91 protein-coding genes, 2 tRNA genes, 1 other RNA gene and 1 pseudogene (1 of these 95 running past the window's edge) are annotated in these 115,343 nt (G+C 57.4%); 41 read left to right on the top strand and 54 right to left on the bottom strand.

The genetic code is table 11. The features are described from left to right. From BFP93_RS04915 to mrcB, 4 genes are all read right to left on the bottom strand, one after another. Nucleotides 1–710: the beginning of an acetolactate synthase 3 large subunit gene (locus tag BFP93_RS04915; protein WP_065884006.1), read on the bottom strand. Its footprint begins 1,015 nt before the window's first position; 710 of the gene's 1,725 nt are visible here — the first part of the coding sequence; the start codon lies at nucleotides 708–710; its stop codon lies beyond the left edge, outside the window. 431 nt (nucleotides 711–1,141) lie between these two features. Then, nucleotides 1,142–1,471 (bottom strand): YqcC family protein, encoded by a 330-nt coding sequence (locus tag BFP93_RS04910; protein WP_065892292.1) that lies wholly within the window; start codon nucleotides 1,469–1,471, stop codon nucleotides 1,142–1,144. Continuing rightward, nucleotides 1,471–2,205: a tetratricopeptide repeat protein gene (locus BFP93_RS04905; protein ID WP_065883995.1), complete on the bottom strand. Its 735-nt coding sequence runs from the start codon at nucleotides 2,203–2,205 to the stop codon at nucleotides 1,471–1,473. The genes BFP93_RS04910 and BFP93_RS04905 overlap by 1 nt, the downstream gene beginning before the upstream one ends. A 16-nt stretch (nucleotides 2,206–2,221) precedes the next feature. Further along, a complete protein-coding gene (gene mrcB, locus BFP93_RS04900) occupies nucleotides 2,222–4,546 on the bottom strand; it encodes a penicillin-binding protein 1B (protein WP_065892291.1) in 2,325 nt (774 codons plus the stop codon). 118 nt (nucleotides 4,547–4,664) lie between these two features. Between mrcB and BFP93_RS04895 the strand changes: the two genes are divergently transcribed. The 3 genes from BFP93_RS04895 (at nucleotide 4,665) to BFP93_RS04885 (ending at nucleotide 7,127) form a co-directional block, all read left to right on the top strand. Beyond that, nucleotides 4,665–6,221, top strand: a complete 1,557-nt coding sequence (locus BFP93_RS04895) for a bifunctional aminoglycoside phosphotransferase/ATP-binding protein (RefSeq protein ID WP_065892290.1) — start codon at nucleotides 4,665–4,667, stop codon at nucleotides 6,219–6,221. Between the two features lie 91 nt (nucleotides 6,222–6,312). Then, the gene (locus BFP93_RS04890) at nucleotides 6,313–6,657 is read left to right on the top strand and encodes a pentapeptide repeat-containing protein (protein ID WP_065883988.1); all 345 of its coding nucleotides are present in this window, start codon (nucleotides 6,313–6,315) and stop codon (nucleotides 6,655–6,657) included. Between the two features lie 197 nt (nucleotides 6,658–6,854). Continuing rightward, nucleotides 6,855–7,127 carry a TfoX/Sxy family protein gene (locus BFP93_RS04885; protein ID WP_065892289.1) on the top strand — a complete coding sequence of 91 codons (273 nt, stop codon included), beginning with the start codon at nucleotides 6,855–6,857 and terminating at the stop codon, nucleotides 7,125–7,127. A gap of 215 nt (nucleotides 7,128–7,342) precedes the next feature. Here the strand turns inward: BFP93_RS04885 and BFP93_RS04880 are convergent, their stop codons facing one another. From BFP93_RS04880 to BFP93_RS04870, 3 genes are read right to left on the bottom strand one after another with little or no spacing between them, the layout of a single operon-like run. After that, nucleotides 7,343–8,110 carry a heme ABC transporter ATP-binding protein gene (locus BFP93_RS04880; RefSeq protein ID WP_065883979.1) on the bottom strand — a complete coding sequence of 256 codons (768 nt, stop codon included), beginning with the start codon at nucleotides 8,108–8,110 and terminating at the stop codon, nucleotides 7,343–7,345. Beyond that, nucleotides 8,110–9,093: a FecCD family ABC transporter permease gene (locus tag BFP93_RS04875; RefSeq protein WP_176717550.1), complete on the bottom strand. Its 984-nt coding sequence runs from the start codon at nucleotides 9,091–9,093 to the stop codon at nucleotides 8,110–8,112. Before BFP93_RS04875 ends, BFP93_RS04880 begins: the two co-directional genes overlap by 1 nt. 50 nt (nucleotides 9,094–9,143) lie before the next feature. Then, the gene (locus BFP93_RS04870; RefSeq protein ID WP_065892282.1) at nucleotides 9,144–10,022 is read right to left on the bottom strand and encodes a heme/hemin ABC transporter substrate-binding protein; all 879 of its coding nucleotides are present in this window, start codon (nucleotides 10,020–10,022) and stop codon (nucleotides 9,144–9,146) included. Between the two features lie 154 nt (nucleotides 10,023–10,176). Here BFP93_RS04870 and BFP93_RS04865 point away from each other — a divergent pair, with 154 nt between their 5' ends. Further along, nucleotides 10,177–10,494 (top strand): Rieske (2Fe-2S) protein, encoded by a 318-nt coding sequence (locus BFP93_RS04865; protein WP_065883972.1) that lies wholly within the window; start codon nucleotides 10,177–10,179, stop codon nucleotides 10,492–10,494. On the opposite strand, the gene sfsA is transcribed toward BFP93_RS04865, so the two are convergent. Together sfsA and BFP93_RS04855 are read right to left on the bottom strand one after the other, a co-directional pair. Continuing rightward, nucleotides 10,491–11,204, bottom strand: a complete 714-nt coding sequence (sfsA, locus tag BFP93_RS04860; RefSeq protein WP_065883970.1) for a DNA/RNA nuclease SfsA — start codon at nucleotides 11,202–11,204, stop codon at nucleotides 10,491–10,493. The two genes, BFP93_RS04865 and sfsA, sit on opposite strands and share 4 nt — an antisense overlap. Next, nucleotides 11,204–12,376, bottom strand: coding sequence for a pyridoxal phosphate-dependent aminotransferase (locus BFP93_RS04855; protein WP_065892280.1), 1,173 nt, complete (start codon nucleotides 12,374–12,376; stop codon nucleotides 11,204–11,206). Before BFP93_RS04855 ends, sfsA begins: the two co-directional genes overlap by 1 nt. A 319-nt stretch (nucleotides 12,377–12,695) precedes the next feature. Here BFP93_RS04855 and dksA point away from each other — a divergent pair, with 319 nt between their 5' ends. From dksA to BFP93_RS04800, 12 genes are all read left to right on the top strand, one after another. Beyond that, on the top strand, nucleotides 12,696–13,127 hold the full coding sequence (gene dksA / locus BFP93_RS04850; protein WP_065883968.1) for an RNA polymerase-binding protein DksA: 432 nt from the start codon (nucleotides 12,696–12,698) through the stop codon (nucleotides 13,125–13,127). An 84-nt stretch (nucleotides 13,128–13,211) separates the two neighbouring features. Further along, nucleotides 13,212–14,099 (top strand): tRNA glutamyl-Q(34) synthetase GluQRS, encoded by an 888-nt coding sequence (gluQRS, locus tag BFP93_RS04845; protein WP_065892278.1) that lies wholly within the window; start codon nucleotides 13,212–13,214, stop codon nucleotides 14,097–14,099. Between the two features lie 62 nt (nucleotides 14,100–14,161). Further along, entirely contained in the window at nucleotides 14,162–14,338 is a 177-nt protein-coding gene (locus BFP93_RS28200) for a hypothetical protein (RefSeq protein WP_003176118.1), read from the top strand. After that, complete coding sequence (locus BFP93_RS04840) at nucleotides 14,322–17,276, top strand: sensor histidine kinase (protein WP_162303221.1); 2,955 nt, start codon at nucleotides 14,322–14,324, stop codon at nucleotides 17,274–17,276. Before BFP93_RS28200 ends, BFP93_RS04840 begins: the two co-directional genes overlap by 17 nt. A 22-nt stretch (nucleotides 17,277–17,298) precedes the next feature. Beyond that, nucleotides 17,299–18,729 carry a sigma-54-dependent transcriptional regulator gene (locus tag BFP93_RS04835; protein ID WP_065892274.1) on the top strand — a complete coding sequence of 477 codons (1,431 nt, stop codon included), beginning with the start codon at nucleotides 17,299–17,301 and terminating at the stop codon, nucleotides 18,727–18,729. 707 nt (nucleotides 18,730–19,436) lie between these two features. Further along, on the top strand, nucleotides 19,437–20,840 hold the full coding sequence (locus BFP93_RS04830; protein ID WP_065892273.1) for a polynucleotide adenylyltransferase PcnB: 1,404 nt from the start codon (nucleotides 19,437–19,439) through the stop codon (nucleotides 20,838–20,840). 2 nt (nucleotides 20,841–20,842) lie between these two features. Further along, a complete protein-coding gene (gene folK / locus BFP93_RS04825; protein ID WP_065892272.1) occupies nucleotides 20,843–21,325 on the top strand; it encodes a 2-amino-4-hydroxy-6-hydroxymethyldihydropteridine diphosphokinase in 483 nt (160 codons plus the stop codon). 322 nt (nucleotides 21,326–21,647) lie between these two features. Further along, nucleotides 21,648–22,448 (top strand): 3-methyl-2-oxobutanoate hydroxymethyltransferase, encoded by an 801-nt coding sequence (gene panB / locus BFP93_RS04820; RefSeq protein WP_065883957.1) that lies wholly within the window; start codon nucleotides 21,648–21,650, stop codon nucleotides 22,446–22,448. Beyond that, nucleotides 22,445–23,296: a pantoate--beta-alanine ligase gene (gene panC / locus BFP93_RS04815; protein ID WP_065892270.1), complete on the top strand. Its 852-nt coding sequence runs from the start codon at nucleotides 22,445–22,447 to the stop codon at nucleotides 23,294–23,296. Before panB ends, panC begins: the two co-directional genes overlap by 4 nt. A 224-nt stretch (nucleotides 23,297–23,520) precedes the next feature. Next, complete coding sequence (pgi, locus tag BFP93_RS04810) at nucleotides 23,521–25,185, top strand: glucose-6-phosphate isomerase (RefSeq protein WP_065883953.1); 1,665 nt, start codon at nucleotides 23,521–23,523, stop codon at nucleotides 25,183–25,185. 108 nt (nucleotides 25,186–25,293) lie between these two features. Further along, nucleotides 25,294–26,310, top strand: a complete 1,017-nt coding sequence (locus tag BFP93_RS04805) for a class I SAM-dependent rRNA methyltransferase (protein WP_065892268.1) — start codon at nucleotides 25,294–25,296, stop codon at nucleotides 26,308–26,310. 88 nt (nucleotides 26,311–26,398) lie between these two features. Further along, the gene (locus BFP93_RS04800) at nucleotides 26,399–29,332 is read left to right on the top strand and encodes a DUF748 domain-containing protein (protein ID WP_065892266.1); all 2,934 of its coding nucleotides are present in this window, start codon (nucleotides 26,399–26,401) and stop codon (nucleotides 29,330–29,332) included. A 415-nt stretch (nucleotides 29,333–29,747) separates the two neighbouring features. Here BFP93_RS04800 and BFP93_RS04795 read toward each other — a convergent pair whose 3' ends face one another. The 16 genes from BFP93_RS04795 to rlmE all read right to left on the bottom strand — a co-directional run bounded on the left by BFP93_RS04795 (nucleotide 29,748) and on the right by rlmE (nucleotide 45,960). Further along, nucleotides 29,748–30,368, bottom strand: coding sequence for a BON domain-containing protein (locus BFP93_RS04795; RefSeq protein WP_065883947.1), 621 nt, complete (start codon nucleotides 30,366–30,368; stop codon nucleotides 29,748–29,750). A 296-nt stretch (nucleotides 30,369–30,664) separates the two neighbouring features. Beyond that, the gene (pnp, locus tag BFP93_RS04790) at nucleotides 30,665–32,770 is read right to left on the bottom strand and encodes a polyribonucleotide nucleotidyltransferase (protein WP_049711495.1); all 2,106 of its coding nucleotides are present in this window, start codon (nucleotides 32,768–32,770) and stop codon (nucleotides 30,665–30,667) included. A gap of 194 nt (nucleotides 32,771–32,964) precedes the next feature. Further along, on the bottom strand, nucleotides 32,965–33,234 hold the full coding sequence (rpsO, locus tag BFP93_RS04785; RefSeq protein ID WP_003176135.1) for a 30S ribosomal protein S15: 270 nt from the start codon (nucleotides 33,232–33,234) through the stop codon (nucleotides 32,965–32,967). Nucleotides 33,235–33,349: 115 nt separating this feature from the next. After that, nucleotides 33,350–34,267 carry a tRNA pseudouridine(55) synthase TruB gene (gene truB, locus BFP93_RS04780; protein WP_003176136.1) on the bottom strand — a complete coding sequence of 306 codons (918 nt, stop codon included), beginning with the start codon at nucleotides 34,265–34,267 and terminating at the stop codon, nucleotides 33,350–33,352. 3 nt (nucleotides 34,268–34,270) lie between these two features. Then, a complete protein-coding gene (gene rbfA / locus BFP93_RS04775; RefSeq protein WP_065883945.1) occupies nucleotides 34,271–34,666 on the bottom strand; it encodes a 30S ribosome-binding factor RbfA in 396 nt (131 codons plus the stop codon). A gap of 159 nt (nucleotides 34,667–34,825) precedes the next feature. Next, nucleotides 34,826–37,339, bottom strand: a complete 2,514-nt coding sequence (gene infB / locus BFP93_RS04770) for a translation initiation factor IF-2 (protein ID WP_065883943.1) — start codon at nucleotides 37,337–37,339, stop codon at nucleotides 34,826–34,828. 27 nt (nucleotides 37,340–37,366) lie between these two features. Continuing rightward, nucleotides 37,367–38,848, bottom strand: coding sequence for a transcription termination factor NusA (gene nusA, locus BFP93_RS04765; RefSeq protein ID WP_057725019.1), 1,482 nt, complete (start codon nucleotides 38,846–38,848; stop codon nucleotides 37,367–37,369). Nucleotides 38,849–38,895: 47 nt separating this feature from the next. Then, on the bottom strand, nucleotides 38,896–39,354 hold the full coding sequence (rimP, locus tag BFP93_RS04760) for a ribosome maturation factor RimP (RefSeq protein WP_003235029.1): 459 nt from the start codon (nucleotides 39,352–39,354) through the stop codon (nucleotides 38,896–38,898). A gap of 140 nt (nucleotides 39,355–39,494) precedes the next feature. Next, nucleotides 39,495–39,571: transfer RNA gene (locus BFP93_RS04755), tRNA-Met, on the bottom strand. Between the two features lie 96 nt (nucleotides 39,572–39,667). Further along, nucleotides 39,668–39,753 (bottom strand) — tRNA-Leu (locus BFP93_RS04750). Between the two features lie 21 nt (nucleotides 39,754–39,774). Next, nucleotides 39,775–40,158, bottom strand: coding sequence for a preprotein translocase subunit SecG (gene secG / locus BFP93_RS27065; RefSeq protein ID WP_010206600.1), 384 nt, complete (start codon nucleotides 40,156–40,158; stop codon nucleotides 39,775–39,777). Nucleotides 40,159–40,162: 4 nt separating this feature from the next. Beyond that, nucleotides 40,163–40,918 carry a triose-phosphate isomerase gene (tpiA, locus tag BFP93_RS04745; protein ID WP_057725018.1) on the bottom strand — a complete coding sequence of 252 codons (756 nt, stop codon included), beginning with the start codon at nucleotides 40,916–40,918 and terminating at the stop codon, nucleotides 40,163–40,165. 66 nt (nucleotides 40,919–40,984) lie between these two features. Then, nucleotides 40,985–42,322, bottom strand: coding sequence for a phosphoglucosamine mutase (gene glmM, locus BFP93_RS04740; protein ID WP_065883941.1), 1,338 nt, complete (start codon nucleotides 42,320–42,322; stop codon nucleotides 40,985–40,987). A gap of 16 nt (nucleotides 42,323–42,338) precedes the next feature. Further along, a complete protein-coding gene (gene folP, locus BFP93_RS04735) occupies nucleotides 42,339–43,190 on the bottom strand; it encodes a dihydropteroate synthase (RefSeq protein WP_065892265.1) in 852 nt (283 codons plus the stop codon). Between the two features lie 8 nt (nucleotides 43,191–43,198). Beyond that, the gene (gene ftsH / locus BFP93_RS04730) at nucleotides 43,199–45,109 is read right to left on the bottom strand and encodes an ATP-dependent zinc metalloprotease FtsH (protein ID WP_057725015.1); all 1,911 of its coding nucleotides are present in this window, start codon (nucleotides 45,107–45,109) and stop codon (nucleotides 43,199–43,201) included. Nucleotides 45,110–45,309: 200 nt separating this feature from the next. Continuing rightward, on the bottom strand, nucleotides 45,310–45,960 hold the full coding sequence (gene rlmE / locus BFP93_RS04725) for a 23S rRNA (uridine(2552)-2'-O)-methyltransferase RlmE (protein ID WP_065892263.1): 651 nt from the start codon (nucleotides 45,958–45,960) through the stop codon (nucleotides 45,310–45,312). A 105-nt stretch (nucleotides 45,961–46,065) separates the two neighbouring features. Between rlmE and BFP93_RS04720 the strand changes: the two genes are divergently transcribed. Beyond that, on the top strand, nucleotides 46,066–46,374 hold the full coding sequence (locus tag BFP93_RS04720) for a YhbY family RNA-binding protein (protein ID WP_003176146.1): 309 nt from the start codon (nucleotides 46,066–46,068) through the stop codon (nucleotides 46,372–46,374). Nucleotides 46,375–46,383: 9 nt separating this feature from the next. On the opposite strand, the gene BFP93_RS04715 is transcribed toward BFP93_RS04720, so the two are convergent. The 8 genes from BFP93_RS04715 to grpE all read right to left on the bottom strand — a co-directional run bounded on the left by BFP93_RS04715 (nucleotide 46,384) and on the right by grpE (nucleotide 56,857). After that, on the bottom strand, nucleotides 46,384–46,788 hold the full coding sequence (locus BFP93_RS04715; RefSeq protein WP_065892262.1) for an MFS transporter: 405 nt from the start codon (nucleotides 46,786–46,788) through the stop codon (nucleotides 46,384–46,386). A gap of 28 nt (nucleotides 46,789–46,816) precedes the next feature. Further along, complete coding sequence (gene greA / locus BFP93_RS04710; RefSeq protein ID WP_057725061.1) at nucleotides 46,817–47,293, bottom strand: transcription elongation factor GreA; 477 nt, start codon at nucleotides 47,291–47,293, stop codon at nucleotides 46,817–46,819. 2 nt (nucleotides 47,294–47,295) lie between these two features. Continuing rightward, complete coding sequence (carB, locus tag BFP93_RS04705; protein ID WP_065892261.1) at nucleotides 47,296–50,517, bottom strand: carbamoyl-phosphate synthase large subunit; 3,222 nt, start codon at nucleotides 50,515–50,517, stop codon at nucleotides 47,296–47,298. A gap of 105 nt (nucleotides 50,518–50,622) precedes the next feature. Continuing rightward, on the bottom strand, nucleotides 50,623–51,759 hold the full coding sequence (carA, locus tag BFP93_RS04700; RefSeq protein ID WP_057725011.1) for a glutamine-hydrolyzing carbamoyl-phosphate synthase small subunit: 1,137 nt from the start codon (nucleotides 51,757–51,759) through the stop codon (nucleotides 50,623–50,625). A 258-nt stretch (nucleotides 51,760–52,017) separates the two neighbouring features. Continuing rightward, a complete protein-coding gene (gene dapB, locus BFP93_RS04695; protein WP_057725010.1) occupies nucleotides 52,018–52,824 on the bottom strand; it encodes a 4-hydroxy-tetrahydrodipicolinate reductase in 807 nt (268 codons plus the stop codon). A 10-nt stretch (nucleotides 52,825–52,834) separates the two neighbouring features. Further along, complete coding sequence (dnaJ, locus tag BFP93_RS04690; RefSeq protein WP_065883934.1) at nucleotides 52,835–53,959, bottom strand: molecular chaperone DnaJ; 1,125 nt, start codon at nucleotides 53,957–53,959, stop codon at nucleotides 52,835–52,837. 318 nt (nucleotides 53,960–54,277) lie between these two features. Further along, the gene (dnaK, locus tag BFP93_RS04685; protein WP_065892259.1) at nucleotides 54,278–56,194 is read right to left on the bottom strand and encodes a molecular chaperone DnaK; all 1,917 of its coding nucleotides are present in this window, start codon (nucleotides 56,192–56,194) and stop codon (nucleotides 54,278–54,280) included. Between the two features lie 102 nt (nucleotides 56,195–56,296). Continuing rightward, nucleotides 56,297–56,857, bottom strand: coding sequence for a nucleotide exchange factor GrpE (gene grpE / locus BFP93_RS04680; protein ID WP_065883931.1), 561 nt, complete (start codon nucleotides 56,855–56,857; stop codon nucleotides 56,297–56,299). Nucleotides 56,858–57,111: 254 nt separating this feature from the next. Between grpE and recN the strand changes: the two genes are divergently transcribed. Further along, complete coding sequence (gene recN / locus BFP93_RS04675) at nucleotides 57,112–58,785, top strand: DNA repair protein RecN (protein WP_065892258.1); 1,674 nt, start codon at nucleotides 57,112–57,114, stop codon at nucleotides 58,783–58,785. A gap of 85 nt (nucleotides 58,786–58,870) precedes the next feature. On the opposite strand, the gene fur is transcribed toward recN, so the two are convergent. Further along, nucleotides 58,871–59,275, bottom strand: a complete 405-nt coding sequence (gene fur / locus BFP93_RS04670; RefSeq protein WP_003194220.1) for a ferric iron uptake transcriptional regulator — start codon at nucleotides 59,273–59,275, stop codon at nucleotides 58,871–58,873. A gap of 98 nt (nucleotides 59,276–59,373) precedes the next feature. On the opposite strand from fur, the gene BFP93_RS04665 reads away from it, so the two are divergent. Then, nucleotides 59,374–59,901: an outer membrane protein assembly factor BamE gene (locus BFP93_RS04665; protein ID WP_057725005.1), complete on the top strand. Its 528-nt coding sequence runs from the start codon at nucleotides 59,374–59,376 to the stop codon at nucleotides 59,899–59,901. 56 nt (nucleotides 59,902–59,957) lie between these two features. On the opposite strand, the gene BFP93_RS04660 is transcribed toward BFP93_RS04665, so the two are convergent. After that, nucleotides 59,958–60,260: an RnfH family protein gene (locus BFP93_RS04660; RefSeq protein ID WP_065892257.1), complete on the bottom strand. Its 303-nt coding sequence runs from the start codon at nucleotides 60,258–60,260 to the stop codon at nucleotides 59,958–59,960. Next, nucleotides 60,253–60,687 (bottom strand): type II toxin-antitoxin system RatA family toxin, encoded by a 435-nt coding sequence (locus BFP93_RS04655; RefSeq protein WP_065883925.1) that lies wholly within the window; start codon nucleotides 60,685–60,687, stop codon nucleotides 60,253–60,255. The genes BFP93_RS04660 and BFP93_RS04655 overlap by 8 nt, the downstream gene beginning before the upstream one ends. A 169-nt stretch (nucleotides 60,688–60,856) precedes the next feature. Between BFP93_RS04655 and smpB the strand changes: the two genes are divergently transcribed. Next, entirely contained in the window at nucleotides 60,857–61,339 is a 483-nt protein-coding gene (gene smpB, locus BFP93_RS04650; RefSeq protein WP_003235073.1) for an SsrA-binding protein SmpB, read from the top strand. A gap of 37 nt (nucleotides 61,340–61,376) precedes the next feature. Here the strand turns inward: smpB and BFP93_RS04645 are convergent, their stop codons facing one another. Further along, nucleotides 61,377–62,144 carry a GntR family transcriptional regulator gene (locus BFP93_RS04645; protein WP_057725002.1) on the bottom strand — a complete coding sequence of 256 codons (768 nt, stop codon included), beginning with the start codon at nucleotides 62,142–62,144 and terminating at the stop codon, nucleotides 61,377–61,379. 251 nt (nucleotides 62,145–62,395) lie between these two features. On the opposite strand from BFP93_RS04645, the gene BFP93_RS04640 reads away from it, so the two are divergent. The 5 genes from BFP93_RS04640 (at nucleotide 62,396) to BFP93_RS04620 (ending at nucleotide 69,320) form a co-directional block, all read left to right on the top strand. After that, nucleotides 62,396–64,090: a lactate permease LctP family transporter gene (locus BFP93_RS04640; RefSeq protein ID WP_065892255.1), complete on the top strand. Its 1,695-nt coding sequence runs from the start codon at nucleotides 62,396–62,398 to the stop codon at nucleotides 64,088–64,090. Between the two features lie 70 nt (nucleotides 64,091–64,160). Further along, a complete protein-coding gene (locus tag BFP93_RS04635; protein ID WP_065892253.1) occupies nucleotides 64,161–66,971 on the top strand; it encodes an FAD-binding and (Fe-S)-binding domain-containing protein in 2,811 nt (936 codons plus the stop codon). Between the two features lie 138 nt (nucleotides 66,972–67,109). Further along, on the top strand, nucleotides 67,110–67,388 hold the full coding sequence (locus tag BFP93_RS04630) for a hypothetical protein (RefSeq protein ID WP_065883919.1): 279 nt from the start codon (nucleotides 67,110–67,112) through the stop codon (nucleotides 67,386–67,388). Between the two features lie 93 nt (nucleotides 67,389–67,481). Beyond that, nucleotides 67,482–67,878, top strand: a transfer-messenger RNA (tmRNA) gene (gene ssrA, locus BFP93_RS04625). A gap of 185 nt (nucleotides 67,879–68,063) precedes the next feature. Beyond that, nucleotides 68,064–69,320: an integrase domain-containing protein gene (locus BFP93_RS04620; protein ID WP_065892252.1), complete on the top strand. Its 1,257-nt coding sequence runs from the start codon at nucleotides 68,064–68,066 to the stop codon at nucleotides 69,318–69,320. A gap of 122 nt (nucleotides 69,321–69,442) precedes the next feature. On the opposite strand, the gene BFP93_RS28195 is transcribed toward BFP93_RS04620, so the two are convergent. Then, on the bottom strand, nucleotides 69,443–70,057 hold the full coding sequence (locus tag BFP93_RS28195; RefSeq protein ID WP_141687942.1) for a hypothetical protein: 615 nt from the start codon (nucleotides 70,055–70,057) through the stop codon (nucleotides 69,443–69,445). Continuing rightward, on the bottom strand, nucleotides 70,029–70,961 hold the full coding sequence (locus BFP93_RS04610; RefSeq protein ID WP_065892247.1) for a hypothetical protein: 933 nt from the start codon (nucleotides 70,959–70,961) through the stop codon (nucleotides 70,029–70,031). The genes BFP93_RS28195 and BFP93_RS04610 overlap by 29 nt, the downstream gene beginning before the upstream one ends. A 226-nt stretch (nucleotides 70,962–71,187) precedes the next feature. Between BFP93_RS04610 and BFP93_RS29125 the strand changes: the two genes are divergently transcribed. From BFP93_RS29125 to BFP93_RS04600, 4 genes and pseudogenes are all read left to right on the top strand, one after another. Next, the gene (locus tag BFP93_RS29125) at nucleotides 71,188–71,322 is read left to right on the top strand and encodes a hypothetical protein (protein ID WP_256095176.1); all 135 of its coding nucleotides are present in this window, start codon (nucleotides 71,188–71,190) and stop codon (nucleotides 71,320–71,322) included. Between the two features lie 436 nt (nucleotides 71,323–71,758). Next, nucleotides 71,759–72,034, top strand: coding sequence for a hypothetical protein (locus BFP93_RS27060; RefSeq protein ID WP_083205607.1), 276 nt, complete (start codon nucleotides 71,759–71,761; stop codon nucleotides 72,032–72,034). 340 nt (nucleotides 72,035–72,374) lie between these two features. Next, nucleotides 72,375–73,304: pseudogene (locus BFP93_RS04605) on the top strand (integrase domain-containing protein). Beyond that, nucleotides 73,301–73,597, top strand: a complete 297-nt coding sequence (locus BFP93_RS04600) for a hypothetical protein (RefSeq protein WP_065892243.1) — start codon at nucleotides 73,301–73,303, stop codon at nucleotides 73,595–73,597. The pseudogene BFP93_RS04605 and the gene BFP93_RS04600 overlap by 4 nt, the downstream one beginning before the upstream one ends. Nucleotides 73,598–73,689: 92 nt before the next feature. Here BFP93_RS04600 and tnpB read toward each other — a convergent pair whose 3' ends face one another. The 7 genes from tnpB to BFP93_RS27045 all read right to left on the bottom strand — a co-directional run bounded on the left by tnpB (nucleotide 73,690) and on the right by BFP93_RS27045 (nucleotide 89,470). Next, nucleotides 73,690–73,971: a transposase gene (tnpB, locus tag BFP93_RS29120; protein ID WP_256095174.1), complete on the bottom strand. Its 282-nt coding sequence runs from the start codon at nucleotides 73,969–73,971 to the stop codon at nucleotides 73,690–73,692. Nucleotides 73,972–74,218: 247 nt separating this feature from the next. Next, nucleotides 74,219–75,106: a DISARM system phospholipase D-like protein DrmC gene (gene drmC / locus BFP93_RS28985; protein ID WP_256095180.1), complete on the bottom strand. Its 888-nt coding sequence runs from the start codon at nucleotides 75,104–75,106 to the stop codon at nucleotides 74,219–74,221. 11 nt (nucleotides 75,107–75,117) lie between these two features. Further along, a complete protein-coding gene (drmB, locus tag BFP93_RS04590; RefSeq protein WP_065892233.1) occupies nucleotides 75,118–76,938 on the bottom strand; it encodes a DUF1998 domain-containing protein in 1,821 nt (606 codons plus the stop codon). Then, complete coding sequence (gene drmA / locus BFP93_RS04585) at nucleotides 76,935–80,474, bottom strand: DISARM system helicase DrmA (RefSeq protein ID WP_065892232.1); 3,540 nt, start codon at nucleotides 80,472–80,474, stop codon at nucleotides 76,935–76,937. The genes drmB and drmA overlap by 4 nt, the downstream gene beginning before the upstream one ends. 57 nt (nucleotides 80,475–80,531) lie before the next feature. Then, on the bottom strand, nucleotides 80,532–84,626 hold the full coding sequence (locus BFP93_RS28190; RefSeq protein WP_141687941.1) for a type IIL restriction-modification enzyme MmeI: 4,095 nt from the start codon (nucleotides 84,624–84,626) through the stop codon (nucleotides 80,532–80,534). A 9-nt stretch (nucleotides 84,627–84,635) separates the two neighbouring features. Beyond that, the gene (gene drmD / locus BFP93_RS04575; protein ID WP_218061230.1) at nucleotides 84,636–88,163 is read right to left on the bottom strand and encodes a DISARM system SNF2-like helicase DrmD; all 3,528 of its coding nucleotides are present in this window, start codon (nucleotides 88,161–88,163) and stop codon (nucleotides 84,636–84,638) included. A 59-nt stretch (nucleotides 88,164–88,222) separates the two neighbouring features. Beyond that, entirely contained in the window at nucleotides 88,223–89,470 is a 1,248-nt protein-coding gene (locus BFP93_RS27045; protein ID WP_083205604.1) for a DNA cytosine methyltransferase, read from the bottom strand. Nucleotides 89,471–91,135: 1,665 nt separating this feature from the next. Here BFP93_RS27045 and BFP93_RS04570 point away from each other — a divergent pair. The 7 genes from BFP93_RS04570 (at nucleotide 91,136) to BFP93_RS04540 (ending at nucleotide 100,446) form a co-directional block, all read left to right on the top strand. After that, the gene (locus BFP93_RS04570) at nucleotides 91,136–92,611 is read left to right on the top strand and encodes a DUF262 domain-containing protein (RefSeq protein WP_065892227.1); all 1,476 of its coding nucleotides are present in this window, start codon (nucleotides 91,136–91,138) and stop codon (nucleotides 92,609–92,611) included. 56 nt (nucleotides 92,612–92,667) lie between these two features. Beyond that, a complete protein-coding gene (locus BFP93_RS04565; protein ID WP_176717548.1) occupies nucleotides 92,668–94,563 on the top strand; it encodes a DUF262 domain-containing protein in 1,896 nt (631 codons plus the stop codon). 750 nt (nucleotides 94,564–95,313) lie between these two features. Further along, nucleotides 95,314–95,574 carry a DUF6124 family protein gene (locus tag BFP93_RS04560; protein ID WP_065892221.1) on the top strand — a complete coding sequence of 87 codons (261 nt, stop codon included), beginning with the start codon at nucleotides 95,314–95,316 and terminating at the stop codon, nucleotides 95,572–95,574. 262 nt (nucleotides 95,575–95,836) lie between these two features. After that, nucleotides 95,837–96,835, top strand: coding sequence for a GTP 3',8-cyclase MoaA (moaA, locus tag BFP93_RS04555; RefSeq protein WP_065892295.1), 999 nt, complete (start codon nucleotides 95,837–95,839; stop codon nucleotides 96,833–96,835). A 224-nt stretch (nucleotides 96,836–97,059) separates the two neighbouring features. After that, on the top strand, nucleotides 97,060–97,956 hold the full coding sequence (locus tag BFP93_RS04550; protein WP_065883870.1) for a LysR family transcriptional regulator: 897 nt from the start codon (nucleotides 97,060–97,062) through the stop codon (nucleotides 97,954–97,956). Between the two features lie 203 nt (nucleotides 97,957–98,159). After that, the gene (locus tag BFP93_RS04545) at nucleotides 98,160–98,852 is read left to right on the top strand and encodes a DUF433 domain-containing protein (RefSeq protein WP_065892220.1); all 693 of its coding nucleotides are present in this window, start codon (nucleotides 98,160–98,162) and stop codon (nucleotides 98,850–98,852) included. Nucleotides 98,853–99,006: 154 nt separating this feature from the next. Next, nucleotides 99,007–100,446: an ArnT family glycosyltransferase gene (locus BFP93_RS04540; RefSeq protein WP_065892219.1), complete on the top strand. Its 1,440-nt coding sequence runs from the start codon at nucleotides 99,007–99,009 to the stop codon at nucleotides 100,444–100,446. 15 nt (nucleotides 100,447–100,461) lie between these two features. Here the strand turns inward: BFP93_RS04540 and BFP93_RS04535 are convergent, their stop codons facing one another. Beyond that, nucleotides 100,462–100,950, bottom strand: coding sequence for a TIGR00645 family protein (locus BFP93_RS04535; RefSeq protein WP_057724985.1), 489 nt, complete (start codon nucleotides 100,948–100,950; stop codon nucleotides 100,462–100,464). Nucleotides 100,951–101,115: 165 nt separating this feature from the next. On the opposite strand from BFP93_RS04535, the gene BFP93_RS04530 reads away from it, so the two are divergent. After that, nucleotides 101,116–102,936 (top strand): hypothetical protein, encoded by a 1,821-nt coding sequence (locus tag BFP93_RS04530; protein WP_065892218.1) that lies wholly within the window; start codon nucleotides 101,116–101,118, stop codon nucleotides 102,934–102,936. Between the two features lie 7 nt (nucleotides 102,937–102,943). On the opposite strand, the gene BFP93_RS04525 is transcribed toward BFP93_RS04530, so the two are convergent. Both BFP93_RS04525 and BFP93_RS04520 read right to left on the bottom strand, forming a co-directional pair. After that, on the bottom strand, nucleotides 102,944–103,261 hold the full coding sequence (locus BFP93_RS04525) for a PA4575 family protein (protein WP_065892217.1): 318 nt from the start codon (nucleotides 103,259–103,261) through the stop codon (nucleotides 102,944–102,946). Between the two features lie 646 nt (nucleotides 103,262–103,907). Then, nucleotides 103,908–106,346, bottom strand: coding sequence for a Lon protease family protein (locus BFP93_RS04520; RefSeq protein ID WP_065883862.1), 2,439 nt, complete (start codon nucleotides 106,344–106,346; stop codon nucleotides 103,908–103,910). Nucleotides 106,347–106,612: 266 nt separating this feature from the next. Between BFP93_RS04520 and BFP93_RS04515 the strand changes: the two genes are divergently transcribed. From BFP93_RS04515 to BFP93_RS04500, 4 genes are all read left to right on the top strand, one after another. Beyond that, nucleotides 106,613–107,101: a DUF3015 domain-containing protein gene (locus tag BFP93_RS04515; RefSeq protein WP_003194274.1), complete on the top strand. Its 489-nt coding sequence runs from the start codon at nucleotides 106,613–106,615 to the stop codon at nucleotides 107,099–107,101. 92 nt (nucleotides 107,102–107,193) lie between these two features. Continuing rightward, complete coding sequence (locus BFP93_RS04510) at nucleotides 107,194–109,047, top strand: Lnb N-terminal periplasmic domain-containing protein (protein ID WP_065892215.1); 1,854 nt, start codon at nucleotides 107,194–107,196, stop codon at nucleotides 109,045–109,047. A 224-nt stretch (nucleotides 109,048–109,271) separates the two neighbouring features. Further along, on the top strand, nucleotides 109,272–109,628 hold the full coding sequence (locus tag BFP93_RS04505; protein WP_065892214.1) for a hypothetical protein: 357 nt from the start codon (nucleotides 109,272–109,274) through the stop codon (nucleotides 109,626–109,628). 99 nt (nucleotides 109,629–109,727) lie between these two features. Next, entirely contained in the window at nucleotides 109,728–110,225 is a 498-nt protein-coding gene (locus tag BFP93_RS04500) for a GreA/GreB family elongation factor (protein WP_065892213.1), read from the top strand. Here BFP93_RS04500 and gdhA read toward each other — a convergent pair. The 5 genes from gdhA to BFP93_RS04475 form a co-directional block, all read right to left on the bottom strand. Beyond that, entirely contained in the window at nucleotides 110,222–111,559 is a 1,338-nt protein-coding gene (gdhA, locus tag BFP93_RS04495; RefSeq protein WP_065892210.1) for an NADP-specific glutamate dehydrogenase, read from the bottom strand. The genes BFP93_RS04500 and gdhA overlap by 4 nt on opposite strands. Nucleotides 111,560–111,762: 203 nt before the next feature. Further along, entirely contained in the window at nucleotides 111,763–112,653 is an 891-nt protein-coding gene (gene aepX / locus BFP93_RS04490; protein ID WP_065892205.1) for a phosphoenolpyruvate mutase, read from the bottom strand. Nucleotides 112,654–112,700: 47 nt separating this feature from the next. Next, nucleotides 112,701–113,546 carry a hypothetical protein gene (locus BFP93_RS04485; RefSeq protein WP_065892204.1) on the bottom strand — a complete coding sequence of 282 codons (846 nt, stop codon included), beginning with the start codon at nucleotides 113,544–113,546 and terminating at the stop codon, nucleotides 112,701–112,703. A gap of 25 nt (nucleotides 113,547–113,571) precedes the next feature. Beyond that, nucleotides 113,572–114,801, bottom strand: a complete 1,230-nt coding sequence (locus tag BFP93_RS04480) for an aminotransferase class I/II-fold pyridoxal phosphate-dependent enzyme (RefSeq protein ID WP_065892202.1) — start codon at nucleotides 114,799–114,801, stop codon at nucleotides 113,572–113,574. 39 nt (nucleotides 114,802–114,840) lie between these two features. Next, a partial coding sequence (locus tag BFP93_RS04475) for an MFS transporter (protein WP_141687940.1) occupies nucleotides 114,841–115,343 on the bottom strand: 503 nt, incomplete at its 5' end.

Genomic DNA, 115,343 nt, shown 5'->3' with positions numbered 1-115,343 from the left:
ACCGGCAGGTTAAGCAGCTTGGCCAATTCGGTCAGCGGTGCGGAACCGCCCCCCAGAATCACGCCACCACCGGAGTACAGCACCGGGCGCTTGGCCGCCAGGAGCATTTCGGCAGCCTTGCGGATTTGCCCCGAGTGCCCGCGCACAGCCGGGCTGTAGGAGCGCAGCTTGGCTTTCTTCGGGAAGATGTATTCGAATTTCTCGGCCGGGTTGGTCATGTCCTTGGGAATATCCACCACGACAGGACCCGGGCGACCGGATTGTGCGAGGTAGAACGCCTTTTTCATGACTTCCGGAATTTCCGACGCGTGCTTGATCATGAAACTGTGTTTCACGATCGGCCGGGAGATACCGATCATGTCGGTTTCCTGGAACGCGTCGGTGCCGACCATGGTGCTGGCGACCTGGCCGGAAATGATCACCATCGGAATGGAGTCCATATAGGCAGTCGCGATGCCCGTTATGGCATTGGTTGCGCCCGGGCCGGACGTTACCAGTACCACGCCGGCTTTACCGGTGGCACGGGCGTAGCCGTCAGCCATATGGGTCGCGGCCTGTTCGTGGCGAACCAGGATGTGGGTAACAGCCGGTTCCTTGAACAGTGCGTCGTAGACATGCAGCAGAGCACCACCCGGGTACCCGTAGATATAGTCGACGCCTTCGTCACGCAAAAAGCGGACGAGCATCTCACCGCCAGATAAAAGCTCCACGTTGTTCACCTCTAAAACGCCAGAATACCGTCCGTTGAAAACCGACGGGTCTTAATAGGTTTACTTCTCAACAGAGCATGAGCGACGGTGGTCGCCGACTACGTCAGCACTGACTGAGCAAGTATTGGGATCGTCCCAAGTGTTGCGGGCTTTTCCCACCCAGCGCGAGGTAACGCGTTGCGGGTGTTACAGGTCGGCGCGGATGTGCGCCTCATGATCTGCTGAGCGGGCCTGCTTCTGGCAGTCCCGATACAGCGGACTTTGGATTCTTCTGTTTCAGGCCCTTCAAGTCAAGCAATAATTGCGCTTTTTTCCAACTAAGCGCATGAGAACGTAGGAGAAAGGGCTTTGAGGAGGGATAAAACTCGCCTGAATGTCGTCAAGCGGTAGAAATATGCGCAAGACTGCCGGAAAAACCGGCAGTCAGGCAATTAACGAGCGTCAGCGATCAATTGGTCGAACTTTTTCAGCGCATTGCGCAAGCCAAGGCTCTCCCGAGGACGGTCGGCGTAGACCATCTCGGCCATCTCCAGAATCCCGGAAGCATTGGGCAAAGGCAGGTCCTGTTCGAGGATCTGCTTCATACGGACCAGGAAAATCCATTGCAGCCACTGGTGGAAATCCAATGTATCGACCGAAAACGGCTCGACGCTGCCGAGCGCTTCGGCGCTGGGGGACACCTCGTCCCACCAGCCCTGCACGCGCAGCTCTCGCTCGATCAGCAACAACTGTTCGGCAATCGCCGGAAAACGTTCATCCATCAGAGGTTGACCTTGGCTTTCGCCCGAGCCTGGGCAGCGCCGGCGGCGTCACCCTGGGCGGCACGCGCGTCGCCGATCAACGCCCACAGGCTGGCTTGCAGGTCCGGACGACCGTTGGCCATGCTCAAACCACGGCGAGCGAACTGCTCGGCTTGCGGTGCATCACCCTGGGCCATGCGTACCTGGGCCAGGCGATAGAGCACTTGCGGTTCGCGAGGCGCAACGCGCTGGGCACGCTCCAGGCTCGACGAAGCGCCATTGAGGTCGCCACCGGCCTGTTGTTGCTGGGCGGTGGTGAGCAGCGCTAATACCGGGCCATCCAGTTGCTCGTCAGCGGACAGGCCGCCCGCACTGGATGACGAAGGAATGCCGCTCGGCGTCGACGGCATGTTGTACGTGCCTTGGTTGACCGGCGCGGTCTGGATCGGCGTGGCATCGACCGGACCCGAAGTGCTTGGCCCCGGGGTCCAGGGTTCGGCGCTGATCGGGGCTGCGGTAGCAGCACCACTGCCAGGCACCATCACCACCACGCCCGAGTCCTGCGGCATTGCCTGCGGCTTGGCCTGTGCCGGACGGTTGGTCACGGTTTGACGAAACCCGCCCTTGGCCGAAATCCGCTCGCTATTGGAGACGCCCGTACTCGCGTCCACCACTGGAATAGAGCCGCGTTGCACGCTGGAGCAACCGCCGAGCAAAGCCAGAACTGTAATCGCTGGAATCCACAACTTGTTCACTTGAAACCCTCTTTGCTTAATTCATCCAGCCCTTGACCCAATCCATCACCGACTCCGCATCAGCCGGGGCACTGCCCCCGCAGGCGGCACCGGGTGGTGGCTCGCTGCCGCGAATATACGGCATCTGCACCGCCCCCGGGCAGTTGGCGTCGGAACCCTGACCTGTGTGCGGATCAATCCAGGCCTGCACGATATTGTCAGGCTGCGGCATGTTGAGCGGCAACGGGTCAGCTTTACGCATGAAGCTGGTCCAGACCTGCAGCGCACCGGTCGCACCGGTGAACGGCGTCTTGCCATTGTCGTCACGGCCCAGCCACACCACGGCCAGTACGTCCTGGCCGAAACCTGCGAACCAACTGTCGCGCGAGTCGTTACTGGTGCCGGTCTTGCCCGCCAGCGTCAGGTTCGACGGCAGCACGCTGTAGACCGAGCGCCCGGTACCTTCACGCATCACGCGTTGCATGGCGTTCTGGATCAGGTAGATGGAGCCCGCGTCGAAACGCTGCTGGATCTGGAACGGGTAGCGCTTGAGCGGCTCGCCCTCGGCGGTCAGCACACTGCGAATACCGCGCATCGGGGTATTGAATCCACCGTTGGCCAGGGTCTGGTACATGGTGGCCACTTCCATCGGACTCATGGCTGCCGCCCCCAGCAGCATTGACGGGAACGCCGGGAACTCGCGTTCAATGCCCAATCGCGCCAGCGTCTTCAGCACATTCGGCACACCGACTTCGAGCCCCAGGCGCGACGTCGAGATATTGTAGGAATGCGCCAGCCCCTGGTACAGAAACACGGTGCCGTGCGAGCGGCGGTCGAAGTTCTTCGGCGTCCACACTTGACCATCGGCGCCTTTGATCGACAGCGGATCGTCCGACAGCCAACTGGTGAGGGTGTACTTGCTCGGCTTTTCCAGGGCGGTCAGGTAAACCGCCGGCTTGACCAGCGAACCGATCGGGCGCACGGCATCCAGGGCACGGTTGAAACCGGCGAAACTGGCCTGGCGGCTGCCGATCATGGCCTGGACTTCACCGGTTTCCGGGTTGGTCACGACCATGGCGGCCTCGACTTCATCAGAGCCCTTACGGCCGGTCAGGCGTTTGAAGGTGTCATTGACCGACGCCTCGGCCTTCATCTGCAGAATAGGGTCAAAGCTGGTGAAGATGCGCAGGCCTTCTTCGGTCAAGTCTTCGTCGCGGTAGTCTTCGCGCAACTGACGTTTGACCAGGTCGATAAAGCCGGGGAACGAGCTGTCCGCCAGCTTGCCGCGGGTGGTGACGCCCAGCGGCATTTTCTTCGCGGCGGCGACCTGTTCGGCAGTGGCAACGCCCTGCTGTTCCAGAACATCGAGCACCAGGTTACGGCGCTCAAGCGCACGCTCCGGGTTGCGCCGCGGGTTGTAATAGGACGGCCCCTTCACCATCCCCACCAGCAAGGCAACCTGATGCAACTTCAATTCGGACAGCGGCTGCCCGAAGAAAAACTGGCTGGCCAGGCCGAAACCATGCACCGCGCGCTGACCATCCTGGCCGACGAAGACCTCGTTGAGGTACGCCTCGAGGATTTCCTGCTTGCTGTAATGCAACTCCAGAAGCATGGCCATCATGGCTTCGGTGAGTTTGCGCGTCAGGCTGCGCTCGTTGGTCAGGTAGAAGTTCTTCACCAACTGCTGGGTGAGCGTACTGCCGCCCTGGGTCATCCTGCCGCCGGAGGTATTGACCCAAACCGCGCGGGCAATCGACTTCGGCGAAACGCCCCAGTGACTATAGAAGTCGCGGTCTTCGACAGCGACCAGGGTTTCCAGCAGATACGGAGGCGCCTGATCGAGCTTGATCAGGATGCGGTCTTCAAGGTTCTTCGGGTAGATGCCGCCAATCATCAGCGGTTCAAGACGCACCACCGGCAGCTTGGCGCCGTTGAGCGACGACAGCTCGGCCACGTAATCGCCGGAAAAGCGCACGCGTACCGGCTGGGCTTTTTCCAGGCCTTCGTAGAACTGGAAGCCACGGGTGTTCAGGTCGACGGTATTGCCGCTGACCGCCGCCGCGCCCGGGCCGTTGCTCACGGGCTCGCGTCGATAGCCCAGCGCATCGAGTTCGGTGAGAAAGTCGTCCTTGCTCAGTTTCTGGCCGGCGAACAATTCCAGCGGGCGTGCATACACCTTGGCCGGGATGGTCCAGCGCTTGCCGGAGAACTTCTCCTGGACCACGGCATCGAGATACACCGCAACGCCGGCGAGCGCCACAAGGCCAACCAGGCCGAGCTTGAGCGCCCAGCCCAGCCACGGGCGCAGGCTGCGCGAAGGAGGTTTTTTACGGGAACGGGGAGATCGGGTTCGAGTCATGGCGGCGGATTATACGCACTTTATTGATGATCAACATGAGCCGGACAGCGGTTTGCACGACCGCCCGTAGCGGCCATAATGCCTGCCATGATTTCTCCCAGACTTTGAAGGATCGCCCGTGAGCCAGTCCCTGATCGCAGCCCTGCAAAACCCGGCGTTGTACCCGCATCCGGTGGAAGCATTTCACGTTATTGAAACCCATATTTCCTGGGTAATCCTGACCGGTCCTTACGCTTATAAATTGAAGAAACCGATGAACTTCGGGTTCCTGGACTTCACCGATCTGGAAAAACGCGGCCACTTCTGCAACGAAGAACTGCGCCTCAACCAGCGCCTGACCGAAGATTTGTATCTTGAAGTGTTGTCAATTACCGGCACTGCCGACGCACCGCAACTGGCTGGCGACGGCCCGGTCATCGAATACGCGCTGAAAATGCGCCAGTTCCCGCAGAGCCAGATGCTGAGCACCTTGCAAGCCAACGGCGAACTCACCAGCGCGCACATTGACGAAATGGCCAGGCAGATTGCGCACTTCCACATCAACGCCCCCAAAGTCCCACAGGGACACCCCGCCGGCACCCCGGATGAAGTGATGGCACCGGTACGCCAGAACTTCGAACAGATCCGCCCATTCCTCAGTGACAAGGCCGACCTGACTCAACTGGAAGCCCTGCAAGCCTGGGCCGAAAGCAGCTTCGAACGCCTCAAGCCGCTGCTGCAACAGCGCAAGCTCAATGGATTCACCCGCGAATGCCATGGTGACATTCACCTGGGCAACGCCACGCTGATCGACGGCCATGTGGTGATCTTCGACTGCATCGAGTTCAACGAGCCGTTCCGCTTTACCGACGTGTACGCCGACACCGCGTTCCTGGCGATGGACCTGGAAGACCGTGGCCTCAAATGCCTGGCGCGACGATTCATCAGCCAGTACCTGGAGCTGACCGGCGATTATCAGGGCCTGGAGCTGCTCAATTTCTACAAGGCGTATCGCGCCCTGGTCCGGGCCAAAGTTGCGCTGTTCAGCATGCCGAGCGAAGCCGACCCGGTACAACGCGCCACCACCCTGCGCCAGTACCGCAACTACGCCAATCTGGCTGAAAGCTACAGCACGATTCCCTCGCGCTTCCTGGCAATCACCCATGGTGTTTCGGCCGTGGGCAAAAGCCATGTCGCCCTGCGCCTGGTCGAGGCATTAGGCGCTGTTCGCCTGCGCTCGGACGTGGAGCGCAAGCGCCTGTTTGGCGAGCAGCCTGTGGAAAATACACCGCAGGCCGGCATCTATAACCATGACGCCAGTGCTGCAACGTACACGCGGCTGAACGAAATTGCCGACACCGTGCTTCGCGCCGGTTTCCCGGTGGTGCTGGATGCCACCTTCCTCAAACGCGAACAACGCGACGCGGCGGCCCGGGTTGCCGAAGCCACCGGGGCTCCGTTCCTGATTCTGGATTGCAATGCGCCCCAGGCCGTCATCGCCAGTTGGCTGGCACAACGTCAGGCAGATAAAAACGATCCGTCCGACGCAACGTTGGTGGTTATCGAACAGCAGCAAGCCAATCGCGACCCGCTGACAGCGCAGGAGCTGCTGTTGAGCAAGCGCGTCGAGACCAATGAAAGCGGGACCCTCGATGCGTTGGTTGCGCATATTCGTCAGCGCTTGCCCGGCCTGTAAGAAATATTTCTTGGTCGTGTCGCCACGTTGGCGCACGACTCTGCGATAGTGGCACTATAATGGCGCCATAATACCAACAGGAGTCGCCGTCATGAGTCATCCCAAGCTTCTTGATACCCCGCTCTACGCGCTCCTGCACAAGGACGACATCCGCGGCTTCAATCAGGAACGCCCCGGTGACGGGGTTATCGATATGCGTGGCGGCGACTTCCGAGGGTTGGACCTGCGCGAACTGAACACCGCAGGTATCGACTTCACCGACGCCTACTTCCGCTCCGCCGACCTGCGCGGGCTGGATTTACGTGAATGTTCACTGGAAGGCGCCAGCCTGGCCCACGCGCAGATTTCCGGCACTTACTTCTCCTCCGACCTGACGGCTGATGAGATCCTGATGTCGGTCAATTTCGGCACACGCCTGCGTTACCGCACCAAATAACCTCAAGACTTCGGCTCCCGGCCGCGCGACAGGCGTGCCGGGCGCTTTACCCTGCCTGAGATATGGCGGCGTTCTTATAAGCTTTTGAGCCGTTCCCGAGCAAAAAATCACACTTTTCCTACTGAGCGCTACACTCATTTTCAGGCTTGCCTGGTCACGATACCCACCGCACCCTTCGGCCGTCGCAAGGAGGCTTGATGAACGATGAGCTGCAGCACCTGAAAAATCTTGGCAAGACGTCGGCGCAATGGCTGCATGCGGTGGGCATCCACAGCGCATCCGACTTACGCCGCCTGGGGGCGGTCGACGCCTACCGAGCTGTGCGCACTCGCGGGTTCCGAGCATCGAAAGTCCTGCTGTATGCCATTGAAGGCGCATTGATGGATGTGCATTGGAACGACATTCCCGCAGAACGCAAAGAAGCGTTGAACCGTCAGTTCGATGCGCTCTCGGCGCGCAAGAAGATTTAGGTCTGCGCAGGGGCAGTTGGAGAAAAATACGGGAATGGATAAAACAACTGTTGACTCTCAAATGAGAATCGTTATGATTATCACAACTGGTCGCGAGATCAGCCGATAACTGAAAGACCATTGGTTCGGACTCTCAGATTATCTCCTCATCAGGCTAATCACGGTTATTTGACCCGGCTCTTGCCGGGTCTTTTTTTGCCTGGAAAACCCTGTGCTCAGCGCGCGATGATCAACGGATGACCACGTTCCGGATGCGACTGCACCAACACATCCAGGCCAAACACCGCCTTGAGCGGCTCGGGCCGCAGCACCTGTGCCGGCGTGTCCAGGGCATGCGGGCGCCCACCCGCCAGCAGCAGGATACGATCACAGTAACGCGCGGCCAGGTTCAGGTCATGCAGGATCACCAGCACCGCCGCGCCACGGTCGGCAAAGCTGCGGATGGCCTGCAAGGTCGTGTGCTGATGCAACGGATCGAGCATTGATGTCGGCTCATCCAGCAACAACGTCTGCCCCGCCTCGCCCGGCCATAATTGCGCCAATACTCGGGCCAGGTGCACCCGCTGACGCTCCCCGCCCGACAAGGCCAGGTAACTGCGACCGCTCAGGTGCCCTGCATCTGCCGCATGCAGCGCCGCGCGGATAATCTCCTCATCCCGTACGCGACCGGTCTGATGGGGCAAACGTCCCATGCCTACCACTTCCTCGACACGGAAAGCGAAATCCAGGGTGGAGGTCTGGGGCAGGACTGCCAGGCGTTGAGCGCGTTGCGCGCCGCTCAAACGCTTCAATTCCTGCGCACCCAGCCAGACTTTGCCCTGATCAGGCAACAATTCACCGCACAGCGCACTCAACAAGGTGCTTTTACCCGCACCGTTGGGGCCCAATACGCCCAGCACTTGGCCCGGCAGCAGGTCAAGGGTCACATCCGCCAACACGGTTTTGCCTGCGCGACGGATGTGCAACGCCTCCACCCGCAGCATCAGGCGCGCCCCCGCAACAATAAATAGAGAAAAAAAGGCGCGCCGATAAACGCGGTGACGATACCGATCGGCAATTCCGCCGGCGCCAACGCCAGGCGCGCCACCAGATCGGCAAACAGCAGCAAACTCGCGCCCGCCAGCACCGAAGCCGGCAGCAACACCCGGTGGTCCGGCCCTGCCAGCAACCGCACCAGATGCGGCACCACCAATCCGACAAAGCCGATCATGCCCGCCGCAGCCACGGCTGCGCCGACGCCCAGCGCCGTACAGAACACCAGTTCACGCTTGAGCTTTTCAACATCGATACCCAGATGACTGGCCTCGGACTCACCCAGCAACAGCGCATTCAAGGCCTTCGCTCGGCGCGGCAGCCACAGCGCCACGCCCGCACTGACCAGCAGCAACGGCCATAATCGCGAATAGCTGGCACCGTTTAGGCTGCCCAGGTTCCAGAACGTCAGGGTACGCAAGGTGGCGTCGTCTGCCAGGTAGGTAAACAGCCCCACCGTGGAACCGGCGAGCGCCGTCAGCGCAATGCCGGCAAGCAGCATCGTCGCGACGTTGGTCTGGCCGTTGCGCCGTCCCAATCGATACACCAGCGCGGTGACGCCCAGGCCGCCCAGAAACGCGCAGATCGATAATAGATACGGCCCGAATGCGTCCGGCAACCCGCCAAAAAACGAGCCTGCGACAATGGCCACCGCCGCCCCCAATGCCGCACCACTGGACACGCCCACCAAGCCAGGATCGGCCAGCGGGTTGCGAAACAATCCCTGCATCGCCACGCCCGACAATGCGAGCACACCCCCGACGGCCAGGCCCAGTAACGTGCGCGGCAAACGAATCTGCCCCAGGATCAACTCGGCCTGTTCGAGCCCCTGGGCATTGATCGGCATCCCCATCAATCGCAATGCGGCCCTGAGTGTGTCGAACAACGGCAGGCTGACCGGGCCCAGGGCCAATGAGAGCCAGATCGCCACCAGAGACAACAGCGCCAGCCCGATAAACAGCGTTTTCGGTTTAACCAATGTCGTCATGGGGCGGGTTGCGCGCTGGACGGGTAAAACCCGGCCGACAACTGCGCCAGGCTCTGCGGCAAGCGTGGCCCGAGCCCGCCCACCAGCAGCGTCGGGTCCAATTCAATCACCCGACCGCTCTTGGCCGCCGGCGTGGACGCGAGGATAGGATTTTCCTTGAACAACGCCACACGGGCCGCTTCACCGCTGAGTGCCCGATCAGCAAATACCAGCACATCGGGACTCAACCCGGCCAGCGACTCCACCGAGAACAGTTTGTAACCACTGTGAGTCGCCAGGTTATGGCCGCCGGCCTGCTGCACTATCCAGTCAGCAGCGGTGTCCTGACCGGCGATCAACGGCTTGCCGCCGGCGTGCCCGAGCAACATCAACACGCCCGGTGCTTTTTGCGTCACCTGGGCCTTGGCCACCCAGGCTTTCTGTCGGTCCAGGGCCTGCTCATAGCCGCTGAACAATTGGTTGGCCCTGGCCTCGCTGTCCAGCAGCTTACCCAAATGCGCCAGGTTGGTTTTCAGGCTGGCCAAATCCGGCTGTGCCGAGAACATTTCTACCTGCACCCCGGCGCTGCGGATTTGCGCCAGCACCGGTGGTGGCCCCATTTCCTCGGTACCCACCAGCAGTTGCGGGCGCAGACTGAGAATGCCTTCGGCCGACAATTGGCGCTGATAACCGATACTTGGCAATGCCTTGAGTGACGCCGGATGCTGGCTTGTCGTGTCCACGCCGACCAGTTTCGACTCGCCCCCCAATGCCGTCACCCACTCCGATAACGCGCCACCGGCGCTGACCCAGCGTTGCGGCAGCTCCGAGGCTTGGACCGCTTGGCTGACCAGCAATCCGGCAACAAGCGCAATAACGCTGGCACTCAGGCGCATAACAGGGTTTCCTTTCAAGGCAGAGCCGCTCATGCACTCATCAATGTGACAGATACAGCCTGCCCGGCATCGTAATGAGCACCCGACCAGCTGACGGGCGAAACGGCATTTGATAATTGTTTGCATTTGAACGTCAAGGCACTTAAGGAATGAAATGAAGTTTCTCTGCCCCTCCGAAGCCCTTGCGCCCGACAGCAGCCTCGGCTTTGATATCGACGGGCGCAAACTGTTGGCCGTGCGGCGCGATGGGGTTGCCTACTTCTATATCAACCGCTGTCCCCACCGCGGCATCCCGCTGGAATGGCAACCGCACCGCTTCCTCGATTCAAGTGCCAGCCTGATTCAATGCGCCACCCACGGGGCGCTGTTCCTGATCGAAAGCGGCGAGTGCATCGCCGGCCCCTGCGCAGGCCAAAGCCTCACCGCCCTGCCCGGCCGCGAAGACGAACAGGGCTTGTGGGTGGAACTCTAGTCACCCAACAGCACCTTCAACGGCCGCTCGACGTAAATCTCTTCAGGCGTGACCCGCACACCGTACGCCAGCACCTCGACCCCCGCCGCCTTGGCTTCACGCAACGCAGCGGCGTAACCCGCATCAATTTCCACCGCCGGGCGCACCGCATCGATCCCCGAGAGATTGACGCAATACAACTGCACCGCCCGCACACCTTCACGCGCCAGGTAAGCCAGCTCCCGCAAGTGCTTGGCGCCGCGCTGGGTCACCGCATCAGGGAATGCCGCCACTGAGCTGCCATCAAAGCCCAAGGTGACACTTTTAACCTCGACAAACGCGGCCCCCTGGGGGTATTCCAGGCGAAAATCGATCCGGCTCTTTTCCTGACCGTAGGGCACTTCTCGCTTCAACGCAGTGAACCCGTTGAGCTCAGTGATGACGCCGGCGCGCAGTGCTTCCTCGACCAACTGATTGGCGCGTGCCGTATTCACGCATGCCAGCCGACCCTGGGGCGTTTCGGCGATTTCCCAGGTGCCCGGTAACTTGCGCTTGGGGTCGGCGGAACGGCTGAACCAGACCTGGCCACCTTCGACCATGCAGTTGAGCATCGAACCGGTGTTCGGGCAGTGAATGGTGAGCAACTCGCCGGTAACGGTTTCGATGTCGGTGAGAAAGCGCTTGTAGCGGCGGATCAGCCGCCCTTCTTCGAGGGGAGGATGAAAACGCATCAGCCTTGCCAGCTCCGCAGGCCACGGGCAATCCGCTCCACCGCTTCTTGTAGTCGATCAAGGTTTTGCGTGTAGGCAAAGCGCACATGATGACCCGCCTGATAACGCCCGAAATCCAGCCCGGGGGTAAAGGCCACATATTCTGTTTCCAGGAAATGCCGGCAGAACGCGAAGGCATCACCGCCGAACGCGCTGATATCGGCATAAAGATAGAACGCTCCTTCCGGTTCCACCGCGATCCTGAAGCCCAACTCGCGCAGGGCCGGCAGCAGGAAGTCACGACGTCGGCCGAATTCGGCGCGACGCTCTTCCAGAATGCTCAGGGTTTGCGCGGTGAAGCAGGCCAGGGCTGCATGCTGGGCCATGCTCGGCGCACTGATGTAGAGGTTCTGCGCCAGCTTCTCCAATTCACCCACTGCTTCAGGGGGCGCCACCAGCCAGCCCAGGCGCCAGCCGGTCATGCCGAAATACTTCGAAAAACTATTCAGGACGAATGCATCGTCATCGACTTCCAGCACGCTCGCGGCGTCTGCGCCGTAGGTGAGGCCGTGATAGATCTCGTCCACCACCAAGTGGCCGTCACGCGCCTTGACGGCACTCGACAGCCCGGCCAGTTCGTCCCGAGTCAGCATGGTCCCGGTAGGATTGGCCGGGGAGGCAACCAGCGCGCCCACGCTGTCCTGGTTCCAGTGTTCGGCCACCAGGTCGGCGGTCAATTGGTAACGCACCTGTGGCCCCACCGGCACCAACTGCGCCGCGCCCTCCACCAGGCGCAAAAAATGCCGGTTGCAGGGGTAGCCTGGATCCGCCAACAGCCAGTGCTTGCCCGGATCCACCAGCAGGCTGGTGGCGAGTAACAACGCGCCGGAGCCACCGGGCGTGATCAGAATGCGCTGCGGATCAATGTTCAACCCATAGCGCTGCTGGTAGAAACCGCTGATCGCGTCACGCAACTCGGGCAGCCCACGGGCGGCGGTGTAGCGCGTCTTGCCGTTGGCCAGGGCCGCCTGGCCAGCCTGGATAATCGGTTCGGCGGTGGTGAAGTCCGGCTCGCCGATTTCCAGATGGATCACGTCGCGGCCGGCTGATTGCAGCTCATTGGCCCGCGCCAGTAACGCCATGACATGAAAAGGTTCGATGGCGCGACTGCGCGCACTGTAGGGCTGAGCCATTAGCCTTCCTTAGACGGTGAGGACAAAATCCGGATTCTACCGAACCCTGGCGTTAAAACATGCTCTATTGCCTGCCCTACCGACTTGACGGTACGGGCAAGCGCCGGCAAAACGACTAAAATCAACATTCGAGACAAGACATACCCAGCCACGACGGGGCCCTGCAGTTTGCAACCCCGGCGCGACAGGCTCGACAACCGGGAGTGGCGCACCCCGAATCTATCTGGTAAGTTCGCCCGCTTGCAGCCGCAGGGCCGGCAGGTGTCGGTGACGTTGCAATCCTGCGCAATGGATTAGAAGAGTGAGAGGCGGTCTATTCATGTCCACCCAAGAAAAGCAAAGCATCAGCGGCTTCGAACCTTACGTAGAGAAGAAAGGTGAGGAGTACATGGGCGAGCCCATGCGCTTGCACTTCACCAAGATCCTGAACAAGTGGAAACAGGACTTGATGCAGGAGGTTGACCGTACCGTTGACCACATGAAGGACGAAGCAGCCAACTTCCCTGACCCGGCCGACCGTGCGAGCCAGGAAGAAGAGTTCGCCCTCGAACTGCGCGCCCGTGATCGCGAGCGCAAGTTGATCAAGAAGATCGACAAGACCCTGCAACTGATCAAAGACGAAGAATACGGCTGGTGCGAATCCTGCGGCGTCGAGATTGGTATTCGTCGCCTGGAAGCCCGCCCGACCGCGGACCTCTGTGTAGACTGCAAGACCTTGGCCGAAATCAAGGAAAAACAGGTCGGCAAGTAATACCTGCCGAGCTGAAGGAATGGGGCGTGCGAACGCCCCATTTTTGTGTCTGGCGTTTACCGATTTTCCAGTAGTATCCGGCCCATGACTGCCTCTACCTACATCGGGCGTTTCGCCCCCACGCCCAGCGGCCATTTGCACTTCGGCTCCCTGGTCGCCGCCCTCGCCTCCTACCTCGACGCCCGCGCCAACCAGGGGCGCTGGCTGATGCGCATGGAAGACCTCGATCCGCCCCGGGAAGAACCCGGCGCCCAGGCGGCAATTCTGCATGCCCTTGAGCGCTACGGCTTTGAGTGGGACGGCGAACTGCTCCGGCAAAGCGAGCGGCACGAGGCCTACGCCAAGGTACTGAACGATTTGTTCAACCACGGCCTGGCCTACGCCTGCACCTGCTCGCGCAAACAGCTGGAGCCCTACAACGGGATTTACCCCGGACTTTGCCGCAACGCCGGCCACGACCAGCAAGATGCCGCTATCCGTCTGCGCGTACCCGAGCTTGAATATCATTTTACCGACCGGGTACAGGGCCCATTCCGACAGCACCTGGGGCGCGATGCGGGCGACTTCATCATCCGCCGCCGCGACGGCCTGTACGCCTACCAATTGGCCGTGGTCCTGGATGACGCCTGGCAAGGCGTTACCGACATCGTGCGCGGCGCCGACCTGCTCGACTCCACGCCGCGCCAGCTTTACCTGCAGGAACTGCTCGGCCTGCGCCAGCCGCGCTACCTGCATGTGCCGCTGATCGTCCAGCCGGACGGTAACAAACTGGGCAAGTCGTACCGTTCGCCACCGCTGACCGCAGACCAGGCCGCGCCGTTGCTGCTCAGAGCACTGCGCGCCCTCGGTCAGCCGGCCGGCGATGAACTGCTTTACGCGAGCCCCAGGGAATTGCTGGATTGGGGCATCCAGCAGTGGGATGCCACACTGATCCCGCGCACACTCACGCTGGCCGAAGCGCAATTGCGCTGAAGGCGCTTGCAGCTTGCCGGGCATCCGTTACCATCGCCGCAGTTTTTTAATCAGAGGCCAACATGTACATCTATCGATTGGTCCTGCTGCTGGTCGTCGGGATCTACCTGTTTTCCCCCGCCATCATGGACTGGTGGATCGACGCCACGGGCGCCTGGTACCGCCCTTATCTGCTGTGGCTGATCCTGATCGTCGTGACTTTCATCCTGCAGAGCCAAAAAGATGCCGATGAGCTTTAGCCTCACCCAGATGCTGCTGATCAGCGCCGCCTACCTGGCGGCGTTGTTCGGCGTCGCCTGGATCAGTGAGCGCGGAATGATTCCGCGGGCGATCATTCGCCATCCGTTGACCTACACCTTGTCCCTGGGCGTGTACGCCAGCGCCTGGGCGTTCTACGGTACGGTAGGCCTGGCCTATCAATACGGCTACGGGTTCCTTTCCAGCTACCTCGGGGTGTCCGGTGCGTTCCTGCTGGCACCGGTGCTGCTGTACCCGATCCTGAAAATCACCCGTACCTACCAGTTGTCCTCCCTGGCGGACCTGTTTGCCTTTCGCTTTCGCAGCACCTGGGCCGGTGCGCTCACCACGATCTTCATGTTGATCGGCGTGCTGCCGTTGCTGGCGCTGCAGATCCAGGCGGTGGCCGACTCCATCAGCATCCTGACCCGCGAGCCCGTGCAACATCGTGTTGCCCTGGCCTTCTGCGCCTTGATCAGCCTGTTCACGATTTTTTTCGGCTCACGCCATATCGCCACCCGCGAAAAACACCAGGGCCTGGTGTTCGCGATTGCCTTCGAGTCGGTCATCAAGTTGATTGCCATCGGCGGTGTCGGCCTTTACGCGCTTTACGGCGTGTTCGACGGCCCGCAACAGTTGGAATTGTGGTTGCTGCAAAACCAGACGGCCCTTGCCGCGTTGCACACGCCGCTGCAGGAAGGCCCGTGGCGAACGCTGCTGCTGGTGTTCTTCGCGTCGGCGATCGTGATGCCGCACATGTACCACATGACCTTCACCGAGAACCTCAATCCACGCTCGCTGGTCAGCGCCAGCTGGGGGTTGCCCCTGTTCCTGCTGTTGATGAGCCTGGCGGTGCCGCTGATCCTCTGGGCCGGCCTGAAACTGGGGGCCACCACCAACCCCGAGTATTTCACCCTCGGCATCGGTATCGCGGCCAACAGCCCGGCCCTGGCGCTGCTGGCGTACGTCGGCGGTTTGTCCGCGGCCAGCGGCCTGATCATTGTCACCACGCTGGCCCTCTCCGGCATGGCGCTTAACCACCTGGTGCTGCCGCTGTACCAGCCACCGGCCGAAGGCAATATCTACCGCTGGTTGAAGTGGACGCGTCGCGCGCTGATCGTCGCGATCATCATGGCCGGCTACGCCTTTTACCTGCTGCTGGGCGCCGGACAGGACCTGGCCAACCTCGGCATCGTGGCCTTTGTCGCCACCTTGCAGTTCCTGCCGGGCGTGCTGTCGGTGCTGTACTGGCCCACCGCCAACCGCCGAGGCTTCATCGCCGGGTTGCTGGCGGGCATCCTGGTGTGGCTGGTCACCATGCTGCTACCGCTGGTCGGCAACCTGCAGGGGTTCTATATCCCCTTGCTGAACATGATTTACGTGCTGGACGACACCAGCTGGCACATGGCCGCAATCGCCTCGTTGGCCGCCAACGTGCTGATGTTCACGCTGATCTCGCTGTTCACCAATGCCAGCCCCGAAGAAATCAGCGCCGCCGAAGCCTGCGCGGTGGACAACGTGCGCCGCCCGCAACGCCGCGAGCTGCATGCGGCCTCGCCCCAGGAATTCGCCACGCAACTGGCCAAGCCACTCGGCGCCAAGGCCGCGCAAAAGGAAGTCGAGCAGGCCTTGCGCGATTTGTACCTGCCGTTCGACGAGCGCCGCCCCTATGCCCTGCGGCGTTTGCGTGACCGTATCGAAGCCAACCTGTCGGGGTTGATGGGCCCCAGCGTGTCCCAGGACATGGTGGAAACCTTCCTGCCCTACAAGGCGGGCGGCGAGAACTACGTGACCGAAGACATCCACTTCATCGAAAGCCGGCTCGAGGACTACCACTCGCGCCTCACCGGCCTGGCCGCCGAGCTCGATGCCCTGCGCCGTTATCACCGCCAGACCCTGCAGGAACTGCCGATGGGCGTGTGTTCCCTGGCCAAGGACCAGGAAATCCTGATGTGGAACAAGGCCATGGAAGAGCTCACCGGTATCGCCGCGCAACGCGTGGTCGGCTCTCGCCTCAATACCCTGGGCGACCCCTGGAAAGAATTGTTGCAGGGTTTTATCAACCTGCCCGACGAGCATTTGCACAAACAGCACCTGGCGCTCGACGGCCAGACCCGTTGGCTGAACTTGCACAAGGCCGCCATTGACGAGCCCCTGGCCCCCGGTAACAGCGGCCTGGTGTTACTGGTCGAAGACCTCACCGACACGCAGATGCTCGAAGACAAGCTGGTGCACTCCGAGCGCCTGGCCAGCATCGGTCGCCTGGCCGCCGGCGTGGCTCACGAGATCGGCAACCCGATCACCGGCATCGCCTGCCTGGCGCAGAACCTGCGCGAAGAACGCGAGGAGGACGGTGAAATCACCGAGATCAGCGGGCAAATCCTCGAGCAGACCAAGCGCGTGTCGCGCATCGTGCAGTCACTGATGAGCTTTGCCCACTCCGGCGCCCACCAGAATCAGGACGAAGCGGTGTGCCTGGCCGAAGTGGCGCAGGACGCCATTGGGCTGCTGGCCTTGAACCGGCGCAATTTCGAAGTACAGTTCTTTAACTTGTGCGATCCGGACCATTGGGTCGATGGCGACTCGCAACGCCTGGCCCAGGTCCTGATCAACCTGCTGTCCAACGCTCGCGACGCCTCCCCGCCGCACAGTGCGGTACGCGTCAAGAGCGAGGCTTTCGAGCACACGGTCGACCTGATCGTGGAAGACGAAGGCAGCGGCATTCCACAGAACATCATGGACCGATTGTTCGAACCTTTCTTCACCACCAAGGACCCGGGTGAAGGTACCGGTCTGGGCCTTGCACTGGTCTATTCCATCGTTGAAGAGCATTATGGACAAATCACCATCGACAGCCCGGCTGACACCGAAAGCCAACGCGGCACCCGTATTCGGGTGACCTTGCCGCGTCATGTCGAAGCGACGTCCGCTGTGAACTGAGACCGTCGAGAGAATTGAATCAATGCCGCACATTTTGATCGTCGAAGACGAAACCATTATCCGCTCTGCCTTGCGTCGCCTGCTTGAACGTAATCAGTACCAGGTCAGCGAAGCCGGCTCGGTGCAGGAAGCCCAGGAGCGGTTCAGCATTCCCACGTTCGACCTGATCGTCAGCGACCTGCGCCTGCCGGGCGCACCGGGTACCGAATTGATCAAGCTGGGCCAGGGCACGCCGGTGCTGATCATGACCAGCTACGCCAGCCTGCGCTCGGCGGTGGACTCGATGAAGATGGGCGCGGTGGACTACATCGCCAAGCCTTTTGACCACGACGAGATGCTTCAGGCAGTGGCCCGCATCCTGCGTGACCGTCAGTCGGTCAGCAGTGCCCCGGTCGAACAACGTCCGGCAGGCAAGGCTGCCGACAAACCGGGCGTCGACAACAGTAACGGCGAGATCGGCATCATTGGTTCCTGCCCGCCCATGCAGGACCTTTACAGCAAGATCCGCAAGGTCGCGCCGACCGACTCCAATGTATTGATCCAGGGTGAGTCGGGCACCGGCAAGGAACTGGTGGCCCGCGCCCTGCATAACCTGTCCAAGCGAGCCAAGGCACCGATGATTTCGGTGAACTGCGCGGCGATCCCCGAATCCTTGATCGAGTCCGAATTGTTCGGCCACGAAAAAGGCGCGTTCACCGGTGCCAGCGCCGGGCGCGCGGGCCTGGTCGAAGCGGCCGACGGCGGCACGCTGTTCCTCGACGAGATCGGCGAACTGCCCCTGGAAGCACAGGCACGCTTGCTGCGCGTGTTGCAGGAAGGCGAGATTCGCCGGGTCGGGTCGGTGCAATCGCAAAAGGTCGATGTACGCCTGATCGCCGCGACGCACCGTGACCTCAAGAGCCTGGCCAAGATCGGCCAATTTCGCGAAGACTTGTATTACCGCTTGCACGTGATTGCGCTCAAGCTGCCGGCACTGCGTGAGCGCGGCGCCGACGTCAACGAAATCGCCCAGGCGTTCCTGCTGCGCCAGAGCGCGCGCATCAACCGCACCGACCTGAAATTTGCGCCCGATGCGGAGCAGGTGATCCGGCATTACTCATGGCCGGGCAACGTGCGCGAACTGGAAAACGCCGTCGAGCGTGCGGTCATCCTGTCGGAAAGCCCGGAAATATCCGCCGAGCTGCTGGGCATCGATATCGAACTCAGCGATCTGGACGACGACGACTTCATCGGCCTGGCGCCGCAACAGGGCGCGGGCAGCAATACCAGCCACGAGCCGACGGAAGATTTGTCCCTGGAAGACTATTTCCAGCACTTCGTCCTCGAGCACCAGGACCACATGACCGAGACCGAACTGGCACGCAAGCTGGGCGTGAGCCGCAAGTGCCTGTGGGAACGTCGCCAGCGCCTGGGCATTCCACGGCGCAAGACCGGCGTCGCCAGCGAAAGTTGAGGGGCCGCGCCACAGGTAACACGTGCAGATGTGAAAAAACTGTTACCGCGGATATTTCGCGTAACAAAAGCCGGGGCTTACGGTAACGAAGCCCCGGCTTTTTTTGCTCCATCAAAAACCCGAATCTGCCTCAAACCCCCGGTTTTGCTGGGCAACGCTAAAGTTGGCACGCACCCTGCTATATGCTTAGTACAAAAACAATAACAAGCTTTGTACAAGACAATAAAAATAAGACGAATCGACTCACGCATAACAAAAACAACACGGCGGAGGCGCAGCTAACTGATTCTTTTGGAGAGGCGTTGCATTTGGGGCTTGCCCCGCAACCAGGCCGAGAACAACAAAAACTGCCCTAAGGCAGAGCCTGAACTGGTTGGATCGTAGATCAGCAACACAGCGACCAAAGCAATCCGTTTGCTCTTGCTCCCGATTGGGAGTGTCATGAAGGTGAAGCTTCATGACGAGGGCGATCAACAAAAACAAGAAGCCCGAAACCAATAATAAAAATAGAGCACGCAACTACTTCTGGGGGAGCTTCGGCTCCCCTTGTAGTTTCCGACAGATTGCCCCTGGATTGCCCCTCAAACGCTTTTGGCGCAACGCCCGCAGCTTGTTCCTACACCATCCCCTGACTAAATGCTAGAATCCCGGCCCATCATGCGGTCATTCTTCGTTATGGCCGAACATTCCTTCAAACAGTGCATCCCATGCTGAAGAAGTTGTTCCAGTCATTCCGTTCCCCCTTGCGTCGTACGCAACACATTCGCAGCACGCCTGAAGTGCTTAACAGCAATCAGCATTCATTGCAGCGCGCTCAATTCAGCCGTTACGCAGTGAACATCGTCGAACGTTTGCAGAACGCCGGCTACCAGGCCTACCTGGTGGGCGGTTGCGTACGCGACATGCTGCTCAATATCACGCCGAAGGATTTCGACGTCGCCACCAGCGCCACGCCTGAACAGGTACGTGCCGAGTTTCGCAATGCGCGGATCATCGGGCGCCGCTTCAAGCTGGTGCATATCCACTTCGGTCGCGAAATCATCGAGGTCGCGACGTTCCGCGCCGGCCATCCGCAAAACGATGAAGAGGAAGACACCAATCAGTCTTCCCGCAACGAGAGCGGACGCATCCTGCGCGACAATGTCTACGGCACCCTGGAAGAAGACGCGCAACGCCGCGACTTCACCATCAATGCCCTGTATTACGATCCGGTCAGCGAGCGCATCCTCGATTACGCCAACGGCGTACACGACATCCGCAACAACCTGATCCGCCTGATCGGCGAGCCGACGCAGCGCTACCAGGAAGACCCGGTGCGCATGCTGCGTGCGGTGCGGTTCGCCGCCAAGCTGAACTTCGGCATCGAGAAACACACGGCCGCACCGATTCGCGAACTGGCACCGATGCTGCGGGAGATTCCGTCGGCACGCCTGTTCGAAGAAGTGCTCAAGCTGTTCCTCTCGGGCTATGCGGCCGACACCTTTGAAATGCTCGTCGACCTGCAACTGTTCGATCCGCTGTTCCCGGCCAGCGCCGAGGCCCTGGAGCACAACCCGACGTACACCCACACCCTGATCAGCGAAGCCTTGATCAACACCGATTTGCGCATCAAGCAGAACAAGCCGGTCACCCCGGCCTTCCTGTTTGCCGCGCTGTTGTGGCCGGCCCTGCCCAAGCGTGTACTGCGCTTGCAGGACCGCGGCATGCCACCGATCCCTGCCATGCAGGAAGCCGCCCACGAGTTGATCAGCGAACAGTGCCAGCGCATCGCCATTCCGAAGCGCTTCACCCTGCCGATCCGCGAGATCTGGGACATGCAGGAGCGCCTGCCGCGCCGCAGCGGCAAACGCGCCGACCTGTTGCTGGACAACCCACGCTTTCGCGCCGGCTACGACTTCCTGTTGCTGCGCGAAAGCGCCGGCGAGCAGACCAACGGCCTGGGTGAATGGTGGACCGACTACCAGGACGCCAATGACAGCCAGCGCCGCGAGATGATTCGTGAACTCGGCAGCAAAGGCGACAGCACCGGCGAAGGGCCTAAAAAGCGCCGCCGCAGCTCCAGCAAGCGCAAACGCAGCGCCGCCGATGCCTCAGGCGCAACAGGCGAATAAACGTGGAACGTATCTACATCGGCATGGGCAGCAACCTGGCTGCCCCGCAACAGCAATTGCGCAGCGCGATCGACGCCTTGGCGCAATTGCCCGGCACCACCCTCGCCGGTGTATCCGCCTTCTATCAAAGTGACTCCCTGCTCCCGGGCCAACCGCGCTATACCAATGCGGTGGCAGCCCTGGACAGCGACCTTGCGCCACTCGACCTGCTCGATGCGCTGCAAAGCATCGAAAACGACCAGGGTCGCGAACGCCTTGAGCGTTGGGGCCCACGCACGCTGGACCTGGATATCCTGCTGTTCGGTGACCGCCTGATCGACGAGCCGCGCCTCAAGGTGCCGCATTACCAGATGCACCTGCGGGCGTTTGTGCTTTATCCGCTGGTCGAACTGGCACCTGCGAACCTGTCATTACCTGATGGCCCAACCCTGCGCGACTTACTGGCGGACTGCCCGTTTGTCGGCCTGGAACGCTTACCTCTGTAGGAGCGAGCTTGCTCGCGAAAATCGTCAACGATAACGCGCACAGCCTGATTAAACGCGGTGCCTAAGCGTTCTTCGCGAGCAAGCTCGCTCCTACAATCGCGTCAGTAACAGCGGTAACACCGTCATCGTAACAATGCGGTAACACATCCAATTGACTTCCCGTGTCCTCCTCACGACTATAGGCGTCCCGCTGCCGCCAGCCCGGCGCTGAAGGGCGCAATCCAGGCCTTATAAGCACTGCTCTCAAGACAGTGCGCCTGTATAAACGAAGACTCACGCGCGTTACTCGCTGTTTCCAAGCGCCTGAACGAGGACCCTTTTCATGCCAGACATTACCCTGACCACCTTGCAGAGCCTCAAGCTCAAAGGTGAAAAAATCACCATGCTGACCTGCTACGACGCTACCTTCGCCCACGCCAGCTGTCAGGCCGGGGTCGAGGTGTTGCTGGTAGGCGACTCCCTGGGCATGGTACTTCAAGGGAATGACAGCACACTCCCCGTCACCACCGACGAACTCGCGTACCACACCGCCAGCGTCAAGCGTGGCAATGACGGTGCGTTTATCATCGCCGACCTGCCGTTCATGGGGTATGCCACCCTCGAACAGACCTTCCAGAACGCCGGCAAACTGATGCAGGCGGGTGCGCACATGATCAAGGTCGAAGGCGCCGTATGGCTCGCCGAGTCGATCCGACTGCTGGCTGAGCGCGGCGTCCCGGTATGCGCGCACATGGGCCTGACGCCGCAGTCGGTCAACCTGCTCGGCGGCTACAAGGTACAGGGCCGCAATGAAGCCCAGGCACGCCAGATGCGTGCCGATGCCATCGCCCTGGAACAAGCCGGCGCCGCGATGATTCTGCTGGAGTGCGTGCCCAGTGAACTGGCCGCCGAAATCACCCAGGCCGTCAAGGTACCGGTGATCGGCATCGGTGCCGGCGCCGCCACCGACGGCCAGGTGCTGGTGCTGCACGATATGCTCGGCTTGTCGATCAGCGGCCACGTGCCCAAGTTCGTGAAGAACTTCATGGCCGGCCAGCCCAGCATTCACGCCGCACTGAGCGCTTACGTCAGCGAAGTCAAAGCCGTGACCTTTCCCGGCACCGAACACGGATTTTCTGCATGAACACCGTTAAAACCCTACGTGAACTGCGCGCCGCCGTGACCCACGCGCGCAGTGCCGGCAAGCGCATCGGCTTCGTTCCGACCATGGGCAACCTGCACAGTGGCCACGCCACCCTGGTGAGCAAGGCCGCGCAGCAATCGGACTTCGTCGTGGCGAGCATTTTCGTCAACCCGTTGCAATTCGGCGCCGGCGAAGACCTGGACAAATACCCGCGCACCCTTGCCGCCGACCAGGAAATGCTGCTGCAAGCCGGTTGCAACCTGCTGTTCGCGCCAACCGTCGATGAAATGTACCCCGGCGGCATGACCGGCCAGACCCGCGTCAGCGTCCCCCAGTTGTCCGAAGGCCTGTGTGGGGCCAGCCGCCCAGGGCATTTCGAAGGCGTCGCCACGGTGGTCAGCAAGCTGTTCAACATGGTCCAGCCGGATATGGCCGTATTTGGCCAGAAGGACTACCAGCAACTGGCGGTGATCCGCGCCATGGTGCATGACCTGAACATGCCGATCCAGATCATCGGCGAGCCGACCGTACGTGCCGCCGATGGCCTGGCGCTGTCATCGCGCAACGGTTATCTCACCCAGGAGCAACGCGCAATTGCCCCCGTGCTGTACCGCAGCCTCAGCCAGATGGCCAACGCCATCAAGAGCGGTGAGCGGGATTTCGCCACACTGCGCGCCGAGCACATCCGGCAGATCGAAGCCGCCGGCTTGCGCATGGACTACCTGGAAGTGCGTCAAGGCGTGCACTTGCGTCCGGCCACGCCCGAAGACCGGGACATCGTGATCCTGGTAGCGGCCTATCTGGGCACGACACGCCTGATCGACAACCTGCACCTGAACCTCAACTGACCCTGCTCGACACCCCGCCAATTGCCTTCATCGCTATGCCGGTATAAAAAAGTACCGGCATCAGCGCAGACAAAGCCAAGACATATCGACACGCTAGGTTTAATGTAATCGCCCTGCGCTCCTGGTTAGCGCTGTCCGAAACCCCTCGCGTGTTAAAAGACTGGAGGTTTCGGGCTTTGAAGTGTCCTAAAGGCAGTCCCCGTAATAAAAGGAAACCCGCAGCGATGGCGTACTACCGCACCCCTCATGACGTTACCGCGCTGCCCGCCTGGCACGCGCTCGATCAACATCGCCAAGCCATGCAGGATTTCAGCATGCGCGAGGCCTTTAATGCCGACCCCCAGCGTTTCTCCGAATTCACCCTGAGCAGCTGCGGGCTTTTCCTCGATTACTCGAAAAACCTGATCACCCGCGAAACCCGCGACCTGCTGGTGGGCCTGGCCAACGAAGTCGGCCTTAAAGACGCGATCAACGCGCTGTATGCCGGCGAGCCGGTCAACTCCTCCGAAGGCCGTCCGGCGCTGCACACCGCCCTGCGCCGCCCGGTGGGCGACAAGTTGTCGGTCAACGGCGTGAACATCATGCCCGACGTGCACAAGGTGCTGAACCAGATCACTGACCTGGTCGGCCGTATCCACGACGGCCTGTGGCGTGGCTACACCGAAAAGCCGATCACCGACGTGGTGAACATCGGCATCGGTGGTTCGTTCCTCGGCCCGGAGCTGGTCTCCGAAGCGCTGCTGTCCTACGCCCATAAGGGCGTACGCTGCCATTACCTGGCGAACATCGACGGCAGCGAGTTCCACGAACTGACCATGAAGCTGCGCGCCGAGACCACGCTGTTTATCGTCTCGTCGAAATCCTTCAACACCCTCGAAACCCTGAAAAACGCCCAGGCCGCCCGCGCCTGGTACCTGGCCCAGGGTGGCTCGGAAGCCGAGCTGTACCGCCACTTCATTGCGGTGTCGAGCAACAACGCGGCGGCCGTCGCGTTCGGCATTCGCGAAGAAAACATCTTCCCGATGTGGGACTGGGTCGGTGGTCGTTACTCGCTGTGGTCCGCAATCGGCTTGCCGATCGCCCTGGCGATCGGCATGTCCAACTTCAAGGAGCTGCTGTCCGGTGCCTACACCATGGACCAGCATTTCCAGAACGCGCCGTTCGAAGACAACATGCCGGTGCTGCTGGGCCTGCTGGGCGTGTGGTACGGCAATTTCTGGGGTTCGCAGAGCCATGCGATCCTGCCGTACGACCATTACCTGCGTAACATCACCAAGCATTTGCAGCAGCTGGACATGGAGTCCAACGGCAAGAGCGTGCGCCAGGACGGCACGCCGGTCGCCACCGATACCGGCCCGGTCATCTGGGGCGGCGTAGGTTGCAACGGCCAGCATGCTTATCACCAGTTGCTGCACCAGGGCACCCAACTGATCCCGGCCGACTTCATTGTGCCGATCGTCAGTTTCAACCCGGTCTCCGACCACCACCAGTGGCTGTATGCCAACTGCCTGTCCCAGAGCCAGGCGCTGATGCTCGGCAAGACACGCGCCGAAGCCGAAGCGGAGCTGCGCGATAAGGGCATCCCTGAGGCCGACGTGCAGAAACTGGCGCCTCACAAGGTGATCCCGGGCAACCGTCCGAGCAACACGATCGTGGTCGAACGCATCAGCCCGCGCCGCTTGGGCGCGCTGGTCGCCATGTACGAACACAAGGTATTCGTCCAGAGCGTCATCTGGGGCATCAACGCCTTCGACCAATGGGGTGTCGAGCTGGGCAAGGAACTGGGCAAAGGCGTCTACAATCGCTTGACCGGCGCCGAAGAAACCTCGGCCGAAGATGCTTCGACCCAGGGCCTGATCAACTACTTCCGCGGTCGTCACCGCGGCTGATCAACGCCTGAACCGCTAGCCTCGAAATAACCCCCGGCCTGTTCAGGCCGGGGCTGTTAAACTGCGCGCCCCCATTGTCCTCATTCCCCCGCAAGCAAGGCGCGCTCCATGACTTCCTTGAACCAGGCGCTGCGCGCCGCCCTCGACCATCGCCAAGACCTGATCAGTGAACTGCATGCCCAGGGCACCGATTGCTACCGGCTGTTCCACGGCAGCCAGGAAGGCGCCGGTGGCCTGACGATCGATCGCTACGGCCCGCAATTGCTGGTGCAAAGCTTCCACCAATCCCTGCAAACCGCTGATCTGCTGGACTTGCACCAATTGATCAGTCAATACCTGGGCCTGGAGCTGCTGCTGGTGTACAACGACCGCTCCCGTGGCAACTCACGGATCGACCGTGAAGACAGCGTGTACCGCGCCGAACCTGCCGCGCTGGAGGATCTGGTCGGTCACGAATGGGGCCTCAACTACCGAGTGCGTGGGCGGCATGCCGGGCAGGACCCGCTGCTGTTCCTTGACCTGCGCAACACCCGTGGCTGGGTCAAGGACCACAGCGCCGGTAAAAGCGTGCTCAACCTGTTCGCCTACACCTGTGGCGTAGGCTTGAGCGCGGCAGCCGGTGGCGCACGTGAAGTCTGCAACCTGGACTTTGCCGAGGGCAACCTCGCCGTGGGGCGCGAGAACGGTCTGCTTAACCCGCAGTTGCCGACCATGGCCTTCGTACAGTCCGATTACTTCCCGGCGATTCGCCAATTGGCCGGCCTCCCTGTCACTCAGCGTCGTGGCCAGAAACTGCCGAGCTATCCGCGCCTGGAACAGCGCCAGTATGACCTGGTCCTGCTCGATCCTCCCGCCTGGGCCAAAAGCGCCTTCGGTACCGTCGACTTGTTGCGCGACTACCAAAGCCTGCTCAAGCCCGCACTGTTGGCAACCGCCGATAATGGTGTGCTCATTTGCTGCAACAACCTGGCGAAAGTGAGCATGGACGACTGGCGCGAACAGGTGCTGCGTTGCGCGGAAAAAGCCGGTCGCCCCGTACGCGACTGGCAGATCATGGCGCCAGGCGCGGACTTTCCGTCGAAAGACCAGCAACCTCCGCTGAAGACCCTGATCCTGCAATTGTAGGAAGTTTCCCAGGCCTGGCGGTTCTTCGGAACCGAAATCACGTGCCATACTCCAAGGCACTCTCGTTCGACATAGATGGCTGTCACCCATGCCCAAAGGATTGTTCCGCGCCATAGGCGCCTTGTTGACCGCCCTTGCTGTGTATAGCGTGCTGGGCTTTCTGATTCTGCCCGGCATCGCCCTTCGTATTGCCAACCAGCAGTTGGCCCATTACGCAACGGTGCCGGCGCGTATCGAGCGTATCGAACTCAACCCGTTCAGCCTGGAGCTGACGCTATGGGGCCTGAAGATCGGTGAGCCGGGCAAGGAACAGGTGGGTTTCGAGCGCCTCTATGCCAACCTGCAGATCGACAGCCTCTGGACCCGCGCCCTGCACCTGGCCGATGTTCAACTCGAGCAGCCCAGGACCGAATTGCTCTTCGACAAGTCCGGCCAGTTGAACCTGGCGCAATTGTTCAAATTGCCCCCAAGCGAGCCAACCCCTGCCGATCCCGACGCCAAGCCTTTCCCGCTGCGTATCGACAGCATCAGGCTGGCGGGCGGCTATGTGCACTTTCGGGACCTGCGACCCAGCGAACCCATCGAATTTCTCTACGACAAACTCGACTTCGAGCTGAAAAACCTCAGCACCTTGCCGGAAGATAACGCCGACATGACCTTGGTGGCCGCCGGCCCCCAGGGCGGACAGATCGACTGGAAGGGCAACTTCAGCCTGGTGCCGATCACCTCCGAAGGCTCGCTGAAAGTCACCGACGGCAAAATGAAAGCCTGGTGGCCGTATGTGCGCGACGCCGTGCCGCTGGTGCTTGAGGACGGTGTGCTCAATTTCAGCACCGACTATAAGTTCAGCCTGGCCAAAGAGACCGAACTGAACCTGACCAACACCACCGCCAGTATTGCGCCCTTTGCGATCAAGGCGCCGGATGGCCGGCCATTGGCCCGACTGGAGCGCCTGGACGTCAGCGAGACCACGGTGGACCTGGCCAAGCAACAGATAGTGATCGGCAAGATCCGCAGCAACAAACTCGAAACCTGGGCCGCCCGCGAGGCTGATGGGCAACTGGACTGGCAGAAGCTGTTCGCCAGCCAACCCGGCAAACCGGCCAAGACGCCGGAACCGGCCTCCGCGCCCGCGACTGCCGACTCACCTGAAGCGCCACCGGCAGCGCCGAACAAACCCTGGCAAGTGCTGCTCAAGGATGTGCAACTGCGCAATTACCAGGTGCACCTGGCTGACCGCCAGGCCAAGCCTGCGGTAGCCGTGGATCTGGGGCCGTTGAACGTCGATGTGCAGAACTTCGACAGCCTCAACCAGCGCCCTTTTACCTTGAAGGTCGACAGCGGCCTGGGCAAGCAAGGCAAGATCCAGGCAGCCGGCGAGGTCAACCTCAATCCGGTCAGCGCCAGGCTGAAAGTGAACACCCAGGACATCGACCTGCGCGTCGCTCAATCCTATATCAGCCCGTTCATCCGTCTGGAACTGCGCAGCGGCATGCTGGGCAGCAACCTGGATGTCAACCTCAAGAGTACCGAGCCGCTGACCCTGCAAGTCACCGGCCGCGCGCAAGTGGATCAGCTGCACACGCTCGACACCCTCAAGTCCCGTGACTTCCTCAAATGGCAGCGCCTGGTGCTGGAAGGCGTCAACTACCAGCACGGCGACAGCCTGTCGATCGACAAGGTCAACCTGCTGCAACCCTATGCGCGCTTCATGATCAACGAGGACCGCACTACCAATATCGACGACCTGCTGATTCCGCAGCCTGCCGACAGCGGGAACAAATCGGCAGCCAAACCGGCTGCGAGCAAAGACAAGCCGTTGGGTATCCACGTCGGACAGGTCGCGATCAACGACGGCTCGGCCAATTTCGCCGACTTCAGCCTTACGCCCAACTTCGCTACCGCGATTCAACAACTTAACGGCCAGATCGGCACCATCGACAGTCGCCAGGCCAAACCGGCCAGCGTCGACATCAAGGGCAAGGTGGACCGCTACGCGCCAGTGACCATCAAGGGCAGCGTGAACCCGTTTGACCCTATGGCGGCGCTGGACATCGCGACCAGCTTCAAACGGGTCGAGCTGACCACCCTGACGCCGTACTCGGGCAAATTCGCAGGTTTCCGAATCCGCAAAGGTCGTTTGAACCTGGACCTGCATTACATGATCACCAAAGGCCAGTTGAAAGCTGAAAACAAGGTGGTGGTCGAGCAACTGCAACTGGGCGAGAAAGTCGACAGCGCCGATGCGGTGGACTTGCCGATTCGCCTGGCGGTGGCCTTGCTCAAGGACAGCGACGGCAAGATTTCCATCGAGCTGCCGGTAAGCGGTGACCTGAACAACCCGCAATTCAGCGTCATGCCGATTGTGTGGCAGACCTTGCGCAACCTCGTGGTGCGTGCCGCGACGGCGCCCTTCAAGTTCATTGGTGGGCTGGTCACCGGCGGCGGTTCGCAAGACCTGGGGAGTGTGTCGTTTGCGGCGGGCTCCAGTGAACTGGATAAAAACGCCGAAGGAGCCCTTAACACGCTGGCCAAGGCACTCAAGGAACGCCCTGCCCTGCGCCTGGAAATCGAAGGCACCGCAGCGGCCGGCAGTGACGGCCCGTTCCTGGCCGCGCAACGACTGGAGCGTGAGTACCAATACAACTACTACAAAATCCTGCAGCGTCGCGGCGATAAAGTCCCGGCCCAGGCATCGTTGCTTGTGGTGCCCGAGAAGGAAAAGGCGCCTTTGCTGGAAGGCATTTACCGCACACGCCTGAAACAACAACCACCGGCCGAATGGAAAGGCCTGGGCGACGATGAGCGCGCGGCCAGGCTCAAGGACGGCGTGATCAAGTTCTGGAGTGGCAGTGACGTGCTGCTGCGCCAGCTCGGCCAGGACCGGGCCAGCACCATCAAGGATTACCTGGTGGACAAGGCTAAGCTGGAAGACGACCGCGTGTACTTCATTGATGCGCAGCTGGGACAGGCGGAAAAAGATGGTCGGGTGGTGACGCCGATGCACCTGGATGCCGAGTAACCAAATATGGGAGGGGGCTTGCTCCCGATTGCAGTAGGTCAGTCAGAGAGATGTTGACTGATACACCGCTATCGGGGGCAAGCCCCCCCACATTTTTTGCTCCTCGCCCGTGTTGTTCAGCAGGGGCAGGCGGAGAAAGATGCTCGGGCGCTGGCGCCAATGCATCTGGATGCCGAGTAACCCAATGCGGGAGGGGGCTTGCCCCCGATTGCGGTAGGTCAGTCAGTGATAGATTGACTGATACATCGCCATCTGGAGCAAGCCCTCTCCCACAATAAAACAGGCCCCGACACAAGTGCCGGGGCCTGTAATGACCACATCCGTGTGGTCGGTCGCATGAACTCCAGAGGTGCCTCGGGTGGAAATCTAACTCACCCTAAGCCGCCGCCATTCAGTTCAGACGCAATCGGTAGCGTTACTGAGCTTTCAGGCCATCAGCCGATACAGCTTTAACGCCTTTGATTTTCTTGGCGATCGCTACAGCAGTTTCTTTCTGCGCAGCAGTCACAGCCGCTGTGGACGACAGGGACACAACACCTTTGTTGGTTTCAACTTTGATGTCGGTGCCAGGGATACCTTTCTCGGTAACCAGATCAGCTTTTACTTTAGTGGTGATCCAGGTATCGCTAGTCGCCTCGCCAGCGTCATGAGCAGCACCTTTGGTTTTGTCGATGCCGTCAGCCTTGGTAGCGCCGCCAGCCAGCAAGCCGTCAGCAGAAACTGCGGTTACACCTTTGATTTTCTTGGTAATCGCTACGGCAGTCGCTTTCTGCGAGTCCGAAACGGCTACTTTGGAGGACAGGGAAACCACACCTTTGTTGGTTTCAACCATGATGTCCGAACCTGGAATGCCTTTTTCAGTCAGCAGGTCAGCTTTGACTTTGGTGGTGATCCAAGTATCCGAAACGCTTTCCTTAGCCTGGGTGGCTTCGCCGGCCGCCAGAGTCATAGGGGCTTGGGAAGTCTGAGCAAAGGCTACGTTAGCACCCATGGCCAGAGTCAGAGCGGTAGCAGTAGCGAGAGCGAACTTCTTCATACGAGTAACTCCTGTTTTATTAAAAGACTGCAGTACATAAATCTTGGTACTGAAGCGCTAACAGGGATATTGCAGGCAGTGTGCCAAGTCGCCAGAAATATAAAAACCCTTATAAAACAACCAGTTATAAAAAACGCTAATTTTCGGAATCGTGCAACTTGCATGAAGTCCATCGTGCCTGCATGCAAGTTGCGGCTTTTGCGCAGGGCTAAACAGCTGATTCTCTTCCATTTTCTCACGCTCATAAAAAAAGGACTCCGAAGAGTCCTTTTCTGCAGCGTGACGCTTGCGGCTAGTTAAACGCCCGAAGCCTTGGCTGCTGCTACGTCCTTGATGGACAGTTTGATACGGCCGCGGTTGTCCACGTCCAGTACCAGCACTTCCACTTCCTGGCCTTCTTTCAGAATGTCGGTCACTTTCTCAACGCGAGCGTCGCTCAGCATGGAGATGTGAACCAGACCATCCTTGCCCGGCAGGATGTTGACGAATGCGCCGAAGTCGACGATGCGCTCAACCTTACCGACGTAGATCTTGCCGATCTCGGCTTCAGCGGTGATACCCAGGACGCGCTGGCGTGCTGCCTCAGCTGCTTCCTTGGTTTCGCCGAAGATCTTGATCGAACCGTCGTCTTCGATATCGATCGAAGCCTTGGTTTCTTCACAGATCGCACGGATAGTCGCGCCGCCTTTACCGATGACATCACGGATTTTGTCGGTGTCGATTTTCATCGCGATCATGGTCGGAGCATTTTCCGACAGCTCGGTACGCGACTGACCAATGATCTGGTTCATCTGGCCGAGGATGTTCAGGCGCGCTTCCAGGGCTTGGCCCAGGGCGATTTCCATGATCTCTTCGGTGATGCCCTTGATCTTGATGTCCATCTGCAGCGCGGTTACGCCTTTGGCGGTACCGGCTACCTTGAAGTCCATGTCACCCAGGTGGTCTTCGTCACCCAGGATGTCGGTCAGGATGGCGAATTTCTCGCCTTCTTTAACCAGGCCCATGGCGATACCGGCAACCGGTGCCTTCATCGGTACACCGGCGTCCATCAGTGCCAGGGAAGCGCCGCAAACCGAAGCCATGGAGCTGGAACCGTTGGATTCGGTGATTTCCGACACAACACGGATGGTGTACGGGAACACGTCGGCAGCCGGCAGCATCGCGGCGATCGAACGACGGGCCAGACGGCCGTGACCGATTTCACGACGACCAGCACCGCCCATGCGACCACACTCGCCCACCGAGAACGGAGGGAAGTTGTAGTGCAGCATGAACGGGTCTTTTTTCTCGCCTTCCAGGGTGTCCAGCAGTTGCGCGTCACGGGCGGTGCCCAGGGTCGCGACCACCAGGGCCTGGGTTTCACCACGGGTGAACAGCGCCGAACCGTGAGTCTTCGGCAAAACGCCGACTTCGATGTTCAGCGGACGCACGGTACGCGTGTCGCGACCGTCGATGCGTGGCTTGCCGTTTACGATGTTTTCGCGAACGGTGCGGTATTCGATTTCACCGAAAGCCGCTTTGACTTCGCTGGAAGAAGGCTGGCCTTCTTCACCGGACAGCTTGGCGACAACCTGATCCTTCAGCTCGCCCAGGCGAGCGTAACGGTCGGCCTTGACGGTGATGGCGTAAGCCTGGGAGATCGCGTCGCCGAACTCGGCACGGATAGCGCCCAGCAGTGCGGTCGCTTCTGGTTGTGGAGCCCAGGTCCAGGTTGGCTTGGCAGCTTCGGCAGCCAGTTCCTTGACGGCGTTGATCACCACCTGGAACTCGTCGTGGGCAAACAGCACGGCGCCCAGCATCTGGTCTTCGGTCAGCTCTTTGGCTTCCGATTCAACCATCAATACGGCTTCCGAGGTACCAGCAACGACCATGTCCAGGCTCGATGCTTTTTGTTGCTCGTAAGTCGGGTTCAGCAGGTAGCCGGTGCTTTCGTGGAACGCAACACGGGCGGCGCCGATCGGTCCATCAAACGGGATGCCCGAGATAGCCAGGGCAGCCGAAGTACCGATCATCGCAGCGATGTCCGGATCGGTTTTCTTGCTGGTGGAAACGACGGTGCAGACAACCTGCACTTCGTTCATGAAGCCTTCCGGGAACAGCGGACGGATCGGACGGTCGATCAGTCGGGAAGTCAGGGTTTCTTTCTCGGAAGGACGGCCTTCGCGCTTGAAGAAACCGCCAGGGATCTTACCGGCAGCGTAAGTTTTTTCCTGGTAGTGAACGGACAGAGGGAAAAAGCCTTTGCTCGGGTCAGCGGTCTTGGCGCCAACCACGGTCACCAGTACGGTAACGTCGTCGTCAACGGTAACCAGCACTGCGCCGGAGGCTTGACGGGCGATACGGCCTGTCTCGAGGGTAACGGTCGACTGACCGAACTGGAATTTTTTGATAACCGGGTTCACGGTGTCCTACCTTCTTTGTGGCTCTTGGGGAACTTGTCTTCTTGCGAAATTCTTGGGCAACGTCGGGAATCGGCCCAACCCTTGTCCAGGGTAAAACGTGTATCCAGATAAAACTTGAGGCTGGGAGCCTGCCATGGGCCAGCGGGAATCCCACTGACACACGGCAGACAACCAACCTCTAGCGCAATCGCTGATTAGCGACGCAGACCCAGGCGACCGATCAGAGCCTGATAACGACCCAGATCCTTGCCTTTCAGGTAGTCCAGCAGCTTACGGCGCTGGTTTACCATGCGGATCAGACCACGACGGGAGTGGTGATCTTTACCGTTGGCCTTGAAGTGACCTTGCAGTTTGTTGATGTTGTGGGTCAGCAGTGCAACTTGCACTTCTGGCGAACCAGTGTCACCAACAGCTTGCTGATAGTCAGCTACGATTTGTGCTTTTTCTTGAACGTCGAGAGCCATGAGGCAATCCTTTTTTCAGGAAACCACCCAGAGGGCGGTTTCAACAGGCCAGGGACAAATCCCTGTATCTAAAAATGAGTGTTGACCATGCCTGTTAACAGCCACACTCGTTCGGTCATTCTGACCGAATCAGTCGACGCGGCGCGATGCGCCCGTCTTCGCTCACTTCACCGATACCGATAAAGCGACCGTTATGATCCTGTACTCGCACCATGCCGAATTTCGGGGCATCCGGGGCGCGTACCGGCTGGCCGTTGAGCCAGTAGAACGCGCTGTGCTCCGAAAAGTGCAGCAATGGCCAATCCAGCAAACCGCTGTCCGATGGCATCAGGAAGCGATCAACCGCCTCATTGCCGCCTTCGGCATGTACCGCTTCGAGCTCTTCCAGCGTGACCGTCTGGGCCAGGGTGAAAGGGCCGGCCTGTGTACGTCGCAGTTCGGCAACGTATGCGCCACAACCCAGCTGCTCACCAATATCTTCCACCAGGGTACGGATATAGGTGCCTTTGCTGCAGTCCACCGCCAATCGGGCAGTGTCACCTTCACAGGCGAGCAATTCCAGCCGGGCAATAGTAACAGAACGCGGTTCGCGCTCCACCACTTCACCGGCACGCGCCAGCTTGTAAAGAGGCTGGCCATCACGCTTGAGCGCCGAGTACATCGGCGGTATCTGGCTGATTTGCCCACGGAAAGCGGGTAAGGCGGCTTCAATATCGGCACGACCAACGGTCACATCGCGAACCTGCAGGACATCACCTTCAGCATCGGCCGTGGTGGTGGTCTTGCCCAGTTGCATCAGGGTTTCATAACCCTTGTCGGAATCGAGCAGGTATTGCGAGAACTTGGTCGCCTCGCCAAAGCACAACGGCAGTACGCCGGTAGCCAGGGGATCGAGGCTGCCGGTGTGCCCGGCCTTCTCGGCATTGAGCAGCCAGCGAACCTTCTGCAACGCGGCATTGGAGGTAAAGCCAATGGGTTTGTCGAGCAGAATGATGCCACTGACGTTACGGCGGATACGTTTGACCTGAGCCACCGCTTACTCCTTGGCGTCTTCAGGTGTGGACGGATGCTGGCTGTCTTCAGCCACGGCGCGCTCGATCAATGCCGACAGGTGCGCGCCACGCACGACGCTTTCGTCGTAGTGGAAGTGCAACTGGGGAACACTGCGCAACTTCATTTCACGGGCCAACTGCATGCGCAGGAAACCTGCGGCGGCGTTGAGCACCTTGATGCTTTGCGCGATTTCTTCGCTGTTGTCCTGGCCCATCACGGTGATGAAGATCTTGGCGTGACCCACGTCACGGCTCACTTCAACGGCGGTGATGGTGACCAGGCCAACGCGCGGGTCTTTGACTTCGCGACGGATCAGTTGAGCCAGCTCGCGCTGCATCTGATCGCCGATACGCTGGGTACGGCTGTATTCTTTTGCCATGTCTTGTTACCTGTTACTGCCACACGGTGAAACCCGTGGGGTCTGAAAGCGGCAAACGCCCGGCCTGACAAAAGCCAGACCGGGCGTTGCGTTTAGAGTCCGTACGCTACGCGGGGCATCTGCATGCCCACACGCGGCGTGGCTCCGGAAGTGCGCGAGTTAGAGGCTGCGAGCAACCTGAACCTTCTCGTAGACTTCGATCTTGTCGCCAGGCTTGACGTCGTTGTAGCTCTTGACGCCGATACCGCATTCCATGCCGGCACGTACTTCGGAAGCGTCATCCTTGAAGCGGCGCAGGGATTCCAGCTCGCCTTCGAAGATAACGATGTCTTCACGCAGTACACGGATTGGACGGTTACGGTGCACAGTACCTTCGATAACCATGCAACCGGCGATCGCGCCGAATTTCGGCGAGCGGAACACGTCACGCACCTCGGCGATACCCAGGATGTTCTCCCGGACGTCACTGCCAAGCATGCCGGTAAGGGCTTTCTTGACGTCTTCGATGATGTCGTAGATGACGTTGTAGTAACGCATGTCCAGGCCTTCCTGCTCGACGATCTTGCGAGCGCCGGCATCGGCACGCACATTGAAGCCGAACAGTACAGCGTTGGAAGCCAGTGCCAGGTTGGCGTCGGATTCGGTGATACCACCGACACCGCCACCGACAACGCGCACTTGCACTTCGTCGTTACCCAGGCCGTTCAAGGCGCCGTTCAACGCTTCGAGGGAACCACGTACGTCAGATTTGAGGACGATGTTGAGCGTCTTCTTCTCTGCCTGGCCCATGTTCTCGAAGATGTTTTCCAGCTTGCCGGCGTGAGCACGAGCCAGTTTGACTTCGCGGAACTTGCCTTGACGGAACAGAGCCACTTCACGGGCTTTCTTCTCGTCGGCAACCACACTCATCTCGTCGCCAGCGTCCGGGGTACCGTCCAGGCCGAGGATCTCGACAGGGATGGAAGGACCGGCTTCCTTGATTGGCTTGCCGTTCTCGTCGAGCATGGCACGCACGCGGCCATAGTTCGAACCGACCAGCACCATGTCGCCTTGGCGCAGGGTACCGTCTTGAACCAGTACGGTAGCAACCGGGCCACGACCCTTGTCGAGACGCGATTCAACCACAACACCGCGGCCTGGGGCCGATGGGGTTGCTTTCAGTTCGAGTACTTCGGCTTGCAGCAGCACCGCTTCGAGCAGTTCGTCCACACCGGTACCGACTTTGGCCGAGACCGAAACGAACGGCGTATCACCGCCCCACTCTTCGGACGTCACACCGTGAACCGACAGTTCGCTACGGATGCGATCGAGATCGGCGCCCGGCTTGTCGATCTTGTTCACTGCAACCACCAGTGGAACACCGGCGGCCTTGGCGTGCTGGACAGCTTCAATGGTCTGCGGCATTACGCCGTCGTCCGCTGCAACCACCAGGATCACGATGTCGGTCGCCTTGGCACCACGGGCACGCATTGCGGTAAACGCGGCGTGACCCGGGGTGTCGAGGAAGGTGACCATGCCGCGCTCGGTTTCAACGTGGTACGCACCGATGTGCTGGGTGATACCACCGGCTTCGCCAGCCGCTACCTTGGCACGACGGATGTAGTCGAGCAGCGACGTCTTACCATGGTCAACGTGGCCCATTACGGTCACGACCGGCGCACGGGAGAACGTCTCACCTTCAAACTTCAGGGACTCGGCCAGGGAATCTTCCAGGGCGGTGTCGCTGACCAGGGTCACTTTGTGGCCCAGTTCTTCGGCTACCAGTTGAGCAGTTTCCTGATCAAGCACCTGGTTGATGGTCGCTGGGGTACCCAGTTTGAACATGAACTTGATGATTTCAGCCGCCTTGACCGACATCTGATTGGCAAGATCGCCAACGGTGATGGTCTCGCCGATCTGCACATCACGCACGACAGGGCCGGTTGGGCTCTGGAAACCGTGGGCGTTGCGCTTTTTCAGCTTGGCCTTGCCGCGACCACCACGACGGAAGCTGTCGCTTTCTTCGTCGGTGGTACGTGGGGCAACGCGTGGCGCAGGCGCTTTCTCTTTGACCGAGGCGCGATGCGGAGCGTTTTTACGCTCGCCATCACCGCCACCACCGCGACGATTGTTATCGTCGGCACGTGGTTTGTCCGGACGACGAGGTTCGTCGCGCTTGCGATCTGCTGCAGGAGCAGGTGCGGCAGCCACCGGGGCAGCCTCACGCACCGCTTCAACAGGAGCGGCGACCGCTTCAGTGCTGGCAGGTTGCGCAGCAGCAGGCTGGCGACGCGCTTCTTCTTCGGCGCGACGCTTGGCTTCTTCTTCAGCCTTCTGACGAGCAGCATTTTCTACTGCGCGACGTTCATCCAGCTCGCGTTTGCGCTCGGCTTCGATTTCTTCCGGGCTGCGCTGTACGAAGACTTTCTTCTTGCGTACTTCAACGCTGATGCTCTTGCTACCTGCAACACGCAGGGTGCTGGTAGTTTTGCGCTGCAATGTAATCTTGCGCGGTTCTTCCACTTTCGCCTTGTGGCTGCTTTTCAAGTGAGTCAGCAAAGACTGCTTCTCACTGTCGCTCACATGTTCCTCGGCGGCGGTGTGCGGCAGACCTGCCTCACGCATCTGCTGCAACAGGCGCTCTACCGGTGTTTTGACCTCATCGGCCAGTTGTTTCACCGTGACTTGCGTCATGCACTTCTCTCCTCAGGCCGCGCCTAATTACTCGAACCAATGGGCTCGGGCGGCCATGATCAACTTGCCGGCACGATCTTCGTCAATGCCGTCGATGTCGAGCAGATCGTCAATAGACTGCTCGGCCAGGTCTTCGCGGGTAATTACGCCGCGCACCGCCAGTTCCATCGCCAAATCCTTGTCCATACCCTCAAGCGAGAGCAGGTCTTCGGCCGGATGGGCGTCTGCCAGCTTTTCCTCAGTAGCGATGGCTTTAGTCAACAAACGATCCTTGGCCCGAGCGCGAAGCTCGTTGACGGTGTCTTCGTCAAAGCCGTCGATGTTGAGCATTTCTTCCAACGGTACGTAGGCAATCTCTTCCAGGCTGGTGAAGCCTTCATCTACCAGCACCTGCGCCAGATCTTCATCGACTTCCAGCTCTTCGATAAAGTTGCGCAGGATGTCACCGGTTTCAGCTTGCTGCTTAGCCTGGATGTCCGATTCGGTCATCACGTTCAGGGTCCAACCGGTCAGTTGGCTGGCCAGACGCACGTTCTGACCACCACGACCAATGGCCTGAGCCAGATTGTCTGCGCCAACGGCGATGTCCATTGCATGGGCATCTTCGTCAACGATAATTGCCGCCACTTCAGCCGGCGACATGGCGTTGATCACGAACTGCGCCGGGTTATCGTCCCACAGCACGATGTCCACACGCTCACCGCCCAATTCGCCCGACACTGCCTGGACGCGCGAACCACGCATACCAATGCAAGCGCCCTGCGGGTCGATGCGTTTGTCCTTGGAACGGACCGCGATCTTGGCGCGCGAACCCGGGTCGCGGGACGCAGCCATGACTTCGATCAGGCCTTCGGCGATTTCCGGCACTTCGATACGGAACAGCTCGATCAGCATTTCCGGCGCGGTACGCGACAGGATCAACTGAGGGCCGCGGTTCTCGGTGCGGATTTCCTTGAGCAGCGCACGCAAGCGCACGCCGACACGGAAGGTTTCGCGAGAGATGATGTCTTCACGGGCCAGCAACGCTTCGGCGTTGTTGCCCAGGTCGACGATCACGTTGTCGCGGGTCACTTTTTTCACGGTACCGGAGATGATTTCACCCAGGCGTTCGCGATAGGCGTCAACGACTTGAGCACGCTCGGCTTCGCGAACCTTCTGCACGATGACCTGCTTGGCGGTCTGTGCAGCGATACGGCCGAACTCGATCGATTCGATCTTTTCTTCGACGACATCACCGACGTTGGCGCCAGGGTGCGTTTGCGCAACCTTGCTCGGCCAGGTTTCAATCGCCGGATCATCAAGATCGGCTTCTTCGACGACCGTCCAGCGACGGAAAGTCTCATAGGCACCGGTGTGGCGGTTGATTTCCACACGCAGATCAACTTCATCTTCAAAACGCTTTTTGGTAGCAGTGGCCAGGGCCAGCTCCAGCGCTTCAAAAATCACGTTTGCCGGTACGCCCTTTTCATTGGATACCGACTCAACAACCAGCAGTACTTCTTTGCTCATCGTACGCCTCGCCTTTCGCAAGCCATTGGATCCGCGGGATCCGCGTCTCAGTCAAAACTGGGAATAATGTTGGCCTTGTCGATCATATCGATCGGCAACAGGAACTCGTGGTCTTCTACCTGCACCACGACATCCTGCTCTTCTACACCGCGCAGAAGGCCCTGAAAGTTGCGTCGCCCTTCGAACGGGGAGCGCAGCTTGATCTTCACTTGTTCACCGGCAAATTTTGCAAACTGATCAATAGTGAACAGTGGGCGTTCCATGCCTGGCGAGGAAACTTCAAGGGTGTATTCAACGGAAATCGGATCTTCAACATCCAGGACACCGCTGATCTGACGGCTGACAATTGCACAATCGTCCACCAGCACGCCGCCCTCTTTATCGATATAAACGCGCAACATTGAGTGGCGACCTTGAGCCGAAAACTCAATACCCCAGCATTCATAGCCTAGGGCCACGACCACCGGGGCCAGCAAGGCCTGCAACTCTTCTAGCTTGCTCGACACCTGAACCCCCTCGTGCATGTATGTGCATGCTGTGCAAAATAAAAAAATGGGCGAAACGCCCATCCTTGAAACGCCGTCGAACAGCGGCGTTGAAAGTGTCCAGCTAACAAAAAGCCCCTTAAAAGGGGCTCCGCTAAAACTGGTTGCGGGGGCCGGATTTGAACCGACGACCTTCGGGTTATGAGCCCGACGAGCTACCAGACTGCTCCACCCCGCGACAAAGCTGGGGCGGAAGTATACGACCGATCCCTTACAGGGTCAATGTAACCTTCCACCTACAAGAAAGCCCGCAACAGCGGGCTCTCCTGATAATTGGTACCGAGAAGGGGACTCGAACCCCTACACCCTATGGGCACAACCACCTCAAGGTTGCGTGTCTACCAATTCCACCACCTCGGCAATACAGCGTTTACAACCTTCTTACTTCTGCTCTTGAGCTGGAGGCACGTCAGTCGCTGGAGTAGCCGACTTTTGCTCTTGAAGCACCGGGACATCATCAGAAGCCGGTTTTGCTTTTGGTACTTCCAACACTGCTGGGTTTGGCAAACCTACTTGAGTCAGCACATGAGCCTTCTCTTTAGCAAAGTAACCTAACCCCAAGCTGGTTATGAAGAAACCGGCGGCAAGTATAGCAGTAAACTTACTAAGAAAGGTAGAGGAACCTTGGCTTCCGAATACAGTATTTGAAGCACCTGCACCGAAAGACGCACCAGCATCCGCACCTTTACCCTGTTGCAACAAAACCAGGGCAACTACGCCCAGGGCAGCCAACAGATGAAAAACGACTACGACTGTTTCCAGCATTTTTTCAGTTTCCCGCGGCGCGACAGATCGCACCGAACTCATCTGCATTCAGGGAAGCTCCACCAATGAGCCCCCCATCGATATCCGGCATGCCGAACAGTTCGACCGCATTGGCCGCCTTCACGCTGCCGCCGTATAGAAGCCGCACACCTTGTGCGACTTCAGAATTTTCTGCCGCCAACTGCGCGCGGATGGCGGCGTGCACATCCTGCGCCTGTTGCGGTGTAGCAGTCAGCCCGGTACCAATGGCCCAGACCGGCTCGTAAGCGATTACTGCCTTTGCAAACGCACCAACACCCAGTTCCTCGATGATGCTGCCCAGCTGACGCGAGACAACTTCAAGCGTCTTGCCCGATTCGCGCTGCTCAAGGGTTTCCCCTATGCACAACACCGGGATCAAACCACAAGCCTGTGCCGCTGCGAACTTGCGGTTGAGCATCTGATCGCTTTCACCCATCAACTGGCGGCGCTCGGAGTGCCCAACAAGCACATAGGCACAACCGGCATCAACCAACTGACTCGGCGCAATCTCACCGGTCAACGCACCTTGGGCGGGTTCCACCGCGCAATTCTGCGCACCGACCTGAATCGACTGACCTTTCAAGCCATCAACCACTTGGCCGACATGCAGGAAAGGCGGGAAAACCGCAACATCCACATCGCCAGGCAAGGCCAGGTGACGAAGGCCATTGATCAGCTCAGCGACACTGGCGCGGGTACCGTGCATCTTCCAGTTACCAGCTACCATCGTGCGACGCATGCTGTACCCCGTCGGTCAAAGTGGGCGCAGATGTTACCCAACCACACCATCACTGGCAAGCCGAATTCAGGCGCAAACTTCAGTTACCAGTTTTGCCAGGTCTTCGGCATGGCCGCGAACCTGTGTTTCGTCCTCGCCTTCGACCATGACACGCACCAGAGGCTCTGTGCCGGACTTGCGCAACAACACCCGCCCACGCCCCGCCATTGCCTGGGTTACACGCTCGCACGCTTCCTTGACAGAGGGGTGCTCGATTGGGTTTTCGCCACCGCCGAAACGCACATTGAGCAGCACCTGCGGACACTTGCGCAGCGCCTGTCGCGCCTGCGCCAGGCTCTCTTCGCGACGACGCAAGGCCAGCAACACCTGCAGCGCGGCGATGATTGCGTCGCCCGTGGTGGTGTGCTGGAAGCAAACGACATGCCCCGAGTTTTCACCACCAATCAGCCAATTGCGTTCCAGCAACTCGGCGATCACGTAACGGTCACCGACATTGGCGCGAATGAAGGGAATCCCCAATTCAGCCAACGCCAATTCGAGCCCCAGGTTACTCATCAGCGTACCGACGACACCCCCTTGCAGCTTGTTACGCTCATGCAAGTCGCGGGCAATGATGAACAGCAGGTCATCACCATCCACGACCATGCCGGTGTGATCGACCATCAACACGCGGTCGCCATCGCCGTCAAAGGCGATGCCCAGGTCTGCATGCTCGGCCAGAACCGCCGCCTGCAACTGCTCCATGTGCGTGGAACCGCAGTTGTCGTTGATGTTCAACCCGTTGGGCTGAGCCGACAGCACAGTGACTTGCGCACCGAGCTCCTTGAAGACACTCGGCGCCACCTTGTACGTCGCACCATGGGCACAATCGACGACGATCTTCAGCCCGGCGAAATTGGTGCTGCTCGGCACGCTGCTTTTACAGAATTCGATGTAGCGACCGGAGGCATCGTTGATACGCGACACCTTGCCCAGCTTGCTGGACTCAACCACCGTCATCGGCGCATCCAGCAGCTCTTCGATCATCAGCTCGATCTCGTCCGGCAACTTGGTGCCCTGCCCCGAGAAAAACTTGATGCCATTGTCATCGTGCGGATTGTGCGAAGCACTGATCACGATACCGGCTTGAGCATGAAAGGTACGCGTCAGGTAGGCGATCGCCGGTGTAGGCATGGGGCCCAGCAGCATCACGTCGGCACCCGCGGCGGACAACCCTGCCTCCAGCGCGGATTCAAACATGTAGCCGGAAATACGCGTGTCCTTGCCCACCAGGATGCGGCACGCGCCCATGCTGCGGAATGCCATGCCTGCCGCCCAACCCAGCTTGAGCATGAAATCTGGGGTAATCGGGTATTCACCGACCCGACCACGGATACCGTCGGTGCCAAAATATTTCTTAGTCATGAGTGCTCCATCATTCTTATTCGGCTGATTCTACAGCGGCAATCATGCGCACCACGTCCACCGTCTCGGCGACATCATGCACACGCAAAATACGAGCGCCCTTGGTCATGGCAAGCGCAGCCAGCGCGAGGCCGCCATACAGCCGCTCACCCACCGGGCGATTCAGGGCCTGCCCTATCATGCTCTTGCGCGAAACACCGACCAGAAGAGGCCGACCAAGGGCGTGCAGGGCTTGCATATGCTTGAACAGGCTTAAATTATGCTGCAGGGTCTTGGCGAAGCCAAACCCGGGATCGAGAATGATCTTTTCAGCGCCAATGCCCACTGACGCGCACTGGGCGACTCTGTCAGCGAGGAAGCGACTTACCTCGCCAACCAGGTCGTCGTAGTGCGGATTATCCTGCATATTGCCGGGTTCTCCCAGCATATGCATCAGACACACGGGCAGGCCGGTCGCCGCAGCGGCGTCGAGGGCACCGTCGCGCTGCAACGAACGCACATCATTAATCAGGCCCGCTCCCAGGCGTGCAGTTTCCCGCATCACCGCCGGCGTTGACGTGTCCACCGAGATGATCACATCCAGCTCGCGCGCAATGCGCTCGACAATCGGCGCCACCCGCTCCAGCTCCTCCACAGGAGAAACAACGCGGGCACCCGGCCGAGTCGACTCGCCGCCGACATCAATCAACGTCGCGCCGGCAGCCACCATCGCCTCGGCATGACGCAACGCGGCATCCTGCTGACTGAAGCGGCCGCCATCGGAGAACGAGTCGGGAGTTACATTAAGAATGCCCATGACATGCGTATGGGCCAAATCAAGAACCCGGTTGCCGCAAGGCAACCGGGTGGAGGACGACGCAGAAATCATTTCAAACCTTAATGGTCAGCCGCCGGGCCGCCGATCGGAGCTTCAGGACGTTCATTCTGCACCACTGGCGGAGTGCCCGAGGTACCTGAACCACCTTCCCAATCGCGAGGCTCACGAGGCGTACGCCCCGCCATGATGTCGTCGATCTGATCGGCATCAATAGTCTCGTATTTCATCAGCGCATCAGCCATCGCGTCCAGCTTGTCGCGGTTGTCGGTGAGGATCTGCTTGGCCGTGCCATAGCACTGGTCAATGATGCTGCGCACCTCGGAGTCGATCAGCTTGGCTGTCTCGCCCGAAAAACTGGCACTTTGACCGCCACCGCCACGCCCCAGGAATACTTCGCCTTCTTCCTCGGCATACATCAACGGACCGAGTTTCTCCGACAAACCCCACTTGGTCACCATGTTCCGGGCGATCTGGCTGGCGCGCATGATGTCGTTGGAAGCGCCGGTGGTGACACCGTCGAAGCCCAACGTCATCTCTTCCGCAATCCGACCGCCGTACAGCGAACAGATCTGGCTGATCAGCGCACGCTTGGAGAGGCTGTAACGATCCTCTTCCGGCAGGAACATCGTCACGCCCAAGGCACGACCACGTGGAATGATCGAGACCTTGTAGACCGGGTCATGCTCAGGCACAACTCGACCCACGATGGCGTGACCCGCTTCGTGATACGCAGTGTTCTGCTTTTCCTTCTCGGACATGACCATGGATTTGCGCTCTGCGCCCATCATGATCTTGTCCTTGGCCAATTCGAACTCTTTCATTTCAACGATGCGCTTGCCGGTACGGGCTGCGAACAACGAAGCCTCGTTGACCAGGTTGGCCAAATCAGCACCGGAGAAGCCTGGGGTACCACGGGCAATCACGGCCGGGGCCACGTCGTCGCCCATTGGCACTTTACGCATGTGGACCTTGAGGATCTGTTCGCGACCGCGGATGTCCGGCAAGCCCACCACCACCTGGCGGTCGAAACGGCCAGGACGCAGCAGCGCAGGGTCCAGTACGTCAGGACGGTTGGTTGCAGCGATGACGATGATGCCGTCATTCATCTCGAAACCGTCCATCTCCACCAGCAACTGGTTGAGGGTCTGCTCACGCTCGTCATGACCGCCACCCATGCCGGCGCCACGATGGCGACCCACGGCATCGATTTCGTCGATGAAGATGATGCATGGCGCGTGTTTCTTGGCCTGTTCGAACATATCGCGAACACGGCTGGCACCTACACCGACGAACATCTCGACAAAGTCAGAACCGGAAATGGTGAAGAACGGCACCTTGGCTTCGCCGGCAATCGCCTTGGCCAACAAGGTTTTGCCGGTACCCGGAGGGCCGACCATCAGTACGCCACGAGGAATGCGTCCGCCCAGGCGCTGGAACTTGCCCGGATCACGCAGGAACTCGACCAGCTCACCGACTTCTTCCTTGGCTTCGTCGCAACCGGCGACATCCGCCAGGGTGGTTTTCACCTGGTCCTCGGAGAGCAGGCGTGCCTTGCTCTTGCCGAAGCTCATCGGCCCGCCCTTGCCTCCCGCGCCCCCTTGCATCTGGCGCATGAAGAACATGAACACGGCGATAATCACCAGGATCGGGAAGCTGGCTACCAGGAGCTGGGTCCAGATGCTCTGCTGCTCAGGCTGCTTGCCTTCCACAACGACCTTGTTGTCCACCAGGTCGCCGATCAGACCGTTGTCCTGAATGGCCGGACGAATGGTCTTGAAGCTGTCGCCATCAATACGCTTGCCGGTAATCACGTAGCCATCAACCGCCACGCGCTCGACCTTGCCATCCTTAACTTGCTGGATGAAGTCGGAATAGTTGAGGGTCTGCGGCTCGTTAGGGCTGGAGAAGTTGTTCATCACCGTCACCAGGACAGCCGCGATGATCAACCACAGGATCAGATTCTTTGCCATATCGTTCAATTAACTACCCTCTGAAGCAAGCTCCGCTACTGGCGCGCGCTTCGCATGATATTCACCGGCCTAACTTACTACATTACCTACACCACTGGCAGGCGCCGTCTGTAACCCTTTGTGAAACTTTGACTACACAATAATCGTAAAGCTTCATGACGAAAGCGATATAAAAAAACCTATCGCCCTCCTCGAATCTCTCAAAAACGCTCTTCGCTCGCCGCACCTTCAACGCCGCGAAAGCCGCGACAGAGCAGGTATTGCTCCCGGGACCTGTCCCGGGAAGAGTCGGGCTTGCGTGTTTGCACCTTGTCGAACAGCTTGCGGATGTTCTTGTGGTACTCGTCAAACCCTTCGCCCTGGAAGACTTTCACCAGGAAATCACCACCAGGACGCAGTACCCGACCCGCCAGGTCCAGCGCCAATTCACACAGGAACATGGCACGCGGCATATCGACGGCCGGTAATCCACTCATATTGGGGGCCATGTCGGAAATCACAAGGTCTACCTGCGAATTTCCCACCGCCTCAAGAATCTCTGCGAGCACGGTGTCCTGGGTGAAATCACCATGAACAAAGGTTACATCCGGGATGCTGTCCATCTCCAGGATGTCTGAAGCGATCAAGCGGCCCTGCCCACCAATCAGACGACTGGTCACCTGGGACCAGCCACCCGGGGCCGCGCCCAGGTCAATAACGCTCATGCCGGGACGGATCAATTTGTCCTTGTCCTGGATCTCCAGCAATTTGTAGCTGGCCCGGGAACGGTAGCCGTCCTTCTGCGCCTTTTTGACGTAAGGATCGTTGAAATGCTCTTGTAGCCACTTAAGGCTGGTTTTGGAACGGGCCACGGGCCACCTCGAAAATAAAACGGGTCGTGATTAACTGGGCGGTCCCGGACTCGCTCGGGTAAACTGGCCGCCGCTTTTTACAAGATCAGACGCAGGGGTCAGATTATGCCGCTCACTCAAGAGCAGAAGAAACAGTACAAATCCATTGGCCACCATCTGAAACCAGTTCTGATTGTGGCAGACAACGGTTTGACTGAAGGTGTGTTAGCCGAATTCGAACGCGCACTCAATGATCATGAACTGATCAAGATCAAGGTCAATATCCTTGATCGCGAAGCGCGCCTGGCCGCCGTTGCAGAATTGTGCAAGGTGGGCAAGGCGGACCTGGTTCAGGTTATCGGCAAGATGGCGCTGCTGTATCGCAAGAATTTCAGCGTCAACAAGCAACTGTCGAACGTTCATCGCTTCAAATGATGACAAGGGTCAGGGGCGTGCTTCGCGCGCCCCGCCACTCCATCCCGGTGCGGGCTGTATAACCAGCACCAGGCCGGAGAACCCTAGCACAAGATAGCTGAATAGCTGCCAGCGCAACGCTTGCGGCAGCCAGACATGCACGACGCAATACATTGCGCACGCATACAGCGCCATCAATAGCAGTTGGCCGCGAATATCCCGCCACAAACTCCCCAGGCCTTCAGCCTTGACCAGCACTAATGCCTGGAGGGTCACGCACGCCGCCGCAAAAGCCACCAGCAACGCACTGAGCAATTCGTCGATCTCATCGATCAGCAGCGGTGCCAGGCCAATCAAACCCAGCGCCGGCAGCACGCCAATGTGCAACAACCACAGGCCACCCACCCAAAGCATCTGGGAGAGCTGCCAAAGCATGGCGCCCGCACGAAGCGGGCGCCGTCTTTCAGATGTGACGAACTTCAACAATCTCGTACTCGATCACGCCGCCGGGGGTTTTCACAGACACCACGTCCCCTTCTTCCTTGGCGATCAAGGCACGGGCAAGCGGTGAACCGACGGAGATCTTGCCGAGTTTGAAGTCAGCCTCGTCTTCGCCCACGATGTGATAAACAACGCGCTCATCGGTCTCGACGTTGGCGATTTCCACCGTGGTGCCAAAAATCACCTTGCCGGTATGCGGGATGGTCGTGACGTCGATGATCACCGCATTCTGCATGCGGCCCTCGATATCACGGATCCGCGCCTCGACCATACCCTGCTGCTCGCGAGCAGCGTGGTATTCGGCGTTTTCCTTCAAGTCACCCAACTCGCGGGCCGTACCGATGTCCTGGCTCAGCTTTGGACGTACGACTTTGGTCAGATGGGCGTGCTCCTCTTCCAGGGCGCGAGCGCCCTGAACGGTCATCGGGTATTTGGTTATGCTCATGCCTTCAATCCTGCGTGTAGATCCTGCAAGCGACGCACGGTCTTTTCCGGACCGAACTTGAGCGCTTCGCAGATGGCTTCGCCAGCAGCAATGGTGGTGGTGCAGTAGATCTTGTGCTGCAAGGCATTACGACGAATGGAGTAGGAGTCCGCGATCGACTGGCGACCTTCGGTGGTGTTGATGATCAGGGTGACTTCGTCATTCTTGATCATGTCGACCACGTGCGGACGGCCCTCCGTCACTTTGTTCACGCGGCGTACTTTCAGGCCGGCAGCTTCGATCAGCTTGGCGGTCCCGGCGGTAGCCACGACTTCAAAGCCCAAGTTGATCAGATCACGGGCCACACCCGCAACCAGTGGCTTGTCGTCATCGCGCACGCTGATAAACGCAGTACCGCCGGTCGGCAGCACTTCGCTGGCGCCCATCTGGGCCTTGGCGAAGGCTTCGCCGAAGGTGTCGCCCACGCCCATCACTTCACCGGTGGACTTCATTTCCGGGCCCAGGATCGGGTCCACGCCAGGGAATTTGGCGAATGGGAACACCGCCTCTTTCACGCTGTAGAAGTTCGGAATGATTTCCTTGGTGAAGCCGATTTCCTTCAGGGTCTTACCGGCCATCACGCGCGCAGCGATCATGGCCAGGGACACACCGATGCACTTGGACACGAACGGTACGGTACGCGAAGCGCGCGGGTTGACTTCGATGACGTAGATGTCTTCGCCCTGCAGCGCCAACTGCACGTTCATCAGGCCGACCACACCCAGCTCCAGGGCCATTTTCTTGACCTGTTCGCGCATCTCGTCCTGGATGTGCGCCGGCAGCGAGTACGGCGGCAGCGAGCACGCGGAGTCACCGGAGTGAACGCCCGCCTGTTCGATGTGCTGCATGATCGCGCCGATCACCACGTCGGTACCGTCGCACACCGCGTCCACGTCCATTTCGATGGCGCAGTTGAGGAAGTGGTCGAGCAGCACCGGGCTGTCGTTGGAGACTTTCACCGCATCACGCAGGTAGCGCTTGAGCTCTTCTTCTTCGTAGACGATTTCCATCGCGCGGCCGCCCAGTACGTAGGACGGACGCACCACCAGCGGGTAACCGATCTTGCTGGCTGCACGGATGGCTTCGTCTTCGCTGCGCACGGTGGCGTTCGGCGGCTGACGCAGGTTCAGGCGCTCGACCATCTGCTGGAAGCGCTCACGGTCTTCTGCACGGTCGATGGCATCCGGGCTGGTACCGATGATCGGCACGCCAGCGGCTTCCAGGGCACGCGCCAGTTTCAGCGGGGTTTGGCCGCCGTACTGGACGATCACGCCTTTTGGTTTTTCGACGCGGCAGATTTCCAGCACGTCTTCCAGTGTCACCGGCTCGAAGTACAGGCGGTCGGACGTGTCGTAGTCAGTGGAAACCGTTTCCGGGTTGCAGTTGACCATGATGGTCTCGTACCCGTCTTCGCGCAGGGCGAGAGCGGCGTGTACGCAGCAATAGTCAAACTCGATGCCTTGGCCGATACGGTTCGGGCCGCCACCGAGGATGATGATCTTGTCGCGATCCGACGGCGCGGCTTCGCACTCTTCCTCATAGGTGGAGTACATGTACGCAGTGTCGGTGGCGAACTCGGCGGCGCAGGTATCAACGCGCTTGTAGACCGGGAAGATATCCAGCTTGTGGCGATGGGTACGCAGGTTTTTCTCGGTCACACCCAGCAGCTTGGCCAGACGCTGATCGGAGAAGCCTTTGCGCTTGAGGCGGAACATCAGGTCGCGGTCGATGGACGACAGGCCGAGGGTCTTGACCTTCTCTTCTTCCTTGATCAGGTCTTCGATCTGCACCAGGAACCACGGGTCGATCATGTTCATGCCGAAGATATCTTCGACGCTCAGGCCGGCACGGAAGGCGTCAGCCACGTACCAGATACGCTCGGCGCCCGGTACGGTCAGCTCGCGCTTGAGGATGCTCATGCTTTCCGGGTTGCTCAGGTCGAGCTTCTCGTCCAGGCCGCACACACCGACTTCCAGGCCGCGCAGGGCTTTCTGCAGGGATTCCTGGAACGTACGGCCAATGGCCATGACTTCACCGACCGACTTCATCTGAGTGGTCAGGCGCGCATCGGCCTTGGCGAATTTCTCGAAGGCAAAGCGCGGCAGCTTGGTCACGACGTAGTCGATAGACGGCTCGAAAGACGCCGGCATGGCGCCGCCGGTGATTTCGTTTTGCAACTCATCCAGGGTGTAACCGATCGCCAGCTTGGCCGCGATACGCGCAATCGGGAAGCCGGTGGCTTTCGATGCCAGCGCCGAAGAACGCGATACACGCGGGTTCATCTCGATCACGACCATGCGGCCGGTATCCGGGCAGATGCCGAACTGAACGTTGGAACCACCGGTTTCCACGCCGATTTCACGCAGTACCGCCAACGAGGCGTTACGCATGATCTGGTATTCCTTGTCCGTCAGGGTCTGCGCCGGCGCAACGGTGATCGAGTCACCGGTGTGCACGCCCATCGGGTCGAAGTTTTCGATGGAGCAGACGATGATGCAGTTGTCCTTCTTATCGCGGACAACCTCCATCTCGTATTCTTTCCAGCCGATCAGGGATTCGTCGATCAGCAGCTCTTTGGTCGGCGACAAATCCAGGCCACGGGCGCAGATTTCTTCGAACTCTTCACGGTTGTAGGCGATGCCACCACCGGTGCCGCCCATGGTGAAGGACGGACGGATAATGCATGGGAAGCCCAGCTTTTCGAGAACCGCGTTGGCCTCTTCCATGCTGTGGGCGATACCGGAGCGCGGGCAATCAAGGCCGATGGACTTCATCGCCTTGTCGAAACGCGAACGGTCTTCAGCCTTGTCGATGGTGTCGGCGTTGGCACCGATCATCTCGACGCCGAACTTCTCCAGGACGCCTTCGCGCTCCAGGTCCAGGGCGCAGTTCAGTGCGGTCTGGCCGCCCATGGTGGGCAACAGCGCGTCCGGACGCTCTTTCTCGATGATCTTGGCAACGGTCTGCCATTTGATCGGTTCGATGTAGGTGGCATCGGCCATGGCCGGGTCGGTCATGATGGTGGCCGGGTTGGAGTTCACCAGGATGACGCGGTAACCCTCCTCGCGCAGGGCTTTACAGGCCTGGGCGCCGGAGTAGTCGAATTCGCAGGCCTGGCCGATCACGATCGGGCCAGCGCCGAGAATCAGGATGCTTTTTATGTCTGTACGTTTTGGCATGGGTTTGTCACTCAAATCCGCAGGTCAGTCGGCAAGCCGTCTTGAACATTCTTTGAAGAGCCTGCGGGGGCCACCGAAATTCGGGACCACCCGCAGGCCGCTCAGTCAGCGTCGCTTGGCCATCTCATTGATGAAACGGTCGAACAGCGGCGCTACGTCGTTCGGGCCCGGGCTGGCTTCAGGGTGACCCTGGAAGCTGAACGCGCTCTTGTCGGTGCGCTCGATGCCTTGCAGGGAACCGTCGAACAGCGACTTGTGAATCGCGCGCACGTTCGAAGGCAGGCTCGCCTCATCCACCGCAAAACCGTGGTTCTGGCTGGTGATCATGACAACGCCGGTGTCCAGGTCCTGCACGGGGTGGTTGGCACCGTGGTGACCGTGGCCCATCTTCAGGGTCTTGGCGCCCGAGGCCAGGGCCAGCAACTGGTGGCCCAGGCAGATACCGAATACCGGGATCTCGGTTTCCAGCACGTCCTTGATCGCCTGGATGGCGTAGTCGCATGGCTCCGGGTCACCAGGGCCGTTGGACAGGAACACGCCGTCCGGTTGCAGGGCGAGCACATCGCTGGCCGGGGTTTGCGCCGGCACCACGGTTACGCGGCAGCCACGCTCAACCAGCATGCGCAGGATGTTGTACTTCACGCCGTAGTCGTAGGCCACAACGTGATAAGGCAAGTCGGCGGCCTCGATAGTCGCGTGGCTGTCGGTCTTCAGGTCCCAGACAGTGGAGCGCCATTCGTACTTCTCTTTGACGCTGACGACTTTCGCCAGGTCCATGCCTTTCAGGCCAGGGAACCCTTGCGCTGCGGCAATCGCGGCCTCTTCGGAGATATTCTCACCGACCATAATGCAGCCGTTCTGCGAGCCTTTTTCACGCAGGATGCGCGTGAGGCGGCGCGTATCGATACCGGCGATCGCCACAACGTTGTTGGCTTTCAGGTAATCGGACAGCGACATCGTGTTACGCCAGTTGCTCGCAACCAGTGGCAGGTCACGAATCACCAGACCGGCCGACCAGACACGATCAGACTCGGCGTCTTCCGGTGTAGTACCGGTGTTGCCGATGTGCGGATAGGTCAGGGTAACGATCTGTTGGGCGTAGGAAGGATCGGTAAGGATTTCCTGATAGCCGGTCATGGCGGTGTTGAACACCACCTCACCAACGGTTTGACCGTCGGCTCCAATGGCTTCGCCGCGAAAAATGCTGCCATCAGCAAGGGCGAGTATGGCTGGCTTAGTCAAGAAGACCTCCCGTAAATAAAGCCTGAAAGGGCGATCGCAGGTTGCAAAAAAGCGGAGTGACGTATGGACACGTCACCCCGCTTCTTCACTGAATTATTCTGCGCGCTTTTAGTGGACACACTAAAGCTGTAGCTTACAGAAAAAGGCTTTTTTGGTCCACCGCTAATGAGCCTGAAAGGCAGGGGAATGCGACAGGGCGTCGCTTAGCGGGTAAAACGGGGCCCAAGCATAAGCTTGAGGCCCTGTTTAAGCTACCGATTAGTGCAGGTCGAGCACATCACGCATGTCGTACAGGCCAGGCTCGCGCCCTTCCAGCCAGAGCGCAGCGCGCACCGCGCCCTTGGCAAACGTCATGCGACTGGAAGCCTTGTGCGTGATTTCCAGGCGTTCGCCCTCAGTGGCAAACAGCACAGTGTGATCGCCGACCACATCACCACCGCGTACGGTGGCAAAACCAATGGTGTCGCGCGCACGGGCACCGGTGTGCCCTTCACGGCCATACACCGCCACTTTGGACAGGTCACGCCCCAACGCATCGGCGATGGCCTCGCCCATCCGCAAGGCAGTCCCGGACGGCGCATCGATCTTGTGGCGATGATGGGTTTCGATAATCTCGATATCCGCCTCATCACCCAATACGCGAGCGGCCATATCCAGCAGCTTGAGGGACAGATTCACGCCTACGCTGAAGTTCGCCGCAAAGACGATCGGGATATCCTTGCCCGCCTGAGCCAGCAACTGCTTCTGCTCCACCGTCAAACCGGTGGTACCGATCACCATCGCCTTGCCTGCCTTGCGACAGAACGCCAGGTTTTCCAGCATCACCTCCGGCAGCGTGAAATCGATCAACACGTCGAACTCGTCGGCCACCTGCGCCAGATGACCGGACAACGAGACGCCGATACGGCCCAGTGAGGCCAACTCACCCGCGTCCGCACCGATCAACGTGCTGCCCGGACGCACGATCGCCGCGGTCAGCCCGGACGCCGGCGAGCGCTGCTGCACGGCTTCGACCAGCGTCTTGCCCATGCGCCCGGCAGCGCCCATTACGGCTATACGTCGCATACTCAATTCCTTACAGGTCGCCGAAGAAGCGCTTCACACCATCGAAAAAGCCCGTGGTTTTCGGCGAGTGAGAGTCATCACCTTCCAACGAACTGCGGAACTCTTCAAGCAGCTCACGCTGACGGCGATTCAGGTTGACCGGTGTTTCTACCGCCACGCGACACATCAGGTCGCCGGCCCCGCCACCGCGCACCGGCGCAACGCCTTTGCCACGGATACGGAACTGCTTGCCGGTCTGCGTACCCTCTGGAATCTTGAGCTTGACCCGACCGTCCAGCGTCGGAATTTCCAACTCACCACCCAGGGCCGCGTCGACAAAGCTGATCGGCACTTCACAGAACAGATGCTTGCCATCACGCTGGAAGATCGAGTGCTCGCGCACATTGATCACCACGTACAGGTCGCCCGTAGGCCCACCCTGAGTACCGGCTTCCCCTTCACCCGACAGACGAATGCGGTCGCCGGTATCCACGCCCGCCGGCACTTTCACCGACAGCGTTTTGTACTCTTCGACGCGACCTTCGCCATGGCAGGAATCGCACGGGTCGGAAATAATCTTGCCCTGGCCATGGCAACGCGGGCAGGTTTGCTGCACCGAGAAGAAGCCCTGCTGCATCCGCACCTGGCCGATACCGCCGCAGGTCGGGCAGGTGATGGGCGAAGAGCCCTTCTTGGCACCCGAGCCGTCGCACGGCTTGCAGTTGACCAGCGTCGGTACACGGATGTTAACGCTGGTGCCGCGCACGGCTTCTTCCAGGTTCAGCTCCAGGGTATAGCGCAGGTCGCTGCCACGCTGGGCCCCGCCACGCTGGCCCCCACGGCCGCCACCAAAGAAATCACTGAACACGTCACCGAAAATATCGGAGAAGTTCTGGCCACCAAAACCGGCACCGCCGCCACCCATGCTCGGGTCGACGCCGGCATGCCCATACTGGTCGTAGGCTGCACGCTTGTTGGGATCAGACAGACATTCGTAGGCCTCATTGGCCTCTTTGAACATTTCTTCGGATTCTTTGCTATCCGGATTACGGTCCGGGTGGTGCTTCATCGCCAGGCGACGGTAAGCCTTTTTCAGGTCCGCCTCGCTAGCCCCGCGCTCCACACCCAATACTTCGTAATAGTCACGCTTTGCCATAAGTCTTTGCACTCTTAAGGACGTTCGGCCAGACCCTCCTGAGCCTCGCCAAACTCGTTGAGCCCCAATGCAGGCCCGGACCCAACTCACGTCAATTCAACGATCCTGGTCATTACTACTTTTTAGCCGGCCACCCGACTAAAAACGCGGTATTTACTGCTCGGAAAGCAGGAGCATTCCCGGCCACACCGCCAGCACCCGAACGCTGTCGCATACTGTAAAAATTCGCATACCCCAGACACGCCAACGCGGGAGCAAGCTCCCGCGCGGCGACATCCTACCAGTCACCGCTTGTGAGCGGTCAACCGGGCGACCAAGTTACTTGTGGTCTTTGACTTCTTCGAACTCGGCATCGACAACATCGTCGTGCTTGGCTTCAGGCTCTGCTTGCTGCGCAGCACCTTCAGCCGGCTGGCCTTGTTCGGCGTACATTTTCTGGGCCACTGGCGCGGACACCTTCGACAGCTCCTCAACCTTGGCTTCGATAGCGGCCTTGTCGTCGCCTTTGATAGCGGCTTCCAGGGCAACTACAGCGGCTTCGATTGCAGTTTTCTCTTCGGCAGTCACCTTGTCGCCAGCATCAGCGACCATTTTGCGCGTCGAGTGAACCAGCGCGTCACCCTGGTTACGGGCACCCGCCAACTCGGCAAACTTGGCGTCCGCATCAGCGTTGGCTTCAGCATCACGAATCATCTGTTGAATTTCTTCATCAGACAGGCCGGAGTTGGCCTTGATGGTGATCTTCTGCTCTTTGCCGGTCGCCTTGTCTTTCGCGCCAACGTGCAGGATACCGTTGGCGTCGATGTCGAAGGTCACTTCGATCTGTGGCACGCCACGTGGGGCTGGTGGAATCTCGGCCAGGTCAAACTTGCCCAGGGATTTGTTCTGCGCAGCTTGCTTGCGCTCGCCTTGCAGCACGTGAATGGTCACGGCGCCCTGGTTGTCGTCGGCAGTCGAGAACACCTGGGATTTCTTGGTAGGAATCGTGGTGTTTTTCTCGATCAGCGCGGTCATCACGCCACCCATGGTTTCGATACCCAGAGTCAGCGGGCTGACGTCCAGCAGCAGCACGTCTTTCACGTCACCGGCCAATACCGCGCCCTGGATAGCAGCACCCATGGCAACCGCTTCGTCCGGGTTCACGTCTTTACGTGCTTCTTTACCGAAGAACTCGGTGACTTTCTGCTGCACCAGCGGCATACGGGTCTGGCCACCGACCAGGATCACGTCATTGATCGCGCCAACGTCGATACCGGCGTCTTTCAGTGCAATGCGGCATGGCTCGATGGTGCGCTGAACCAGGTCTTCAACCAGTGCTTCCAACTTGGCGCGCGAGATCTTCACGTTCAAGTGCTTAGGACCGGTAGCGTCTGCAGTGATGTACGGCAGGTTCACGTCGGTGGACATGCTCGACGACAGTTCGATCTTGGCTTTCTCAGCGGCTTCTTTCAGGCGCTGCATCGCCAGCGGGTCACCCTTGAGGTTCATGCCGCTTTCTTTCTTGAATTCGTCAACGAGGTAGTCGATCAGACGAATGTCGAAGTCTTCACCACCCAGGAACGTGTCGCCGTTGGTGGCCAACACTTCGAACTGGTGCTCGCCGTCAACTTCCGCGATCTCGATGACGGAGACGTCGAAAGTACCACCGCCCAGGTCATAAACGATCACAGTGTGGTCGCCTTTGGCCTTGTCCATACCGTAGGCCAGGGCCGCTGCGGTAGGTTCGTTAATGATACGTTTTACGTCAAGACCCGCGATGCGGCCGGCGTCTTTGGTTGCCTGGCGCTGGCTGTCGTTGAAGTAGGCCGGAACGGTGATGACCGCTTCGGTCACGGTTTCACCGAGGTAGTCTTCGGCAGTCTTCTTCATCTTTTTCAAGACTTCAGCCGAGATCTGCGGCGCGGACATCTTGTTGCCGTTCACTTCAACCCAGGCGTCACCGTTGTCGGCCTTGGCGATTTTGTAAGGCACCATCTTGATGTCTTTCTGTACGACTTCTTCGTCGAACTTGCGACCGATCAGACGCTTCACCGCGTACAGGGTGTTGTGCGGGTTGGTAACGGCCTGACGCTTGGCCGACTGACCGACCAGGATCTCGCCGTCGTTGGCGTAAGCGATGATCGACGGCGTGGTACGCGCGCCTTCAGCGTTTTCGATAACTTTGGCCTTGCCGTTTTCCATGACCGAGACGCACGAGTTGGTGGTCCCCAGGTCGATACCGATAATTTTGCCCATGTTTGACTCTCCCGAAACTTGAATTTGGTTGCCGCAGCAGTTGTGGCTAACTGCGGTAGCACTTAATCGCTTGACTTATAAATGGGGGCCTTGCGGCGGATTTCAAGCCTGCTCATCAATAGAAGGCGAAACGGGTGCGGGAGCCTTGCTCACCACCACCATCGCCGGGCGCAACAAGCGACCGTTGAGCAGATAGCCCTTCTGGAATACCTTCAATACGCTGTTGGGCTCCAGGTCGTGGCTTTCCTGCATCGCCATCGCCTGGTGGTGCTCCGCGTTGAACGGCTCACCGCCGAGTGGATCGATGGCTTCCAACTGATAACGCTTCAGGGTGTCCTGGAACATTTTCAGGGTCAGTTCGATCCCCTCGCGCATCGGGCGGATGTTTTCGTCATCCGGATTGGACAATTCAAGGCCACGCTCCAGGCTGTCGATAATCGGCAGCAGGTCGTTGGCGAATTTTTCCAAGGCGAATTTGTGAGCCTTTTCTACGTCCTGCTCGGCACGGCGGCGGACGTTCTGCAGATCGGCGGCAACACGCAACGACTGATCCTGCGCTGCGGCCAATTGCTCTTCGAGCACTTGCACACGAGTACCCAGCTCATCACCGGCAGCCGAATTGGCGTCTGGCGTTTGCGTATCCTGCGTCTGTTCGTCAGCCATAGCTTTCTCCTTTCAAAATCATGCGCGAACTCAACTCGCGCTTCTGTTCCGGTATATGGGGCCACAATTTTCAGGTTCAAGGGCGCGGACGTTACCAAAAGTCTTTCGCATGTCTCGGATCATTTCCTGCCCCTACATTCCTTATTGAGCTAAAAAAAGCACCCGATCAAGCAAATCGAGCTAAGCGCCAGGATTGTCAGCCTCAAACAAAACACTGTATAAATAACCAGACCTAAAGCCTGGGAGCGGCCGTCATGCTCGTGCACCTGTCCGTACATAACTACGCCATCGTTGAACATCTGGATCTCGAACTGGATCGCGGCATGAGCGTAATCACAGGCGAGACCGGCGCCGGCAAGTCGATCATGCTCGACGCCCTGGGCCTGACGCTCGGGGACCGCGCCGACAGTGGCGTGGTGCGCCCCGGCGCCGACAAGGCCGACATCCTGGCCACCTTCGATCTGGCGGATATTCCCGAGGCCGAGGCCTGGCTGGCCGAGCGCGACCTCAATAACGAAGGGCCGTGCATCCTGCGCCGGGTGATCACCGCCGAAGGACGCTCACGTGGCTACATCAACGGCACGCCCTGCCCCCTTGGCGACTTGAAAGCCCTGGGTGAACTGTTGATTGATATCCACAGCCAGCATGAGCACCAATCCCTGCTGAAAACCGACACCCATCGCCGCCTGCTGGATGAGTACGCCGGCGCCACCGAACTTGCCCGCCAGGTCCACCTGGCGGCCCAACGCTGGCGCCAGACGCGCCAGGAACTGGAACGCCTTTCCAATTCAGGCGACGAGCAACGCGCCCGCCACCAATTGCTCAGCTATCAACTCGAAGAACTTGAAAGCCTGGGCCTGGGCGAGTCCGAACTGGAGCAGCTTGAACAGGAACACAAGAACCTGACCAACGCCGAGACGCTGCTGGGTATCTGTCGCCAGGTGATCGAGCAATGCAGCGAAAGTGATTCCGGCAATGTGCTTAACGCACTGACCGCCAGCCTCAATCGCCTGTCCAGCGTGACTAACGCCTCCGGCTCACTGAGTGAAGCCACCACCCTGCTGACCAGCGCGCAGATCCAGGTGGAGGAAGCGGTGGGTGAATTGAACCGCTTCCTCGATCATTTCGATGCCGACCCGGCGCGCCTGCAGGTAATAGAAGAGCGCCTGGACACTATCTACACCCTGGCGCGCAAACATCGAATCCAGCCAACCGAAGTGGCGGCAATGCAACAAAAGCTGCTGGATGAAATCGAGACCCTGAACGCGAACGACGAGTCCATTGAGCGCCTCGGCGAAGAACTCGCCTCCTTCGCCCGCCATTATCAGGAAAAGGCTCGTGAGCTGAGCGACCTTCGCCAACAGGCCGCTACCCGCCTGGCCGGTGCCGTGGAACAGGAAATCCAGCGCCTGGGCATGCCCGGCGGCCGCTTCACTATCGAGCTGCACGCCAATACCAGCCATGAACTGCAACCCCACGGACTGGAACAGGTGGAGCTGCTGGTCAGCGCCAACCCGGGGCAACCGCTCAAAGCCCTGGCCAAAGTCGCCTCCGGCGGCGAGCTGTCACGGATCAGCCTGGCGATCCAGGTCATCACTGCGCAAACCTCGCGCGTACCGACTCTGGTGTTCGATGAAGTGGACGTGGGCATTGGCGGGCCGACTGCCGAGATTGTTGGCCAGTTGTTGCGCCGTCTGGGCGATCGTGGCCAGGTGCTGACGGTGACCCACTTACCGCAAGTGGCGGCCCAGGGGCATCAGCATTTGTTCGTGCACAAAGTGCGGGGCAGCGATGCGACGCGCACGGCCGTGTCCAAGCTGAACAAGTCGGAGCGCGTGGAAGAAGTGGCGCGGATGCTCGGCGGTATTGATTTGACCAAGGAGTCCCTGGCGCACGCGAAGAAGATGGTCGTAGCAGCGAAGGCCTGAGCGAGCATTTTCCCTCTTATATAAAGCACGAAGGCGACCCTGGGGTCGCCTTCGATCGTTGCGCAGAGCAAATCTGCGTCGTTTTTTACTTTTTCTTACGGATGTACAGCACCAGATTATGGTCGACCAAATCGAAGCCATGCTCCTCAGCGATCTTATGCTGCAGCGCTTCGATCTCAGGGCTGGTGAACTCGATAACCTCATTGGTATCCAGGTCAACCATGTGGTCGTGATGCCCGCCGTCGGCCAATTCAAACACTGCATGACCGCCGTCGAAATTATGACGAACCACCAGCCCTGCGGCTTCAAACTGGGTCAGGACACGGTAAACCGTGGCCAGGCCGACGTCTTCATTAGACTCCATCAGCGCCTTGTAAACGTCCTCGGCACTCATGTGGCGTTGCTCAGCAGAATCGAGCATTTGTAGAATCTTGACTCGGGGCAGAGTCACTTTGAGACCGGCTTTGCGTAGTTCGCTATTTTCAACCATGGTTAGCTTTCTCGCGGATGCTGCTTCGCAGCTTCTCTTAATACGGGTATGATCGGCGTTTACGTTGTCCCAGCCAAGATAGTGGAAGTCGCCCACCGATGCAAAACACCAAGCTCTTGCTAACCAGTTTCACCTTTGTGGGACTGCTCGCACTCGCCGGTTGTTCATTCCCCGGGGTTTACAAAATCGACATCCAGCAGGGCAATGTCGTCACGCAGGACATGATAGACCAGTTACGCCCGGGAATGACCCGACGGCAAGTAAGGTTTATCATGGGCAATCCCCTGCTGACCGACACTTTCCATGCCGATCGCTGGGATTATCTCTACAGCCTCCAGCCTGGCGGCGGTGAGCGCCAACAGGAGCGCGTCAGTGTCATTTTCAATGGCAATGACCAGCTTGTCAGCCTGTCCGGCGACTTCATGCCTGGCGTAAGCCGCGATGAAGCGCTGTTGGGCAAGGACAGCGGCACCAGCGTGACCGCCCCTGCGCAGGAAGCCGAGAAGCCGAAATCCGAGGTGCCGGCCAAGCCAGGCTCCTTGCTGGACCAGATCCAGAAAGATGTCGATGGCGTGGAAACCGTGCCCGTCCCGACGCCACAACCTCTGGACACCAGCCCGCAGTAACAAAGCAACACTCAACAAAAAGCCCGGCATGCCGGGCTTTTTGTTGTCTGAAGGATTTATGAGTTTTGCTGCCTGGTCTTGGCCGCCCTGGCCGCACGCTGCCGGCGTATTTCCTTGGGATCTGCCAGCAACGGCCGGTAGATCTCAATTCGATCACCTGGCTGCACAACATGCGCATCAGGGTCCGAAACCACCTTGCCGAAGATCCCCAGCGGGCAGTCAGCCAGCATGCATTGCGGAAACTGCTCAGCCATTCCCGACATTTGCACCGCCGCCCTCAGGCTCGTGCCCGCCGGAACCTTCACCTGCAATAAAACCTGGCGATCAACGGCGGCATGCACCACTTCAATCTCAACCATGCAGTTGCTTGGCCCGCTGGCAGAACGCATCCACCAGCGTATTCGCCGCCTGATTGAACAAAGGCCCCAATGTCGCGCGGACGATCGGCCCTGCGTAATCGAACGACAGATCCAGGCTGATCTTGCAGGCCTTGTCCGTCAGCGCCTTGAATACCCAGACCCCATGCAACTGGGTGAACGGGCCTTCCTGCAGATTCATCTCGATGGATTTTCCAGGCACCAGCACATTGCGCGTAACAAAATGCTGGCTAAGCCCACCTTTGGCTACGCCGACGCTGGCAACCATGTACCCGTCATCGCCCTCCAAAACCTCGGCAGTGGAGCACCACGGCAGGAATTCCGGGTAACGCGCCACGTCGTTGACCAGGTCATAGAGCGCCTGTGCGGGATACGGCAGCAGGGCCGAACGTTGAATATGCGTCGTCATGTGAGCGTTATTTCCACAGCTGAGCGGGCAAACATCGCGAAACAACAGCCAGATCCGCGAGAGAAAAAAACCAGAGAACTGCCCGCATTGTCCGGGATTCGTCCAACACGCTCAAGCACGCAGGTTGACCGTAGCCGACACGCTCGCAACTCCCTATAATGCCGCCCCTATGGCTAAACAAAAGAAACACCCAACAGGGACCATCGCGCAAAATAAAAAGGCGCGACACGATTACTTCATCGAACATCGGTTCGAGGCTGGTCTGGTCCTGGCCGGCTGGGAAGTAAAAAGTCTGCGTGCCAGCAAGCTGCAGCTGGTCGACAGCTATGTGCTGCTCAAGGATGGCGAGGCGTGGCTGCTGGGCAGTCATATCACCCCGCTGACCACCGCGAGCACTCATGTAATTGCCGACCCGGTGCGCACGCGCAAGCTGCTGCTCAATGCCCGCGAGCTGGAAAAACTCGCTGCGGCAGTGCAACAGAAAGGCTACGCCTGCATCTGCTTGTCCTGGTACTGGAGCAAGCACCTGGTCAAGTGCGAAATTGCGCTGGGCAAGGGCAAGAAGGAATACGACAAACGCGACACCGAACGCGAGCGCGACTCCAATCGCGAATTGCATCGCGCGGTGCGTAACAAAGGCAAGGAAGACTAACCTTGTGACGATGCAGCTTCGGGCGACTCGCCCGAGGCTACATGCCTTTACGTCGCTCCGCCCGAGCCACGCGCTGAACCTCCTGACGAACCTCCTCCAGCACTTCCTGCACATACAGCAGGTGACGCGTTGAGATCTCCCGCGCCTGCTCGGCCCGCCCTTCAATAATTGCCAGGTACAGATCGCGATGCTGGCTGATCAGCATGTCGCGGGTCTCGGTGCGCTGTTGATACATGCCGCCAATGTTTGTCACCACGTTACGCTTGAGCAGATCAAACAGCCCGCGGATGGTATGCAGCAGCACGGCGTTATGACTGGCCTCGGCAATGGCCAGGTGAAACCGCGCATCTGCCGCGCCCTCCTCCACTCGACTCACCTCATCGACGCGCGCGTAGCAATCCTGCAACGCCTCGAACGCCGCCGTCAGCCGCTCACGGTCCACTTCCGTTGCCCGCAATGCCGCGTAATAAGCACAGGAAGCCTCAAGCGTCTGGCGAAATTCCAGCAAGTCCCGCTGCGCTTCAGGATTGTTTTCCAGCAGATGCAACAAAGGGTCACTGAAGGTTGACCCCAGGGATTCCACCACATAGTTGCCACCGCCCTGACGACTGACCAACAACCCTTTGGCCGCCAGCTTCTGAATCGCTTCTCGCAGCGACGGGCGCGACACACCAAATTGTTCAGCCAATGCGCGCTCGGCCGGCAAGCGCTCGCCCGACTTCAGCGTGCCCTCAAGGATCATGCCCTCGAGCTGCTCGACAATATCGTCAGACAAACGGCGCTGACGCACCTGATCAAACCCCATAACCCGCTCTCCACCATCCCGACCACGCGCCGGGCTCTCTATTCTGGCCTATCGCCGCGCTCCCGGCACCTATCAGAACGCCTCGGATTATCCCGATCAGAACGCCGCACACCCACTCGTACGACCAAAGTTTCCTGGGCGGCAAATTGACACACCCCTGCCAAGCCTCTTAATCTAGCCCACAGCGACTGCAAATTGGTATTACCAATTACCCAGAGCGTACAAACAACAACAATCAGGGGCCACCCCATATGCAAACCTGGCAACAGCTCTACAGCCCTCTTGGCAGTCTCGGTGTATCCGCACTGGCCGCCGTTATCCCCATCGTATTTTTCTTCCTGGCCCTGGCTGTATTCCGCCTCAAGGGGCACGTGGCCGGCAGCATCACGCTGGCGCTGTCGATCCTGGTGGCGATTTTCGCCTTCCAGATGCCAGTGGACATGGCCCTGGCCGCCGCCGGCTACGGCTTCGCCTATGGTTTGTGGCCGATTGCGTGGATCATCGTGGCGGCGGTATTTCTCTACAAATTGACGGTCAAGAGCGGCCAGTTCGAAGTGATCCGCAGCTCAGTCCTGTCGATTACCGACGACCAGCGCTTGCAGGTACTGCTGATCGGCTTCTGCTTCGGCGCCTTCCTCGAAGGGGCGGCCGGTTTCGGTGCGCCCGTGGCAATTACCGCCGCGTTACTGGTCGGCCTGGGTTTCAACCCGCTCTACGCCGCCGGCCTGTGCCTGATTGCCAACACCGCCCCGGTCGCCTTCGGTGCGCTGGGTATCCCGATCATTGTGGCGGGCCAGGTCACCGGCATCGACGCCTTCAAGATCGGCGCCATGACCGGTCGCCAACTGCCCCTGCTGTCACTGTTCGTGCCGTTCTGGCTGGTGTTCATGATGGACGGCCTGCGCGGCGTTCGCGAAACCTGGCCCGCAGCCCTGGTGGCGGGCCTGAGCTTTGCCGTCACTCAGTACTTCACCTCCAACTTCATCGGCCCGGAACTGCCCGACATCACCTCGGCACTGGCCAGCCTGATCGCCCTGACCTTATTCCTCAAAGTCTGGCAACCCAAACGCAGCGCCGGCGCGCAGATTGCCGGCGCCACCTCGAGCACGGCGGTTGCCGCCAGCGCCGGCGGCTTCGGTTTGCCGCGCAACACCCTGGTTTCACCGTACAGCCTGGGGCAGATTTTCAAGGCATGGTCGCCCTTCCTGATACTCACCGTGCTGGTGACCATCTGGACCCTCAAACCCTTCAAGGCGATGTTCGCCGCCGGCGGCTCGATGTACAGCTGGGTGTTCAACTTTGCGATCCCGCACCTGGATCAACTGGTAATCAAAGTCACGCCGATCGTCACCAACCCCACCGCCATACCGGCGGTATTCAAGCTGGACCCGATTTCAGCAACAGGCACCGCGATTTTCTTCTCCGCGCTGATCTCGATGGCGGTATTAAAAATAGACGTCAAAACTGGTCTTACCACTTTAAAAGAGACCTTCTACGAGCTGCGCTGGCCGATCCTGTCCATCGGCATGGTGCTGGCCTTCGCCTTTGTCACCAACTACTCGGGCATGTCCTCGACCATGGCCCTGGTGCTGGCCGGCACCGGCGCGGCCTTCCCGTTTTTCTCACCCTTCCTCGGCTGGCTCGGCGTTTTCCTGACAGGCTCGGACACCTCGTCCAATGCACTGTTCAGCTCGTTGCAGGCCACCACCGCCCACCAGATCGGCGTCAACGACACCTTGCTGGTGGCGGCGAATACCAGTGGCGGCGTGACCGGCAAAATGATTTCGCCACAATCGATCGCCGTGGCCTGTGCCGCGACCGGCCTGGTCGGCAAGGAATCCGACCTGTTCCGCTTTACCCTTAAACACAGCCTGTTCTTCGCCACGATCGTCGGGCTGATCACCCTGGCACAGGCATATTGGTTCACCGGTATGCTGGTGCACTGAGACCTGCACGCAATAGGGTAAGAATCGACGCCGGACAACGGTTCCGGCGTCAGCTATTTCTGGAGGACCGATGAGCCTGCCTGCCGCATTCCTGAGCGACGTCGCACAACTGATCCCGAAGGATCGTCGTTTTGACGATCCACTTTCCACCCTCGCCTTCGGCACCGACGCCAGCTTTTACCGATTGATCCCACAGCTGGTGATACGCGTGGAGTCGGAAGACGAAGTCGTCACGCTGCTGCAACTGGCCCAGCGCGAGCGAGTCGCCGTGACCTTTCGCGCGGCGGGCACCAGCTTGTCCGGCCAGGCCATCAGCGACTCGGTGCTGATCGTGCTGGGTGATCAGTGGAATGGCCGCGAAATTCGCGCGCAAGGCCTGCAGATCCGCCTGCAACCCGGCGTCATTGGCGCTCAGGCCAACGCCTGGCTCGCGCCATTCGGGCGCAAGATCGGGCCGGACCCGGCGTCGATCAACGCCTGCAAGATCGGCGGCATCGTTGCCAACAACGCCAGTGGCATGTGCTGCGGGACGGCGCAAAATACCTACCACACCCTGGCAGGCATTCGTCTGGTCCTGGCCGATGGCAGCCGCCTCGACACCGAAGACCCCGCCAGCGTCCAGGCCTTCCGCCACACCCATGGCGAGCTGCTAGAACGCCTGGCCACACTGGGCCGCGAGACGCGGGCAAACGCCGAACTGGCGGCAAAGATCCGCCACAAATACCGTCTGAAAAATACCACCGGCTTGTCACTGAATGCCCTGGTGGATTTCGATGACCCGCTGGATATCCTCAGCCATTTGCTGGTGGGCTCCGAGGGCACGCTGGGATTTATCAGCGCCGTGACCTACGACACGGTGATCGATCACCCGCACAAAGCCTCGGCACTCATCGTATTCCCGAACGTCGAGACCTGCTGCAACGCGGTCACCGTGCTGAAAACCCAGCCGGTGTCGGCCGTTGAGCTGCTGGACCGGCGCAGCCTGCGCTCGGTACAGAACAAACCGGGCATGCCGGCGTTCGTACAGCAACTATCGGAAAATGCCTGCGCGCTGCTGATCGAATCCCGCGCCGCGTCTCCTTCATTACTGCATGAACAACTGGCGCTGATCATGGCCTCACTCGCCTCTTTTGCGGTGGAGAAGCAGGTCGACTTCACCGAAGACCCGCTGGAAAACGCCCGGCTCTGGGCGATTCGCAAGGACACCTTCCCTGCCGTAGGCGCCGTACGCAAAACCGGCACCACCGTGATCATCGAGGACGTCACCTTCCCGGTCGAGCAGCTGGCGGTTGGCGTCAACCGTTTGATCGAACTGTTCGACAAACACCACTACGACGAAGCCATCCTTTTCGGACACGCCCTGGAAGGCAATCTGCACTTCGTCTTCACTCAAGGCTTCAACAGCGCGGAAGAAGTCGCACGCTATCAAGCGTTCATGGACGACGTTGCACAGCTGGTGGCGGTTGAGTTCGGTGGCTCGTTGAAAGCCGAACACGGCACCGGTCGCAATATGGCGCCGTTCGTCGAACTGGAATGGGGCAGCGATGCCTATCAACTGATGTGGCAGCTCAAGCGCCTGCTCGACCCCAACGGCATCCTCAACCCGGACGTGGTGCTTAGCGACGACCCGCAGATTCACCTCAAACACCTCAAGCCCCTGCCCGCCGCCGACGCGCTTGTGGATAAGTGCATCGAATGCGGGTTCTGCGAGCCGGTATGCCCGTCGAAAGGACTGACCTTGAGCCCGCGCCAACGCATTGTGATCTGGCGCGACATCCAGGCCAAACAACGCGCTGGCGTCGACACCACCGAATTGGAAGCGGCCTTCCACTACCAAGGCATCGACACCTGCGCCGCGACCGGGCTCTGCGCCCAACGCTGCCCTGTAGGCATCAATACCGGCGACCTGGTGAAAAAGCTGCGCAGCCGCGATGCCGACCGTACGAAAACCGCCGACTGGCTCGCCACCCATTTCGCCACCGCGCTGCAAGGCGCGCGCTTTACCCTGCACGTCGCCAACGGCGCGCGCATGCTGCTGGGTGCCCCACGCCTGGCGAAGTTATCGGCCACCGTCACCCGGCTGTCCAAGGGGCAAGTCCCGCAGTGGACCAACGCCATGCCACAACCGGAAAAAGCCATTCGCTTCAGCCCGGCCGTCACCGACGAGCGACCTCGGGTGGTGTACCTGGCGGCGTGCGTCTCACGCGCCATGGGCCCGGCGGCGGGGGATAAAGAGCAAATGTCGCTGTACGACAAAACCCGTGGCCTGCTGGAAAAAGCCGGTTACCAAGTGGTCTTTCCCGACCACCAGGACAACCTGTGCTGCGGCCAGCCCTTCGCCTCCAAGGGCTATGCCGAACAGGCCGAACACAAGCGCCAGGAACTGATCGGCGCCCTGCTCCACGCCAGCCGTGGCGGCCTCGACCCGATCTACTGCGACACCAGCCCGTGCACCCTGCGCCTGACGCAAGACCTGGGCGAGACACGCCTGGACCTCTACGACCCCGTACGTTTCATCCGCACCCACCTCATGGACCGCCTCGACTTCACGCCGCAGGAAGCGCCCATTGCCGTCCACGTCACCTGCAGCACCCAGCACCTGGGCGAAAGCCAGGCGCTGATCGACCTCGCCCGACGCTGCGCCAAGACCGTCGTCATCCCCGAAGGCATTCACTGCTGCGGCTTCGCCGGCGACAAAGGCTTCACCACCCCGGAACTCAACGCCCACTCACTGCGCAGCCTCAAGGACGCGGTGCAACACTGCAGCGAAGGCATCTCCACCAGCCGCACCTGCGAGATCGGCCTGAGCCTGCACGGCGGCATCGATTATCACGGGCTGGTCTACCTGGTGGACCGCGTCACCCAGGCCCGCGCCCATTAAGCCCGCAAAATAAAACAGAACCCCTGCGCGCCGGTGTAGTCATCTGCATAGGCCTCGAGAAACGAGGCTCATCAGTGATGTCGCTGGCAGCCCCTCAACGCCAGCAGCGTCGAGCCCTTTTGCGCAAGGAGATACCCTATGAAGCGTTCCGCTCTTGCTGGCTTGTTCATTACCGCTGCGATGCTGGCATCCCCCGCTTTCGCGGCCGGTGATAAAGACCTGTGCCAGATCAACCTGGACAAAATCAACAACGGTAAAGCCCTGCTGTCCACCGACACCAGTGGCAAAAGCGGCGAAATCGACACCGCCGTCGCCCAAGCCAAGGCCGCCCATGCGGCAGGTGATGACAAGAAGTGCATCGAAATCACCTCCAAGGCCCTGCAAGACCTGCAGAACAGCGAGAAAGGCGGTCAGTAAGCGATAGGGCCGACCTTCGGGTTGGCCTTTCGTGAAGGTTTGGCGTACACTGCACAAGCTTGTCACTCACTAGAAACAACGAGTTACAAGCACGGGGCCGTTTAGGATTCGACGCCGGTCGCGAAACTTTAGGTGCATGCCGAGTTGGTAACAGAACTCGTAAATCCACTGTTGCAACTTCTTATAGTTGCCAATGACGAAAACTACGGCCAGGAATTCGCTCTCGCTGCGTAAGCAGCCTTAGCCCTGAGCTTCTGGTACCTTCGGGTCCAGCAATCACCAGGGGATGTCTGTAAACCCAAAGTGATTGTCATATAGAACAGAATCGCCGTGCAGTACGTTGTGGACGAAGCGGCTAAAACTTACACAACTCGCCCAAAGCACCCTGCCCTTCGGGTCGCTGAGGGTTAACTTAATAGAAACGGCTACGCATGTAGTACCGACAGCGGAGTACTGGCGGACGGGGGTTCAAATCCCCCCGGCTCCACCATTTGATCAACTAAAGACGTCCACGGACGTCTTTTTTTGTGCCTGAAATCCAGTAAATACGGGGATTTCAGCGCTTACGGGAGCTTTGGAGGTTTTCTGAGTTCCAGCTGCTTTGGCATCCCAGGTGGTATCCCGGACTACCAAATGCTATTTTCAGGATACCAAAACGGTGCTGGAGGTAGCCCCATGCCTACTAACGCAACCCGCCTCTCCGATCGCCAGCTCAAGGCGGTCAAGGCAACTGGTAAAGACTTCGTCCTCAGCGACGGCGATGGCTTGCAGCTTCGAGTACGCGCCAGCGGCTCGATGATGTGGAATTTCAATTACCGCGAGCCGTTGACCAGAAGCCGTATCAACATGGCGCTTGGTCCATACCCCGACCTCTCGCTAGCCAACGCCCGGAAGAAAGCCGCAGAGGCACGTGAGCTGCTCGCTTTGGGCACTGATCCCAAAACCCAGCGTGATGAGGTAAGGCAAGCCAAACTTGCTGAGACTGAACACACTTTCGAGAAGGTGGCCACGGCCTGGTTCGAGCTGAAGAAAGACTCCGTAACCAAAGCCTACGCCGAAGACATTTGGAGATCGCTGACGCTTCATGTTTTCCCAAGTATGAAAACAACGCCGCTCTCTCAAATCACTGCTCCGATGGTTATCAAGATCCTTCGTCCGATCGAGGCCAAAGGGAGTCTCGAAACCGTGAAACGATTGAGCCAACGACTCAACGAAATCATGACCTACGGGGTCAACTCCGGGCTGATATTCGCGAACCCCCTCAATGGAATTCGGGCGGTGTTCAAGAAACCCAAGAAAGAGAACATGGCTGCGTTACCACCTGAGGAGCTTCCCGAGCTCATGATGGAAATCGCGAACGCCAGCATCAAGCGCATGACCCGCTGCCTGATCGAATGGCAACTGCACACGATGACCCGCCCTGCCGAAGCAGCTACCACACGATGGGCAGATATCGACTTCGACAAGCGCATTTGGACCATTCCGCCGGAGCGCATGAAAAAGCGTCGGCCGCACACAATCCCTCTTACCGATCAGGCACTTTCGTTACTGGAGACGCTCAAGCAACTCAGCGGTAACAGAGAGTACGTGTTCCCCTCAGATAGAAATCCCCGCACCCATGCCAATAGCCAGACCGCCAACATGGCGTTGAAGCGCATGGGCTTTCAGGACCGTCTAGTCAGCCACGGCTTGCGCTCGATGGCGAGCACCATCCTGAATGAGCATGGCTGGGATCCGGAGCTGATCGAAGTCGCGCTGTCGCATGTTGACAAGGACGAAGTTCGAAGTGCCTACAATCGGGCGGACTACATCGAACGCAGGAGGCCGATGATGGCTTGGTGGAGTGAGCACATCCAGAAAGCGGCCACAGGCAGCCTATCGGCATCTGCGATCAATCCGACCAAGAACCGCAACGTTGTGCCGATACGCTGAGCACTCACCGAATGGCGCAGTTAGTCGAACCTGCAATACTAAGAAGGTCACGAAGTGAAGAAAATTAAATACATCGAAGTCGCAGCAGATTTAACCCTGTAAGCAGAGTGGAAAGCCTAGTATTACTTATTCGTACCATTCCGGTCAGCCTCCATCTTTTCGATACTCGACTTATCGAGATGATCGAACATGGTGGCTAGATTTTTTTTGATCAAATAGAGAGACAGCATCAAAAAACAAACAGCTACCACTACGGTAAAAAGGCATAGCATAACAGCTGGAACCGCCTCAAATAAACCGACGGTCAATTGCGATATTGACGCTATAAAACTTGATGAGATCGTATAAAAAATAATATTACTCAATCTACGCAACGGATAGTAAAGCGACGAGTAATACTCTGCACCATTTAACTTAAGTCCATCCAACCAATTTTCTTCATAGCTATCTGAATCATAAACCTCCTTCTTCATGTTAACAATAATAAACGTTTTAGCCGACATCAAAAATCCGCCCAACGCTAAAAACCCGGTGAATAAGCTTCCACGAAGATTTTTAGAGTAAAACTCAAATATCTTTGCAGTAGTGCCTGGCTCAAGCCATATAAACCCTAATACGCTGGTAGGGCCAGAGGCGACAGATACAATGGCGACATACAGGGCCGCAGAAATTACTATTGCAACCGGGACAACCCATCGCTCTTTCAGGTTATTCGACGACTTTTTTTGAGAAAACATGGGCGTACTCCGTTTCGCATTTATCCTTAAGTGCTTTAACCAGACTGCATTCCCTAAGCTTTTTTGGATCAAATGTCATCAATCCGAGAATGAAATCGTCGTAGGCCATTTCCCCATAATTCACAGGGACGTCCATGATCTTCACGGATACCGGCTCGTCTTGGTCGTCGAGCACCTCAATCCTCGCAGTTTTTTCCTTAACTGTCGACATCATGTTCTGAATGCCTTTGATGATAAGGCTTGAATCCACCGAGCTATCAAAGCGAACATCATGCCTTGCTTTAGCTACTAACCCATGCAATGGGGAGTCATCACTAAGATACGCCTCAACAGAAGCAATTTCATACTTAAAAGAGCGTATTTCTTTATATTTAGCCAAAACCTTTTCAATATCGCGCGACTGCACTAACATCTCAAAAGCCAAACCATGAAAAAATCTACTATTTACCGCTTTAATTTGCTTCTGCGGAGCATCTTCGGCCAGCACATCTAATTCAACCTTCCTTTTTTGCTCGAGCTTCCGCCTGTACAGCGATGTAATCATCGACGCAAAATTAGGCAAGGTGCAGGCACCGTAATGATATTGATAAAGCCCAAACCCGTTGAGCTTATTGACGACAAGAAAGTTAAACTCAGCAATTTTTTCCAAATCAGCGAGTTCGGAGATCTTGACTTTCATTTCTCCCTTATCACTCACTAGCGATGCAAACCGCTTTTGATTCTTAATGGTAATCACAACACCATAGAAAAACTTATCATCACTATCCAATATTATTCTACGAATATTACCCGATTTAATAGAAAATTCAACATTAACTCCAACAAGAGACGACAAGAAAGAATTGAGTTCGATATCGCTTTTCTGCGCCGAAAATGAAAACCCGTAGTTTTTGGAAATGTACATCCGAACTCACATCCTTATGAAACTGGTGCCGCCGGTCGTTCGCGCCTACCCAGCAGAGTAGACATGAAACGCCCTAACCCGCACCAGCCAATTGTTGGTGGCAAAGCGGCATCATACGTCAGTCGGAACGACTACTGAAGATATCGACCGAACATGCGCTCCTGGCACGCGGAGAGCACCTCCATCAATGCGAGAAATTCCTCGCAGGTGGCTGCAGGCAAAGCGCATGCACATCGCGAGCAGCACCTTCGATAGGTACTGCAAGATGGTGGAGGTGCGCGTGGTTCACGCCCTTGTCGATTACATGCTGGTTAACCTCAAGCGCAAGATCGTCCGGGACCAGTCGGATAGCCGCAATTGACGTCCCAGATGCTGTGACAGTTCTGTTGGCGACAGCGGCGACACCCGCGGCGACCCTCGTAATCCGTGGCATGCAGGACGGCGACAGAGGACACTGTCGCCGTTGCAAGCCTCGCTCTTGGGACTTTTACGGCTAAGCCCATGCAGGCGGGAAGGCTCCGCATTCCCACCCGCATGGGCTGACATTAAAAACCGACGAACGACCACCCGGCCATGTCATGCCACCGACGTCCAAGATCTTCCAGGACTATCAATTGGCGCAATGGTTACCCAAAAAACACTGTTGATCACGAGTAGCGCGCGCGTTATACCAGAGCCTTACAAGCGCTGTCCTCGACAGCACCCAGGTAGCCAGAACCTTTGAGGCTACGCCACATCGTGGTGGTTCTCCCAAAGTGCGATTAGCGTCCGGCGGCTCGCACGGTCACAGCGATGTGATGGATGCCTACTTCTACCAGAGTGCCCACTGCGGCAACTCATACCTCTACATTCCTCCCCTGCAGCAACTTATCCGTTTGGCCATTTCATTGCGCCAACCTGCGCCCGTCTCTTTCTTCCGGAAAGAGACGGGCGCTCCTACCGCTGCTGCAGCCCGACTCGTACAAGGCTTTGCGGCATTTCCCCTCGTGACAATCGGCGTGACAAACACCGAAGTCACCAGCAGCAGCGATGCAGATGATGGTGCCGCAGCCCAAGGAATGGACTGCACCTGACTGACAATCAGGCATGCCCCGGTCATCGCATCACTGCCTTCACCCGACTCAGGATCTCGCGGCATTGGTCTCGTCAGCCAGCGCAGCCTCCACCCGCCCACGTCTTCGGAAGTGTTCAGGAGGCCAGATCATGAGATGCCCAAGCTCCCGGTCGTAAGGAGCCGCCAGTCCCGCGTTAGTGGACAACCCTCACAGGTCGCAGGGGCCTTGATCCCTGATAACACTCAACATTCGTGGCGGGATGACGTGGGGAAAGTTTCAAAGATTTGGCTTCGGGAGGAGTTTGATCATGGCACTGGTGGGCAGGCGAGATTGACGCAATTTTGGCTACGGTCGGCAACTGAGCTATGCCGGGGCGCATGCATTGCGGGACCTGTTTGGCGGCGGGCATTACGGCACGGTCAAGGCGCACAGTGATCGGTGGCAGGCGTTTGTGCGCTGGTGTCGCTCGGAGGATGGGCCGGGGGTTAGCGAGGCGCGGCAGATTGATCGGAAGACCTTGTTGGACTATGCGGAACATCTGCGCCAGCAAGTTAAAAAAGGTGAAATCACCATCGCCACTGCGCAAAACCGACTGTCCAGCTTGAACCGGACCATGTCTGCGCTTCGCGGTGATCAGTAGGTGAAGGTCGCGAGTCCGAGCAAGGCGTTGGGAATGCGGCGCACGTCCGTTCGTACGACAGTTCCCCACGGCCAAGATCGCGAACAAGTGATGCGCACCATTCAGACGCTCCGCGAACATCAGCTGTCTCGCGCAGCTGCCATCGCGCAGTTGGCGCGAACTATTGGCATGCGCTTACGCGAGGCCATCTTGACCGACCTTTCGCGCCTACAATATGAAGCCGAGCAATTCGGCAGAATTAATATCCAGGAGGGTACCAAGGGTGGCCGCTTAGGCGCGCCTGCACCTCGCTGGATCATGGTGAACGATCACATCCGCGACGCACTGGCATTCGCCCATCATTTCTCGCCTGACGGTAGCCGCAATCTATTAGCCCCGCACGAAAGCTACCTGGACTTCATACAGGGCACTGTACGTCACGCTCGAGACATCCTCCATACGCACGAACTCAAAGGCTTCCACGACTTACGCGCGGCCTATGCGTGCGAACGCTATGAACAAATCACCCAGTACCCCGCGCCCATCAACGGTGGCGGCTGCTACTAACTCGACCGACGCCTCGATCGGGAGGCCCGAGTGCAAATCAGCTATGATCTGGGACACGGCCGTATAGACGTTGTATCGGCTTACATTGGAGGGCGAACATGAGCAAGCCATTCGATATGGAGCTGTTCCTGGGGGGCGTCCTGACTGGGTCGCATGCCACACGCCAACGCCACCTTCGTCAGGCGAAGGCTATCCAAACAGCAATAGCTGATCGCTGGCAACGCGACAGTCCACGGACCTGGCAGCGAAAACATCTCGCTTGGTTTCTGAATCAGCACATGAGCCAGTGCGCGAAGTCGACGCGCTATTACTATGTGTTGACCGTGCATTTACTCACTACTCGCTTAGGCAAGTCATGGCAGTTCGAAGAGCTACGCAAAGATCAACGTTCATAGCGGACCTCAGGTAAAGTGCATTCCCATTGATTACACAAAATGGGCGACCGGCAAGGAGCGACTCAAAGAAGCCTGTCATACCGTCTGGAAAGCTAGCCGCGATTCAGTTGCTTGAACAAAACTGGGCCGTCAGGAAGGTCTTGAGGCATGAAATTCATACCTTCCACTATACCGAACCAGGCGACGAATCGAGGCGTCAAAATTTGATGCGGACGGTTGCGCCACAAATCAATACCGTCCGGTACACTGTTGAGCGCCTGAATTGCCAGCTCGATGGCTTCATCCAAACAATCCGACCATGTTCTGAAGCGTTGAGATTCCAGATGCTTTAGCCAAACGTAAAAGCCATTGCGTTCCCAATAGAAAATCTTCACTCGATTTCGAGGCTTGCTGAGGAACACAAACGCACTGTGGCAAGCACCACGACCTAGATACCCAGCTTGACCAGAGCCGCAAGGCCGTCGATGCATTTTTGGAAGTCTAAATATTTTGGGTATATCTCTAGAGTTTTTTGACTTCAGCGTGGGGACGCATCATGAAGTGCTGGCTCCGGAAATAATTCGGGAGCACAGCATTAGGGATTACGTGTTGGGGGTCTATGGAGCGGTTACGCTATATTTTTCATCTATACCGTATACACATGGCTGTACGCATTATATATGCAGATACATGTTTTTCTGATAGGTCATGCGCGCCTTTCCAAGATCCCCCCTCAATTAATAAATCAAAATGTCGTACTAGTGCACCGGCCATAAGACCCTGTATTCGAAGTCCCATTTCGAGGTTTTCGAGAAAGCCTGCGTGGGTTAGGTTAGCCGATGTAACAAGGGCATCATTACGGTCCGCAATTATTACCTTTGCATGGAGTTTTCGATCATATTGCTGCCCACTCTTGCTTGTTGTTTTTGTCATGTGTTCGCTCCAGCTATAGACCTCACGCGGAGCTTCTGCAAGGTTAACCGGCCAGAAGCTGTTAAGCGCCGAAAAATTGTCTCGGCCTCCTGGTTTGTCACCTGGATCAAAAACAAAACGAATATGGACGCCAGCACGAGCTTTTTTAACTAGAAGTTTAATTAGAGCTTCAATCTGCTCTGTACTTACCACCAACCAATAACCAACAATCAACAACTCATTTCCCGCATTGTCGATAATCTCTCTCACAACCGCCTCTGTCCTACGAAGTTCTGACTTTGCAACTTCAGGTCCTGTCCAAACCGTGTCAACTGTATGAGCTCGAGTTCGAGCGAGACTGTAACAGTCTAGAGAGGATTTTATTATAGCGGTCACGTCTGAGGTATTTAGGTGTGACGCACTCGAACGCCAAGTTTTGATGAACTCTGTGAGATTGTGACTTCCAGGTGCACCTTTTAACACCTTGCTAATGCCAACTGGACCGCTCGCTGCCGTCAGTCGTCCGGATTCGAGAGCTGCGACAATTGAGTCTGCCAATGATTGGTTAGCTGCTACTTGCCCAACAAGGTTAGAGCAAGCTGCTGAGAAGGCACTCATATCCGTCAACGTCATATCCATCCAAGATGCTTTGGCGTGAAGAAGGATACGTCCTGGTTGGCGACTGTAGGAACTAAAAGTGATCGGTCTAACCACGAATTATAGGCCTCGCAGCTTGTTTCAGGAACAAGGACACATGCGTGACACGCTGCTCCATTTGTGCTGCGATGCTTATTTGGCTCATGACTCGCACAGAGAGGATCAGAAGAGCAGCGAGTCACATCGCGAAGTGCATCTTGTAAAAGGCTACCGAGACGTTCTTTCGTTCCAAGGTCGATTAAACCACCAAGGCTTCCTTCAGAATCAGGACTTGCCGTGTACAAAAGCACGCCGCTCATTTCTCGTCCTGCCTCAACAGATGAATAAATACGTTCACGAATAGAGGCTCCGGAATATCCACAATCGAGTGCTAAGGCCCGCATGACTGTATGAGCAAAGGAATGAAGGACAATAAAACGAGATTTTTCGCGAATTTCTTGCTCGGTAGCTGGTCCTGACTCATCACCTGCATTGTTTTGTTGCGCTGCAATCATTTTTTTTACGCGATTTTTCACCTCAGTATCTTTTGACCAATCATTAAGGGCCTCACCGTTAAATTCGAAAAATAACCCTTCGCCTCTAACTTCGACAGCGGGTAACCATTCTAAATTTTGGTCCCTTGAAATTGGTGCAATATCAACGTCCTCGCCTGCGCCAGCAAAGGGACCGCCCTTTGATTCGATACGAGTGAAGCCCGTTAGCGCTCGCACCTCAAGAAGTTTTCTAACTTGAATTACAGCCTTGATAACATCGCGGAGTTTTTCCGGTACTTCAGCTTTTTGGGAGAAAAAATCCGAACGTTCTCCCTGGCTGTATCCGTCGGGATCCCGCAAAGCCTCCCATTCCGGCAAGAGCAAGTCAGTGTCATCTGTTTTAATTTCGCCGCGACTCTTTAAAATATATTCCAGAATCGCTGGGCGCTCGTTTGCGTAGCTTTCGAGTTCAGGTAACTTTTTGACAAGTAATTTCCAGTAGGTATTCAAATTATCAGCGTTGTATATCTCAGAAATAATATCTAGATCTGCTTTCGTCATGATTTTACCGACCGGAGTAGCCGCATCTTTAATGGATAATGCGCTTTTCACGACGGGGAACCACGAATTTGTTGCTCCGCGCTGAAGTGTTTCACACTGATCGGCATGACTACATTGGCTATCTAAATTGGTCGGACCGAGCCAAGGCCGCTTCCTACTGCACACGCCTACAACTTTGTGTTTCTTTTCACCGAAGGCGTCTCCAACACTTCGCTTGTCGCCACACTTACACTTAACTTCTAAATCTCGAACAGTACCCGTTTTACCCAAAGACATTAACTGCATTGGCTGCTTACACGCTGTCGGTCCGCGGTGCGCAAAAGTACGCCACGGAAAATCATCCATGTGTCCACTAGGGCACGCCACAATAAACGGCGCAGGATTAACAGGATTTTTTCCACCACAAAGCTGACATAAAAAAACAGGCCTCTTTTCATGCCGTTTAAAGTTTTGCTCTGACGGTTCGGAGAGAGTGCCGCACTGCGCATTTGAACAAACCTGATAGCGGGGAAACAAATAGGACGGGATTGTTCCAGTCCGACTATGGAAGTCGCTTTCTGCCGGAGGCGCAGAATAAAAACATTTCACACGCAAGTTACGCTCAAGTCGAGGCTCTTGAATGCGTTGCTCATCACTTTTGCGCCATTCGTCAACGCCTGCCACAACTACAGACAAGGTTTGGAGATCTACAATTGCACCTGGGCCGAATGTTGTAATGATTTGACTCGGCCGAACATCACCAACGGGTTTATTACTCATGATAGTGACTCTTCATCATCGGCCAAAAAGAAAGTTGCTGTGGGTTCCACATCTCGGAGTGAATTTGGTGCCGCCCACTTCCCTCCTCTTGTATCTCCTAAATTTCGAAAGAGGCGGTGATGCGCTACCTCCTTGTCGTTACCCGCAGTCGCCTTTTTCTTTGAGTAAGAAACCGATGCGTTTTTAAGTTGACTCCAAGTATCGCTCTGTTCATTCAAGACTCTCTTGACATGATCACCTTGCGCAGAGAACGATGTAAGCTCGGTTGCTCGCTTAGCAATTCCCTCAATCATTGTTTTGGCCCAAAAGGACGTTGGCTCAAACTGACTTGCAGCAAACTCCTCCGAAGCTTGAGTTTGTCCGAGTCGCTGGGTCGCAACAAATACCCCGTGTAATCCACGATCCAGAGCTCGAGAGGAGAAAGGTGTAACGCTAATAGGCTCTACGTAACGGTAAAGTGCAGCGTGGTAACTTTTAAATCGTTCGTAATGTGAAGTATCCCGTGGCGAAACCCAGTTGTACATGGTGACAACGAGACCTGGATGTTGACGCCCCACACGGCTAGTGGCCTGAATGTACTCAGCAGTCGTTTTAGGTTGCCCGGTACATACCATTAAACCCAACCTATCGATATCAACACCAACGGATATCATATTGGTAGCTAGAAGCACATCAACAGGATAGACCTTTTTCTCCCCTTTTGTTGGTCGAGGAAAAGTTACATCCATTCGCTTAAGCAAAGGAGGTATTTCCCATGATGCCAATCGGCTCGTGAGTTCTTTTGGTTCAGAGATATAGCGTTGATTTCGACGTGCTCTTTTCAACGCGAACTTATCTCGCTGGGCGAGATAAAACAGACGCCGAAGAGTAACGTCATCTTCCACCAGGCGTTTCGCACCACCTAAGGCGCGCATGCTGTTGAAGTATCCGACCAAAGTACCGTATGGATCACCAGAGGTTGCTATTACTGGATCGACCAAATAGTCAAGACCTTGATGTAGCAAGGCAGCATAGACCCTTACAAGAAGCGTTTTTGAACTCGAACCGTTGGCATTAACGCCAACATAAAGACGGCCAGCTGCTGAGTCAATTGCCATCCCATTTTCATCATGAGTGACAATCTCGCGTGCAAAAAAGGAATCTTTGGAACTAAGACCGCTGGGCGGAAATACTTGAAGATCACGATCATAAAGTTGCCGCACCTGCTGAGCAGCTCGTCGAATAGTCGCCGTAGATGCGAGTACTTTTGAGCGCACGGTAACGCCCGATTCCTTTTGTAGGCGACTTAAAAAATCCACGGCGGTTTCATATAACCCCACCATAGTGCCAAGCGGCCCCGAAATTAAATGTAATTCATCCTGAATAATAAGTTCAGGTGGCAACAATCGCTTAGCCTTCTTGGCGTCAGGGCAAAGTTTACCACCAGGCTTTGAGCCATCAGCAGGAGTAATATGGCCTAGCGTTGGGCTGTAACGATCACGGATACCGAAGAACGCTTGCGTGCGCCCTTCAAATGGCATACGAGCAAATTTATCGACAGTAGCGATGACAATGGACGGGCAAGTTCTGTAAATTTCCTCATCGACGACTACGACAGGAACACCTTCGCCACTAGAATTCTTTTGAGACATTTCACAGCGGAAGTTGGGACAAAAAACACGAGTCCGTTGTGCCGCTACATCTATCGTATACGCCTGACCGTGAGGAACACCGCGATCGCTGGCTAAGGATTCACCACAGCGCGGGCAATTCAATAATTGAACCGGGCTACCGCCACTTGCATATCCCTTCGACTTGAGATCTTCTATGGCTTTTTTTGCGTCAGCAAAACGGTTGGGGGCGGTCTTATCGCCTACCCAAAGACCAATTCGATAGGGTTCTTTACCTAATGTTTTTTCGCGCTGCCTGATTACCTCGCAGGCACAAATCAAAGCCGCCGCACGTTGAAACTGCTGTACCGTTAGTAGCCGCAATGTGTAACGCATAATGACCGACACGCCGGCACCCGCCTCCATCCCATCGCGATCTCCCACAAGTCTTCGATAAAAAATCGTGAAGGCAGCAAGCCCTAAGTAAGCTTCTGTTTTACCACCCCCCGTTGGGAACCAGAGCAAATCGACTAAGGCTCTATCCTCACTTTCATCATCTGCAACCCCGACCAGATTTAGTAAGAAGAAACCTAACTGAAAAGGTCGCCATTTAGGGCTTTTATCTATCCAAATACTGGCGATATCTGTTCGTTGTTCACTGGTTTGATTGTGTTTCGCCCAAATTGAGTGAACACGCTGATCTGCCATGGCTTCATTCGCTAAGCCAAATGCATTACGCGCCTTGGGATTACTCTTTAACAACTCCAGGCCTTTTCGCATACGGGCAGCAGCTTTCTTACAATTATCCAATTGGGACGCAGCCGCTTCACAATGCAGGTTGTGATTTTTAATGGTAGGCTCTTCGGCCTCTATTAGGCGAGCTTCAATCCAAACTTCGTAGTGTTGAACGAGTGGTTCAATTGCATCAATGAGTGCTTGAGGATCATTTATTTTGGCTAGCGCCATCATATCCAGCGTGGCTCCGCCAGCAATATCGTCAGCGGCAATTACCTTTGGAATTTCAAATGTCGGAATAAACTCAGTTTGAATGCTAGATACAGCCTTGCCATCGGCTGTAAGGCCTTTCCATTCAGCCGCTACTCCATGCCCAGTGGCAAACTCACGAGAGTGACGGTAGAGCAAATTATTGACCTGTGCTTCTGGGTCTTCCGAGCCATCATGCTCTAGCTGAATATCATCTTTTGCTAGAAACGCAGCACTGCCATCGCTAGCCTTAACTTCCATCTTTGCTTGCATCAGGAATTGTTTGTCCTTCTCGGCATCACGAGGGCCACCTTTCAGGCGCTGATTGACGAGAAAAAGGCTTACCGCACGCTGGCCGTGAATTTTATAAACGACACCTTGAATGGATACTTCAGACTCCTCAAGTCCTTCAATAGTAACTCCTACTGGAGCATATTTTGGGTGCAATTTAATTACGTTGACAGCCCCTGTCTTTGAAACATTGAGCCCTCTAACCACACCGGTTCTTTGCTCACGACGCCAAATAAACTTTGAACGTTGTGAAGCGTTCCACTCACTACTACCTTCTTCGCTTCCATCTTCAGAACGCTCAGGTGCTTCTTCAGCGCGGAGGTATTGGCCCCATTCAACATGAATATCCACTTTGTCACAGGTATCATTAATTACGAAGGATAAGCCCATCGAAGAAGGCATAAAACCTAGCACCTGAGGTGGCTCGAAACTGGCTTCATCTGTCTCGCCATCATCACCGCTGGGGAGAGAGTCATTATCTAGAGCGTCAATTTCTGAGTCTTGCGGCGCTAGGCGACCCACAATGTAGCGTGCGGTTGGAAACTCTTCGCTAGGGTCAGTATCATCTTCTGGGTGCCAAGGGCCCATGAGTTCACGACGCAGTGCATCTACCATCTGATCACGCACTAACCGCTTAGCTGGAGGATTAAATGTAATGGTTGTGCTACTCATGGTTTCCCTTCCGCAATAGGTCACTAATTATTATGTCGACGCTTTGATAAAATAAGTTCAAAGCTCATCATCACTTACATCAAAAAGACCACGATTTGGATTGGTGTTAGTTTGTATTTTTTTTGACGAATGCTTTTTTACGGTGCTGTTTTTTAGCGTTTTATTATTCAGCTCTTGTAGCTTTTCTTCTGCGGCTCGGTTTTCGTTCAAAACATAAAGTCTATCAATGATTTCGTCATTGAATTCTTCTACCATCAACTCCTCCATCGCACTCATTGGACAATAGGGCGGCACGTGAATATCTCCCCAGCCATAAGCTTCAAGTACCCTACGATCCATTTCTTCGTGCAGAACACGAAGCTTTATAATATGTTCATCATCGCACTCAACGTTTGTTAGTGTATTATATACTTTAGTTAGTCCCTCACCAACTTCATTCATAAATATGGCACGCGCCTCGTATAAATTCCTGCCCGCTAACTCAACTCCAGATATAACAACATTCGGATTCACTAGCGGAAATGGAAACGTATCAAAGCAATCACTAGTTGAGTAACGAAGATCGCTCTTCATTGTCGAAGAGAGTAACCACGCCCAAGCCCCATGGATTCGAGACTGCAAAACCCCAAACGATGTAAATGAATCAATTGGAAAAACGCAAAGACCATGTGTAAAAACACGATCCACAGGTTGAAACGTGAAAACCAGAAACTTTGAGTGGATAGAGTTTACAAGACACCGGCTCATCTCTCGAGTTCTTCGATAAGATTCAACCCGAGGAAAAGCATGCCTCCACCAGTATCGTTTAATACTTTTTATTGTTGAGGAGTTTTCTTTCAGACCATCTCGATCTGGCTTAACCCTCTCTCGAACGATACGCATTAAATCAGGCCACAGCTCTGCATGATCCAGATCAACATCACCAAAATCAATAACATAACGATCAAACATATGTGTCGGAGATGTATTTACCTCATCTCCGCCTAGATAAGGAAATATTTTCTCATCATTAGAACTGTTAAGAGTCACTAAATCATTTCGTTCTGCCGGCGTCAACTCAAAACCAGAACCGTATACTTTTGACCCTTGAAATGCTCTTCCGATATTTATTCTTAGAGGCAAGGGATCCGGGCGCTCAGGCTTAGGCCGCAGTCTGGAATTGATAGTTTCAACAATACGTGACTTAAACCTCACTGTCGCGGTAGATGTAACAATTCCTTTTAGTAACCCCAAGGTGGAAACAGTCACGGCTGCCTGACCGGGCCACGGCATACTGGGATTCGTATCGTGAATTACAAACCCATTTTGTAGTAGATGCTTCAAGCCGATCGACCGCGTATCCCCTTGTGCAATAGTGTTTGTCGCAACAATGCCTAGAGCACCATGCTTACCTAGAAGCAGACAAGCTCGCCTCAAAAAGAATGCGCACAAATCACACTTACCTCTATTTCCTGTGTCACCTGGAGTTGTTGCTACAAGCCATTTGAAATATGCTGGTCCATTAGCCTCAGATAGGGCTGAGGTGCCAGCAAAAGGAGGGTTACCTACAAAGCCATCCATGTAGGCTGCCCCTGTAACCTCACCACTGTTTAATGGATCAGGTCTCTCCTCGTAAAATATTTCAGGAAACTCTAACCACCAGTGGAATGGACGATGTAGTTCCTGGATTTCCTTACTCCAGGTTTCCATTAAATTATTCGCCTCAGCGTCTCCAGCAAGCCAAGCCCTCACGACGTTTTCTCTCAGTTGCCGCTCAGACAATCTTGCTTTGTCCTTTGTATTGGAAAAAAAAGCCCCAATACATACATCTGCAATTTTTCTGATTTTTTCTGTGCCGTCATTCGCATTAAAAAGCAATTGTGATTTTAACTTTTGAGCTTCTGGGGAAAAATCTGTTGCGAATTGAAAAATCTCTTTACGAATAGAGACTACTTCATCTAGTACACGATTAATCTCTTCTTCCAAAAAACTCAGCTGTTTTCCCGGCTTCCAATGAAAAGCTTTGATCTGTTCAAAACTTAGACCAACTAGCGAGTCCCCACAACGCAAGCAGTGATCTAGGAATGTAAACGGCAGTTCGCGGGCTAATGTAAAAAGCCATAATGACAGTTTAGCAAGCTGAACCGCCATTAAATTTTTATCAACCCCGTAAAGACAGCGCTGAGCAACTAAGCGACGGGCGTAAGCAACAACGTCACCACCAGGACAGTTAACGGAAATAACCTCCACTTCACCTGTGCGCCCCCAAGCTGCCACGACTTCATCCGCCAACTGACGACAACACTCTACAAGAAATGCGCCTGAACCCATTGCAGGATCACAGAGTTTGAGTTCAAGGAGTTGGTCAGCTGTAGGAAACGCCCCCAAGCAACGGATTAATGGTTCCAGCATCTTACGAACTATGGGTTCTGTTAATGAGCGCGGTGTATAGTGAGAGCCAGAGTTTCGTCGTTCTGCACCGGGCTGGAGAACGTATTGACCAGCCCTTACCTGTTGTTCAAATGAAAGTACTTTCTTTCCCGCGGCCAGCGGCAAGAGCACATCAATAGCAATATTTTTATATTCGGCGCTGTTTTTTTCAAATTTGTCGAGTGCTATTTTTATTTTTTCAGCAACGGACTTATCGAATCCACACTCATCTTGTAGCCATTTCACTCGTTGAGCAGCTTTGTGCGCCAACACGGCAGAGGGCTCCAACCAGTATTTCGGAGCACCCTTTTTGTTTCTTATTTTGATGGGTACTGCAGGTGATACACACTGGAAAACTTGATAACCCATCAAGGCTTCGTAAACGCTACCGATCTGCTCTACATCCAAAGTTCGATAGTTAAGACGCTGACCTTGAAATATCAATAGACTGCGAAGTAAAACAAAGATCGTACCATCATCGACGGTCGGCACCCGGACATCTGAACGATCATGCGGGGTAACGATGGGCGCATTTTCCCCCGTCCATCCTTCAAGAAAGCTGTAAATATGCGGATCAAATAGATCACCTTGGCGAGAAGGTATATGAAAATCGCCGTGATCAACGCCCAGATAAATAGCGCGACACAGGGAAATAATGTGTCCCCACGCGCCGAACCGGTTACTCATAGAGTCGGGGAAATTGCCGTTGTCACGTTGCAGTTTTTCATACAGACCAAGTAAGCTCATGCGTTTCGCATAGAGCGGGTGTTCAACAGGTAATAAACTGCGATCTTCTGCATATAGGATAAATACCAATCGCAGCATGACGGTGAGCAACCCGCGATAAAGGTGATCTTCATCACGTTCCAATGCCACTTGTAGAAGCCCGCTTTTGTCACGCTCTGCCGCCGCTTGAAACCCTTTAAGAAGTGCTTCCAAACCACTGAAGACTTGTTCGGCCAAATCCTCCGTAACAGTACCCTGATACTCACGGCTGCGCCTGAGCAAGGACGGTAGAGAGTTCTCATCACTTACACCAAACCATTGGTTGGCACAGAGCAACATGATCATGGCATCGAGGATGGGGCGCCCACCGACGGTTGCCATATCATCAACACGAAAGGTGATATGCCCCGAGGATTCTCCATGAGGTGCATAAACCAACCTAATCACTTCTCGATTGGTCAATATCCCCACCGGCACTTGGCAGCGCCTCAGCAAGCGATCAAATTTTGCGGCAGCGGGATAGGACCAATCACCTGTCACTGTTTCGGGCTTATCGAGCCCTAAACCCAGCGCATCATTGTTAGTTTCACCCTCAAGATCGGTAACATCCCAAATCAATGCCACATACTTTTCAGCGGCATTTGATGCTGGGCTCCCCGCCCCTTCACGAGCCTTAAGCCCTCCTTGATGTAAAAGTCCAAATGTTGGGCGAATTGTCTGCGGCCCTTCCGGTGCATAGAGAGAAACTTCATCGGGTATTTGGGCAGCACTTTCAAATAGCTCTGGATCGAAGTCCAATAGCTGTTGTAAAAATGGCATCAAGTCCGCGATACGGCGAGGCGCACCTTCAGGGCCTAGAGGGCAAAGCTCACGTAACTTTTCTTGAACTTCAGGCGGTTGGTTTTGCGCGCAGCCCGCTGCCAGCAATACCGGCTTTGCAACTACAAGACCGTCTGACTCAGTCTGCACATGACCAAGCCATTTATCATGAAAAAATTCTTCGTTTTTAGTGGCCATACCTGATTCCTACCCTCTTGTCTTCGGCCAAAGTACAACCAGCCCCACAGGCTGCAATCGCCGTAGACTAACGTGGTAAAGAGATTTCAAGTCGTCAGGCTCCTCCAATATCTCTCGATCAATTGCTATCAACCGTTGCTCCATGTGCTTTCTCTCTGCCTCTACCTGCTTTTGTTCGCCCTTGGTGAGGGTTTCGAAATCGAAAGCTAGCTGAGGTGCTTTAAGTTGCAATTGCCGTTCAATTGCATCGCGCTGACGCTTGAGAATTTCTTCTAATTGCTGCGCTTCGTCTAGACCTCTTCGCTCAAGATCAAGTAATGCTTCTTGCGCGCGCGCATCCGCTTCAGCCTCAACATATTCCCACAGCTGACTGAACAGCGTAGGTGCTGCGGCGATTACCTTTTCTCTGACGCTGTCTGAAATCCCTTCAAGGGTTGGCGACTCAACGAGTACCTGCTCAAGGGAATCGAGCGCTCTTCTATCGGCATCTTCTGCAAAAGGTTTTAACGGGGAGTCACTTGTTTCAACCCACCGAGCGGCAACGCTGACCAGTTGATCGTGCAAGCGCGCTGCACCTTTACCAAAAAGCGATAGCCGCCCAAAGACGATGACACGGATTAGGCTATCGTTACTACGAACAATCGTGACTCGATTGAGATCGTGAGATGAATAACCTTGCGAAAGAAATCGGCTGAATACTCGCTTCACTAAGGGGTGTGAAAGGTGAAGCTGCACCGCCGCACTGTTCATTTTCGGTGGTGGTTCAAATAGCACCGGTAGCGGATCTTTTGCGCGCCAATCACTGAAATACTCATCTCGACCACGCGGTACTCTGAGGCTGTCGACTGTACCGGCCCAGGATTCTGGAAGCACCGGAAGCCTGAATGCTTCAGCACCTGGAACAGCGCCTGGCGCTGGTATCAAAGGTGCTGCACCGCTGAGTTCTAGCCCCGCGTTAATTACGTCGCGTAGGAGTTTTGGTTCATAAGAGGTCACTCTCTCGGAACGAGCCAATATCTCATCTAATTTTTCCAACTCTCCTGCCAATTCCAGTTGTGTTGAACGAGTTTGCTCTAATTCTTTAGCGGCAATTGCTTGCTGTTTTTTTTCTCGCTCATTTTCGTCTAGCTGTGAAACGGTGTTAGCGTGTATCCCTTCCTTCTCAAGTTGAGATTCGATGCGCCCCATTATGACCGAGCTAAGTGAGCCGAGTTCGCGCTGAATGGTATCGACTTTCTTAACTAGTTTATCGAGAACAATATCTTCCTCTCTGTCATCGTAGACAAAGTAGTGGCAACGCACTTCAGGCTCGCTTTGCAATGTTCTATCGATTCGGCCGTTACGCTGCTCCATACGCGCAGGATTCCATGGCACATCGAAATGAAATAGATCGGCACAATGCCCTTGCAAGTTCACACCTTCACGGGCGGCATCTGTTGCAATTAAAATGCGTACGGGATGTTCGTTAGGTGGGCTATTGAATGCTTGTTGAATCTCCGCACGTTTATCATCACCGAGGCCGCCGTGAAATGTCATTACGCGGCGGTGGCCATTTTGGGTGAGAGCTAATGCGCGTTGCAGCTGACGCTCGATATAGACTTTGGTGTCCATCGATTCAGTAAAAATAATCACACGTAGGCCGTTCCACGCTTTGCTGGCGGCATCCTCTGGCCCAAGCCCTGCTGCGGGGCACTGGTTTTGTCGAACCCATGACAGGAAACCGAGAATTTTTGCATCGGGATCATCTTGGTGTCTCTGCGCTAACTCGCTCATATCCATAAGAAGCTTGTGAGCTTGCTCACTGGGTGGCGCTAATTTGGCTGTTGCTGCCGCTACCGCTTCAAGCTCGGCAGCGTCATCTTCGATATCATCACCATAAAAATCATCTAGTTCGAGTTTTTCCGAACTTAATGTAGCGGCCTCTCTAAATGCTGTTACACCGATTTTGACAGCAACGTGTTTTTTCAATGTTTTGGTAAACGCTGGAACACTACTTAGCAAACGTTTTTGAAGATTGACCAGCGCGAGCCTGCCGCCTTTGCCAACCTCAGTACGAAGAACAGTGTACTGGCTCAGCATTGTTGCCAATTTCAGTTCGAAGGGTGCTTCACCACCGATATTTTGTACAGGGCTTGAAGCGGCATTTGAAGTTTCAATGCCCATCCAAGTTACTCCGTCATGCTTAAGGCTGTGCCGGACAACCTTACGCAGCGGGTAAGAGCCGCGACTCAGTACGTGAAGATCTTCTTTAAGTCTTCGTACCATGACAGCGTCACGCTGTTTTGCGTCTGTTACAGGTACGCCACGGGTAAAGCGCTGAGGATCAAGCAATTCAAGCAAAGAAGCGAAACTATTGGAGTGGCCATTATGAGGTGTTGCACTGAGAAAGAGGCGATTCTCGAATCGAGGCGCTACATCTCGAACTACTTTGGTGATATTAGAGTCTATAGCATATTTACCTGCTGATGACGGTGCCGCGACATGCGCCTCATCCAAAACAAGCAGACTACGCTTAGCACGATCCCCCAGCGTATTTAAAAGTGGTTCTCGATATTCGGGGCGTCGCAACAAATCGTGCGAGATAATAAAACGATTGTGTGTACTCCATGGGTTTACCCCGAAACCACGCTCTCGCCGACGTCGATCTACAAATGCTCGGTTCATGACTTCAAACTGAAGCCCAAAGCGTTTGAACATTTCATCGCGCCATTGAAGACATACAGACGCAGGACATGAGACCAGAATAAATTCTACACGCTGGCGAAGCAGTAGCTCTTGCATTACAAGCCCAGCCTCGATGGTTTTTCCAAGACCAACGTCATCCGCAATAAATAAGTTGGCTCGAGGTAAAGACAGCGCGCGACGTAACGGCTCTAACTGATGAGCCTGCAGCATGATCCCTGCTCGAAATGGAGCCTGAAACAAATTAGGATCAGTTGCTGTTACTGAGTTCCACTTAAGGGCATGCAAGTAGGCAGCAAATAGCCGAGGTTCATCTATATCACTACCTACCCCCCCCATCTTCTGATCAACAAGCTGCGCGCCAAGCTCCATTTCCCAAAGAACTTCAATAGGCTCGCCTTGATTGTCATCATCTAAACAGACTGCTTTAACTAGGGTGAGCTGACTTGGCTCAGGCGGAGCAACTACGTCCTCAACCAACCATTGACGATGCCGCAATCGAATTACATTACCAGCAACAGGTGCCTCGCGATTAGTACGACTGGTAGCAAAAAGCCCCTCTATTTGGAGATCGCTCTTTTCTCCGCCAGCAGCAGAAAACAAAGTGTCTGCCAGTTCCGTTCTGGATCGAGCTGAGTCGTCTAGACCATGTGCACGGCAAGCTCGACGAAGTTCATCTCGAGTCAAGCGGCCAAGTAAAGTACCGAATTTAATCTCAACTGCATTCAGCAAATATGCGACCTGCTGCTCACGAGCTTTTTCCGGCAGTGCTATGCCATATAAGCGAGCCACCTCAGAAAGACGAACGCGAGTAAGATCTCTAAGCAAAGTTTCAACTACTGGAATAATATTCAAAGCCCCTCACATAACATTATTAGTGAGCATTTCACCCATTTAAAAATTAGGCGACTTCTCTATTTTCTTAATACCGCTCCCGGCCCCTTCCCTGTTCCTGGATGATCCGCGTACTCGCCAATTAAATCTAAATACTTCAGTGGCACTGGCTTGCACCTTTCCGGCCCGGGACAATCTTTTCTCTTCTTTGGAATTAGCTGTAATGTTGTGCGTACATTTTCTTTAAAGAATTGCCTGCAAAACTCTAAACCAAATAATTCCCCAATAGCAGGAGGCACTGCATTTCCAATCTGCTTTATCGCTGATCGGCGACTTCCTGAAAATTCAATATGGTCAGGAAATGTTTGTATACGCGCCAACTCTCGGATAGATAGCTGTCTACTTTTCCAATGAAATGGACCAGTTGCTGGACCTGGTTGAGCCTGAATTGTCCAACTAGGCTTATTTTTAGAAAGCTTTAACAAAAAAGACCAAAAACGTGTGCGCCATCCAAATATTGATTTACCACCTGAGCGCTCTGTGTGCCACTGATAGTTTTGTCCTTCTGGTATTGACGGCAAAAGATCTTGCCACTTACCCTGAATATTCAAATCCTCCGACCATACTGCAGAATCAAGATCTCCAATCGCATCCCAAACAGTACGATGATGATCTGCCGGAGTTGTAAAACTTAACTCCTCATCTGACATGTGGGTTGGCTTCGGCAATTGAAACTCAAGACCTTCACGATGAGCAATTATAAATACACGCTCTCGAAGTTGCGGAACACCATAATCCGCCGCATTTAGATTAAATATTTGTGGCGAGTATTTGACCCCTGAAATCTGATTGATCTTCCCCAAACCCTCTAACAAATAACACATACCTTCATTTTTATTTTTAAAATTTATTCCCTTTACATTTTCTATTAGTAATATTTCAGGCAAAGCCTCACCCACCACACTCAAATATGCGGCAAGTGTATTTGAACGAGGGTCATCTAGCCTTGCAGAATCACCACTTGCCCAGTATCCAGATTTCGAAAAAGGCTGACATGGCGGGCCTCCTGCCAATAGAGTTAATTCCTTTGGCTTCAATCCAGCCTGGCGCAAAATATTCTCCGGCGTGAGTTCATGAATATCGCCAGGACTTGCTAGAGCCCAGCCAGGATGATTAATTCTAATTGTTTCTTGTGCGTCCTCGTCAATCTCAACACACAAGCGAACATCAAATCCCGCCTCAGCCAAACCAATATCAAGACCACCAGCACCGGAAAATAAAGATATTAGCGTCTTAACTTTCCGATTGTTTAGCCCGGATTTACTCATCTGTTAACTTCTCACAACCATCACGCAATAATTTTCTCATTATACCCCATTTATTAGTTTGATGCGTGCAATCTTTAAGGTATAAACCCAGAAAACATCAAGAATTAGCATGATCAGGTATCTCCCCACATAACGCGGACTTATTAATTCTTTCACTTAGAAGGCCATCGCTTTTTAATTCACTCGGCGCCTTCAGGAAGGAGTGAGTGCAGTACGGTTATTGCGCTGATACCAGTTCAACATGATGCATTCCCTCTAGTTGTGTAATCACTTCCATCAGACACTGCCATTCAAAACGTTTGCGCGTACGAGTGTTCAGCAGACACGCAAATTTATCCAGTTGCTCTTGACTATATGTCAACAAGTCCGCGCACTTAGTAAGGGACTGGCAGACCAGGCTATTGCTGCCACGCTGCCATCGTTGACGCGTGTCGCAGAAGTAGATCGCTCCCCCGTACTCTGGACAATCTCGGCGTGCTGGCCATCGCCCGCCTTGGTCATGAGTCATGCTTTTGCGCCCCCTCATCGGCATCCCGTTGATGCGCTATACCGAAGCCTTCCGCTGTCGCCATCGCATCGCGCATTTCCACAAGCATCAAGTAGCCCCTGGTACGTTCTATTATCGCGCCGACCGACTACGAGCCCTCACAGACAGTCAAAAATCACACATGATGTATAGCGGCACGACCTGGCTTGGGAGGAAGTTTAGATCGTCGCCCATGACCTCAATCCGCATTAAGTTCGTCAAAGGCTACTGTAGTTTCCAATACAAACCGCTGAAAGGAAGCCGTTTTTGGCACTTTTAGGTAATTTCTAAAAGCTATCAAAATCCGGGGTGCATTTTGGTTTTTCGGGAACACTTTAGATGATTTCATGAACAATGAAAAAACTCTCAAAAAATCAAAAGTTAAATCTATCAATCCCCCCGGCCCCTCTCAACATATCCAGCGCCAACATCCCTCGCTTGCTTAATAGCTCATCCAGGCCGAGTCAACGGTCAGTATTTCCTCACGACTAGGACGTGATTATTTCAACGATGTTCGAGGAAAGAAGCTCTATCTAGAGTTAACTCGTCAGTAGGCTGCTGACCAAATTGGCCGCCATCTCATCGCTGAACCAACCAAACTGACCTAGCATTTGGGTAATGAGAAAATAAAATGCCTAGTGCCGGCCTAGGTTCTGATCTTTCCTACTGGCATGAGAGAACATACGACACACGTTCAAAGGGCAGGACCTCCTCGATAGTTTCTCCGCAGGCGGTTCAATGGAAGCACGGTGTAAAAACAAAGAGCAAAAACCTCCCAGAAAAGCCGGTCCTTTACCGGAAAAATCAGGGAAAAATGAGGGAACTAATGGTTCTATAAAAACATTAAGTTGTTGATTTTAAAATACCTATATCGATAAAAAGCTGACCACAAGCCGACTTTTTCAACCGAATCGGCCAGAGGCGGACACTGGCAAATGGGCCCAAACGCATAGTCAGAGGCAGCGCAGCCTCGGAAAAATGTTGTCGACGTTTGGTGGCCTTGCTGGCTGCGTCCCCCTGCGTGCATCGCCTGCTTGTTTCCACCTCGCCTCGCTGACATCATCAAGCCATCACTTGGGATGAGACTTGTCATTCCACCCGTCCCGCAGGTTCCGCCAACTCCAAGGAAAACGCTACACATGACGCAGCCCCTCAAGGACGAACTTCAAACGCTGCTAAGCGGCCTCGTTACCTCCGATATCGTCGTAGCAAGCACCTCCGTTACCGCCTTGCTAAGCAGCGAGTCGATCCGCGGGAGCGACGACCGCCACATTGAAGGCCGGTTGACCATCCCCGAATACCAGCGCCCTTACCGCTGGCAGATCAAACACCTGCAACGCCTACTGAACGATCTCACCGAATACTTCTCACCGTCTGTGGGTGCATCGCCGCCTGAACACGACTTCTATCTGGGTAGCATCATCGTCCACCAATCGCGCCCGCCAAGGATGCGCACCGACATCTTGAACATCATAGATGGCCAGCAGCGCCTGATTACCCTGGCATTGCTGGCGCATGTGCTGAAGCAACGAGATCTCGCCAAAGGCATCGAATTGGCCTCTCCAGAGTCCCAGACCCGCGCCCTGGGCAATCTGCGCTGGCTTGAGCAACAGCCGTTGCCATCGGTGGACTTCTCTCGGATGAACATCACCTTGGTCGTCACCCGCAGTGAGGATGACGCCTATCGCTTTTTCGAGACGCAGAACACCGGCGGGGTCCGACTGGACGGCCCGGCGATCCTCAAGGCGCATCACTTGCGTGGGGTGTCGCGGCAGGAGCAGGACAAGCACGCGCGGCGCTGGGAGGCCTGGGGCAAGCTGGACGACACGATGGACGCGCTGATGAAGGCGCGTCACTGGCAACAGCTGAAGTGGCGCAGTCTCTCGAGCCACCGCCAGCCGCTGCAGATGCGTGAGGAGATCGTCGCGGAGTTGGCCGAGCGCACCGGGCAGGGCCTGGATGTGGCGTATCGCACCGCGCGGGTCAGCCATTTTGGCCAGGGCCAGGCTTTGCAGGTGGACAGTGGATACGCGATGCGCCAGCCAATCAATGCCGGTACCAATGCCATTCACTTCTTCGATTATTTCCATGAGCTGCGTCGGACGGTATTGATCAGGCGTGATGACGATAGCCTTGCTCCTTTTCATCAGCTCTACGACGAGTTGGTGGTTAAGGCCAACGGCAGCGAGTTTTTACGCAAGCTCTTTGACTGTGCGGTGTTGCTGTATGTCAGCCAGTTTGGTCGACAAGGGCTGTTGGAGGCGGGGTGCTGGTTGTTCAGGGTGATCTTCTCTCCGCGGCTGAGCAATGAAAAGGCCGTGCGTGAAAGCACAGCGCAGAGTTTTGCCGAGCACAATCCGGTGTTGGACTGGATCGCCTACAGCTACACCCATGACGAGCTGATCGAGACTTTGCAGAGGTTCGGTTATTCCATTGCCGAGCGACTGGACGAGAATAGTGTGAAGTACCGGTTCGTGCGTACTGTGCAGGCGTATTTTTCGATGGGCTTGAGCAAGCCGGGCGAAGCGCTGCAAGCGGACTTTGATGTTGAACTCAAGCAGGTCATCAGCCACATGCTCGAAAAACGCTCTTTCAACCAAGCAGGTGTGCAATGAGTGCCAGTGTCCGTTCCTACGTCCAGGCGCCAGCCTTGTTGTGCGCTGCAGAGATCATGCTGATCATCCCCAGCTACCAGCGCCCTTATGTCTGGCCAAGCGAGGATGTTGTTGGTCTGCTGGAGCAGATCATGGTGGCCTGCGACACCGACGCGCCGCATTACTATATCGGCACGGTACTGACGTCCGCCGTCACCACACGCGACTCAGGGCACACCCACACCCTCTATGAAGTGATCGACGGTCAGCAGCGCATGACCACCTTGATGCTGCTCGCCCTCGCGCTGACGGCGGTGGTGCCCGACAACGCGCTGACGAAGTTCATCGTATGGAACAAGCAGCCCCGGCTGACCTTTGCCATTCGTGACGAAGTGCAGCGACTATTTGCGGCGTGGGCCGGGCTTGAAGCCGAGGAAAATACGGGCAGAACCTCCGAGTCGGACGAAGCTTACATCAAGCACCTGGCCGCTGCCCGCAAGGCGCTTGCCGATCGGTTGGGCGCGTTGCGCAGCCAGCGGGGGGAGGCGTATCTGGCCGAGGTGGCCGAGTACCTGTATGCGAAGGTGCGATGGGTGAACAACATCATGCCCCCGGGCATGGACCTGAACCGACTGTTTTCGACCATGAACAACAGCGGCGTGCAGTTGGAGCACAGTGACATTCTCAAATCGCGTCTGCTGGCTGTGATCGAGACGCAGAAGCTGCGCTTCGATGCGATCTGGCAAGCCTGTGAAAACATGGAAGACTTCTTCGAGCGCAATCTGCGCAAGGTCTTCCCGGACGCGGATTGGAAGCGCCTGAAACAGGGTGACCTTGCCAGGCATTGTGTGACGACCTTCCCGCTCAAACGCGTCCCCGGCGGGGATGTGCAGGGTATGACCATTGCACAGTTGGCCAGATTGTCAGTGGTCGAATCGGACAAGTCCAAAGCACGGCAGGAGCCAGTGCGTTATTGCCGCCCGATCATCAGTTTTGGCCTCCTGTTGATGCACGCCTACCGCATCTATCTCAAGGAGCACCGCCAGGACGATGTCGAGGTGCGCCTGCATGACAGTCGGCTCAACGACTACTTTGCCGACTTCATCGGCCACGCCACCGAAAGACAGACCAAGGCCTTCATCGAATGCCTGTGGGCGGTGCGTTATCAGTTTGACCTGTGGGTAGTGAAATGGCTGCCGGAGACTGACAGCCAGGTCTGGAATTTGCGTCAAACCAGCGTCAGCCGAAGCCGCTCCGACAACGGCTGGCGGCTTGCCCGCACCCGGCTGGAAAGCAACGACCTGAGCCAGTTGCAGAGTGTCCGAAACTTCACCGGCGAGCGAAGTGCGCAGTATTGGTTAACGCCATTTCTCGGGGCGTTGGTGGCTGGCGAGGCAAAGACGCAAGCGCAGGTCGTGGCGCTGATGGAGCGCATTGATAATCAGCTGTCCCTGGCCGAAGACAGTCAGAAGGAAGCCAGCTTTGCGCTGTTGGCCGGTCATGACTTCGCCATGCAGGGTATCGACACAGTTATCGATGACTTGAAGGAGCCCAACGGTACTCGCTTCGAGCATTACTGGTTCCAGAAACTGGAATACATTCTCTGGCGAGAGCGCAGCCGTTTCGGTTTCTATGAAGCGTCGAAGCTGGCGGCCTACCGAATCACCTCGAAGAACTCTGTAGAGCATGTCCATCCCCAGCGGGAGGAGTTCGGCGTTGAGTTGGCCAAGGTTCACCTCGACAGCTTTGGCAACCTGGTGCTGCTGAGCCCTGGCGAAAACTCGTCCTACAGCAACCAGCGCGTCGGCAAGAAGCGAGAAGACTTCAAGGGCAAGCCCCGTTACGACTCGCTCAAACTTGCTCACATCTTCAGTGGCAAAGCCGAGATGGAATGGGATGCGCACGCTATCGACCGGCACCAGACGCAGATGTTGACGTTGATCAAGGAGCACTATAACGCGACGGGGACCTAAAGACTGCCCGGTGCGGCCCAGCTAGCATTGCTTGGCGCCGCGCCATTACCGAGCTTCGCCCGGTCCCACATGCCCAAAGGCATCACCGGGGTGGGACCGGGCGAAGTTCGGGAAATAGACGACGTAATCTCACACCAAGCATGCCACCGAGATGTCCGATTCGGGTAGTTCTCTGCCGATCATGGTTACGAAGCGTGCTGGTCAACTCCGATGCAATCGGTGGTCAGATCGAACGCAAACGGATGGTCAAGTGGAGTGCGATTTCGCACGGTATTCCAATTGGTATTCCAACTAAAAATAGAACCCAATATTAATGTTATGAGTCAATAGGTTACCGAACAGATCCAAATTACCCCGGCGCACCACTTCGAAGCATCGACAAAACCCACCTAGTGCGGATTTTGTCGTTTCTGGGGTTAAAAAGCCCAACTAGCGGGCCTTCAGAATTTTCCCACAAAAACTCGCGCCATCCATGAACTCCCCCTTCACCCCCCACCCCGCTAACCTCCCCCAGTCGCTGCAAAATCAGCGACCGGGTTTAGCAGCTCGGTTAATATCAAGGCCTGCAAAGCCACCTTCCCTTCAAGCGATGCTTTCAGCATCCACTGGATTGCGTTATGGCGGCTGTGCGTGGGGCACCTTCGGGTGCGCTGGGTTCCTTGATTCCTGGTCTGCTAACCCGCGTACAGTCGCCACCCTTTTCGTTTAGCAGCGTTGTCTGGCGACTCCACCAATCAAGGAGTTTCAGTCATGAAAAAGATCACCCCCAATCCCCCAACAACCCTGTTCACCCTCGCCCCAGGCATCCCCGTCGAAACCCTGCTAATCCAAGCCAGTGAAACCCTCGCCTCTCTGAACGTCATGACCACCGATCTGGCCTTTGAACTGGAAGGCTCACACCGCCACAAGCTGCTGGCGGCTCAGCAACTGGTCGTGCTGGGTGAGTTGTTGCTGGAGCGGATGCTGGAAACTCAGGTATTCACTAAGCAGACACCTGGCGAGAACCCATAGAAACCGACAGTACAATCAATCCGTACCTGCGGCGAGCGAGGCGCCCTCGCCGCAGGACGGAATCGAACCTTAATTGACCAAGCCCTTCATCACCCACCACCGCGCGCCCCTAAAAACTATCAGCCACACCCCATAGACCCCGTCGATCACCCAGTTGCTAATACTGATTAGACGTACGCTCAAAACAACTCTAGCCTCGCGTAGATAACGCGCCCATTAAAGCGCCAGGGTTATGCGCCCGACGCCGCCGCCGAGGTTTTTCATGACCGATCAAATCCTGATGGATAGCTTTTCGCGCCGGGTCGACTACCTCAGGATGTCCGTCACTGACCGTTGCGATTTCCGTTGTGTGTATTGCATGGCCGAGGACATGGAGTTCCTGCCGCGCCAGCAGATTCTGTCGCTGGAAGAGCTGTATCAACTGGCACACAGTTTCGTCGCGCTGGGCACGCGCAAGATCCGTCTGACCGGCGGCGAGCCCTTGGTTCGTCAGGGCGTGGTGGAGCTGTGCCGACGCATCGCCGCGCTTCCCGGTCTGCGCGAGTTGTGCATGACCACCAACGGTTCGCAGTTGGGCAAGCTCGCTGCACCGTTGTTCGATGCGGGGCTCAAGCGCTTGAATATCAGCCTCGACAGCCTGGACCCCACGCGCTTTCGTGAACTGACGCGCACCGGTGACCTGGCGAAGGTGATCGCCGGTATCGATGCCGCGAATGCTGCGGGGTTTGAGCACACCAAGCTCAATTGTGTGGTGATGAAGGGTCGCAATGACCATGAGGTCAACGACCTGGTGGCCTTCGCCGTCGACCGTGGTCTGGATATATCCTTTATCGAAGAAATGCCGCTGGGGGTGATCAGCGAACACAGCCGTGCCGAGGCGTTTTATTCCAGTGCGCAGGTGCGCGAGCGTATCGCCGAACGCTACACGCTGATCGACTCTGCGGAATCGACCCAGGGGCCTTCGCGTTACTGGCGTCTGGCCGAGGCGCCGCATATTCGCCTGGGCTTTATTTCGCCCCACAGTCACAACTTCTGCGCGACCTGCAACCGTGTGCGCCTGACCGTTGAGGGCCGGTTGCTGCTATGCCTGGGCAATGAGCATTCGGTCGACCTCAAGGCGGTGCTGCGGCGCTATCCGGGCGAACCGAAACGCTTGGAGAGCGCCATTATCGAGTCGATGAAACTCAAGCCGTATCGGCACAACTTCACCCTCGACGATGAGGTGCAGGTGGTGCGCTTCATGAACATGACGGGCGGCTGATCGACCCGGTTTCAACCCCATACCACCCTGCGCACGGCAGGGCTGCTGCCCGTCCTTCAAGCCATCGACTGTGTACTGAACTGAAAAATGCCTGTCTAATCGTCAAGGCTGATCGGGCTATCCAGCATTGTCTGGCGACCGGTTATCGAGTGCGTTGGCCAGTTCTTAGGAATAGGTGATTCCACTCTGACAGACCTTTCACTTCTTCCCTGGCAGGCACCTTGATGGACATAAAACAACTCAAATTCCTGATTGCGCTGGAGCAGACCCGTCACTTCGGCCAGGCGGCTGCGCGCTGCCATATCACCCAGCCGACGTTGTCGATGCGCCTGCGCAATCTGGAGGAGGAGTTGGGCCTGGAGTTGGTCACCCGGGGCCAGCGTTTCGAAGGCTTTACCGAGGCCGGTGAGCGTGTGCTGGCGTGGGCCAGGACCTTGCTCGCCGCCCATGACGGGTTGTTCGCCGAAGCGGCCGCGTGTCGCGGTCAGTTGGTGGGTAACTTGCGCCTGGGCCTGGTGCCGCTCAGCGGGTTCAACCCAATCAGCTATATCCAGAGCCTGTCCCACACCTTTCCCGAGCTCAAGTTCAGCCTGACGTCGATGAGTTCGGACAACATCATCGAAGCGCTGGGCACCAATCAACTGGATCTGGGCGTGTGTTACCTGGACCACGTTAACGCCAACTACCTGGATTTTTTCGAACTGGGCGAGACCCGTGTCGGCCTGCTGTACGACACCCGTCACTTCCATTTCGAGGGCAGCGAAATGAGCTGGGAAGACGCCGCGCAATTGCCCCTGGGGATGATCAGCACGGGCATGCACTATCGAAAGTCCATTGACCTGAGCTTCCGCAGCCGCGGCCTCGCGCCCCAGCCCATGCTCGAAAGCGACTCAACCTATCAACTGTTCCAGGCGATCCACGAAGGCTTCTGCTGCGCAATCATGCCGCTGGACAGCGGCCTGGAAAGCCCGATCGAGAACCTCGCGTTCATCAACCTGCCGGACGCCAGCGTGCTCGCGCCACTGGGCATGGTGATGCGCAAGACCGAACCGCGCTCGGCCATTGCAGAGAAGTGCTTTGCGCAGGCCAAGAGATTATTTGCTGCCAAGGGCGCGGATTAGCGCGTAGGAACAGAACGTCGATCAAGCCGATTTGCCTTTGAGTAAGCACCGGAAAGCTCCTACAAGTTGGCATGCATCAGGTGAACTGGCGTGGAATGAATTGTACGGATACGCTTCAGATCACAGCTCGTCTGCCCAAGGTTGAACGAGAACACCTGAGCCCCCAGACTTCTCCCCTCAACTCAAGGACAAGGAGGCCGTCCATGCAAACGACTGTTTCGCCCAGCCCCCTTGTAGGGGTGGGCCTCTACACGCCTGGCGAGGCGTCGCTATACACCGGCATCCCTACCGCAGATATACGTCGTTGGCTGTTCGGCTACAGCTCTAATGGCGTCCAGCATGCCGGGCTCTGGCAATCGGAACTGTCAAACGTGGACGATTGCATTCTTGGTTTCCATGACCTGCTCGAAATTCGCTTCGTACATGCATTTCGCCAGCATGGGCTGAGCTTGCAGGCCATCCGCAACGCGTCACGCCAGGCTAGCGAGCTGTTCGGTCAGCCCTATCCGTTCACCTGCAAACGGTTCCAAACAGACGGCCGCAGTATTTTCGCCACTGTGCTGGATGAGACGGGTGACGAGACAATGCTGGACCTGCTCAAAAAACAATATGCGTTCAAACAAGTCATTAAACCTTCGCTGTATGAAGGGATCGATTACTCCGGCAAGGGTTCGGCGCAACGCTGGTACCCGGTCAAACATAGCAAAGCGGTAGTGCTGGACCCTGCCAGAAATTTTGGTAAGCCCGTACTGGCAGCGACCGGCGTCGATACCGCCGCCATCTTCAGTGCCTATGAGGCAGAAGGACGTGATACCAGGCGCGTCGCCATGCTCTATGAGATCCCGACCGTTGCGGTAAAGGCAGCTGTGGAGTTCGAGCAAAGGAATGCGGCTTGAACTTCCTGTTGGATCATAACCTTCCTCCCCAAAGCCTCTCACCTGACCACACAAAAACCCTACACTCGTTCACGAACCGTTAAGAAACCCTTCCCTATACTAGCCGGCAGCCATGCCCGCTCCCCCGAGCGGTCCCCTGCCCGGTAGCCACTCAATGACGCGTCCCGTTCCCCTGCTGCTCCTGCTCGTTGGCCTGCTGTTTTTCTTCGCCCTTGGCAACCATGAACTGCAAGGCTCCACCGAGGCCCGCGTCTCGGGGATTGCCATGGCCATGCACCTGGACAATGACTGGGTGGTGCCGCGTCTGTTTCGTGAGCCTTTCCTGGAGAAACCGCCACTGAGTCTTTGGCTGGACGCCGGGGCGATTCGTCTGTTTGGCGCGAGCACCGGGGCCGTGCGCCTGGCGTCGGCGTTTGCCGGGTTGTTCAGCGTGATGCTGCTCTACGGAATGTTGCGCCGGTTCGGGCGGCCCACAACGCTGGCATTCAGCGCCGCGTTGATTCTGGCAACCATGGCCAGCTATTGGGGCAATGTGCGAGGAGTGGGTGAGGATTCGTTGCTCGCTCTGGGCGTGACTGCAGCGTTGCTGGGGTTCTATCAGGCAATGCGCCCCGAGTCCGAGCGCCAGGGTTCCAGCGCCTGGGCGTGGGCATTGTTCACGGTGGGGATGGTCATCGCCACGCTGAGCAAAGGTGTGCTGGGCTTGGCGATGCCGGGGATTGTGATTTTTGTCTACCTGGCGTGCACCAGCCTGATAGATAAGCGCCTGCGTATCGGCGACTGGCTCAAGCCGGCGCTGTTCACGCTGCTGGCGCTGGTGCCGCTGCTGATCTGGCTGGGGTTTCTGTTTCAGCGCGGCGGTATGCAGGCTGTCGGTGACGTGCTGTGGACCAACAGTGTCGGGCGCTTCAGCGGCTCGTTTGTGGAAGCCGGGCATTACGAGCCGTTCTATTACTACCTCGTTAAACTGCCTGAGGCCTTCCTGCCATGGAATATCCTGGTGTACCTGGGCCTGTGGCACTTTCGCAAAAGCCTGGTGCGCAACCGCTACCGCCTGTTTTTCAGCGTGTGGCTGGTGGCGCAGTTCACCCTGCTGACCCTGGCATCGAGCAAACGCACCGTCTATTTGATGGCATTGACTCCGGCCGCCGCCGTACTGGCGGCGGAATACGCGCGGGTGCTGCTGGAGTGGGTCAAACAACACAAACCGGCACTCTACCGCTACCACCGACAGATCATCGGCGGTGTATTCACACTGGCCATCGCCTGCTACCTCAGCGCCGCCTTCTGGTTCGCCCCCAAAGCCGATGTGCGCCAGTCATTCGTGCCGGTGATCAGTCAGGTGCAGACACTGCAGGACGAAGGTAAAGAGGTGGCGCTGTTCCAACCCAATGAACGAATCGCCGGCGCCAGTGTGTTCTATCTGCAGGCCTATTTGCCGATTCTGCAGACCGAGGCCCAATTGCACGCCTTTCTCAGCGCCAAACCCGGCAACGTCGCGCTGCTGGATCAGACCGACCGGCTCAGTCAGAAAGTCACCGTGGTCAAGCAAATGAAGATCAACCGCCAGCCCTACTACTTCGTCGAGCAGTAAGGCCGGCGCGCGTCATCAGTGCTTGGTCAGCTTGTCCAGATAACCCATGGCAAACGCCGAGACCACGAAGGTCATATGGATGATCACGTACCACATCAGGTGTTGCGGATCGACGTTCTTGGCGTCCATGAAGATGCGCAGCAGGTGGATGGAGGAAATCGCCACGATGGAGGCCGCCACTTTCATCTTCAGCGACGAAGAGTCCATGGTGCCCAGCCAGTTGAGCTTTTCCTTGTTTTCATCGATATCCAGCTGCGAGACGAAGTTCTCGTAGCCGGAAATCATCACCATCACCAGCAGGCCACCGACCAGGGCCATGTCGATCAGCGACAGCAGCAGCAGGATCACTTCCGATTCCAGCAAGGAAAAAATATTCGGAATCACGTGAATGATTTCCTGGAAAAACTTGATCGCCAGGATCAGCAACCCCAGGGATAAACCCAGATAGATCGGCGCCAGCAGCCAGCGCGCGGCATACATCGTGTTTTCGATAAAGCGTTCCATTGAATCCCACACAGCTTGGCTAAAAATGGCGCCGAGTATACCAGTGGCTACCCGGCGCCTGTCACCGCGAGAAAACTGCGCCAAGTGGCATCTGTAAGAGGATTTTTCTGCTAGTGTCGAGACCATTCACTCGGCTCGATGATGTCGGACAGGAAAACTCAGATAATGGATGTGCGATTCCCTTTGGCCAGTCTAGGCCTGTGCGCGGCGTTGCTGATGACCAGCGGCTGCTCTCCCAAAGAAGAGCAGAAGCAGGCCACCCTCGAAGAAAAAACCACCACGTTCGAACAGTCCCTGGACAGCATCCAGGACCCCAAGCTGCGCGACGTCATCGCCGACCTGGGCGGTTCGCTGCTGTTGCTGGAACGTGCGCGGATCAAGCTCGACACCAAGCCCATCGAGGCCGAATACGGCGAAGACAGCCTGGTCTTGCTCAAGCATTACCCCAGCCCCCAGGCCTTGGTGGACACCTATATCAACGGCCTGTTCGTCCTGCGCAGGGCTTCGCATTCCGACTACCTGACGGATTTGCAGCCGGTCTTCCCGTTCACGTTCAACGCTCCCGAGCAATTCCCCTTCCCCCATGGCCTGGAGTGGGAGTCGGTAACCTTGAGCAACAACAAAGTCATTCCCTTCCAGCCGGAGTGGTCGGAGACCGACCCCGGCATCCAGCTCAGTCCCAGCAGCTCCAACCTGACCAACCCCGACGACCTGACGGTGACCTACCCGTTCATCGAGGGCATCGAGACGGAAAACAAGAGCCAGCCGCAGCCCGTCAGCCTTAAAGGCACGATTGAGGTCGCCGCGCCGGGCAGGGTGCTGACCTTTGACCTGTCAAAAAACGACGTCGGCCATTCACGCACCGAGGGCAATATCAGCCTCAAGCTGCTGTCGCTGGGCAAGAATTACGCCGAAATCGAACTGACCAACAGCGAGCCGCTGGCCACCGAGCTGGGCGACGACTCGCCCAACCCGCTGCTGGTACAGGCCCGGGACAGCACCGGGCAATTTCTCACCCGCTCAGGTTCAATCAACGAAAGCGCTGCACAAGTGGCGTTCTATGAGAAGCAGCTGGCGCAGCTGCAACAGCAGAAGGCCTGGTCCGAAGCGTTGGATAAACAGCTCACCGACGCGCAAAAAGCCTTCGAACACACACAGACCAGCCATTACGCCAAAGTGTATTTCAACGGTGTGATCGATACCCTGCAGGTCAACGTACTGGATTTTTCCAAAGCCACGGTGACCCGCAAGGCGCTGGACCTGCCGGTGATGCGCTTCGACAAAAACAGCCTGCAACAGAGCGTGCAGCCCTTGCCGATGCCGGTCACGGTGTATGACGACGCCGCCGCCAGCTGGCTCAAAGACGCGTCAATGACTGAAGATCAGTTGAAAAACAGCGTCACCATCAGCCAATCGACCGAAGATGCCAGTGCCGCAAAAATCGTGTTCGACCACCCTTTCACCTTCAATGACGATCTGGTCGGCGCCGAGCGCAATAACAGCGCCGCGCCGATCACCTTTTTCACCGCAGATGATAAGGGCGAGCGCGGCGAACCCATCGAGTTGCCGACCGAAGCCTACGAGCTGAACGCGGCCAGCGGCACGCTGACCTATGACCTTAACCTGTTCCCGGAAACCCCGGCGTTTGTGGTCGGCTCGGTACCCTTGTTTCTCGCCACCATCGAAAAGGCCTCGATTGACGTCGGCAAACTGCCCAAGGGTCTGTTGCTCAAGGACAACGCGCTGATCGTCGACCAGCAAGCGTTTCCCGCCGACAGCTGGCGCTTCTACGCCAGGGACGCGAGCGGCAACTACCTCAAGGAAATTCTCGGCGTGAGCCACCGCGCCGAGGAATACGGTACGGCGTTGTTTGATGTGCATTATTTCTACGGCCAGCCGACCACCCTGGAAAGCTACCAGCGCACCGACCTCAACACCGTGCAATATGGCTTTGAGGTCAAACTGGACAAACCGGAAAGCAAATAGCCCGGAATTACAGGGCCAATCGCTCCTGGCCACCGTTGAGTTGGCGCAGATGGGCCTGCAGGTGCAGGCACCAGATCTGCGGCTCGTCCAACTGCTCGTAACCGTGCAGCGTCAGGCTGTCGACAATGGAACCCAACATGGTTTCCGCCACGAACGGCCCGTGAAATGGGCCTTGAGACTTGACCGTAGACGGCTGTTCGCCCGACATGCCGGCGGCAAATAACAACGTCCACAGCCCAATCTCCCCGGCAAGGGGGCGAATGGAGCATTCGATACGAGTTGCCAGGCCCAGGCACTGGCGGGTAAGGCAAAGGTTGCGCGGCATGGCGGCGACCCTCGGTAGATCGGTGTTCAGCCCCAGCGCAAAGGCGAGGCTGTTTCTATCCTGCGACTCCTGCGGATATCCCTGATATTGAGAATAGAAGAAAAACGCGACAAACCAAGCTCGTAGGGACCAACGGACATCCTCTCCAGGCACCTGTCAATTTAATGACAAAAACAGATCAAACTGTGGGAGGGGGCTTGCCCCCGATGGCGGCCTCTGGGCCGACCAGGATGTTGTATCAGATCGAGTACATATCCGTTTCTGCGGTAACGGCCACTTAGGGTTCTGCCCTGACGGCGGCTCACTTTTGAAAAGCGCAAAAGTAAGCAAAACGCTCTTGCCCCACCACTCGGCACCTCGCTTAGGCTCGGTGTGCCCTCTCTCCGGCTTGAATCCGTGGGCCGCCGCAATGGGCCATCCTTGGCCCAGTGCGGCTAACCCGGCGTCCTGCCGGGTTGCCCACGGATTCAAGCCTGCGTTCGGCCAGCGTGGTTTAACGGGGCGCCTAGGATCAAAAGCAGATCAAGATCAAGAGCGACTCGCTTCGCATCGTGGTTACGGTTGGGCGCTACAGAGTTGTGTAGGTACCTATGGCTATCGGGAGCAAGCCCCCTCCCACCTTTTTGATCCCATCAAGCTTCAGGGATCAGGTCGGTTTGGCCTCCGCTAAAGCCTGCTGCGCCAGCTCTTTCTCTGCCTCCTTCAAGTCTTCCTCGCTGATCATTTCCGCAATCGCGCGCAAACGCTCCACCACCCGCGCATTGACCGTGCCTTCCGGGAACTGCCCTTCGGCATCCGGCTCACCGGCATCCTCGCCCACCAGCAGGCTCAACGCCTCATCCGCCTGACGCACCGCATAGATATGGAATTGCCCGGCGCGCACGGCCTGCAAGACCTTTTCATCGAGCATCAGCGTGGCCACGTTGGCCTTGGGAATGATCGCGCCCTGTTCACCGGTCAACCCGCGCGCTTCGCACAGGCGGAAGAAGCCTTCGATCTTCTCGTTGACCCCACCCACTGCCTGCACTTCGCCAAACTGGTTGATCGAGCCGGTGATGGCAAAGCACTGCTTGAGCGGCGTCTTCGACAACGCCGAGATCAAGGTGCAGGCCTCGCCCAGGGAGGCACTGTCGCCGTCCACGTAACCGTAGGACTGTTCCAGTGCGATGCTGGCTGAGATCGCCAGCGGGAATTCCTGCGCGTAACGGCTGCCCAGGTAACCGGTGAGGATCATCACGCCCTTGGAGTGAATCGGCTGGCCGAGGTTGACCTCACGTTCGATGTCGACAATCCCGCTGCCGCCCGGGTACACCGTGGCGGAAATCCGCGCCGGTACGCCAAACGCCGAATCCCCCACCTCCAGCACCGTCAGCCCGTTGCACTTGCCGACGGCGGCGCCGGCGGTGTCGATGAGGATGACCCCGGCGAGCATGTCGTCGAGAATCCGTGCCGACACACGGCCGGTGCGCGTGGCCTTGGCCTTGAGCGCGCGCTCGATATGCCCGGCATCGGTCATTTCATCGCCCGCCAGGTGACGAATGAAGTCGGCCTCGCTGACCAGTTGGAACAAGTCGCCGATGCGCGCCGACAAACGGCCCTGATGTTCCGCCAGGCGTGCGCTGTAAGTCGCCAGCCGCGCCACCGCATCCGACGTCAGCGGCGCCATGCCTTCTTCCGAGGTGCGGGTCTTGAGCAACTGGGCGAACTGCTCCAGGCTTTCGTCGACCATCGGGATGTCTTCGTCGAAGTCCACCAGTACCCGGAACATTTCCTGGAAGTCCGGATCGGCGTCCTGCAACGCGTAGTACAACTGACGCGACCCGATGATGATCACCTTGACCTGCAACGGAATCATCTGCGGGTTGAGGGTCACGGTCGCCAGGCGGCCGAGTTCGCCCAGCGGGGACTCCATCTTCAGCTTGCGCGATTGCAGGGAACGCTTGAGCGCATCCCACACAAATGGCTCGCTGAGCATTTTTTCCGCTTCAAGAATCAGGAAGCCACCGTTGGCACGGTGCAACGCCCCCGGACGCAGTTGGCGATATGTGGTGTAAAGCGCGCCCTGGTCGGTGCTGTATTCGATACGGCCGAACAGGTTGTCGTAGGTCGGGTGCGGTTCAAACACCACCGGCGCACCGCCGTTGACCGAATGACCCACCACCAGGCTCGGGCAGTATTGCTCCTCGAGCAGCTTGCGCGCCTGGGCATCGGTCTTGGCGTCGTCGACCAATTGCTCGACCACGGTCTTGAGCAGATACACCTGCACGGCCTGCAGGTAACCGCAGACGGCGGCGTTTTCCGCGTACTTTTCCGACAGTGGCGCAAGCAACGGCTGCAGGGCCAGGGTGATGGTTTCTTCGTTGAACTGGCGCAGTTGGTTGTTTGACTCACGCTTCCATTGCGGCAGGCTCGCCAACTCTTCGTTGAGGCGTTCTTCCAGCTCGGAAATATCGGTGTGGAAGCGCTCGCGATCGGCTTCCGGCAACTGCGAGAACTCCGCTTCGTCCAGCGCCTTGCCGTCAAGCATCGGCGTGAAGGCGATGTTGGAGCTGTCGCGGTACAGCGCCACGTCTTTTTCCAGGGCCAGGCGCTCGATCACGTCCAGAGCCTTGTCGTAGCGCTGGTTGAATGCACGGTCGATGGCGCTTTTGCGCTGTTGGTACGTCGGGTGTTCAAACACGGCCGGGAAGGTCGCGACCAGATTGTCGACCAGCGCGTTGATATCGGTGATAAACGCTGCAGCGCCGCCGCCTGGCAATTCCAGCGCGCGCGGTTCGCGCGGCTCATCGAAATTATTCACATAGACCCAGTCCGACGGGGTTTGCAGGCGTTTGCCTTCAGCCTTCAGGTAACGTTTGACGAATGAAAAGCGACCGGTACCGGGCTCGCCCATGACAAACACGTTGTAACCGGGGCGTGGCATGGCCACACCGAACTGCAAGGCTTCAACCGCACGTTCCTGGCCAAGCACACCGCGAAAGGGCTCCAAATCATTGGTGGTCGAGAAGCTGAACTGTTCAGCGGAGAAAGGGCGAGTCAGCGCTTCGGGCGCTAGACGCAAGCTGGCAGCAACAGGATCAGGCATCGGGCTTCCTTACATCAGGCGGGGCAGATGGGGGCATTCTGGCTCTCGGTTGCGCGCTCTGGCAAGGCGCGCTGTTGGGAAAGCATAGCCACGGCGCGTGCCGCACAAAAAAAACGTTCAAGACTGAATGTTTTATAAAAACTCACGGAACCCATGGAACGTGCCTAAACTCCAAACTGCGCGGGTTGGACTAATAACTGGCCCCTAGGGTGCTGCGAAGCGCCTGAACCCTTGTCCATTGGTTTGCACACAAAGAGAACAAAGCTATGAAACGGATCCTTCTTGGTACTCTCTTCACCGTCGTCTCCCTCAATGCAATGGCAGAAGCACCAGGTGGCCCGAACTGCGGTTGGGGCAACATGTTGTTTGAAGGCCAGCGCGGTACTCCTGCTCATTTCCTCGCTTCCACCACCAACGGCACCTCGGGTAACGCCACCTTCGGCATGACCTCGGGCACCAACGGTTGCAGCACCAACAGCGCCCTGACCTACGGCGGCAAGTCCTGGATTGCCATGAATGGCATGATGAACGAGCTGTCCGAAGACATGGCCAAAGGCAACGGCGAAGCCCTGACCACCTACGCGGTGGTACTGGGTGTGGCTCCGGAAGATCGCGATCACTTCGCAGCCGTGACCCACGAGCACTTCCAGCAAATCTTCAGCAAGGCTGACGTGACTGCTGATGACGTGCACAACAACACCATTGCCGTACTGAAAAGCGATGCCCGTCTGGCGAAATACGCTACCCAGGCTTAAGCTCGACCCACCCGCGTCTTTCGAGGCGCGGGTTTTGTTTTTTCGACCTGTCCCCCTTGGGTCTTTTTTTCAGTCCGACTTAAGTAGCCCCCATGCTCAAACGCCTCGCTTGCCTGGCTTTCTTCGCCTGCGCCCCGCTGCACGCGGCCCCGCACCTCGACGATCAACGTTTGCAGCAACTGGCCAATGATCCGTTCTGGCTTTCGCTGGGGCATTACGAGGCCGGCAAGATCAATGGCTGGCGCAGCTATGTCAGCGACAAGAAATTCTTTCTCGCCGCTGACGGTGCGCATCATCCGGACGCCGAACTCAAGGCCACTGTGGATGCGCTCTACGCACCGGCCAGCCTGGGCGAAAAACATGCCCAATGCGTCTACCCCGCACGCACCCGCTGGCTCAAGGATCAGTTGCAACTGACCGACCTGCCGGCTGTGGACTGCAAAGAATTCAAACAATGGTTCTCGGACGTCGCGCCCCACAGCGCGGTGATGATTTTCCCGGCGGCGTACCTCAACAGCCCCTCGTCGATGTTCGGCCACACCTTGCTGCGCATCGACCAGGCCGACGTGCAGAGCAACAACACCGCCCTGCTCAGCTACGCAATCAACTTCGGCGCCTATATCGAAGGCTCGGACAACAGCATTCTGTATGCCTGGAAAGGCCTGATGGGCGGCTACCCCGGCCTGTTCGCCCTGGTGCCCTATCAGGAAAAACTCTCCGAATACCGCAGCCTGGAAAACCGTGACCTGTGGGAATACCGCCTGAACCTCACCGAAGTCGAGACCAAGCGCATGGTCGAGCACGTGTGGGAGCTCAAGCAGATCAAGTTCGACTACTTCTTCTTCGATGAAAACTGCTCCTATCGACTGCTGGAACTGCTGCAAGTGGCGCGCCCCGGCCTGCGCCTGACCGAGCAATTCCCGCTCACCGCGATCCCGACCGATACCGTCAAAGCGGTAAAGGACGCGGGTCTGGTGGAAAAGATCGACTATCGTCCGTCCCGTGAACGCGAGCTGCTCGAACGCGCCAAGCCGCTCGACAGCGATGAGCAGCAATGGGTACTGAAGATCAGCGATGACCAGAAACAGTTGCAGGAGCCCGCCTTCAAGGCGCTGCCGCGCGAGCGCCAGGCGTTGGTGGTGGACGCTGCCTATCGCCTTGGCCGCTACCGCGCCAACGGCCTGGAACGCGACACCGCACGCTCCCAGCGCAGCTTCGAATTGCTGCGCGCGATCAACCAGAACCCGGCGCCCGACCTGAAGATCACCCCACCCGGCTTGCCGGAAAACGGCCACGAGTCGCGCACCTGGCAGGCCGGCATCGGCACCCGCGGCGACAAAGCCTTTGGCGAATACGGCCTGCGCATGGCCTATCACGACCTCAACGACAACGCCGAAGGCTTCCCCCTGGGCGCACAAATCGAAATCCTGCAGATGAAACTGCGCCAGTACGAAGGCAACCACTGGCAATTGCAGCAACTGGACCTGGCCACCATCCGCTCCCTGACCCCGCGCAACGCCCTGTTGCAACCGTGGTCCTGGCAAGTCACCGGCGGCCTGGAACGGGTGCCGGGCAAACACGACGACGAAACCCTGGTCGCCCACGTCAACGGCGGCGCCGGCGGCACCTGGCAACTCTCGGACGACATGCTCGGCTTCGCCCTCGGCACCGTACGTGTGGAACACAACAATGACTTCAGCGAAGCCATCTCCCCCGCCGCCGGCTTCAACACCGGCGTGTTGTGGAAGAACCCGCTGGGCAACCTGAGCCTGGAAGCCAAGGGCGATTTCTTCACCAATGGCGAGGTGCGGCGCAGCATCAGCCTCAACCAGCAATGGGAACTGTCACGCAACCTCGGCCTGCGCCTGAGCGCCCAGCGCGAATACAGCCACCTGTCGACGCCGGTCAATGAAGTGATGCTCGAAGTGAAGTGGTATCACTACTGACCCAAGCCTGATGAAATGATCGTTCCCTCGCTCCGCGTGGGAATGCATCCTGTGACGCTCCGCGTCACGCCTTTACAGCGGACGCAGAGCGTCCAGTGCGGCATTCCCACGCAGAGCGTGGGAACGATCATCCTGCACATCCCTCTTACACGCCTTTCACATACAGCTTACAAATCCCCTTCTAGACTCACCCTATCAGCCGTAAATCGGCTAGGGAGTACGCCATGTGGCGGTATGCGCTAATGCTGTGTGCAGGGGTGTGGTTGACGGGCTGCCAAACTACCCATCAAGAGTTGCTGGCCAAGGGTTATCCGCCCGCCTTCGCCGATGGCTTTGACGACGGTTGCAGCAGCGGGCGCCAGGCCGCCGGGGTGATCACCGGGGAGTTTCGCAAGAACGTGCCGCGCTATCTGAAAGACCGGCAATACGCCGAAGGCTGGGAGGACGGTTTTCGCCAGTGCAAAGCCATGCGTGAGAACGAGGAATTGCGCGAGTACCAGGACAACCGCCGGAACGATCGCGAGCACGAGTGGCAGCAGGAGAAAGACCGTGATGCGGCCAAGGCATATCGCTCGCAATGACCTCATCATGACGCGGAGCGTCATAGGCTGCATTCCCACGCAGAGCGTGGGAACGATCCGGCGGTGAGCATGGCCCAAACTCCATTGAAGGAGAATGTCATGAGCCGAGCTTTTGTAAATGAAGACAACGCCGCCGCCCAGGCCGACCAGCCGGTGGAGCGTCAGGTCAGCGCGCAGCCCAACCGTTTGACTGCGCAAGGGCTGGCGCAACTGCAAGCCAAGGTTACGCAGTTGCAACTGGAATACAGCACCGAATCCACTAAAGGCGAGCAGGCAGACAAGCAACGCCAAGCCGACTTGGAGCGGGATTTACGCTACTTCAACCAGCGCGTGCAAAGCGCCCAGGTTGTGCCGCCGGCCACGTCCACCGACAAGGTGCAAATCGGCAGTTGGGTGACCTTCGCCAATGAGCAGGACGAGCAGCAGCGCATCCAGTTGGTCGGCGAAGACCAGGCCGACGCCAACGCGGGCCTGATCAATTGGGGTTCGCCCCTGGGCCGCGCCTTGCTGGGCGCCCAGGTGGGTGACGAGGTGCTGTGGAAGCGCCCGGTCGGCGATCAGTTGATCGAAGTGCTGCGCATCGAACCCGAGGCTTAGACGATGCCCTGGGCCAGCATCGCGTCGGCAACTTTGACGAAGCCTGCGATGTTCGCGCCCTTCACATAGTTGACCCGGCCATTTTCCTCGCCGTAGTGCACGCAGGCATGGTGGATCGACTGCATGATGGTGTGCAGCTTGCTGTCCACTTCGCCGGCGGTCCATAGCAGGCGCATGGCGTTCTGCGACATCTCCAGGCCACTGACGGCCACGCCGCCGGCATTGGAGGCCTTGCCCGGCGCGAACAGAATGCCCGCGTCGATAAAGATATCTACCGCTTCAAGGGTGGTCGGCATGTTGGCGCCTTCGGCCACGCAGATGCAGCCATTGCGCAACAGCGCGCGGGCGGCATCAGCGTCGAGTTCGTTCTGGGTGGCGCAGGGCAGTGCGATATCGCACGCCAGCGCCCAGGGTGTTTGACCTTGGCGAAACTCCAGGCCGAAACGCTCGGCCAGTTCGCTGATACGCCCACGCTGCACGTTTTTCAGCGCCAGCAGGGCCGACCATTGTTCCTCGGTCAAACCGCTTTCGGCGTACAGCGTCCCTTCGGAGTCCGACAGGGAAACCACCTTGCCACCCAGGTCCATCACTTTGCGCGCCGCGTACTGCGCCACGTTGCCGGAACCCGAGATCGCCACACGCTTGCCTTCGACCTGCTGGCCCTGGCGCTTGAGCATTTCCTCGGCGAAATACACACAGCCAAAACCAGTGGCTTCCGGACGGATCAAGCTGCCGCCGTAGGTCATGCCTTTGCCGGTCAGGACGGAGGTGAATTGATTGCCCAGGCGTTTGTACTGGCCGAACAGGAAGCCGATTTCCCGTGCGCCCACGCCGATATCACCGGCCGGTACGTCCACGTCCGCACCGATATGACGGTATAACTCGCTCATGAAGGCCTGGCAGAAGCGCATCACTTCGGCGTCGCTCTTGCCCTTAGGATCGAAGTCCGAGCCGCCTTTGCCGCCGCCCATGGGCAACGAGGTCAGGGAGTTCTTGAAGGTCTGCTCGAAGGCGAGGAATTTCAGCACGCCCAGGTTCACCGAGGGATGGAAGCGCAAACCGCCCTTGTACGGGCCGATGGCACTGTTCATCTGGATACGGAAACCGCGATTGACCTGGACCTTGCCATGATCATCCACCCAGGACACCCGAAAGGTGATCGCGCGTTCCGGCTCGCACATGCGCTCCAGAATGCCCGAGGTCAGGTAGTGGGGGTTGGCTTCAAGAAACGGCCACAGACTGCGTAGGACTTCCTCCACGGCCTGATGGAATTCCGGTTGGTCGGGGTCGCGTTTCTTGAGGCGGGCAAGGAAGGATTCGACGGATTCGCTCATGAAAAGTCTCGGCAAAATGATTGTTGTTAAACAGAGATTGAGCCGGACTTTATCAATTCATTTCGCACCGTGACAGGGCAAAATGTCGCCTTTATGAATTTAAATGGTGCATTTGTATAAATAAACAGCGCTTTTCGCCCTGAAACGGGGATTTCAATCCGACACATGCACCAATGAGTAAACGGCTGGACGACAGCATCGCGCTAGCGCGTCCCGGGCACCAGGTCGAGTATCTCGTCGATGCCCAGGCAGCGCGGCTCCAGTTCCAGGGTCCTGCCATGGGCGAGTATGCCCACAGCGGTATCGCGCATAGCCAGATAGGCACTGCGCAACATGTGATTGGCGTAAATCACCGCGTTGAAACCAGCCTGCTCCAACACCTCGAACTTCAGGTGAGCGTAGCTGGTGGGCACACAAATCAGCGGTACCCTGGGCCGTTGCCGACGAAACTGCCTGGCGAACTCGAGGATTTCCAGGCCATCCTGTCTGCGGCTGTGGATCATGATGCCATCCGCCCCCGCCTCCACATACGCCAGGCACCGCGTCATCGCCTCCTCCATGCCGCGATCGAGGATCAAGCTTTCACACCGCGCAATCAGCATCAGCCCTGAGCCGGTGCGACTGGCGCAACCGGCCTGGAGCTTGGCGCAGAAAGTCTCAATGGGCTCCTGCGCCTGGTCGACCTCGGTGCCGAACAGTGAGTTCTTCTTCAAGCCGCACTTGTCTTCGATCACCACCGCCGAGACGCCCGCACGCTCCAGCATCTTGATGTGAATCGCGAAATGTTCGGGCTTGCCGCCGGTGTCGGCATCGAATATCAGCGGCAGCGAACACACATCGAATATTTCGCGGATCCCCGGCAAACGGTTACTGGGCGAGAGAATTTCGATATCGGGTAACCCGCGCTGGGTCGAGTCGGTCAGCGAACTGGACCAGATGGCGTCGTACCCCACCGTATGCCCGGGGCTGATTTCCAGCCTGGCGCGCTGCGCGAGCAACGCCGATATCGGGCTATGGGCTTCGAGTACGCGCAGGCAACGGGTGCTATCCAGTAGCGCCGACAGAGGGCGTCGGCGCGCTTCGGTATCCATCATAGGTTCAGGCTCCATGTCAGCGGCACAACGAGGGTTATCGGACTGCCTCAATCCCAGGCGGGCTGTTCACACTTGAGCACCGACGCCATCTTTTGCAGATGCTCACAGGCCCTGGCCACGTATTCCCTGGATAGCTGCGCGATACGGCTGTAATCCACGGCCTGCCCGGTGGCGCTGGCATACAGCCGCAGCGCCTCTGCCGCATGCTTGAAGTGGCGCGCTTCGACGCTGCCGCAATGCACGCTGAGAAAGCTCGCCACGCGGCTGGCCTCACCGGCGCTGTAGCCGCGCACGTCGCGCAACCACTGCTTCCACAACGGCGTCATCAGGTTGTATTCGCCGGTGTTGAACAGCTCCGTCATGGCCATCATCTCCAGTGCCTCAATGAGCTGCGGCGCCAGTGGGCGTTTTTCGCCAACCCAGCCGGAAAATTCCTTGGTGATCGGGTTCAGGAATTTGTCCTGCAGGCGCCATTCATCCGAGCCGCATATCGCCGACGCCATGCGGTAATACAGCTTGGAGTGGTGCGGATGCCCGTGCATTTCGCCCAATCCGATGTCCTCGACAATGATCTCGCCACAGTGGGCCGCCGCTTCGAGCATCTGCAGCCGGGCGTCGTCGGCCAGGGATGCCGACTCCTGGAGAATGCGCACAATGATGCTTGAGACAGCATGGGCGGCGCCATCGGGGCTGCGCCAGCCGCAGAAGAATGTACACAGCGACGACTCGCTCCAGTTACTGGAAGTCATGTCGACATAGGTCTCGCAGTACCTGTCCAGCTCGGCAGGCTGGCTGTTGAAACCGCTGAGCAGGGCCTGGGCCAGATGTCGGTCCTCGACATCCACCAGCGCCTGGTTCACGTACCCGATAAATTGGCGGCTCAGATTTTCCACGGCTCATATCCTTTTTTGGCTGGGGTTAGTGCGCAACGATTTCTGCCATGAAGCGAGCAAAGCGCGTGAGGCCTTCGATCAACGCTTCACGCTCAACGGCGTAGGAAATGCGGATACTGTTGCGGTCGCCGCAGCCGGAGCCGGGCACCACCGCGATATGGGCCTGGGTCAATAACAGATCGGCCAGGTGGTCGACATCACGGATAACGGTGCCCAGGTAGCGGCCACCCAATTTGCGCGACACATCGATAAACAGATAGAACGCCCCTTCCGGCGGGGCGCAGGTGATGTCATCGATATGCCCCAGGCAAGTGCAGGCCGCGAGCAGTTGCTGGTCGAGGAAGGCATTGACCTGGCGGGTAAAGTGCGGCGCGTCCGCCATCAAAGTGCCGAGCGCGGCGTATTGGGACAGGCTGCTGGGGTTGGATGTGGTGTGCCCCTGCAGGTTGTGCATGGCGGCGATGACCGCAGCGGGCGCGCACGCATACCCTACCCGCCAGCCGGTGACCGCGTGGCTCTTGGAAAACGAATCGACCAGCACCGTCTGGTGTTTGAGCGGCGCAAACAGCGAGACGATGTTGTGGTGTTCATGGGGCGCGCGCACCAGCTTGCGGTAGCACTCGTCGAACACCACCCACAGCCGGTGTTCGAACGCGAGCCGGGCGATCCCCAACAATTGTTCGCGTTGATAAACCGTGCCCGTCGGATTGTTCGGGGTGTTGATCACAATCATGCGGGTGCGTGGGGTCAGGGCGTTTTCGACGGCCGCGCAGGTGAGGCGATAGTCATCGGCTGCCGTGTCGACATAGACCGGGACGCCACCGGCCAGCTGGATCTGGGTGGGAAAGGTTTCCCAGTACGGCACCGCAACGATGACCTCATCCCCCGGATCGAGCAGTACCATCGCGGCGTTATACAGCGCCTGCTTGGCACCGGCGGTCACCGCGACTTCATCGGCGCTGTAGTTCACGCCGCAGCGCTGAGTGACCTGCTGCGCCAGCGCGTGGCGCAACTGGGGCAAGCCGATGGGCGGCGTATAGCGGTTGCGCGCAGTGGCCAGCGCATCGCTCGCGGCGGCTTTCATGTCCGGACAGGCATCGAAGGTCAATTCACCGGCGGCAAAATTGATCACGTCGACGCCGGCGTCTTTCAAGGCATTGGCTTTGCTGCGCATGCTGGACGTGCCCGGTGCGCTGAGGCGTTGCGCACGCTGGGACAACGGCAAGGACACGGCAGACGGTTCACTGTTATTCATTGTTATACCTGCCACAACACGCTGAAAAATTCGTTCGCCCTACCGGGCCTGGGCCTCCAGCCCTCGCTGAACCCGCCAGGACAGCGGCAAGGTGAGCAACAAGGTGGCGGCCAGCAACAAGACGGCCACGGGCACGCCGGTGGTATCTCCGAGACTGCCGAACAGCACCGGCGCCAATGCGCCGCCACCGATGGTGCCGGTGTAGAACACTGCAAACGCCTGGTCGCGCCGGCCCGGCCCCGCCAGGTCCGGCACCGCGCCATACAGCACCGACGAGGTGCCATTGAGCGCCAGCCCCAACAGCGGCAACATCACCATCAAGCCGGCGTACGGCAGGTACACCGCCATGACGATCAGCACCGCCGTGGTGAACTCCGTGGCCCACACCGTCTTCATCATGCCGATGCGTGCACCGAGGTAACCGCACAGCAATTTGCCGAAGGCGCCCCCCACGAACAGCATCGTCAGCGCCAGGCCAATGCCCGCAGGCCCGGCCCCCTTGGCCTTGAGCAAAAACGGCAGGAACGTGAGAAAACCCATGC

Origin of the sequence: Pseudomonas sp. 44 R 15 (assembly GCF_900004965.1) — a bacterium.
Classification (GTDB): domain Bacteria; phylum Pseudomonadota; class Gammaproteobacteria; order Pseudomonadales; family Pseudomonadaceae; genus Aquipseudomonas; species Aquipseudomonas orientalis_A.
The sequence above is the reverse complement of the archived record's forward strand: the minus strand, read 5'-3'. Positions and strand labels throughout refer to the sequence as shown.

Coding starts and splice junctions, on each gene's coding strand:
- BFP93_RS04515 (WP_003194274.1), top strand. CDS start 106,613: ATGAAACGGATCCTTCTTGGTACTCTCTTCACCGTCGTCTCCCTCAAT.
- BFP93_RS04525 (WP_065892217.1), bottom strand. CDS start 103,261: ATGCCGCGCAACCTTTGCCTTACCCGCCAGTGCCTGGGCCTGGCAACT.
- BFP93_RS28200 (WP_003176118.1), top strand. CDS start 14,162: ATGTACATCTATCGATTGGTCCTGCTGCTGGTCGTCGGGATCTACCTG.
- BFP93_RS04910 (WP_065892292.1), bottom strand. CDS start 1,471: ATGGATGAACGTTTTCCGGCGATTGCCGAACAGTTGTTGCTGATCGAG.
- tpiA (WP_057725018.1), bottom strand. CDS start 40,918: ATGCGTCGCACGATGGTAGCTGGTAACTGGAAGATGCACGGTACCCGC.
- BFP93_RS04835 (WP_065892274.1), top strand. CDS start 17,299: ATGCCGCACATTTTGATCGTCGAAGACGAAACCATTATCCGCTCTGCC.
- mrcB (WP_065892291.1), bottom strand. CDS start 4,546: ATGACTCGAACCCGATCTCCCCGTTCCCGTAAAAAACCTCCTTCGCGC.
- BFP93_RS04610 (WP_065892247.1), bottom strand. CDS start 70,961: ATGTACATTTCCAAAAACTACGGGTTTTCATTTTCGGCGCAGAAAAGC.
- BFP93_RS04855 (WP_065892280.1), bottom strand. CDS start 12,376: ATGGCTCAGCCCTACAGTGCGCGCAGTCGCGCCATCGAACCTTTTCAT.
- BFP93_RS04805 (WP_065892268.1), top strand. CDS start 25,294: ATGACTTCCTTGAACCAGGCGCTGCGCGCCGCCCTCGACCATCGCCAA.
- fur (WP_003194220.1), bottom strand. CDS start 59,275: ATGGTTGAAAATAGCGAACTACGCAAAGCCGGTCTCAAAGTGACTCTG.
- BFP93_RS28195 (WP_141687942.1), bottom strand. CDS start 70,057: ATGTTTTCTCAAAAAAAGTCGTCGAATAACCTGAAAGAGCGATGGGTT.
- BFP93_RS04480 (WP_065892202.1), bottom strand. CDS start 114,801: ATGAATAACAGTGAACCGTCTGCCGTGTCCTTGCCGTTGTCCCAGCGT.
- drmB (WP_065892233.1), bottom strand. CDS start 76,938: ATGAGTAATAAACCCGTTGGTGATGTTCGGCCGAGTCAAATCATTACA.
- BFP93_RS04890 (WP_065883988.1), top strand. CDS start 6,313: ATGAGTCATCCCAAGCTTCTTGATACCCCGCTCTACGCGCTCCTGCAC.
- BFP93_RS04630 (WP_065883919.1), top strand. CDS start 67,110: ATGAAGCGTTCCGCTCTTGCTGGCTTGTTCATTACCGCTGCGATGCTG.
- BFP93_RS04565 (WP_176717548.1), top strand. CDS start 92,668: ATGCTGATCATCCCCAGCTACCAGCGCCCTTATGTCTGGCCAAGCGAG.
- aepX (WP_065892205.1), bottom strand. CDS start 112,653: ATGATGGATACCGAAGCGCGCCGACGCCCTCTGTCGGCGCTACTGGAT.
- dnaK (WP_065892259.1), bottom strand. CDS start 56,194: ATGGGCAAAATTATCGGTATCGACCTGGGGACCACCAACTCGTGCGTC.
- BFP93_RS04505 (WP_065892214.1), top strand. CDS start 109,272: ATGTGGCGGTATGCGCTAATGCTGTGTGCAGGGGTGTGGTTGACGGGC.
- BFP93_RS04510 (WP_065892215.1), top strand. CDS start 107,194: ATGCTCAAACGCCTCGCTTGCCTGGCTTTCTTCGCCTGCGCCCCGCTG.
- BFP93_RS04570 (WP_065892227.1), top strand. CDS start 91,136: ATGACGCAGCCCCTCAAGGACGAACTTCAAACGCTGCTAAGCGGCCTC.
- BFP93_RS04600 (WP_065892243.1), top strand. CDS start 73,301: ATGAGCAAGCCATTCGATATGGAGCTGTTCCTGGGGGGCGTCCTGACT.
- BFP93_RS04885 (WP_065892289.1), top strand. CDS start 6,855: ATGAACGATGAGCTGCAGCACCTGAAAAATCTTGGCAAGACGTCGGCG.
- BFP93_RS04645 (WP_057725002.1), bottom strand. CDS start 62,144: ATGGGGTTTGATCAGGTGCGTCAGCGCCGTTTGTCTGACGATATTGTC.
- BFP93_RS04540 (WP_065892219.1), top strand. CDS start 99,007: ATGACGCGTCCCGTTCCCCTGCTGCTCCTGCTCGTTGGCCTGCTGTTT.
- BFP93_RS04840 (WP_162303221.1), top strand. CDS start 14,322: ATGCCGATGAGCTTTAGCCTCACCCAGATGCTGCTGATCAGCGCCGCC.
- BFP93_RS04550 (WP_065883870.1), top strand. CDS start 97,060: ATGGACATAAAACAACTCAAATTCCTGATTGCGCTGGAGCAGACCCGT.
- BFP93_RS04640 (WP_065892255.1), top strand. CDS start 62,396: ATGCAAACCTGGCAACAGCTCTACAGCCCTCTTGGCAGTCTCGGTGTA.
- BFP93_RS04635 (WP_065892253.1), top strand. CDS start 64,161: ATGAGCCTGCCTGCCGCATTCCTGAGCGACGTCGCACAACTGATCCCG.
- glmM (WP_065883941.1), bottom strand. CDS start 42,322: ATGACTAAGAAATATTTTGGCACCGACGGTATCCGTGGTCGGGTCGGT.
- BFP93_RS04715 (WP_065892262.1), bottom strand. CDS start 46,788: ATGCTTTGGCAGCTCTCCCAGATGCTTTGGGTGGGTGGCCTGTGGTTG.
- infB (WP_065883943.1), bottom strand. CDS start 37,339: ATGACGCAAGTCACGGTGAAACAACTGGCCGATGAGGTCAAAACACCG.
- BFP93_RS04545 (WP_065892220.1), top strand. CDS start 98,160: ATGCAAACGACTGTTTCGCCCAGCCCCCTTGTAGGGGTGGGCCTCTAC.
- BFP93_RS04865 (WP_065883972.1), top strand. CDS start 10,177: ATGAAGTTTCTCTGCCCCTCCGAAGCCCTTGCGCCCGACAGCAGCCTC.
- pgi (WP_065883953.1), top strand. CDS start 23,521: ATGGCGTACTACCGCACCCCTCATGACGTTACCGCGCTGCCCGCCTGG.
- BFP93_RS04655 (WP_065883925.1), bottom strand. CDS start 60,687: ATGACGACGCATATTCAACGTTCGGCCCTGCTGCCGTATCCCGCACAG.
- drmC (WP_256095180.1), bottom strand. CDS start 75,106: ATGAGTGCCTTCTCAGCAGCTTGCTCTAACCTTGTTGGGCAAGTAGCA.
- moaA (WP_065892295.1), top strand. CDS start 95,837: ATGACCGATCAAATCCTGATGGATAGCTTTTCGCGCCGGGTCGACTAC.
- BFP93_RS04520 (WP_065883862.1), bottom strand. CDS start 106,346: ATGCCTGATCCTGTTGCTGCCAGCTTGCGTCTAGCGCCCGAAGCGCTG.
- BFP93_RS27060 (WP_083205607.1), top strand. CDS start 71,759: ATGGATGCCTACTTCTACCAGAGTGCCCACTGCGGCAACTCATACCTC.
- BFP93_RS04800 (WP_065892266.1), top strand. CDS start 26,399: ATGCCCAAAGGATTGTTCCGCGCCATAGGCGCCTTGTTGACCGCCCTT.
- BFP93_RS04665 (WP_057725005.1), top strand. CDS start 59,374: ATGCAAAACACCAAGCTCTTGCTAACCAGTTTCACCTTTGTGGGACTG.
- folP (WP_065892265.1), bottom strand. CDS start 43,190: ATGATTTCTGCGTCGTCCTCCACCCGGTTGCCTTGCGGCAACCGGGTT.
- dksA (WP_065883968.1), top strand. CDS start 12,696: ATGTCCACCCAAGAAAAGCAAAGCATCAGCGGCTTCGAACCTTACGTA.
- drmA (WP_065892232.1), bottom strand. CDS start 80,474: ATGAGTAGCACAACCATTACATTTAATCCTCCAGCTAAGCGGTTAGTG.
- BFP93_RS29125 (WP_256095176.1), top strand. CDS start 71,188: ATGCACATCGCGAGCAGCACCTTCGATAGGTACTGCAAGATGGTGGAG.
- BFP93_RS27045 (WP_083205604.1), bottom strand. CDS start 89,470: ATGAGTAAATCCGGGCTAAACAATCGGAAAGTTAAGACGCTAATATCT.
- BFP93_RS04660 (WP_065892257.1), bottom strand. CDS start 60,260: ATGGTTGAGATTGAAGTGGTGCATGCCGCCGTTGATCGCCAGGTTTTA.
- nusA (WP_057725019.1), bottom strand. CDS start 38,848: ATGAGCAAAGAAGTACTGCTGGTTGTTGAGTCGGTATCCAATGAAAAG.
- panC (WP_065892270.1), top strand. CDS start 22,445: ATGAACACCGTTAAAACCCTACGTGAACTGCGCGCCGCCGTGACCCAC.
- carB (WP_065892261.1), bottom strand. CDS start 50,517: ATGCCAAAACGTACAGACATAAAAAGCATCCTGATTCTCGGCGCTGGC.
- rbfA (WP_065883945.1), bottom strand. CDS start 34,666: ATGGCAAAAGAATACAGCCGTACCCAGCGTATCGGCGATCAGATGCAG.
- BFP93_RS04830 (WP_065892273.1), top strand. CDS start 19,437: ATGCTGAAGAAGTTGTTCCAGTCATTCCGTTCCCCCTTGCGTCGTACG.
- panB (WP_065883957.1), top strand. CDS start 21,648: ATGCCAGACATTACCCTGACCACCTTGCAGAGCCTCAAGCTCAAAGGT.
- BFP93_RS04880 (WP_065883979.1), bottom strand. CDS start 8,110: ATGCTGCGGGTGGAGGCGTTGCACATCCGTCGCGCAGGCAAAACCGTG.
- secG (WP_010206600.1), bottom strand. CDS start 40,158: ATGCTGGAAACAGTCGTAGTCGTTTTTCATCTGTTGGCTGCCCTGGGC.
- BFP93_RS04620 (WP_065892252.1), top strand. CDS start 68,064: ATGCCTACTAACGCAACCCGCCTCTCCGATCGCCAGCTCAAGGCGGTC.
- sfsA (WP_065883970.1), bottom strand. CDS start 11,204: ATGCGTTTTCATCCTCCCCTCGAAGAAGGGCGGCTGATCCGCCGCTAC.
- dapB (WP_057725010.1), bottom strand. CDS start 52,824: ATGCGACGTATAGCCGTAATGGGCGCTGCCGGGCGCATGGGCAAGACG.
- BFP93_RS04535 (WP_057724985.1), bottom strand. CDS start 100,950: ATGGAACGCTTTATCGAAAACACGATGTATGCCGCGCGCTGGCTGCTG.
- BFP93_RS04530 (WP_065892218.1), top strand. CDS start 101,116: ATGGATGTGCGATTCCCTTTGGCCAGTCTAGGCCTGTGCGCGGCGTTG.
- BFP93_RS04795 (WP_065883947.1), bottom strand. CDS start 30,368: ATGAAGAAGTTCGCTCTCGCTACTGCTACCGCTCTGACTCTGGCCATG.
- smpB (WP_003235073.1), top strand. CDS start 60,857: ATGGCTAAACAAAAGAAACACCCAACAGGGACCATCGCGCAAAATAAA.
- BFP93_RS04500 (WP_065892213.1), top strand. CDS start 109,728: ATGAGCCGAGCTTTTGTAAATGAAGACAACGCCGCCGCCCAGGCCGAC.
- BFP93_RS04720 (WP_003176146.1), top strand. CDS start 46,066: ATGCCGCTCACTCAAGAGCAGAAGAAACAGTACAAATCCATTGGCCAC.
- grpE (WP_065883931.1), bottom strand. CDS start 56,857: ATGGCTGACGAACAGACGCAGGATACGCAAACGCCAGACGCCAATTCG.
- BFP93_RS28190 (WP_141687941.1), bottom strand. CDS start 84,626: ATGGCCACTAAAAACGAAGAATTTTTTCATGATAAATGGCTTGGTCAT.
- gluQRS (WP_065892278.1), top strand. CDS start 13,212: ATGACTGCCTCTACCTACATCGGGCGTTTCGCCCCCACGCCCAGCGGC.
- ftsH (WP_057725015.1), bottom strand. CDS start 45,109: ATGGCAAAGAATCTGATCCTGTGGTTGATCATCGCGGCTGTCCTGGTG.
- BFP93_RS04870 (WP_065892282.1), bottom strand. CDS start 10,022: ATGCGCCTGAGTGCCAGCGTTATTGCGCTTGTTGCCGGATTGCTGGTC.
- rpsO (WP_003176135.1), bottom strand. CDS start 33,234: ATGGCTCTCGACGTTCAAGAAAAAGCACAAATCGTAGCTGACTATCAG.
- dnaJ (WP_065883934.1), bottom strand. CDS start 53,959: ATGGCAAAGCGTGACTATTACGAAGTATTGGGTGTGGAGCGCGGGGCT.
- gdhA (WP_065892210.1), bottom strand. CDS start 111,559: ATGAGCGAATCCGTCGAATCCTTCCTTGCCCGCCTCAAGAAACGCGAC.
- BFP93_RS04560 (WP_065892221.1), top strand. CDS start 95,314: ATGAAAAAGATCACCCCCAATCCCCCAACAACCCTGTTCACCCTCGCC.
- recN (WP_065892258.1), top strand. CDS start 57,112: ATGCTCGTGCACCTGTCCGTACATAACTACGCCATCGTTGAACATCTG.